The organism is Enterobacter chinensis, assembly GCF_034008295.1.
GTDB lineage: Bacteria > Pseudomonadota > Gammaproteobacteria > Enterobacterales > Enterobacteriaceae > Enterobacter > Enterobacter chinensis.
On sequence record NZ_JARDVI010000008.1, the window covers coordinates 51,618 to 166,960 of the forward strand.

Below are 115,343 nucleotides of genomic sequence, written 5' to 3' on the forward strand. Positions count from 1 at the left end.
CACCCAGCATACCGATCCGGAAAAATCCTTGCCGCCGCTGCTGACGCGCCAGCAAAAGGTGGTGGATCTGATAAGCCAGTGCTATCAGCAGCTGCATATGCTCGCCGCCAACAAGAACCACGAATACAAACGGCTGCTGCGCACCTTCCAGGTTGGGCTGGATCTGCAGGAGCATATCTCCGTTAGCCTTCACCACCCGCAAGAGGTGCAAAAGCTGGTCGAGCGCAGCCACGCCGAAGCGGTGATCCGCTGGAACGCGCAGACCGTGTCGGCGCGCCTGCGGGTCCTGGCTGACGATATTCTCTACCACCGCTACCCCACGCGCTTTAACATGGAAAAACAGCTCGGCGCACTGGAGAAAATCGCGCGCCAGCATCCGGATAACCCGGTCGGCCAGTTTGCCGCCTGGCACTTCAGCCGCATCGCCCGCGTGCTGCGTACACAGCGCCCGCTTTACCCCCGCGATCTGATGGCGGATAAGCAAAAGCGGCTTCCGTTATTGCCCGCGCTCAGAAGCTATCTTTCTCTTAAATCTTCCGCTCTGCGCAACGCCGCCAGAATTAGCGTTATGCTCAGTACCGCCAGCCTGATGGGCATGGCGCTGCATCTGCCAAAACCCTACTGGATCTTAATGACCGTGCTGTTTGTCACCCAGAACGGTTACGGCGCTACGCGGGTGCGTATTCTGCATCGGGCCGGCGGAACGATGGCGGGGCTGATTATTGCGGGCGTGACGCTGCACTTCCACGTGCCGGAAGGTTATACCCTGGCAGGGATGCTGGCGATTACGCTGGTAAGCTACCTGATTATCCGCAAAAACTACGGCTGGGCGATGGTGGGCTTCACGGTGACGGCGGTATACACACTGCAGCTGCTCACGCTCAATGGCGAACAGTTTATTGTCGCCAGGCTGATTGATACCCTGATCGGCTGCCTGATTGCCTTTGGCGGCATGGTCTGGCTGTGGCCGCAGTGGCAAAGCGGGCTGCTCAGGCAGAACGCTCACGACGCGCTGGAGGCCGACCAGCAGGCCATTCGCCTGATCCTGAGCGACGACCCGCAGCCCTCCCCGCTGGCTTATCAGCGGATGAAGGTCAACCAGGCGCACAACGCCCTGTTCAACTCGCTCAACCAGGCAATGCAGGAGCCGGGCTTTAACTCGCACTATCTGGCGGACATGAAGCTCTGGGTGACCCACAGCCAGTTTATCGTCGAGCATATTAACGCCATGACGACGCTGGCGCGCGAGCACACGATGCTGACGCCAGACCTGGCGCAACGTTACCTGCAGTCGTGTGAGATTGCGTTGCAGCGCTGTCAGCAGCGTCTGGAATATGACTCGCCGGGTGAGTCGGGAGATTCGAATATTCTGGAAGCGCCGGAGACGTTAACCCACGGGCCTATGAGCACCCTGGAGCAACATTTACAGCGCATTCTGGGGCATCTGAACACCATGCACACCATTTCGTCGGTGGCATGGCGTCAGCGTCCGCATCACGGGATTTGGCTAACCCGCCGGTTGAAGCGAACCGAGTATTAGCCTTTAACGATCTTCGCGACCGCCGCGGCAAAGCGGGTTAATCCTTCTTCAATGTCTTTGTCTTCCACCACCAGCGATGGCGCAAAACGCATCACGTCCGGTCCCGCATTCAACACCATCACCCCTTCGTGGGCGGCGGCGTGCAGGAAATCGCGCGCGCGACCTTTGTACTGTGGCTTCAGCTCGGCACCAATCAACAGGCCCATGCCGCGGATCTCGCTGAACACGTCGAACTGGTCATCGATCTGCTGCAAATGCTTCACAAACAGCTCGCGCTTTGCGTTCACACCGTTCAGCACCGCCGGCGTATTGATGATGTCGAATGCCGCACCGGCAATGGCGCAGGCCAACGGGTTACCGCCATAGGTAGAACCATGCGACCCCACGTGGAACGCCGAAGCGATGTCCTGAGTGGTCAGTACCGCACTCACCGGGAAACCGCCGCCGAGCGCTTTGGCGCTGGTCAGAATATCTGGCGTCACGCCGTAGTGCATGTAAGCGAAGAGATCGCCGGTACGCCCCATCCCGCTCTGCACTTCATCAAAGACCAGCAGCGCCTGATGCTTGTCGCACAGCTCGCGCAGACCTTTCAGGAATTCCGGGGTTGCCGCGGTCACGCCGCCTTCACCCTGAATAGGCTCAACCACCACCGCGCAAGTGTGATCGTCCATCACCGCTTTCACCGCATGCAGATCGTTAAACGGCACGTGGATAATGTCAGCTGGTTTCGGCCCAAACCCGTCGGAATACTTCGGCTGACCGCCAACGGAGACGGTAAAGAATGAGCGCCCATGGAAGGCATTATGGAAGGCGATGATTTTGGTTTTGTACGGACTGTGGCGCGTGGTTGCGTAGTAGCGCGCCAGCTTGAAGGCGGTTTCGTTAGCTTCGGTGCCGGAGTTCATAAACAGCACGCGCTCGGCAAACGTGGCATCAATGATCTTGCGGCCAAGACGCAGCGCCGGTTCGTTGGTGAACACGTTGCTGGTGTGCCACAGGGTTTCGCCCTGACTTTTCAGCGCGTCCACCAGCGCAGGATGGCAATGACCGAGCGCCGTTACCGCAATCCCGCCCGCGAAATCCACGTACTCTTTACCCTGCTGATCCCAGACGCGGCTGCCTTTCCCCTTCACCGGGATAAACTCAGCCGGTGCATAAATCGGCAGAATCACTTCATCGAATGTCGCGCGGGTAATTGCTGGTTGTTCAGTTGCCATGTCATGCCCATCCATTTTATGTCACATTGATTGTGAAAATATAATCACAAAATATGCATAAAAAATCACAGCAAGGCAACAGATATTCAGCGATTGAGGAAATTTGCCAGCAGTGCGTGCCCCTGTTCGCTGAGAATACTTTCCGGATGGAATTGCACGCCTTCGAGATCCCATACTCGGTGACGAATCCCCATGATCTCCTGCGTATCGCTCCAGGCGGTCACGTCAAAACAGTCAGGCAACGTCGGTGGGTCAATCACCAGCGAATGGTATCGCGTCACGGTCAAAGGATTATTGAGACCCGTGAATACCCCGGTACCGGCGTGAGCGATCGGAGAGGTTTTACCGTGCATCACTTTCGCAGCGCGCACGATGGTGGCACCAAACGCCTGGGCAATCGCCTGATGGCCCAGGCAAACGCCCAGGATCGGTAGCTTGCCGGCATAATGTCGGATAACGTCAAGAGAAATACCCGATTCTGACGGCGTACACGGCCCCGGTGAAATCACGATTTTCTGCGGAGCCAGCGTCTCAATATCGGCGAGATCGATCTCGTCATTGCGGCGGACAACCACCTCAGCACCCAGTTCACAAAAATACTGGTAAAGGTTCCAGGTGAAGGAATCGTAGTTATCAATCAGCAGAATCATGGCGGCTCCCGAAAAAAATGCCGCCCTATTCTACTCAGATTCCCGCGCTTCGCTCACAACTTTGGCAAAGATAGCGTTTAACGCGGTTAAATCTCCCGTTGCGCCACTTCGATTAGCGGCCACCCACAGCTCGGGATCGATATCGCGCCAGTCCAGTGAGTAACCCGCGTGGAGTGCCAGTTGCTCAAAGAAAACGCGTTGGGCAATGCCGTTGCCGCGCATAAAAGGATGCAGCATATTGATTTCACAGTAGTAATGACTAACTTTGTCAACAAAAGCCGCCTTCTCAAGGCCCACAAGATACTTTTCGCTTTCAAGCGCCGCCATCAGTTCATTGCCCATCTTCTCGATGTATTCGAAATGGCAGAACGGAATATCACCTTTAAAAATATCATCGGTTCGGAACTCGCCTGCCCGCTTCATTTCACTGCGATACAGATGGCGATGAATAAGGCACAGATGGGGTAACCCGGGCGCGGGAGGCCCAAGCTCCAGTGTCTCAATATGGGGTTCTGAGGGACCATTACCTTTTTCAAGGAGACAACTGGCCTGTAGATTGACGTTACGCTGCTGCTCCCAGAGACGGGATTTTTGCTTGTCGGTGAGTTTTTTCACTTAACGCCTCCCTGAATAGTCCGTTTGCCACAAGTATAAGCAGCAAAACGCGCTTTCGCAGGGAGGGTCACAACACGGGCGAGTATCGCCCGTGTTGAAGAAGGTTATGGCAGAACTTTTGCAGAGAGGATCACGACAGGTTTTGACGGCACATTCTGGTACGGACCGACATCATGGGTAGGCACCTGAGAAATCTTGTCAGCCACGTCCATCCCTTTCACAATTTTACCGAAGACCGCATAGCCAAAGTCACGCTGACCGTGGTCGAGGAAGGCGTTATCCGCCACGTTGAGGAAGAACTGGCTGGTCGCGCTATCTTTGTCTGCGGTACGGGCCATTGAGATAGTGCCGCGCTTGTTCAGCAGGCCGTTGTCCGCTTCGTTTTTAATTGGCGGGTTCGGCTGTTTCTGCTGCATCTGCTCGTTAAAGCCGCCGCCCTGCACCATAAAGCCTGGGATCACGCGGTGGAAGGTGGTGTTGTTATAGAAACCACTGTTCACGTAGTCGAGGAAGTTTTTCACAGAAACCGGAGCTTTCTGGCTATTCAGTTCCAGCTCAATGTTCCCGGCGGAGGTGGTCAGCAGAACGTGAGGGTCCCCTTTTGCTGCCAGCGCAGCAGGGGAAACGGCAGAAAGAGCAAACACAGCTGCGACAGCCGCCAGTGTTGATTTGAGCATGAGAATTCCTTAACAAAGCGCAGTATAAAAAGCGAATGGCTTGATTCTAAAGAGCAGTATGAACGGAGACCAGCCTTTTACCTAATTTTACGAAATTGAAACAGTTGTAACCACGCAAACGATTGGTTATGACGGCTTTTTATGTGATCGCGATCACATAAAAAACTGCAATGAAGTTCTAATTTCTCTTAAAAGATATGAATAGATCACTTTAATGTCTAAAATCTGCCCGCTCTCAGCGCCCGATGGGCGCTTTTCTTTTTTTGAACAGGCCAGACATGACTAACAGCAATCGCATCAAGCTCACATGGATCAGCTTCTTCTCCTACGCCCTGACCGGCGCGTTGGTGATCGTCACCGGGATGGTGATGGGAAATATCGCAGACTACTTCCAGCTGCCCGTTTCCAGCATGAGTAACACCTTCACCTTCCTCAACGCGGGGATCCTGATCTCCATCTTCCTGAATGCCTGGCTGATGGAAATCGTGCCGCTGAAAACGCAGCTGCGTTTCGGCTTTGTGCTGATGCTCGCCGCCGTAGCGGGGCTGATGCTGAGCCACAGCATCGCCCTGTTCTCCGCCGCCATGTTTGTGCTCGGTCTGGTCAGCGGGATCACCATGTCGATAGGTACCTTCCTGATTACCCACATGTATGAAGGCCGCCAGCGCGGCGCGCGCCTGCTGTTTACCGACTCCTTCTTCAGCATGGCCGGAATGATTTTTCCGATGGTGGCCGCGGTTCTGCTGGCCCGCAGCATTGAGTGGTACTGGGTGTATGCCTGCATCGGTCTGGTCTACGTGGCGATCTTTATTCTGACCTTCGGCTGCGACTTCCCGGTGCTGGGCAAAAAAGCACAGACTACCGCAGAACCCGTCGCGAAAGAGAAATGGGGCATTGGCGTGCTGTTCCTCTCCATCGCCGCCCTGTGTTACATCCTGGGCCAGCTGGGCTTTATCTCCTGGGTACCGGAATACGCCAAGGGCCTGGGCATGAGCCTGAACGACGCGGGTAAACTGGTGAGCGATTTCTGGATGTCTTACATGTTCGGCATGTGGGCGTTTAGCTTTATCCTGCGCTTCTTCGACCTGCAGCGTATTCTGACCGTGCTGGCAGGTCTGGCAACCGTGCTGATGTATCTGTTCATCAATGGTTCGCCGGAACATATGCCGTGGTTCATTCTGACCCTGGGCTTCTTCTCCAGCGCGATCTACACCTCGATCATTACCCTGGGTTCTCTGCAGACCAAAGTGGCCTCGCCGAAGCTGGTTAACTTCGTCCTGACCTGCGGCACCATCGGCACCATGCTGACCTTCGTGGTCACGGGCCCGATCGTCGCTCACAGCGGCCCGCTGGCCGCTCTGCACACCGCGAACGGTCTGTATGCCGTGGTGTTTATTATGTGCTTCGCTCTGGGCTTCGTGACCCGCCACCGCCAGCACAACGCGGCAGCAGCGTCTCACTAAACCCTACGCCCCTTTGCGCTCGGCAGAGGGGCTGTTTCTGGCAAAGCTCACCTCTTCTCCCCCGATATCCATCTGGATCCACGTCTGTGCCAGTTGGGTTGTGGCAATCACGCGCCCCTGTCGCATGGACCAGCGCACCGGCACCTGACAGCGCACCGCTTCAAACCCGCTCTCCGCAGGCAGAATAATCAGATTCGCCGGGTTTCCCGTTTCAATACCGTAATCACTCAGGCCGAAAGTGCGGGCGCTGTTATGGGTTATCAGATTCAGGCCGCTGTCGATTTGCGGATAGCCCATCATCTGACAGACATGCAGCCCCATATGCAGCACCTGCAGCATGTTGCCGGTGCCAAGCGGGTACCAGGGATCAAAAACATCGTCATGACCAAAGCAGACGTTAATACCTGCTTCCTGCAGCTCTTTCACCCGGGTGATGCCGCGACGCTTCGGATAGTCGTCAAAGCGCCCCTGCAGGTGAATGTTCACCAAAGGGTTAGCGACAAAGTTAATCCCCGACATCTTCAGCAGGCGAAAAAGCCGTGAGGTGTACGCGCCGTTATAGGAGTGCATGGCGGTGGTGTGGCTGGCCGTAACCCGTTCGCCAATACCGGCCTCATACGCCAGCGTTGCCACCGTCTCGACAAACCGCGACTGTTCGTCGTCAATTTCATCGCAGTGGATATCCAGCGGACGGTCATATTTCTTCGCCAGATCAAAAGCGATATGCAACGACTGAACGCCGTACTCGCGGGTGAACTCGAAGTGTGGGATCGCCCCCACCACGTCAGCCCCCAGTTTTAACGCTTCTTCCAGCAGCGCCGCACCGTTCGGGTAAGAGAGAATACCTTCCTGCGGGAACGCGACGATTTGCAGCGTCACCCACGGCGCAACCTCCTGCTTCACCTCCAGCATCGCCTTCAGGGCTGTAAGCGTAGGGTCGGAGACATCCACATGGGTGCGGACAAACTGAATGCCGTTGGCAATTTGCCACTTCAGCGTTTTCCAGGCGCGCGCTTTCACATCGTCATGGCTGAGTAGCGCCTTGCGCTCCGCCCAACGCTCAATGCCCTCAAACAGCGTTCCGGACTGGTTCCAGTTCGGCTCGCCCGCCGTCTGGGTGGTATCAAGATGGATATGCGGCTCGATGAACGGGGGAATAGCCAGCCCACCGCGCGCATTCAGTACTTCATAACTTTCGGCATGGGTGTCGTCCATTGGGGTAATGTCACCAAATCGCCCGTTCTCAATGGCAAGCTGCCACAGCCCTTCCCGACCCGGTAAACGAACATTCTGAATAAGCCATAACGGTGTTGTAGACATACCTTTCCCCTAAAAAATGCAGCTGATATTCAGGCGTACCAATTTTTGCAAAACCGCCCCTGATTTGTACACAAATTCAACGAACACGAAAAGCCTGCTATTTCCGCCACTTATAAAAATCCTGACAAATCAGTCATATACCACCTAAGGAGTAGGCGAAGACGTATTTGATTTGCATCAATAAGCGCCCCTGCTGAATCGTTAAGGTAGGCAGTAATAGAAAAGAAATCGAGGCAATAATGAGCAAAGTCAGACTCGCTATCATCGGTAACGGCATGGTCGGCCACCGCTTTATTGAGGATCTTCTCGATAAAGCCGATGCTGAGCAGTTCGATATTACCGTGTTCTGTGAAGAACCCCGCAAGGCGTACGACCGTGTGCACTTGTCTTCCTACTTCTCCCATCATACCGCCGAAGAGCTCTCTCTGGTGCGTGAAGGTTTCTACGAGAAGCATGGCGTAAAAGTGCTGGTGGGCGAACGCGCTATCACCATCAACCGTCAGGAAAAAGTGATCCACTCCAGCGCTGGCCGTACGGTTTTTTACGACAAGCTGATCATGGCGACGGGCTCCTATCCGTGGATCCCACCGATTAAAGGCTCGGACACTCAGGATTGCTTCGTCTACCGTACCATTGAAGATCTCAACGCTATCGAATCCTGCGCCCGTCGCAGCAAGCGCGGCGCGGTGGTTGGCGGCGGCCTGCTGGGCCTGGAAGCGGCTGGCGCACTGAAAAACCTCGGCGTTGAAACTCACGTCATCGAATTTGCCCCAATGCTGATGGCCGAACAGCTGGACCACATGGGTGGTGACCAGCTGCGTCGTAAAATCGAAAGCATGGGCGTGAAGGTTCACACCAGCAAGAACACCAAAGAAATCGTGCAGGAAGGGACTGAAGCGCGCAAAACCATGCGCTTTGCCGACGGCAGCGAGCTGGAAGTGGACTTTATCGTCTTCTCCACCGGGATCCGCCCACGCGACAAGCTGGCGACCCAGTGCGGTCTGGCCGTCGCTCAGCGCGGCGGGATCATGATTAACGACACCTGCCAGACCTCAGATCCGGATATCTACGCTATCGGCGAATGCGCCAGCTGGAACAACCGCGTGTATGGTCTGGTGGCGCCGGGTTACAAAATGGCGCAGGTCGCCGTGGACCATATCCTTGGCACTGAAAACGCCTTCGAAGGCGCGGACCTGAGCGCCAAGCTGAAGCTGCTGGGCGTGGACGTTGGCGGTATTGGGGATGCGCATGGCCGCACGCCTGGCGCTCGCAGCTACGTTTATCTCGACGAAAGCAAAGAAGTGTATAAGCGCCTGATCGTCAGCCAGGACAATAAAACCCTGCTCGGCGCGGTGCTGGTGGGCGACACCAGCGACTTCGGCAACCTGCTCCAGCTGGTGCTGAACGCCATCGAATTGCCGGAAAACCCGGACGCGCTGATCCTTCCGGCCCACGCTTCCAGCGGCAAACCGTCTATCGGCGTGGATAAACTGCCGGACAGCGCGCAGATTTGCTCCTGCTTCGACGTCACCAAAGGCATGCTGATCTCCGCCATCAACAAAGGCTGCCACACCGTGGCGGCGCTGAAAGCGGAAACCAAAGCCGGTACCGGCTGCGGCGGCTGTATTCCTCTGGTTACTCAGGTGCTGAACGCCGAGCTGGCGAAACAGGGCATCGAAGTGAATAACAACCTGTGCGAGCACTTTGCGTACTCTCGCCAGGAGCTTTACCACCTGATCCGCGTGGAAGGCATCAAATCCTTCGACGAACTGCTGGCGAAGCATGGCCAGGGCTACGGTTGCGAAGTGTGTAAACCGACCGTCGGTTCACTGCTGGCCTCCTGCTGGAACGAGTACGTGCTCAAACCCGAGCATACGCCGCTGCAGGACACCAACGACAACTTCCTGGCAAACATTCAGAAAGACGGCACCTACTCCGTTATTCCACGCTCTGCCGGTGGCGAAATTACGCCGGAAGGACTGGTTGCGGTGGGCCGTATCGCACGTGAATTTAACCTGTACACCAAAATCACCGGCTCCCAGCGCATCGGCCTGTTTGGCGCGCAGAAAGACGATCTGCCTGAAATCTGGCGTCAGCTGATTGAAGCCGGCTTCGAAACCGGCCACGCATACGCCAAAGCGCTGCGTATGGCGAAAACCTGCGTGGGCAGCACCTGGTGCCGCTACGGCGTCGGCGACAGCGTGGGCTTCGGCGTGGAGCTGGAAAACCGCTACAAAGGCATCCGTACGCCGCACAAAATGAAGTTCGGCGTTTCCGGATGTACCCGTGAATGTGCGGAAGCACAGGGTAAAGACGTGGGGATTATCGCCACCGAAAAAGGCTGGAACCTGTACGTCTGCGGCAACGGCGGGATGAAACCACGCCATGCGGACCTGCTGGCGGCGGATCTGGATCGCGATACGCTGATTCAGTATCTCGACCGCTTCATGATGTTCTACATCCGTACCGCCGATAAGTTAACCCGTACCGCCTCCTGGCTGGATAACCTGGAAGGCGGTATCGACTACCTGAAAGCGGTCATCATCGACGACAAGCTGGGCCTGAACGAACATCTGGAAGCCGAGATGGCGCGCCTGCGCGAGGCGGTGATTTGCGAGTGGACTGAAACCGTTAATACCCCGGCGGCACAAACTCGCTTCAAACACTTTATCAACAGCACCCAGCGCGACCCGAACGTACAGGTTGTACCAGAGCGTGAACAGCATCGTCCAGCAACGCCGTATGAACGTATTCCGGTCACGCTGGTGGAGGAAAACGCATGAGCCAGTGGATAAACATTTGCGATATTAACGACATTATCCCCGCAACCGGCGTGTGCGCGCTGCTGGGCAGCGAGCAGGTTGCGATTTTCCGCCCTCGCCACGATGAACAGGTCTTTGCCATCAGCAACATCGACCCGTTCTTCGAGGCCAGCGTGCTCTCCCGCGGATTGATTGCCGAGCATCAGGGTGAACTGTGGGTTGCCAGCCCGCTGAAAAAGCAGCGCTTCAGCTTAACTGACGGACGCTGCATGGAAGATGAAAATGTCTCCGTGAAGCACTACGACGCCCGCGTGAAGGACGGTAAGGTGCAGCTGAAAGGCTAATCCCCCGCCTTTTCAATACGAAAAGCTTATGACCCCTTATGGGTAACGGCAGGAAAAACCGTATGTTCTGTGCGATTCCTGCTGTTATCCTGACGTCAATTATTACCCCCTCCATGAATGCTGCGAGGTAACGTCGTGGATCACCTGCCGATTTTTTGTCAATTACGCAACCGCGACTGCCTGCTCGTGGGCGGCGGCGACGTGGCTGAACGCAAAGCGCGCCTGCTGCTAGAGGCTGGCGCCCGACTGACCGTCAACGCCATTGCCTTCGCCCCACAGTTTGACGTCTGGGCGCAGGAAGGGATGCTTACGCTGGAACAGGGGGAGTTTAATGAATCCCTGCTGGATACCTGCTGGCTGACCATCGCAGCGACGGATAACGATGAAGTGAACCAGCGCGTCAGTGACGCCTGCGAAGCGCGCCGGATCTTCTGTAACGTGGTGGATGCACCGAAAGAAGCCAGCTTTATCATGCCGTCGATTATCGACCGTTCACCGCTGATGATCGCGGTGTCGTCCGGTGGTCGTTCGCCCGTTCTGGCGCGCCTGCTGCGGGAAAAGCTGGAGGCCGTGCTGCCCCAGCATCTTGGTCAGATAGCCCATTACGCCGGGCAGCTTCGTACCCGCGTGAAGCAAACTTTCTCCACCGTGGGCGAGCGTCGCCGCTTCTGGGAAAAATTCTTCGTGAACGACAGGCTGGCGCAGTCGCTGGCGAATCAGGACAGTAAAGCGATTGAAGAGACAACGGCGCAGTTACTCTCTGAACCGCTGGATCATCGCGGCGAAGTGGTGCTGGTGGGCGCAGGCCCTGGCGATGCGGGCTTGCTGACCCTGAAAGGTCTACAGCAGATCCAGCAGGCGGATATTGTGGTTTACGATCGTCTGGTCTCTGATGACATCATGAACCTGGTACGCCGTGATGCCGACCGCGTCTTCGTCGGCAAACGTGCGGGCTACCACTGCGTACCGCAGGAAGAGATTAACCAGATCCTGCTGCGCGAGGCGCAAAAGGGAAAACGCGTGGTGCGCCTGAAAGGGGGCGATCCGTTTATCTTTGGTCGCGGGGGCGAAGAGCTGGAAACCCTGTGTAACGCGGGTATTCCCTTCTCCGTGGTGCCAGGGATTACGGCGGCATCCGGCTGCTCAGCTTACTCTGGCATTCCACTGACCCACCGGGATTACGCCCAGAGCGTGCGTCTGGTGACGGGCCACCTGAAGACCGGCAGCGAGCTGGACTGGCATAACCTGGCAGCCGAAAAGCAGACGCTGGTGTTCTACATGGGGCTGAATCAGGCTGCCACGATCCAGGCGAAGCTGCTGGAGCACGGCATGGCGGCAGATATGCCCGTCGCGCTGATCGAAAACGGTACCGCCATTACGCAGCGCGTGGTGGATGGGGTACTGACACAGTTAGGCGAACTGGCACAGCAGGTCGAAAGCCCGGCGCTGATTGTGGTTGGCCGTGTGGTTGAACTGCGCGATAAACTCAACTGGTTCTCGAATCACTAACGCATACTCTTCCTTTCCGGAGTAGTCCTTAAGCGGACTACTCCCCTCTTACCGCTGTCGTTAACATACCGCCCCGAAGTGGAAATTTTCCCTTTATTCCCTTGAGTTACATCCAATTTTCGTTTTTAAGACAAGGAATGCGTATGTTTAAACTGGCAAAAGCCGCCGTTCTGGTCGGCCTGTTATCCACTCTGACGGCCTGCACCGGTCACGTACAGAACACCAAAAATAACTGCAGCTACGACTACCTGCTGCACCCGGCGATCTCCATCTCGAAGATAATCGGTGGTTGCGGCCCGGCGGCGCAGCAGTAAGCGATTTTCAGGCGTAAAAAAACCGGGGCTTTCCCGGTTTTTTTAGTTTTGGAGAGGGTGGCTTTTAGTCGGGTGGCGGCTCCGCCTTACCCGACCTACACGATCCCGTTGGCCGGGTAAGCGTTAGCGCCACCCGGCAAAGCAGGCTTAAGGTTTACCCACAAACCCAATCGCTTCGTACACCGCTTTCAGGGTTTCGGACGCGCGCGCGCTGGCTTTTTCCGCGCCCTCTTTCATCACTTTCTGCAGGAAGGCTTCGTCGTTACGATAGCTGTTGTAACGCTCCTGCAGCTCGGTCAGCATGCCGGAAACGGCATCTGCCACTTCACCTTTCAGGTGGCCGTACATCTTCCCTTCGAAGTGCTGCTCCAGCTCAGGAATGCTCTGGCCGGTAACACCGGAGAGAATATCCAGCAGGTTGGAGACGCCCGCTTTGTTCTGCACGTCGTAGCGCACCACAGGCGGCTCGTCGGAGTCAGTCACTGCGCGCTTGAGCTTTTTAACCACTGATTTCGGGTCTTCCAGCAGACCGATAACGTTGTTGCGGTTATCGTCAGACTTGGACATCTTCTTGGTCGGCTCCAGCAGCGACATCACGCGCGCGCCGGATTTTGGAATAAACGGCTCTGGCACTTTAAACACATCACCGTAAATCGCGTTGAAGCGCTGGGCAATATCGCGGCTCAGCTCCAGATGCTGCTTCTGGTCTTCACCCACCGGCACCTGGTTAGTCTGGTACAGCAGGATGTCCGCCGCCATCAGAACCGGATAGTCAAACAGACCGGCGTTGATGTTTTCAGAGTAGCGAGCGGATTTATCCTTGAACTGGGTCATGCGGCTCAGTTCACCGAAATAGGTGTAGCAGTTCAGCGCCCAGCCCAGCTGTGCATGCTCTGGCACATGGGACTGAACAAAAATGGTGCTCTTCTCAGGATCGATCCCACAGGCCAGATACAGGGCGAGGGTGTCCAGCGTGGCTTTACGCAGTTTCTCAGGATCCTGACGGGCGGTAATCGCATGGAGATCGACGATGCAGTAAATGCAATGGTAGTCATCCTGCATGCTGACCCACTGACGTAACGCACCCATGTAGTTACCAATGGTCAATTCACCTGAAGGCTGTGCGCCACTAAAAACGATGGGCTTAGTCATTATTCAATTCCTGATGTTCACTGTGCGAAAGCCCAAGTGCGGGCAACAAATCTTTGAAGTGGTCGAACACAACATCCGGCTCACTTAGCGTGATGGCCTCACCGTAGTTGTAGCCATAGGTTAATCCGACGGAAGGACACCCAGCCGCTCGGGCAGCCAGAATATCATTGCGCGAATCACCGACAAAGAGCAGCTCAGCAGGTGTTAAGGATAATTTTCCTGCCACCAGCAGCAGCGGTTCCGGATGCGGCTTTTTGTTTTGCACATCGTCGCCGCCCACAATCACGGAGAAGTACTTCGCGATATCCAGCGCTTCAAGCAGCGGTGCAACAAACGGCGTCGGTTTGTTGGTCACCAGCCCCAGCGGAATACCCTTCGCGTGCAGCGTGCTCAGCGTCTCCAGGACGTCCGGGAAGAGGAAACTGCCCTCCTCGACGGTCTCTTCATAGAAACGATCGAACAGTTTACGCAGAATGCGCTGCTGCTCTTCCTGCGGAATATCGGCACCATCGACGCTCGGTTTACCCTGGGCGGAACGCTGCGACGCTCGCTCCTGACGCGCCCACGTCAACGCGCGCTCCATCAGGACATCGGCGCCGTTGCCAATCCACGTGACGACACGTTCTTCGCCCGCAACGGGGAGTTCAAGGGCATACAGTGCCTGGTCGACGGCACTCGTTAAGCCCGGCGCACTGTCAACCAGCGTGCCGTCGAGGTCGAATGCCACACCCCGAATTGCCTGCAATTTATCCATGACTTACCTTCGCCAGCTCACGGCGCATTTCATCAATGACTTTTTTGTAATCTGGTTGGTCGAAAATCGCCGAACCTGCAACGAACATATCCGCGCCCGCTGCCGCAATTTCACCAATGTTATTCACTTTCACACCGCCGTCCACCTCCAGACGAATATCGTAACCTGACTCATCAATACGACGGCGTACTTCACGCAGCTTATCCAGCGTGTGAGGAATGAACGACTGACCGCCAAAGCCGGGGTTAACGGACATCAGCAGAATCACGTCCAGCTTGTCCATGACATAGTCGAGATAGCTCAGCGGCGTTGCCGGGTTAAACACCAGACCCGCCTTGCAGCCGTTCTCTTTGATCAGCTGCAGGGTACGATCCACATGTTCAGAGGCTTCCGGATGGAAGGTAATGATGCTGGCGCCCGCCGCGGCGAAATCTGGCACGATACGATCGACAGGTTTAACCATCAGATGGACGTCAATCGGGGCGGTAATGCCGTAGTTGCGCAGCGCCTTAAGCACCATTGGACCAATGGTCAGATTGGGGACGTAGTGGTTATCCATAACGTCGAAATGGACGACATCAGCGCCAGCCGCGAGAGCTTTAGCGGTGTCTTCACCCAGGCGGGCAAAATCGGCCGACAGAATTGAGGGAGCAATCAAAAACTGTTTCATCCGCATCTCCTTGAAATGTGTTTACCGGCGGGCAAAACGGCTCAGGGGCGATAAAGAGCCAGAAGTTCGTCCACCTTTTTACGTGTGCCGCCGTTGCTGCTAATGCTACGCCGCACTTTAACCTGAAAATGCTTCGCGGCTTTGTACCATTCGCGCGTATCAGGGGTATCGTGATTTGAAATTAACACCGGAATTCTTTTGCTGACCAGCTTTTCCGCCATCTCCGCCAGACGGGCCTGTTCGGCCGGGCTGAAGCTGTTGGTGTGATAGGCGGTGAAATTTGCCGTCGCAGACAGCGGCGCGTAAGGGGGGTCACAGTAAACCACCGAGTTTACGCCTGCCAGTTCCATACACTCTTCATAGGAGAGGCAGTGAAACTCGGCATGCTGTGCTTTTTCGGCAAAGTGATACAGCTCGTCATGTGGGAAATACGGGCGTTTATAGCGGCCAAAAGGCACGTTAAATTCCCCACGAAGATTATAACGGCACAGACCGTTGTAACCATGTCGGTTGAGATAGAGGAACAGCAGCGCCCTGCGGAACGGATCCTGGCTCTGGTTAAACTCCGCACGGAACTGGTAGTAAACGTCCGGGTTATTGTTCTCAGGCGTAAACAGTTTACGCGCCTCTGCGACATACTCATCGGTGCGATGTTTAACGATGTTATAGAGGCTGATAAGGTCGCTGTTGATATCCGCCAGGATATAACGAGAAAAATCGGTGTTCAGAAACACCGATCCCGCACCCACGAAAGGCTCGATAAGACACTCGCCTTTCGGCAGGTGTTTTTTAATATCATCGAGCAGGGGGTATTTCCCCCCTGCCCATTTCAGAAAAGCGCGATTTTTTTTCATGCTGACTAACTGATTACACCTTCTCCGGCTGTGGAGAAAGCTCCGACAGCATCCTGCGCTTTAAACATTACTTCAGATCGGCCTGAACCTGATGAATAGGTTTAGCCCATGGGTTTTTTGCCTGAACATCAGCAGGCAGCGCCGCCACGGCACGCTTTGCTTCATCTTTGGAAGAATACACACCGCTAACCAGCACATACCACGGCTGACCGTTACGGGTCGTCTGATAAACAACATAGTTTTTCAGATTTGATTTCTTCGCCCAGCTGTTGAGGTTGTCATAGTTAGACGAACTGCTCAGCTGCAGCGTGTAGTTGCTGGATGGCGCAGCCTTCAGCGAACCGACGTTACCTGCAGTTTTACCTGCCGCGCTGTTGGACGCTGTTGCCGTCGCAGCAGGGGCGGTTGCTGCAGGCGCAGCTGTGGCAGCTGGTGCCGTGGTGGTCGCCGTTGCTTTCGGCGCAGTCTGCGTGACTGGCGCTTTAGCAGGCTCGCTTACCGCAGCCGTTTCAGTGTGTTTCGGCTGTGCCGGTACGGCTTTCACTTCAGGCGCTTTTACCACTGCCTGAGGTTTGGTTTCACGCTTAGGCTCGATCACCGCCTGCTTACGTTCAGGACGTGTCGCAGTCTGCGTCTGGCGCGGTTTGGTTTCCGTCGCGGCCGCTTGCGGCTGAGCGCTACCACCGCGAATCGGGGCAACGGTTGCAGGTTCAGTTGGCAGCGTAGAGTTAACCACGACGTTATCAACCTGCTGCTGGTTCTGCGGCTGCGTCAGCGCATTATTCAGGTCGCCCTGAACTTCTACGCGCTGCTGGCCTTCAGGCGTAGCAGGTGCCTGGCCCTGAGCAGGGGTAGAAGAAACGGGCGGCAGAGAAACATCCTGCGGCGTTGTTGTGTTACCAGCGGTCTGCTCAGCGGAAGTGGTACCCGGTGCAGGCTGTGCGCCATTCGCCTGATTGGACGCATCGTTACCGGAAAGGTTAATGCTCTTCTCAGCGGAAGCGGTTTGCTCGGTTGAGTTCGTTGACGGTGCTTTTAGCGCGGAGCCAATGCCGACAATCAGCAGCACAAGCACCAAAACGCCAAGGCCCATCATGATGTACTGGCGGGAAGCCGGTTTTGGCGCAGCGGCTTTTTTACGTTTACGCGGGCGACGCTCTACAGGCTGTTCGTCCATTGAATCTTCTTCGGACTCATAATCCTCTTCTACTCGCTCATCGTGCGCGTTGCGGCTGCGCGAAGGGCGACGATCGTCTGCATCCAGATCAACATCGTCAAAGTTGATCTGCGGCTCGTTATCACGTTCTGAAGATTGACGAGAACGACCAGTACGACGATCGCTGGGATCGGGTTTCAGCTCGTCTTCTGGTTTGAATTCATCCATTTAACACCCCACTCAAAGGCTTATGCCAACGACTTTGCATTTCACCTGAAGCTAAACGACCACCTGCAACAGTGGCCTGACCTTTCTAGTTGTTACGCCTGCTGACAATCAGCGATAGCGCCAAGAACGACATCGTGCGGCACTCCGCCGCGCACTTCACTCTTCCCTATTGCAAGCGGGAGTACAAGACGCATCTCACCTGCCAATACTTTTTTATCGCGCATCATGTGGGGTAAATACGCTTGCGCCGACATCTCCTGCGGCCCGGTCACCGGCAAACCTGCACGCTCAAGCAGCGCAATGATGCGTGCCGTCTCTTCCGGTTTGAACTGCCCAAGACGTTCAGAGGTGCGGGCAGCCATTACCATTCCAGCCGCGACGGCTTCGCCGTGCAGCCAGTTACCGTAACCCATTTCGGCTTCAATCGCGTGACCAAACGTATGCCCAAGATTCAGTAAAGCACGTAAGCCCGTTTCACGCTCGTCTGCTGCGACAACTTCTGCTTTAAGCTCACAACAACGACGAATGCAGTATGCCAGTTTAGCCTCATCAAGGCGCAACAACGCATCCATATTCTCTTCAAGCCAGTTAAAGAACTCGCCATCCAGAATAATGCCGTATTTGATCACTTCCGCCAGACCAGAAGCCAGCTCGCGCTTCGGCAGGGTTTTCAGACAGTCGAGATCCACCACCACCGATGCAGGCTGGTAGAACGCGCCAATCATGTTTTTACCGAGCGGATGGTTGACTGCCGTCTTGCCACCCACAGAGGAGTCGACCTGAGACAGTAACGTGGTCGGGATTTGAATAAAGCGGACGCCACGTTGATAGCTTGCGGCCGCAAAGCCGGTCAGATCGCCCACAACACCGCCGCCCAGGGCAAGCAGTGTTGTATCGCGACCGTGCGGTTTTTGCAGCAATGCGGTAAAGACGGTATCCAGTACCGTCAGGCTTTTATACTGCTCGCCATCGGGGAGAATCACACTGTCGACTCTAACGCCCGCCCGCTCAAGCAGGTGGCGTACACGGTCGAGATAAAGCGGAGCCAGCGTCTCATTGGTAACCAGCATCGCCTGATCACCCGCTTTCAGTGGTAAAAAGGAAGCTGGATCGTTAAACAAACCAGCCGCGATGGTGATAGGGTAACTACGTTCCCCGAGAGTAACTGTAATCCTCTCCATGACGCGACATCCACCTTTAATGCTTTACCCGCAGGCGAGTGTATATTAAGCCAGAATCAGTTGCTTTCCAGCATATGAATAATCTGGTTTGCAACCACTTTAGCGCTCTGATCGTCAGTACGAATGGTCACATCGGCAATCTCTTCATACAGCGGATTGCGTTCATCGGCCAACGCTTCCAGAACTTCGCGTGGTGGCGTTTCAACCTGCAGCAGCGGGCGCTTTTTATCGCGCTGCGTACGTGCCAGCTGTTTCTCAATGGTCGTCTCAAGATAGACCACTACGCCACGGGCGGAGAGACGGTTGCGGGTTTCGCGAGATTTCACAGAACCGCCGCCTGTTGCCAGAACGATGCCCTGTTTTTCCGTGAGTTCGTTGATCACTTTTTCTTCTCGGTCACGGAAACCTTCTTCGCCTTCTACGTCGAAAACCCAGCCCACATCAGCTCCGGTTCGTTTCTCAATCTCTTGATCAGAATCGTAAAATTCCATATTGAGTTGTTGAGCTAACTGACGCCCAATAGTGCTTTTGCCGGCACCCATAGGCCCAACCAGAAAGATATTGCGTTTCTCTGCCATTTTATCGGTACTACTAAGACTATTCGTTAATGGTAATCCCCGCTTCGCAGACACCCAGCGTAGCAGGACATGAACTGAAACCTCATATGCAATAGAGCGAGAGTCAGACTAAAAATTATCTCAATACTCCGGCTTGTTTGGCAACTGATTAAATTACCACGCCGGGCGCATAAGGTAATAAGACGTAAGTCCAACTCAAATCGGTACTCCTTGTATGCTAATTCATGCCCCACGTCAAACATCTGCAACAAACTGAATGCAAAATCATTGCGGGGATCGTCACCCATCAGTGAATACCGACCAGGCGTGGTGTGATAAACACGACTAACTCACGTCGTTCGTTGTCTTTCCCATCATGGCGAAAAAGCGCCCCAATCCAGGGGATGCTACCCAGCCCGGGCACGCTGTCACTGCCGGTTTTGTTCTTCTGCGAAAAAATTCCGCCCAACGCCAGCGTTTCTCCACTTTTTACCTCAACCTGCGTTTCTATCTCCTGTTTGTCGATAGCCAGCGTTTCGCCGTCAGCCTGCTGCAGGACCTGTCCTGGCATATTTTCGCTGATGTGTAATTTCAGGCGCACGCGTCCCCCCGGCAACACCACCGGTGTCACCTCCATCCCCAATACCGCCTCTTTGAACTCAACGGAGGTTGCGCCGCTATCACCGCTTGAGACCTGATACGGGATTTCACTGCCCTGCTTGATACTGGCCGGTTGCATATGCGAGGCCAGCAGTCGCGGGCTGGCGATGATGTCGACCTGCTGCTTTTGCTCCAGCGCAGACAGCTCCAGATCCAACAGCCGACCGTTGATTCGCCCGATATTAAAACCCACGTGGCTGGTGGCGTTGGCCACAGAAAGATCGCTGCCAAGCGTCGTGAGCTGACCGACCCTGCCCGCGTCAGTGGCGTCGGCGAGATTCCACTTCACCCCCAGCTCGCGCAGGCTTTTTTCCGTCATGGTCACGATGTGCGCCGCCAGCTCTACCTGCTCGACGGGAATATCCATCTGAGCGGCCCAGCGCTGGAGCGTCTCCACCACCGTCTGGTTATCCCGAATCAGCAGGCGGTTGGTACGTTTGTCGACGGATAAACTCCCCTTTGGGCTCAGGAGTTTTTCTGCGGCTTTTTGCAGCTCTCCAGCATCGGCATAGGAAAAAGAGATGCTCTGTGAGACCAGCGGTGCATCAAGCTGGCGACGCGTCCGCTCCTGTTCAGAACGTTCCTGCTGTTCACGCTGCCACGCCGCGGTATGCACATAAAAAATACCCCCCTCCTCTCGCAAAACGAGTCCGGCGCTGGAGACAACAGTCTGTAACGCTTGCCGCCAGGGAACCCGCGTCAGGTTGAGAGAAAGCGTGCCGCTGACATCAGGCGATACCACCAGATTACGGCTCTCCTGCGCGACCAACGCCTGCAGGACCTGAACCACAGGGACATTATCCACCACCAGCGTGACCGGCTTTGGTGCGGCGGCCCACAGCGGTTGGCTGAACGCCAGCAGCAACAGCATTATCCGTAAATTCATTCTTATCCGTTCCTTCTCGTTGCCACGTCCATTGGACGGGCTCACAGGTATCACCCACATCAACAACCAGCTCAGATTCATTGATGGCTGTTATCTGCCAGCCCGCCGGGAAGCGTTCGTTCGCTTTCAGCCGGTGCCAGCGCTTTTGCCCATCCTGTAAGATGCCGATAGCCTGGCGTCCTCCCACCATGCCGCGATAATGCCACTGCGCCAGTTCGCCAATGGCGCAAGGATCGTCCGGCGGGCGAAACGGATCGCGCATACCGGTCAAGAGCAACACTGAGCACACCAGCAAATATCGCGCGCTATTTCGCATGATTCAGCTCCAGCCGCAGGCGTAACACCTTACCTTGTGGCGAAATAGCGAAAGCCGCGACCTGCACATCCCGCTGTGCCAGCCGGGAAAAAAGCCCCGGGATCGCTGGCCACTCAACCTCCAGCGCCAGTTCGCCTCCGTTCGTCAAAGGCTTCCAGTGAACCAGCGTCGTGTCACCATCCTGAAAATCAAGCGGGGAAAACGGCGTCAACACACGTACTTGCTCAGTTTTCGGGCGAGACGGCATCTGACTCACGGCAGGCCATAACGCTGCGTTTGCCCTTACGCCCTGGATCAGCTGGCTTTGTCGTTCACCACACTGTCTGTCTACCGGTCTTAGCAAGGTGCCCCACATAGCCAGTCCTGTCAGGAGGCTTCCCAGACACCAGAAAAGTGCCCGATGCCAGCAACGACACTCACACCAGCGTTCAAACAAGGTATTCACGCGTTATCCCTCGCTTTTGAGATGAAAGGTGAACACCCAGCGCCCCTGGCTGTCTTGCCGAAGCTCATCCGCCGTCCCGGGTGTAAAACCGGCAATTTGTCCAAGCGCATCACGCAGGGCAGCCAGGGCCGGCAGGGTTGTGGCATACCCGGTCAACATCAGCGCAGGCGGCTGATAGCGCAGTTCTGTCAGCCAGACCTGTGCAGGAATGGCGCTGGAAAGTGACTCCAGCACCGGTTGCCACAGGCGTTGTTGACGCGCAGGCATCTGCGTTTGTGCACCGAGTCTCTGACGAAAAGCCAGCACGTGCTGCACGGACTGCATTCCCGCCAGATCGGTTTGCAGGGCGTGCAGCCGCATGAGATAGGTCATCCGCAGGCAAAAAACGACCATGAGCATCACCAGCGCCGTACCGACAAACATCGCCCCCCAGAAGCGCAGGCATCGCGCGCGCCGCTGCTGTCGCCACGGTAGAAAGTTCGTGATGTTCATTCGGGCACCTGACTCATAGCCAGCGCCAGCGCAACGGTATAATCAGCGCCACATTCCGGTAATGGAGCATGGCGGCGCTCCAGGGTTTCCCATGGGTCACGCCGGCTATCAAACAGCGCGATGTCATCCGGACCCAGTGCCAGCAGCGCCGACAGCTCAGCTGCGTTTTCTGCTTCTGCGACAACTCGGCGCCCCCACTGGTGGCGCATCGCCCATAGCCACTGCCGATCGTCCCGCCAGGCGACGCACTGCGCCGGCGCGACGGCAGGAAGAAGATTCTTCAGTGCACTGGCGTCAGGGGTAATGGTCACCAGCCGCAAACGCAGCGTGTTCGCCAGCGCCAGAAGGGTTTCGATCTCATTGTTTTGTGCCGCAGTGACGTGAAAGGTGTTGCTGAAAGTATCCTGCGCGTAATCAAAACAGAGCGTATCTGCAGGCACCTCCAGTTCGCGAGAGAGCGTCGCGCCAAGCCACGAGAGCTGCTCGCTGTCGCGCAGCGCAATGGCCGGGCGGGGAAGCGACCGTTGCAGGGTGCGCGCTGCCGGGAAAGAGAGAAACACCCGGTGGAAGTGCGGCAACGTTTTCCGCCAGTCACGTAACGCATCAACCAGCTGTTCTGGCCGACAAATCTTGCCGTCACGAATGATGCCTTCGGCCAGAGGAATTGCCCACCAGCGGCGCAAGCACCAGCCCGAACTCTCCCGAACCAGCGCGACGATCAGCACCCTATCCTGTTGAATATGAACGCCGGTTTGCCATGTTTTGAAAGCCATGCTTCACGATCTCCTTATCGCCCGTCGACCTGACGGCTATATCAATGCATCAGGCTTGCCTTTATACTACCGCGCGATTGTTTAGAAACTGCCCAAGTGAAACCAAATGGGAAATCTCCGGTGAAGTTCGTAAAGTATTTATTCATCCTTGCAGTCTGTTGCATTCTGCTGGGAGCAGGCTCGATTTACGGTTTATACAAATATATTGAGCCACAGCTACCTGATGTCGCCACGCTTCGCGATGTGCGCCTCCAGATCCCGATGCAGGTCTATAGCGCCGATGGCGAGCTGATGGCGCAGTATGGCGAGAAGCGTCGTATCCCGCTGACCTTAAACCAAATTCCACCTGTTATGGTGAAAGCCTTTATCGCCACTGAGGACAGCCGTTTTTACGAGCACCACGGTGTCGATCCGGTGGGGATTTTCCGTGCCGCGAGCATTGCGCTGTTCTCTGGTCATGCCTCCCAGGGGGCGAGTACCATTACGCAGCAGCTGGCGCGTAACTTCTTCCTCAGCCCTGAAAAGACGCTGACTCGTAAGATCAAAGAGGTGTTCCTTGCGATCCGTATTGAGCAGTTGCTGAGCAAAGACGAGATCCTTGAGCTGTACCTCAATAAAATCTACCTGGGCTATCGTGCCTATGGCGTGGGGGCTGCGGCGCAGGTGTACTTCGGTAAGCCTGTTGAGCAGCTCACCTTAAGCGAAATGGCAACCATCGCCGGTCTGCCGAAAGCGCCGTCCACGTTTAACCCGCTCTACTCGCTCAATCGCGCCACCGCGCGTCGTAACGTCGTCCTGTCACGCATGCTGAGCGAAGGCTACATCAGCCAGAGCGAGTACGACCAGGCGCGCAACGATGTCATTGACGCCAACTACCATGCCCCTGAGATTGCCTTCTCAGCCCCTTATCTGACCGAAATGGTTCGCCAGGAGATGGTGAACCGCTATGGCGATAAGGCCTATGAAGATGGCTACCGCGTTTACACCACCGTCACCCGCAAGGTGCAGCAGGCGGCTCAGGAAGCGGTGCGCAACAACGTGATGGACTACGATATGCGTCACGGCTATCGCGGCCCGTCAAACGTGCTCTGGAAAGTGGGCGAAAGCGCGTGGGACAGCAAAAAAATCACCAGTACGCTGAAGGCGCTGCCAACCTATGGTCCGCTCCTTCCTGCCGTGGTGACGCAGGCCGATCCTCAGGAAGCCGTTGCGACGCTCGCGGACGGTACCTCCGTCTCCCTGCGTATGGACGGTATCCGCTGGGCGCGTCCGTACCGCTCGGATACGCTGCAAGGCCCAACGCCGCGTAAAGTGACCGATGCGGTACAAACCGGGCAGCAAATCTGGGTGCGCAAGGTAGGCGAAGCGTGGTGGCTGGCACAGGTGCCGGACGTCAACTCGGCGCTGGTTTCTATCAATCCACAGAACGGCGCAGTACTGGCTCTGGTCGGTGGATTCGATTTCAACCAGAGCAAATTTAACCGCGCCACCCAGGCGCTGCGTCAGGTCGGTTCCAATATCAAACCGTTCCTCTACACGGCGGCGATGGATAAGGGCTTGACCCTTGCCAGCATCCTTAACGACGTGCCAATTTCCCGCTGGGATGCCGGTGCCGGTTCCGACTGGCAGCCGAAGAACTCCCCTGCGGAATATGCCGGCCCTATTCGTCTTCGTCAGGGCCTGGGACAGTCGAAAAACGTGGTGATGGTGCGCGCCATGCGCGCAATGGGCGTCGATTATGCCGCAGAGTATCTGCAACGCTTCGGTTTCCCGGCGCAGAACATCGTTCGCACCGAATCGCTGGCGTTAGGCTCAGCCTCCTTTACGCCGCTTCAGGTCGCGCGTGGATACTCGGTGATGGCCAACGGCGGCTTCCTGATTGACCCGTACTTCATCAGCAAGATCGAGAACGATCAGGCCGGCGTGCTGTTCGAGGCGAAGCCGAAAATTGCCTGTCCTGACTGCGATATTCCGGTCATTTATGGCAATACGCCGAAATCCGACGTGCTTGAAAACAAGGACATGGAAGACGTCGCCGTATCTCAGGAGCAGCCGAATACCGTCGTGCCACAGCCGCAGCTGGAGCAGGCTAACCAGTCGCTGGTGGCGCAGACCGGCGTGCCGGAGTATGCCCCACATGTGATCAACACGCCGCTGTCGTTCCTGATTAAGAGCGCGCTGAACACCAACATCTTCGGTGAACCAGGCTGGCAGGGTACCGGCTGGCGCGCAGGACGTGATTTGCAGCGCCATGATATCGGCGGTAAAACGGGGACAACCAACAGCTCGAAAGACGCGTGGTTCTCCGGTTACGGTCCGGGCGTGGTAACGTCAGTGTGGATCGGTTTCGACGATCATCGCCGTGATTTAGGTCGTACAACGGCGTCTGGCGCGATTAAAGATCAGATTTCCGGCTACGAAGGCGGCGCGAAAAGTGCGCAACCGGCCTGGGATGCCTACATGAAATCCGTTCTTGAAGGCGTGCCGGAGCAGCCGCTAACACCGCCGCCAGGCGTGGTGACGGTCAATATCGACCGCAGCACGGGTCAGCTCGCCAACGGCGGTAATAGCCGCGAAGAGTATTTCATCGAGGGCACGCAGCCGACCACGCAGGCGGTGCATGAGGTGGGTACAGAGATTATTGATAACGGCGAAACGCACGAGCTGTTCTAAGCATAAAAATGCCCGGTAAAAACCGGGCAAAGAATTGTAGGCCGGGTCAGGCGAAGCCGCCACCCGGCTTTTTTATGGCCTACAGCCGCCCTTGTCCCTTCAGCCACTCCCGTACCAGGAACAGCGCGCTCACGTTGCGAGCTTCATTAAAGTCAGGGTCTTCAAGCAGATCCATCAGATGCGCTAACGGCCAGCGAACCTGCGGCAGCGGCTCCGGCTCGTCCCCTTCCAGCGATTCAGGGTAGAGATCTTCAGCCACCACAATATTCATTTTGCTGGAAAAATAGGACGGTGCCATGCTCAGTTTTTTCAGGAACGAAAGCTCATTCGCACCAAAACCCACCTCTTCTTTCAGCTCGCGGTTTGCTGCTTCAAAGACGGTTTCACCCGGGTCGATAAGTCCTTTCGAGAACCCAAGCTCGTAAGATTCCGTTCCCACAGCGTATTCGCGGATCAAAATCAGATGATCGTCGACAATCGGAACAATCATCACCGCTTCGCGCGAAGACGGGCGCATACGTTCATAAACGCGACGCACACCGTTGCTGAACTCCAGGTCCACACTTTCGACATTAAACAGGCGCGATTTGGCGACAGTTTCAACATTCAGAATGGTGGGTTTTTGTAGTAGTTTGCTCATCGTGATGGGTCTTAGCAGTGTGAACTGGCGTTATTGTGCGATATGCCGCACGGTTTCGGCAATGTCAATCGTTCTTTATTTACATTTATGCAACGTAGCAGGGATCAATCCTCAATTCAAAACAAATGTCAAGAGGTTGAAATGTTTCCAGGAATTTGCTGATATCGCGCCATAACAGGCTTTGCTATCATCACCGGTCACTGGGATGCGCTTCAGAATGCTCAAGTTCGACTCCATACTTGCCGATAGCCAACCACAGACTCTCATTCAATGTAAAGGTGCTACTGACTACACCTGTAAGATAAGTAAGATGGGGAAAGCATGAGCACCATTTTGATTGTTCTCGCTGCTATGCTGGCCGGCGCATTGGTTGCAGGGTGGATATACAGGCGTCGCGTACAGCGCCGTTACCGTCTGCCCTTTTTAAATGCATTTGCGGGTGCGACCACGCGTAAACTCACGCAAGACGAGCGTGATGCGGTTGAAAACTATCTCGAAATTCTGAACCGTTCTCAGTTAACCCCTGGGCCGACGGGAGCCACCGCTGCGCCTGTCGCGCTAAAGCTTAATGCGCAAAGTGATACCGTACTCTGCGTAACGCGCTCCATCACGCGCTACGGCATCACCACCGACGACCCCAACAAATGGCGCTATTACCTTGATTCCGTCGAAGTGCATCTGCCTCCGTCATGGGAGCAATACATTAATGACGAAAACAGCGTTGAGCTGATTCACACCGATTCGTTGCCCCTGGTTATCTCGCTTAACAGACACACGCTGAATGAGTACCTTCAGGAAGCTCCGCGTTTTGCGCTTGAGCGCGCAAGTTCGACACAGGCCTCCATTCGTGGTGAAGAGACAGAGCAGATAGAACTGCTGAACATTCGCCAGGAGACGCATGAAGAGTACGCCCTGAGCCGCCCGGACGGCATTCGTGAAGCCATTCTGATCGTCGCCGCCTTCCTGCTCTTTTTTATCTGCCTGCTGACGCCGGATGTGTTCGTCCCCTGGCTGGCCGGTGGTGCAGTGCTGCTGCTGGCAGGCGGGCTTTGGGGACTCTTTGCTCCGCCGGCCAAAACCTCGTTGCGTGAGATCCACTGTCTGCGCGGTACGCCAAAGCGCTGGGGCCTGTTTGGCGAAAACGATCAGGAACATCTCAACAATATCTCGCTCGGTATTATCGACCTTATCTACCCGCGCCACTGGCAACCGTGGATTGCGCAGGACTTAGGTCAGAAAACCGATATTGATATCTACCTTGACCGCCACGTTGTGCGTCAGGGGCGCTTCTTATCCCTGCATGATGAAGTGAAAAACTTCCCCCTTCAGCACTGGCTACGCAGTACGGTCATTGCCGGAGGCGCCGCGCTGGTCTTTGTCATGCTGCTGCTTTTCGTGCCGCTGGATATGCCCATCAAATTCACTCTGTCGTGGATCAAGGGGGCGCAAACCATCGAAGCGACCAGCGTTAACAAGCTGGATGAAGCCGGTGTGCGCGTGGGGGACACGCTGCGCCTGAAGGGAACCGGGATGTGCAATATTCACACCCCAGGGGCGTGGAACACGCGCCAGAACTCGCCTTTCATGCCGTTCGATTGCTCGCAAATTATCTGGAACGATGCACCGCCGCTGCCGCTGCCGGAATCCGAAGTGGTCAATAAAGCCACGGCCCTTACCCAGACGGTGAACCGCCAGCTGCACCCGAAACCGGACGATGATTCGCGTGTCAGCCCTGCGCTACGCTCGGCCATTCAGAAATCAGGTATGGTCCTGCTGGATGATTTTGGTGATATCGTCCTGAAAACACAGGATCTCTGCTCCTCGCAGGACGAATGCATACGTCTTAAAAACGCGCTGGTAAACCTGGGGAACAGTAAAGACTGGGACTCGCTGGTGAAACGCGCCGAAGCGGGACACCTGGATGGCGTTAACGTGCTGCTGCGCCCGGTTAGCGCTGAATCGCTGGATAACCTTGTCGCCACCTCGACATCACCGTTCATGATGCGCGAAACTACCCGTGCGGCTCAGGCACTGAACAGCCCGGCGCCAGGCGGATTTGTGATTGTCAGCGATGAAGGCAGCGACCTGGTCGATCAGCCTTACCCGCAGGTTGCGCTTTATGACTACCCGGCGCAGGAGCAGTGGAGCCAATTCCAGCGTCTGGCACAGATGCTAATGCAAACGCCGTTCAGCGCCGAAGGGATTGTCACGAGTATTTATACCGACGCCAACGGCACCCGCCATATCGGCCTGCACCGGATGCCGGATAGCGCAGGTTTGTGGCGTTATATCGGCACCTCACTGCTGATGATCGCGATGCTGACCGCCATTTTCTGGAACGGTTTTATGGCTCTGCGCCGCTATCATCGCTCACGCACACGGCTTGCCGAGATCCAGCAATATTACGAAAACTGCCTCAATCCTAAGCTGATCCCCTCCTCTGAGAGCCTGATCTGATAACGTCGTTGCGCGACAAGATGTGCTACCCTGTCGCGCACGTTTCTTCTGGCTGGAGTTCCCCCTTATGCATCTTGATATCGCCTGGCAGGAGGTCGATACCGTTCTGCTGGACATGGACGGCACGCTGCTCGATCTCGCCTTTGATAACTATTTCTGGCAAAAGCTGGTTCCTGAAACCTATAGCGAGCAACAGGGGATCTCCCCGGCAGAAGCGCAGGCATTCATTCGTTCGCAATATAGCGCCGTGCAACATACGCTAAACTGGTACTGTCTTGACTACTGGAGCGAGCGCCTCGGTCTGGATATTTGTGCTATGACTACCGTCCAGGGTCCACGCGCCGTTTTACGCGAGGATACGGTTCCGTTCCTGGATGCGCTGAAAGCGAGCGGTAAGCGCCGCATTTTGCTGACCAACGCGCATCCACATAACCTGGCCGTGAAGCTGGAGCATACGGGGCTTGCGTCGCACCTTGATTTATTACTTTCCACCCACACATTTGGTTATCCGAAAGAGGATCAGCGTTTGTGGCATGCGGTGAAGGAAGAGACGGGTTTGCAGCCAGAACGCACGCTGTTCATTGATGACAGTGAGCCCATTCTGGATTCCGCGGCAACGTTTGGCATTCGCTATTGTCTGGGCGTCACCAATCCTGACTCGGGCCTGGCTGAAAAAAGCTATCTGCGCCATCCGGGACTGAACGACTATCGCCAGATGATCCCCTCACTGACCGTGAAGGAGACGCCATGAAAGAAAAACCCTCAGACGGGGTAAGACTGGATAAATGGCTGTGGGCAGCGCGTTTTTATAAAACACGCGCCCTTGCCCGCGAGATGGTTGACGGCGGAAAAGTGCATTACAACGGCCAGCGCAGCAAACCGAGCAAGCTGGTCGAACTGAATGCCATCTTAACGCTGCGTCAGGGCAACGATGAACGTACGGTAGTGATCAAAGCCATTACCGAACAACGACGGCCTGCAGCAGAAGCCGTACAGCTTTATGAAGAGACGGCGGAAAGCATTGAAAAGCGCGAGAAGACCGCGCTGGCGCGCAAAATGAACGCGCTGACCATGCCCCACCCGGACCGGCGACCGGATAAAAAAGAGCGCCGCGATCTGATGAAATTTAAACACGGTGAGACTGACTAAGCCTCACCTGCACGAGAGACTATTATGGCCCAACACGACCAATTACACCGCTATCTGTTTGAACAATTCGCCGTGCGTGGCGAACTGGTCACCGTATCCGAAACCTGGAAACAGATTCTGGAAAACCACAACTACCCGCTGCCGGTGAAAACCCTGTTGGGCGAACTGCTGGTTGCCACCAGCCTGCTGACGGCGACGCTGAAATTTGCCGGTGATATCACCGTGCAGCTGCAGGGTGACGGGCCGATGACGCTGGCGGTTATCAACGGCAATAACCAGCAGCAAATGCGCGGCGTGGCGCGCGTTCAGGGCGACGTGCCTGAAAATGCAGACCTCAAAACGCTGGTGGGTAATGGCTACCTGGTGATCACCATCTCCCCGGAGGAAGGTGAACGCTATCAGGGCGTGGTGGGTCTGGAAGGCGATACTCTGGCCGCCTGCCTGGAAGATTACTTCATGCGTTCTGAACAACTGCCAACGCGCCTGTTTATCCGCACCGGTGAAGTGGACGGCCAGCCTGCTGCGGGCGGCATGCTGCTGCAGGTGCTGCCTGCGCAGGACGCACAGACCAATGATTTCGAGCACCTGGCAACGCTGACCGAAACCATCAAAGCGGAAGAGTTGTTCAACCTGTCGGCGACCGACGTGCTGTGGCGTCTGTACCACGAAGAAGAAGTGACCGTCTACGACCCACAGTCCGTGGAGTTTAAGTGCACCTGCTCACGCGAGCGCTGCGCTGGCGCACTGAAAACCCTGCCAGACGAAGAGATCGACAGCATCATGGCGGAAGACGGCGAAATTGATATGCACTGTGACTACTGCGGTACGCACTACGTGTTCAATTCTATGGATATCGCTGAGATCCGCAACAACGCCTCCCCGGCGGATCCGCAGGTTCACTAATCACCTCTGACCGTTACCCTTATCCAGTTCCCTCTCCCTCCCGGAGAGGGTTAGGGTGAGGGTGAGGGTGAAACAACCGCCCCAAGCTGAATCGTTTTCACAATGTAACTCTTACGTAATTTTCTTACGTGTATGCGATTACATTCACATTCTTTCCGATAAAATCACCAGCCTTTAACCTTTTCGGAACATTTTCCCCAACCAAAAAGCGATTCCTGCGATAATCCGCCTGCACTGTGACTGGAGTCGCAGCGTTTTCCGTTAGTAAGGGTTTTGTCCAGATGCGTAAATCTATGAGCCCCGTCGCGGTTAACAACCTCAGAAAAACCCTACAATTTCAGGCAGTACATATTGGCTAAGGAGCAGTGATATGCGTGTTACTGGTTTAACCCCGCAAAATCTCAAGGCTTATGGTATTCACGACGTCCAGGAAATCGTCTACAACCCCGACTACGATACGCTGTATCAGGAAGAGCTCAATCCAGCACTGGAAGGATATGAGCGAGGTGTGTTGACGAATCTTGGTGCTATCGCCGTCGATACCGGTATTTTTACCGGTCGTTCGCCGAAAGATAAGTATATCGTCCGAGACGAAACCACCCGCGATACGCTGTGGTGGGCTGACAAGGGCAAAGGGAAGAACGACAACAAACCGCTCTCTCCGGAAACCTGGCAGCACCTGAAAGGGCTCGTCACCCATCAACTTTCCGGCAAGCGTCTGTTCATTGTCGACGCTTTCTGCGGCGCTAACGCCGACACCCGTCTTTCCGTACGCTTTATTACCGAAGTCGCCTGGCAGGCGCATTTCGTGAAAAACATGTTCATTCGCCCAACCGACGAAGAGCTGCAGGATTTCAACCCTGATTTCATCGTGATGAACGGCGCGAAATGCACGAACCCACAGTGGAAAGAGCAGGGTCTGAACTCCGAAAACTTTGTTGCCTTCAACCTGACCGAGCGTATCCAGCTGATCGGCGGTACCTGGTACGGTGGCGAAATGAAGAAAGGGATGTTCTCCGTTATGAACTACCTGCTGCCGCTGCGGGGCATCGCCTCGATGCACTGCTCGGCGAACGTCGGTGAAAAAGGCGATGTGGCGGTGTTCTTTGGTCTTTCCGGCACCGGGAAAACGACGCTGTCTACCGATCCGAAACGTCGTCTGATTGGCGATGACGAACACGGCTGGGATGACGACGGCGTATTCAACTTTGAAGGCGGCTGCTACGCGAAGACCATTCGCCTGTCCGAAGAGGCCGAGCCGGATATCTTCCACGCCATCCGTCGCGATGCGCTGCTGGAAAACGTCACCGTGCGTGCCGACGGCTCCATCGACTTCGACGATGCGTCGAAAACGGAAAACACCCGCGTCTCTTACCCGATCTACCACATCGACAATATCGTCAAGCCGGTGTCAAAAGCGGGCCATGCCACGAAGGTCATTTTCCTGACGGCAGATGCGTTCGGCGTGCTGCCTCCGGTCTCTCGCCTGACCGCCAGCCAGACGCAGTACCACTTCCTTTCCGGTTTCACCGCCAAGCTGGCGGGCACCGAGCGCGGCGTGACGGAGCCAACCCCGACCTTCTCCGCCTGCTTTGGCGCGGCCTTCCTGTCGCTGCACCCGACGCAGTACGCTGAAGTGCTGGTGAAACGCATGCAGGCATCCGGTGCGCAGGCATACCTGGTAAACACCGGCTGGAACGGCACCGGCAAACGTATCTCCATCAAAGATACCCGCGCCATTATCGACGCCATTCTGGATGGTTCTCTGGACGACGCCGAAACCTTCACGCTGCCGATGTTTGACCTGGCCATCCCAACGTCGCTGCCGGGCGTGGATACGCATATCCTCGACCCGCGCAATACGTACGGTTCGCCGGAGCAGTGGCGTGAGAAAGCGGAATCGCTGGCGAAGCTGTTTATTGAAAACTTTGAGAAGTATACCGATACCCCGGCAGGTGAAGCGCTGGTGAGTGCGGGACCGAAGCTGTAGGTAAAAGCAAAAAGGCAACGAAAGTTGCCTTTTTTAATATTTTCTCCCTCTCCCGGTGGGAGAGGGCCGGGGTGAGGGCATCAGGCCGCACCCCGATTAACTCTCTTTCACCTGTCCCCGCGTGACCGGCACCGGCAACCAGGCGCGAATGCTCAAACCGCCCCGTTCGCTGGTACCAATCTCCAGCAACCCGTTATGGTTATCAACAATACGCTGCACAATTGCCAGGCCTAAGCCTGTACCGCTGGTGCTGCGGGCGCTGTCGCCTCGCACAAACGGCTGGAACAGATGCTTACGCTGCTCCGGCTTAATCCCCGGGCCATCGTCTTCCACCTGGAACCAGGCGCGGTTGAGTTCAGACCCGCTGCTGACCTTAATCCAGCCATTACCGTAGCGCGCCGCGTTGACCACCATGTTAGCCACCGCGCGCTTAATGGAGAGCGGGTGCATGCGCACCTGAATCTCCCCCACCTGAAGGTCAGTATCAATTTCACGTTCATAGCCACTTTCCGCGGCCACTACTTCTCCTAACACCGCGTTCAGGTCGGCCATCTCCATCGGCATCTCCTGCCCGGTGCGCAGGTAGTCAATAAACTGCTCGATGATGGCGTTACACTCTTCGATGTCCTTGTTAATGGACTCGGCGAGATAACCGTCCTCTTCCCCCATCATCTCCGTCGCCAGACGAATACGCGTTAGCGGCGTACGCAGGTCATGGCTCACCCCCGCCATCAGGAGCGTACGGTCATCCGCCAGCTGCTTCACGCCGGCCGCCATATGGTTAAACGCACGCGTCACCGAACGGACCTCCGAGGCGCCATACTCACGCAGCGGAGGAGGAATAATTCCTTTACCGACCTGCAGCGCAGCGTGTTCCAGGTCGACCAGCGGTCGGTTCTGTATACGGATAAACAGCCAGGCACCGCCTATCGCCAGCAGCATAATTGCCAGGGTATAGCGGAACAGCGGCGAGAAGTCGCCCTGATGGATTTCGGTCAGCGGGACGCGGACCCAGATATTGGGTGACAGCCAGGTTTTCAGCCAAACAACAGGCGAACTTTTGTTGACCTCAACGCGCACTTCCGTTGGGCCGCCCAGCTGCTGCGCCATCTGCTGGCTGAGGAATTCGTAATGCTGCGCCCAGCGCAGACCCGCATCTTCCGCCGCTTCATTGGAGTAGAGGGAAATGCCCAGCTCACGGTAGATTTCACGGCGAAACGCCGGAGGAACCACTAACTGCGTGCCGTCCTCCAGCTGCAGTTTATCGGTCATCAGCATACGGACTTCGTATGCCAGGACCTTATTAAACTGCTGGAGGCTAGGCAAAATCGCAAAGTTCAGCACGACCAGGTAGGTCGTCACCAGGCTGACAAACAGCAAGGTGACGATCAGTAACAGGGTGCGGGCAAACGAGCTTCGCGGCGAGAAGCGCATTCGCCTCATGCTTTAGAGCCGTCCGGGACGAATACGTAGCCCAGACCCCAAACGGTCTGAATATAACGAGGATGCGCCGGATCTTCTTCCACCATGCGGCGCAGACGGGAAATCTGCACGTCGATGGAGCGCTCCATTGCGGAGTATTCGCGGCCACGCGCCAGGTTCATCAGCTTGTCACGGGAGAGCGGTTCGCGCGGGTGGCTCACCAGCGCTTTCAGTACCGCGAACTCGCCGCTGGTGAGCGGCATTGGCTCGTCTTCACGGAACATCTCGCGCGTGCCGAGGTTCAGCTTGAACTTACCGAATGCGATAACGGCTTCTTCCTGCGACGGTGCGCCAGGCAGTTCGTTCGCCTGACGACGCAGCACGGCGCGAATACGCGCCAGCAGTTCACGCGGGTTAAACGGTTTTGGAATGTAGTCATCCGCGCCGATTTCGAGGCCCACGATACGGTCAACTTCCTCGCCCTTCGCCGTCACCATGATGATCGGCATCGGGTTGCTCTGGCTACGCAGACGGCGACAGATAGAGAGCCCGTCTTCGCCAGGCAGCATCAAGTCGAGAACCATCAGGTGGAAAGATTCACGGGTCAGCAGACGATCCATCTGCTCAGCGTTCGCGACGCTACGAACCTGGAAGCCCTGCTCGGTCAGATAACGTTCCAGCAGCGCACGCAGGCGCATGTCGTCATCCACGACCAGAATTTTGTAGTTCTCTTGCATTGTGTGTACTCCCAAAGGTTCGGATAGTCTAATAACAGCGTATTCTAAAAAAGTGCACGTATTCGACCAGCTAATTCTGGTATAAATTCTAGTCGAAATTGTTACAAAGCATATTTAACAGCAGCTTATCTGCACATTTCATCACATAAATCATTATCAACGCTGTCTGTTATTCTATTTGATACGTAATGTGCGCAAGGTTTGCAATGATGTCGAGTCTGAAGGTCGCCCCATGAAAACGCCCCTGATCACCCGCGAAGGGTACGAAAAACTCAAAAAAGAGATGGATTACCTGTGGCGCGAAGAGCGTCCTGAAGTGACCAAAAAGGTTACCTGGGCGGCGAGCCTGGGCGATCGCAGCGAAAATGCTGACTACCAGTACAACAAAAAACGCCTGCGTGAGATTGACCGCCGGGTACGCTATCTGACCAAATGTCTTGAGAACCTTAAAATTGTCGATTACTCCCCGCAGCAGGAGGGCAAAGTGTTCTTCGGCGCATGGGTTGAGATTGAAAACGATAACGGTGACACCCTGCGTTTTCGCATTGTCGGCTACGATGAAATTTTTGGTCGTAAGGATTACATCTCCATCGACTCCCCGATGGCCCGCGCGCTGCTGAAAAAGGAGGTGGGCGACCTGGCCGTCGTTCAGACCCCCGCCGGTGAAGCCAGCTGGTACGTCAATGAGATCGTCTACGTAAAATAGTCTGAGAGCGCCCTCCCCGGCTGGCATTTTGCCGTGTCAGCCCGTATAACTATCCCCTGATTTTTTGACTCAACAGATGATAAAGCCATGATGAAAGATTCGCTCTGCCGCATTATTGCGGGTGATATTCAGGCCAGAGCCGAACAGGTAGAAGCTGCCGTTCGCCTGCTTGATGAAGGGAACACCGTGCCGTTTATTGCGCGCTATCGTAAGGAAGTCACCGGCGGTCTGGATGACACGCAGCTGCGTAACCTGGAGACCCGTCTGGGTTATCTGCGCGAACTGGAAGAACGTCGTCAGGCGATCCTCAAATCCATCGGCGAACAGGGCAAACTGACCGGCGAGCTGGAAAGCGCCATTAACGGCACCCTGAGCAAAACCGAACTTGAAGACCTCTATCTGCCCTACAAACCGAAGCGCCGCACGCGCGGGCAGATTGCGATTGAAGCGGGTCTTGAGCCGCTGGCAGACCTGCTGTGGAACGAGCCGTCACACGATCCGGAAACCGAAGCCGCCAAATTTGTCGATGCCGACAAGGGTGTAGCAGATACCAAAGCCGCACTGGATGGCGCACGCTACATTCTGATGGAGCGCTTCGCCGAAGACGCTGCCCTGCTCGCCAAAGTGCGTGATTACCTGTGGAAGAATGCCCACATCGTCTCTACCGTCGTCGCGGGTAAAGAGGAAGAAGGGGCGAAATTCCGCGACTACTTCGATCACCACGAACCGATTTCTACCACCCCTTCTCACCGCGCGCTGGCGATGTTCCGCGGCCGCAACGAAGGCGTGCTGCAGCTCTCCCTGAACGCCGACCCGCAGTTTGACGAGCCGCCGAAAGAGAGCCACTGCGAGCAGATCATCATCGACCATCTCGGCCTGCGCCTGAACAACGCCCCGGCAGACAGCTGGCGTAAAGGCGTGGTGAGCTGGACCTGGCGCATCAAAGTGCTGATGCACCTGGAAACCGAGCTGATGGGCACCGTGCGCGAGCGCGCCGAAGATGAAGCGATTAACGTCTTCGCCCGTAACCTGCACGACCTGCTGATGGCCGCCCCTGCCGGCTTGCGCGCGACCATGGGTCTCGATCCGGGTCTGCGTACCGGCGTGAAGGTGGCCGTGGTTGACGGAACCGGCAAACTGGTGGCTACCGACACCATCTATCCGCACACCGGCCAGGCAGCCAAAGCGGCCGTCGTGGTGGCCGCGCTGTGCGAGAAGTACAACGTGGAGCTGGTCGCCATCGGCAACGGTACGGCGTCCCGCGAAACCGAACGTTTCTACCTCGACGTGCAGAAACAGTTCCCGAAAGTGACGGCCCAGAAAGTGATCGTCAGCGAAGCTGGGGCATCCGTCTATTCCGCGTCTGAACTGGCGGCCCAGGAATTCCCGGACCTGGACGTTTCTCTGCGCGGTGCGGTCTCTATCGCTCGCCGCCTGCAGGATCCGCTGGCGGAACTGGTGAAAATCGACCCGAAATCTATCGGTGTGGGCCAGTATCAGCACGACGTGAGCCAGACTCAGCTGGCGCGCAAGCTGGATGCGGTCGTGGAAGACTGTGTAAACGCCGTCGGCGTTGACCTCAATACCGCTTCCGTTCCTTTGCTGACCCGCGTAGCGGGCCTAACCCGCATGATGGCGCAGAACATCGTCGCCTGGCGTGATGAGAACGGCCAGTTCCAGAACCGTCAGCAGCTGCTGAAGGTGAGCCGCCTGGGGCCAAAAGCCTTTGAGCAGTGTGCGGGCTTCCTGCGCATCAACCACGGCGATAACCCGCTGGATGCCTCCACCGTTCACCCGGAAGCGTACCCTGTGGTGGAACGCATTCTGGCCGCTACCCAGCAGGCGCTGAAAGATCTGATGGGCGACAACAGCGCCCTGCGCAATCTGAAAGCCGTTGATTTCACCGACGACAAATTTGGTGTGCCAACCGTCACCGACATTATCAAAGAGCTGGAAAAACCGGGCCGCGATCCGCGTCCTGAGTTCAAAACGGCGACCTTTGCCGACGGCATCGAGACCATGAACGATCTGCTGCCGGGCATGGTGCTGGAAGGCGCGGTGACGAACGTTACCAACTTTGGCGCATTCGTGGATATCGGCGTACATCAGGATGGTCTGGTGCATATTTCATCCCTTGCCGATAAGTTCGTTGAAGATCCACACACCGTGGTCAAAGCGGGCGACATCGTGAAGGTCAAAGTGCTGGAAGTGGATCTGCAGCGTAAGCGTATCGCCCTGACCATGCGTCTGGACGAGCAGCCGGGTGAAACTAACGCGCGCCGCGGCGCTAACGGTGGCGGTCGCGAGCAGCAGCGCCCTGCTGCTAAAGCCGCAAAACCGCGCGGACGTGATGCCCAGCCTGCAGGTAACAGCGCGATGATGGATGCGCTAGCAGCCGCAATGGGTAAGAAACGCTAAGGTTGTAAATGCCCGGTGGCGCTGCGCTTACCGGGCCTGCGGTTTTGTAGGCCGGGCAAACGCATTGCCGCCCGGCAAGCAGGCCGCAGGGAATTAAAATAAATAGGATGTAGCCATATTTAAACCACTAGTTATCACCCCGTTAACAAATACCCCCCTTTTCGTTTTCCCGTCATTTCAGCAAATATTGAGCAAGGTCAAACAGGCCGTAAATTAATACCGCAAACAACATTCCGTCACAGTTTTAATATTGCTGATAAAAACTATTCTCATTATCATCCCATAGTAGATAATTTAACCTTTCGTGGAATCAGGCATTATGCAATTCACTCCAGACAGTGCATGGAAGATTACCGGTTTTACCCGCGAAATTAGCCCTGCCTACCGGCAGAAGCTGCTGTCACTGGGCATGCTGCCCGGCTCGTCATTCCAGGTGGTACGCGTGGCGCCGTTAGGCGATCCGGTTCACATCGAAACCCGACGCGTGAATCTGGTACTGCGTAAGAAAGACCTCGCATTAATAGAAGTCGAAGCCTTATCCCGATAACAAGCCAGCGGTTTCAGTGAGTCTAAAAAATGAAAAAGTTAACTATTGGCTTAATTGGCAATCCTAATTCCGGCAAGACTACGCTTTTTAACCAGCTTACGGGGGCACGCCAGCGCGTGGGTAACTGGGCGGGCGTGACGGTTGAGCGTAAAGAAGGCCAGTTCACAACAACCGACAACCAGGTGACGCTGGTTGACCTTCCCGGCACCTATTCCTTAACCACCATTTCGTCACAAACCTCGCTCGATGAGCAAATTGCCTGTCACTATATTCTTGGCGGCGACGCGGACCTGCTGATCAACGTGGTCGATGCCTCGAACCTCGAGCGTAACCTTTATCTGACGCTGCAGCTGCTGGAGCTGGGGATCCCCTGCATCGTGGCGCTCAACATGCTCGACATTGCGGAGAAACAAAAGCTGCGCATCGACGTCGATGCCCTCTCCGCACGTCTCGGGTGCCCGGTCGTTCCGCTGGTTTCGACGCGCGCTCGCGGTATTGATGCACTCAAGCTGGCCATTGACCGTCACGCGGGCAATCGCGACGTTGAGCTGGTGCATTACGCGCAGCCCCTCCTGCGCGAAGCCAATATGCTGGCGCAGGAGATGGACAACAGCATGCCTGCGAAACAGCGGCTGTGGCTCGGCCTGCAGATGCTGGAAGGTGATATCTACAGCCGCGCTTACGCCGGACATGCGGCTGATAAACTGGACGTGACGGTGGCCCGTCTTAGCGACGAGCTGGACGACCCGGCGCTGCACATCGCCGATGCGCGTTACCAGGCCATCGCCTCGATCTGCGACGTTGTCAGTAACGCCCTCACTGCGGAACCCAGCCGCTTTACGGCGGCGGTGGATAAGGTTGTGCTAAACCGCTTCCTCGGCTTGCCCGTTTTCCTGCTTGTGATGTACGTGATGTTCCTGCTCGCTATTAACATCGGTGGCGCACTCCAGCCCATTTTCGATGCGGGTTCCGTCGCGGTCTTCGTACACGGTATTCAGTGGGTGGGTTACACCCTGCACTTCCCGGAATGGCTAACCATCTTCCTCGCACAGGGGATCGGCGGCGGTATCAACACCGTTCTGCCGCTGGTGCCGCAGATCGGCATGATGTATCTGTTCCTCTCGTTCCTGGAAGACTCCGGTTACATGGCGCGCGCCGCGTTCGTGATGGATCGTCTGATGCAGGCGCTGGGCCTGCCGGGTAAATCCTTCGTTCCGCTGATTGTCGGCTTTGGCTGTAACGTCCCGTCGGTGATGGGTGCGCGCACCCTTGATGCGCCGCGTGAACGTCTGATGACCATCATGATGGCGCCGTTCATGTCCTGCGGTGCCCGTCTGGCGATCTTTGCCGTCTTTGCGGCAGCCTTCTTTGGTCAGCAGGGCGCGCTGGCGGTCTTCTCGCTGTATGTGCTGGGCATCGTGATGGCGATCCTGACCGGCTTAATGCTGAAACACACGATCATGCGCGGTGAGGCCTCACCGTTTGTGATGGAGCTCCCGGTGTACCACGTGCCGCACCTGAAAAGCCTGGTGATCCAGACCTGGCAGCGCCTGAAAGGCTTTGTGCTACGCGCCGGTAAGGTAATTGTCATCGTCAGTATTTTCCTGAGCGCGCTGAACAGCTTCACCCTCAGCGGGCAGGCGGCAGATAACATCAACGACTCGGCCCTCGCCTCCGTCAGCCGCGTCATCACGCCGGTCTTCAAACCGATTGGCGTGCATGAGGATAACTGGCAGGCAACCGTCGGGCTGTTTACTGGTGCAATGGCAAAAGAGGTGGTTGTCGGCACGCTGAACACGCTCTACACCGCAGAGAACATTCAGGAGCAGGAGTTTAATCCGGCAGAGTTTCATCTCGGTCATGAACTGCTGGGTGCCGTAGAGGAAACCTGGCAGAGCCTGAAAGACACCTTCAGCCTGAGCGTGCTGGCCAACCCAATTGAAGCGAGCAAAGGCGACGGCGAAATGGCAACGGGAGCCATGGGCGTGATGAGCGAGAAATTTGGCAGCGCGTCCGCGGCCTATAGCTACCTCATCTTTGTTCTGCTCTACATTCCTTGCATCTCCGTGATGGGGGCGATTGCCCGCGAGTCCAGCCGCGGCTGGATGGGCTTCTCCATCCTGTGGGGGTTAAACATTGCCTACTCGCTGGCGACGCTCTTTTATCAGACCGTTAACTTCAGCCAGCACCCGCGCTACAGCCTGGTCTGCATCCTCGCGGTGGTTCTGTTTAACGCGATCGTTCTCGGCCTGTTACGGCGCGCGCGCAGCCGCGTCGATATCGACCTGCTGGCTAATCGTAAAACCGCCGCGACCTGCTGCAGCAGCCCGGCGGGCGACTGTCACTAAGGAGCACGCAATGGCATCGTTGATTCAGGTTCGTGACCTGCTGGCGCTACAGGGACGGATGGAGGCGAAACAGCTGAGCCTCAGCCTGCATACGCCGCAGCCGATGATCGATGCCATGCTGGAAAGGCTTGAAGCGATGGGGAAAGCCGTGCGGATTCAGGAAGACGCGGACGGTTGCCTCTCCGGCAGTTGTAAAAGCTGTCCGGAAGGAAAAGCCTGCCTCAGGGAGTGGTGGTCACTGCGCTAATAGAGCCGGGCAGTGATGCCCGGCTTTTTCGTATTACTTATACACGTCCGCCGTTGCACGCACGTTTTTGGTCTGCTTTTCAGCACTGGTGACGACATAGTACGTCCCACCCAGCTCATCCGCTTTCTTCGACAGCTCTCTTCTTGCGTCCATCGGCGCGGTGGTGTCAGACGTAGAAATCTCACCAACTTTGGTCAGATTCATTCCTGCAACTTTATCTTTTTCCAGCTCTTTTGCCGCAAAGACGCCAAATGAAAGTGACCCAATAACCAGAGAAGTGACAATACCTGTAACAAGTTTCATAGCCTGACTCTCCATAGGATTGTTGTTTTGATTATCGTAGGCAGAACAACCGCAACGACAACTGGAGTATGGTTGCGGTGTGTTACTTTTTCCAGGCTGGATGGAAAATAATCAGTCGAAACGTTGACTTAACGCAATGAGCGCTGAACAAAATTCGACCGGATGAGAGATGAACGGGGCATGCGCGGCTTTGGCAATGACCTGCGATTCGCTGTCCGGCCAGAGTGCGTCCAGGAGCGGAACCACTTTGCGCGGCACAAGGCCATCGAGGTACCCATAGATGCGTAGATGCGGCATTGCCAGCGCGGCCAGCGGCTCACGCAGGTCAACCGTTTTCAGGATCTCCAGCCCACCGTTAAGCACCTCCACGTCCGGCATCGGCAGGGAAAGCACGGTCTGTTTCAGCGTTCTGGCATCCTGACGCGCCGTTTCCGTGCCCATCGTCTGCAGGGCGAGGAACCGCTCTACGGTCCGCTGGAAATCTTCGCTCAGCTGTTGCTGGAAGCTCGCCAGCACGTCAGGTTTTATGCCTGGCCACGCCTCTTGCGCACTAAAGCAAGGCGATGAAGCCACGGTCACCAGCGCCTTCACGCGTTCGGGCTGCGACAGGGCAATCTGGCTCGCCACCAGCCCGCCCAGGCTCCAGCCGAGCCAGATAGCATTTTGCGGCGCAGCCTCCAGAACCTGCTGCGCCATCTCATCAAGCGACATCGGCCCGAAACCGCGGCTGCGGCCGAAACCGGGTAAGTCCACCAGATGCAGTGTGAAATGCGAGGCAAGTTCCTCACTTATGCAATGCCATACTTCTGCATTCAGGCCCCATCCGTGCAGCAGCACAAGATGGCAATTTCCTGTCCCTGCAGTCTGCCACCACAGCGTCTTCATCAGTTACTGTTCTCTCTTTTCACATGGAGGTTGCACATGCTAACAGTGCCCGGCTCGTGCTGGCTATGCCAAATGCCACTTGCACTCAGCGGATGGGGCATCTGCTCCGTCTGCACGCGATCGCTTGTAGGGCGAATCGCGACCTGCCCACAGTGTGGTTTACCGGCCACAAACCCCGTTCTGCCCTGCGGCCGTTGCCTGAAAAAATCCCCGCCATGGAGCGCGCTTGTCGCCGTGGATGATTATGTTCCGCCGCTGAGCAGGCTCATTCACGCGCTGAAGTTTTCCGGCCAGAGTTCGCTGGCACGGCCCCTTGCCCGCCTGCTCTTGCTGGCGGTTTTGCAGGCGCGTCGTCATCGTGGGTTGCCGAAAATCGACAGGGTGGTGAATGTGCCCTTATACCGCCGCCGGCACTGGCGGCGCGGCTATAACCAGAGCGACCTGATCTGCCGTCCCCTCGCCCGATGGCTCGGATGTCGGTATGACGCCAGCGCGCTCACGCGTGTTCACGCCACCGCCATCCAGCATCAGCTCAGCGCCCGGCTTCGCAAAAGAAACCTCAAAAATGCCTTTCGCCTTGAATTGCCGGTCGACGGTCTCCATATCGCGATTGTGGATGATGTCGTCACCACAGGCAGTACCGTTGCTGAACTTTCCCGACTGCTTTTGCGAAGCGGCGCCGCGTCGGTTCAGGTATGGTGTCTGTGCCGTACCTTGTAGCCCTTCTTCAATGGGCGTATGATTATACCCAGGTAATTTAGTCAACTATTAGGCCAAAGCTATGATCCGTATTTCCGATTCTGCACAAGCGCACTTTGCCAAACTGCTGGCAAATCAGGAAGAAGGGACGCAGATCCGCGTGTTTGTGATTAACCCAGGCACTCCGAATGCAGAATGTGGTGTTTCTTATTGTCCTCCGGACGCCGTGGAAGCAACTGACACTGCCCTTAAATTTGAACAGCTCACCGCCTACGTTGATGAGCTGAGCGCACCGTATCTTGAAGATGCGGAGATCGACTTCGTCACCGATCAGCTGGGTTCTCAGCTGACCCTGAAAGCGCCAAACGCGAAAATGCGTAAAGTGTCTGACGATGCCCCGCTGATGGAACGCGTTGAGTATCTGCTGCAATCCCAGATCAACCCGCAGCTGGCTGGCCACGGCGGTCGTGTTTCCCTGATGGAAATCACCGACGACGGTCTGGCGATCCTGCAGTTCGGCGGCGGCTGTAACGGCTGTTCCATGGTCGACGTGACCCTGAAAGAAGGGATCGAGAAGCAGCTGCTGAACGAGTTCCCGGAACTGAAAGGCGTGCGTGACCTGACTGAACACCAGCGCGGCGAGCACTCTTACTACTAATTCAGTGCCCGTCTGTATTGCCCGGTGGCGCTGCGCTTACCGGGCCTACAAAAAAAAGTGCGGTCTGATGCCCTCACCCCGTCCCTCTCCCACGGGAGAGGGTGAAAACATTAAAAACGGTAACCTCATGGTTACCGTTTTGCGTTTACCTCCATATGTTGACCTGCGTCTCATAATTCAAATTTAGCCTCCCAGGGTGATTCTCAATCGCGTCATGTTACCCGTATCATTCTCGTGGGCACTCAGCATCCTTATAACAGCCGACTAAACTTAATGGTTTCGAAGGCATCAGTATGAGTGCCGTTAACACTCTGTTCCCAGTTGGGACAATCGGAATTTGTCGTTGAAACAATGACGTTACCCATAACAATTCAAAGGCCAGGTAAATCATGCCATTAGTCATCGTTGCTATCGGTGTTGTGTTATTACTGCTCTTGATGATCCGTTTCAAAATGAACGGATTTATCGCTCTGGTTCTGGTGGCACTTGCAGTCGGTCTGATGCAAGGGATGCCGCTGGTGAAAGTCATCAGCTCGATTAAAGCCGGTGTCGGCGGCACGCTCGGCAGCCTGGCGTTGATCATGGGCTTCGGCGCCATGCTCGGCAAAATGCTGGCGGACTGCGGTGGTGCCCAGCGCATTGCCACCACGCTTATCGAAAAATTTGGCAAGAAGAACATTCAGTGGGCGGTGGTATTAACCGGTTTTACCGTCGGTTTTGCGCTGTTCTATGAAGTGGGCTTCGTGCTGATGCTGCCGCTGGTATTCACCATCGCCGCCGCGGCCAACATCCCGCTGCTGTTCGTGGGTGTGCCAATGGCTGCGGCGCTGTCCGTTACTCACGGCTTCCTGCCGCCGCACCCGGGCCCAACCGCTATCGCGACTATCTTCCATGCAGATATGGGTAAAACCCTGCTGTTCGGTACGATTCTGGCGATCCCAACCGTAATCCTGGCAGGCCCAGTTTATGCCCGCTTCCTGAAAGGCATTGATAAGCCTATCCCGGAAGGTCTGTACAGCGCGAAAACCTTCACCGAAGAAGAGATGCCTGGCTTTGGCGTCAGCGTCTGGACCTCTCTGGTACCGGTAATTCTGATGGCGATGCGCGCCGTGGCGGAGATGATCCTGCCGAAAGGTCATCCGTTCCTGTCCGTTGCGGAGTTCCTGGGTGACCCGGTGATGGCCACCCTGATTGCGGTCCTGATCGCGATGTTCACCTTCGGTCTGAACCGTGGCCGTTCAATGGATCAGATCAACGACACGCTGACCTCGTCCATCAAAATCATTGCCATGATGCTCCTGATCATCGGCGGTGGCGGTGCGTTCAAGCAGGTTCTGGTCGACAGCGGCGTGGATAAATACATCGCTGCCATGATGCATGAAACCAACGTGTCGCCGCTTCTGATGGCCTGGTCTATCGCCGCGGTTCTGCGTATTGCGCTGGGTTCGGCGACCGTTGCGGCGATCACCGCAGGCGGTATCGTTGCCCCGCTGATTGCGACCACGGGTGTGAGCCCTGAGCTGATGGTTATCGCCGTCGGTTCCGGTAGCGTGATTTTCTCTCACGTAAACGATCCGGGCTTCTGGCTGTTCAAGGAGTACTTCAACCTGACGATCGGTGAAACCATCAAGTCCTGGTCCGCGCTGGAAACCATTATTTCGGTGTGCGGTCTGGTCGGGGTTCTGCTGTTGAATATGGTGGTCTGATACCATAAGTCGGGTGGCGGCTTCGCCTTACCCGACCTACTCGCGCCATGTAGGCCCGGTAAGCGTAGCGCCACCGGGCAATAAAAAACCCGCCACTGGCGGGTTTTTTTATCACTTCTTCGCGGCTGCTTTTCGCCGCTTGTCCAAATCCTTAATCAGCCTGTTCACCCCGTCATCGGCAAACATCTTCTCAAGGGTTGTGGAGAGCTTGCGACGCCAGTTCTTGTACTGATAGCTGGTGCCCGGAATGTTCACCGGCTCCGCCATATCAATCCAGTCTTCCGGCTGCAGACCCAGCAGGGCGCTGTTGCTGTCGGCAATGTAACGCTGCAAACCACGGTTGAGCGTGGAGGTCATGGACATCAGTGACGCCTTGTGCCCGGCCCGTTTCGGCAGACAACCCTGCTTGTGCAGCGCATCCAGCAGCCCTTGTTTGGAGAGCTCGCGATCCTGATACAGACCGCGCAGGACCTCTTCATCAGGATACAGACCCAGCGTTTTGCCAAGGGTCAGATCGCCGCTTTCCCAATAGCCACGAAGCGTAGGAAGGTCATGCGTCGTCGCGACTGCCATTGACTGTTCAGGGTACGCTTTCGGCGCGCGGAAGGTTTTCTCATGGTCGTTTTCAAAATAGAGCACTTTATAGGAGTAAACGCCGCTGTCGCGGAGCTTGCTGACAATTTCCACCGGCACGGTACCGAGATCTTCGCCGATCACCATGCACTGATGACGCTTGCTTTCCAGCGCCAGGATCGACAGCAGATCGTCAACCGGATACTGCACGTACGCCCCGTGATCCGCCGTTTCACCGTACGGGATCCACCACAGGCGCAGCACGGACATCACGTGGTCGATACGCAGCGCACCGCAGTTCTGCATGTTGGCGCGCAGCAGGTCGATAAACGGCTCGTACGCGCGCGCCGCCATCACGTGCGGATCCATCGGCGGCAGGCCCCAGTTCTGGCCGAGCGGGCCAAGAATGTCCGGTGGCGCGCCGACGGAGGCTTTAAGGCAGTAGAGTTCACGGTCGCACCAGGTTTCCGCACCGCCCTCTGCCACACCGACGGCCAGGTCGCGATACAGACCGATAGGCATTTTATAGCCCTGGCTCACCTGCCAGCAGGTGGCAAACTGGCTGTACGCCAGCCACTGTAGCCACAGGTAGAAATCTACTTCATCCGCGTATTTTTTACAGAATGCCTTCACTTCAGGGGTGTCGACGGATTGATACGCTTCCGGCCAGACCGGCCAGCCCCAGCGCATTTCGTCCTCTTTCACCTGATACGCATGCAGCGCATCAAATGCCGCCTGCCAGTACAGGCTCTCGCCCTCCTGAGTGACAAACTGGCGGAACGCGGCCATCTGCTCATCATTGCGCTGCGAAAAGCCTTTCCACGCCAGACGCAGCGCGGCCATTTTCAGCGCCGTGACGGTAGAATAGTCCACCCAGTCCGCGTCGCGCGCCTGCTTCAGGGCCTGCTGCGTGGTGCTGAGTTTCCACCACGCCTGTGCCTCTTTGCTGTTTTTGAAGTCGTCTAACGCATTAACGTCGATGTAAATCACGTTCAGCCAGCGGCGGGATGAGGGGCTATACGGGCTGGCGCTCTCCGGGTTGGCCGGATAGAGCGCGTGAATCGGGTTGAGTCCGATAAACGCACCGCCGCGCTCCCCCACAGAGGCCAGCATTTTCTGCAGATCGCCAAAATCGCCGATGCCCCAGTTGCTGTCGGAACGCAGGGTGTAGAGCTGTACGCAGGCACCCCACAGCTTTTTGCCCTCAAGCAACGCCTGCGGCTCATAGCAGCGTTTTGGCGCGACGATCACCCGACAATGGAAACGCTGGTCATCCTGGGTGAGCGTTAAGGTGTGGTAGCCCTCCGGCAGTTTCGCCGGAAGGTTAAGGGTTTTGCCGCCGGTGGCGTGGCCTTTGTGCTGCTGGCCGTCTTCGGTGGTGAGCAGCCAGTTAAACTCGCCGCGCCCCTCCACCGCCAGCGGCATCTTTTTACCCGAGGTGAAAACCTTCACGTTCGGGACTGGTGCAGCCGACGCTTTCGCGTCGGTTTTGTGCATGGCGTCCAGCAAACGTCTTTTGGTGTCGGCGCCAATAGACTGCGGTTTGCCGTGAGCATTAATGTAACTGAGGCTGATCCCCGCCGCCTGCGCGGCGCTGTCCAGACGTTTACTCTCCATCGCGCTTCCTTAGCGTTTTGCCTGCCAGATACGGGCCTGATAATCACGGATTGAACGGTCAGAGCTGAACATACCGCAGCGGGCGGTGTTCAGAATGCACGCCCGGGTCCACGCGTCCTGGTCGCGATACAGCACGTCGACCTGTTTTTGCGCTTCCACATAGGCCGTGAAATCTGCCATCACCAAATACGGGTCACCGCCGTGTTTGTCCATGCTGTGCAGCATCTGGTCAAACGCGTGCTTGTCGCCGTCGCTGTATTTACCGCTTTCCAGCTCTTTCAGTACCGCATCGAGCACTTTGTCTTTCTTACGCCATTTCACCGGATCGTAGCCTTTGGCCTTAATGGCTTTCACCTCTTCCACGGTGTGGCCGAAGATAAAGATATTCTCTTCACCCACCTTCTCGGCGATTTCGACGTTGGCCCCGTCGAGCGTACCGACGGTCAGGGCACCGTTCAGCGCCAGCTTCATGTTGCCGGTACCGGACGCTTCTTTCCCTGCGGTCGAGATCTGCTCGGAGATATCCGCCGCCGGGATCAGCATTTCAGCCGCAGAGACGCAGTAATCCGGCAGGAATACCACCTTCAGCTTGTCACCAACCTTCGGATCGTTGTTGATCGCCGCCGCCACTTTATTAATGGCGAGGATAATGTTTTTCGCCAGGTAGTAGCCCGGTGCCGCTTTCGCGCCGAACAGGAACACGCGCGGCACACGGTCGGCCTGCGGGTTCTCACGGATCTCTTTGTACAGCGCCAGAATGTGCAGCAGGTTCAGGTGCTGGCGTTTGTACTCGTGCAGACGCTTGATCTGAATATCGAAAATCGCATTCGGGTTGATCTCAATCCCGGTACGCGCTTTCACAAACGCCGCCAGATGAACTTTGTTTTCCCGTTTGATGGCGCGGTACTGCTCGCGGAACTTCGCGTCATCAGCGTATTTTTCCAGGTTGATCAGCTGGTCCAGATCGTTGGCCCACTCTTTCTTCAGCGTTTTGTCCAGCAGACCGGCCAGCAGCGGGTTGCACTGCTTGATCCAGCGACGCGGCGTAATGCCGTTGGTCACGTTGTGGAATTTGGTCGGCCACAGCTGGTGGTATTCCGGGAAGAGATCTTTCACCACCAGATCCGAGTGCAGCGCCGCCACGCCATTCACCGCAAAGCCGCTCACCACGCACATGTTCGCCATGCGTACCTGCTTGTCATGCACCACCGCCAGCTTCGCCCAGACCGCTTTGTTGCCCGGCCAGGTTTTATCCACCAGCGTTTTAAACTGGTCGTTAATCTTGTTGATGATCTGCATGTGGCGCGGCAGCAGCGTTTTCACCAGCTTCTCATCCCAGCACTCCAACGCTTCTGGCATCAGGGTGTGGTTAGTGTAAGCGAAGGTGCGGCTGGTGATCGCCCAGGCGTCATCCCAGCTCAGCTGGTGCTCGTCGATCAGCACGCGCAGCAGTTCAGGGATGGCAATGGTTGGATGTGTGTCGTTGAGCTGAATCACTTCGAAGTCAGGCAGCTGCGCCAGCTTACGGCCCGCCAGGTGATGGCGACGCAGAATGTCCGCCACGGAGCAGGCGCACTGGAAGTACTGCTGCATCAGACGCAGTTTTTTACCCGCCAGGTGGTTGTCGTTCGGGTAGAGCACTTTCGTCAGCTTCTCGGCGTCGATACCCTGCTGCTCGGCGCGCAGGAAATCGCCGTCGTTGAATTTGGTCAGATTAAAGGGATGCGCATGCTTCGCCTGCCACAGGCGCAGCGGCTGCGCCACACCGTTACGGTAGCCGAGTACCGGCAGGTCCCAGGCTTCGCCAGTGATGGTGAACGCCGGTTCCCAGAGGCCCTGCTTCGTGACTTTCCCGCCAATGCCTACCTGCACATCCAGCTGCGCGTTATGGCGGAACCACGGGTAGGTATTGCGATGCCAGTCGTCCGGCGCTTCCATCTGATGGCCATCGGCAAATGACTGACGGAACAGGCCGTACTGATAGTTCAGGCCATAGCCAATCGCCGACTGGCCGACGGTCGCCATGGAATCAAGGAAACAGGCCGCCAGACGCCCCAGACCACCGTTGCCCAGCGCCGGGTCAATCTCTTCTTCCAGCAGGTCGGTCAGGTTAATGTCGTGCTCTTTCAGCACATCCCCCACCTCCTGATACCAGCCAAGGTTCAGCAGGTTGTTGCCCGTCAGACGGCCAATCAGGAATTCCATCGAAATGTAGTTTACATGGCGCTGACCTTTTACCGGTTTTGCCAGAGGTTGAGCATCCAGTTGCTCTGCGAGCGCACCGCTCACTGCCTGCCACCACTGGTGAGGCGTCATTTCGTTTGCAGCATGAAGGCCAAAACGCTGCCACTGACGCGTCAGGGCAGCCTGGAATTGAGCTTTGTTGAAGGTAGGCTGTGACATAGGGGATCGGCATCCTTTAGAAAGAAAACACAAGTTGGCGCTAGTGTGCCTGGCTCATTTCCCCTCTTCCTCCTCCCGCAGGGGATTAGACAGGGAGGAGTAGCGGGGATGAGCAGAAAAGTGTGATCGAGGCCACTCTAAGAGCATAGCTGGAGTGTGCCCTGAAGATAAAAAAGTAACCGCGCAGAATGTCAAAGAAATGAAATGCAGTTTCGAGGGAAATTAAACCACCGGGAAATGATTACTTACGTAGAGTAATATATCTGCAATTAAGCAATACCTTACAGGACTATTAAGATCGCATTACATTACCCAAACTTTATTAAATTTGACGTCACTATACCTTTCTGAAACCAGTTACAGCGCAACGGCAATGCATCCTGACAAGCCAGCAGCCACGCGGCATGTAAGCCTTTTTGGGAAAGTTCCGCCATTATGGGAATGTTTTGTGACAGAGTGCAAATTCAGCGCCATAAAACCCAGACATAACTTGCAATAGTTAACTTATTGGCCGAACTTATATCCATTAATTACGAAGCGCAAAAAAAATAAAATCTCTCGTTCCCCACAGTGAAGTGAAACCTATGTTGATTCCGTCAAAATTAAGTCGCCCGGTTCGCCTTGACCATACCGTGGTCCGCGAGCGTCTGTTGGCTAAACTTTCCGGCGCGCATAATTTCCGACTGGCGCTGGTTACGAGCCCTGCAGGTTATGGAAAAACAACGCTCATTTCGCAATGGGCCGCAGGTAAGAGCGATCTTGGCTGGTACTCTCTTGATGAGGGCGATAACCAGCAGGAGCGCTTTGCCAGCTATCTGATTGCCGCTATTCAGCAGGCAACCAATGGACACTGCGTCGCCAGTGAGGTGATGGTGCAAAAGCGCCAGTACGCCAGCCTGTCCTCCCTTTTCTCTCAGCTGTTTATTGAACTGGCCGAATGGCATCGCCCGCTTTACGTGGTGATTGATGATTACCATCTCATCACTAACCCGGTTATTCATGAATCGATGCGTTTCTTCCTGCGCCATCAGCCGGAAAACCTGACTTTAGTGGTGCTGTCCCGCAACCTGCCGCAGCTGGGTATTGCCAACCTGCGCGTGCGCGACCAGCTTCTTGAAGTGGGCAGCCAGCAGCTGGCTTTTACCCACCAGGAAGCGAAGCAGTTCTTTGACTGCCGCCTGACATCGCCGATAGAGGCCGCCGAAAGCAGCCGTCTGTGCGATGACGTCGCCGGCTGGGCCACGGCGCTGCAGCTCATCGCCCTCTCTGCCCGGCAAAATAACAGCCCGGCACATCAGTCTGCGCGCCGCCTGGCCGGCATCAACGCCAGCCACCTTTCGGATTACCTGGTGGATGAGGTGCTGGACAGCGTCGATCCGTCGACCCGTAATTTCCTGCTGAAAAGCTCGCTACTGCGTTCCATGAACGATGCGCTGATCGTGCGCGTGACGGGGTGTGAAAACGGTCAGCTACAGCTCGAAGAGATTGAACGTCAGGGCCTCTTCCTGACGCGCATGGACGACCCCGGCGAGTGGTTTAGCTATCACCCGCTGTTTGGCAGCTTCCTGCGCCAGCGCTGTCAGTGGGAACTGGCGGTTGAACTGCCGGGAATTCACCGCGCTGCCGCCGAAAGCTGGATGGCACAGGGCTTCCCAAGCGAAGCCATTCACCACGCGCTGGCCGCCGGTGACGCCAGCATGCTGCGCGATATCCTCCTCAACCATGCCTGGGGCCTGTTTAACCACAGCGAGCTGACGCTGCTTGAAGAGTCTCTCAAAGCGCTGCCGTGGGAAAGCCTGCTGGAGAACCCGCGCCTGGTCCTGCTTCAGGCCTGGCTCATGCAGAGCCAGCATCGCTACAGCGAAGTGAACACTCTGCTGGCCCGCGCGGAGCAGGAGATGGAAAGCAACATGGATACGCCCCTGCACGGTGAATTCAACGCCCTGCGGGCTCAGGTGGCGATTAACGACGGCGACCCGGACGAGGCTGAACGCCTGGCGATGGTCGCACTGGATGAACTGCCGCTGGCCAACTTCTACAGCCGGATCGTTGCCACGTCGGTACACGGCGAAGTACTGCACTGCAAAGGCGAGCTAACGCGCTCCCTGTCGCTGATGCAACAAACCGAACAGATGGCGCGTCGCCATGATGTCTGGCACTACGCGCTGTGGAGCCTGATCCAGCAAAGCGAAATTTTGTTCGCTCAGGGCTTCCTGCAGGCCGCCTGGGAAAACCAGGAAAAAGCGTTCCAGCTGATTCGTGAACAGCATCTTGAACAGCTGCCGATGCACGAGTTCCTGTTGCGTATTCGCGCTCAGCTACTGTGGGCCTGGTCGCGTCTGGATGAAGCCGAAAGCTGCGCCCGTCAGGGTGTGAACGTCCTCTCCGGTTTCCAGCCGCAACAGCAGCTGCAGTGTCTGGCGCTGCTGGTGCAGTGCTCGCTGGCGCGCGGCGATCTCGATAACGCCCGCAACCATCTTAACCGCCTGGAAAACCTGCTCGGCAACGGTCAGTATCATAGCGACTGGGTATCGAACGCCGATAAGGTCCGGGTGATTTACTGGCAGATGACCGGCGACAAAAAATCCGCCGCCAACTGGCTGCGTCAGACGCCAAAGCCGGAATTTGCCAACAACCACTTCCTGCAGAGCCAGTGGCGCAACATTGCCCGCGCGCAGATCCTGCTCGGTGATTTAGAACCCGCAGAGATTGTGCTGGAAGAGCTGAACGAGAACGCGCGCAGCCTGCGCCTGATGAGCGACCTGAACCGCAACCTGCTGCTGCTTAACCAGCTCTACTGGCAGGCGGGCCGTAAAAACGACGCGCAGCGCGTGCTGCTGGAAGCGCTACAGCTGGCTAACCGCACCGGATTTATCAGCCACTTTGTGATTGAAGGTGAAGTGATGGCCCAGCAGCTGCGTCAGCTCATTCAGCTCAATACGCTGCCGGAGCTGGATCAGCATCGCGCCCAGCGCATTCTGCGCGAGATTAACCAGCACCATCGCCACAAGTTTGCGCATTTCGATGAGAACTTCGTTGAACGTCTGCTGAACCATCCGGAAGTGCCAGAACTTATCCGCACCAGCCCGCTCACCCAGCGCGAGTGGCAGGTTCTGGGGCTGATCTATTCAGGCTATAGCAATGAGCAGATTGCCGGCGAGCTGGCGGTGGCGGCGACCACCATCAAAACGCATATCCGCAACCTGTATCAGAAGCTGGGCGTGGCGCATCGTCAGGATGCGGTGCAGCATGCACAGCAGCTGTTGAAGATGATGGGGTATGGCGTTTAGGTTTTGTGCGGCCTGATGCCCTCACCCCGGCCCTCTCCCACAGGGAGAGGGAGAAAGGCGTCTCAACACAACTCTAACTGCAAATTATTATCCTTAATTACCTGCATCACGCCCGCCGGCGGCATCACGTCGGTATATACCGCATCCACCATGCTGATGCTGCCCATATTGACCATCGCGTTACGGCCAAATTTCGAGTGATCCACGACCAGCATCACGTGGCGCGAGTTTTCAATAATCGCGCGCTTGGTGCGCACCTCGTGGTAATCAAACTCCAGTAGCGAGCCGTCGCTGTCGATGCCGCTGATCCCCAGAATGCCAAAGTCGAGGCGGAACTGAGAGATAAAATCGAGGGTCGCTTCGCCGATAATCCCGCCGTCGCGGCTGCGCAGTTCGCCGCCCGCGAGGATGATGCGAAAATCGTCTTTCTGCATCAGGGTGTTGGCCACGTTCAGGTTGTTGGTGACCACGCGCAGGTTCTCGTGATTCAGCAGCGCATGGGCGACCGCTTCCGGCGTGGTGCCGATATCAATAAACAGCGTCGCCCCGTTTGGGATCTGACTGGCAACCTTGCGGGCAATGCGCTCTTTCTCTGCCGTCTGCGTGGCTTTACGGTCATGCCAGGAGGTGTTGACCGAACTGGACGGCAGGGCCGCGCCGCCGTGGTGGCGCAGAATGCGGTTTTGATCGGCCAGGTCGTTCAGGTCACGACGGATGGTTTGTGGACTGACGGCAAACTGCTCCACCAGCTCTTCGGTGCTGACGTATCCCTGTTTTTTGACCAGTTCGATAATGGCGTCATGGCGTTGTGTTTGTTTCATCAATTATCCCTGAGAATTATGTTCGTTTTCGCGCATGGAGCGTGTCGGCAAAGGCCATCGCCAGCCCGATGGCCAGCCCGGTGACGTGTGCACCATTGGCGATAGACATACCAAACAGATCAAACCATCCGGCAATTAGCCATATTAACGCAAAGGTTATTAATCCGCGCTGCAGATAGATGCCGCTTTCCGGGTCGCGTTCCCCGCGAAGCCAGACATAGCCCATCAGGGCATACACGACACCGGACAACCCGCCAAACCACGGGCCGCTAAATTTGTGCTGCACGTAGCCGCTCAGCAGGGCGCTAATAATGGTGATAACGATCAGCTTGCCGCTCCCCAGACGCTTCTCAACGGCACCGCCGAGATACCACCACCACAGCAGGTTAAAGAGGATATGCATCACCGAGAAGTGCATCAGCGCGTGGGTAAAGTAGCGCCAGACGTCAAACTCTAGAGACGGGTCATACGGCCACGCCAGGGCAATCATCACGCTCTGGTCGCCCACCACGTTCATGATAATGAAGACGATGATGCAGGCGGCCATTAGCAGCAGCGTAAACGGGCCTGCGCGTTCGCGGATGGTGGCAAGGAAAGGAAAACGGCTGTAGTGCAGCCCGGTGTCCGTCTGGCCGGACTGCCAGCTTGCCGCCAGATAGCGAGGGTCGCCGGGGTTCTCAAGAAAACGCGCTAGCTCCTGGTTTACCCGCCCGGCCTGGCTCTCGTCGGCCAGCCAGACGTCGGTCTGATGATGTTGCTGGATGGTCAGGATAACGCCCTGCGTCGCCATATAGTCGACAAACGCCTGGGCAACGCGCGGGTTGGTAAAAGAGGTGATCATCAACATGGGCAGCGGTCGCTTATTTCCACACAAAAGGGGACAGTATAGCGGGATCAGCGCTCAAAAGCGTATTCCACTTCTGCCGGGAAATGACGATGCCAGGCATCGAAACCGCCGTCGACGCTGTACACCGCGTCGTAACCCTGCTGAAGCAGATACTGTGCTGCACCTTTGCTGCTGTTGCCGTGGTAGCACATGACCATCACTGGCGTCTCGAAGTCGTTATCGCGCATAAACGCGCCCAGCGTGTCGTTGGTGAGATGGAACGCGCCTGGCGTGTGGCCCATCGCAAAACTCTGCGGATCGCGGATGTCCACCAGCACCGCTTTTCCCTGGTGCATCTTCTGGTGGGCTTCTTCTACGTTAATACATTCAAACTGATCCATGGTGTTCTCATCTTATATTCGGGTGTGGTGCGTTTTCCCCTCACCCTACCCTCTCCCTGAGGGAGAGGGAAACGGATCCCCCTCTCCCCGTGGGAGAGGGCTGGGGTGAGGGCATCAGACCGCACTATTTTACCCCGTAGTGTACGTCCTGGCGGCGGGTAAACGCCATTATGTTATCCATATCACTCTAAATTGTTTTTTTGATGTTACCAAAAGCGCGTCCCTTTGCTATTATGAGCGATATCGAACATTTCTGAGCTTTAACGAAAGTGCATGAGGGTGTTATGGAAACCAAAGATCTGATTGTGATAGGCGGTGGCATCAACGGTGCCGGTATTGCGGTCGATGCCGCAGGACGCGGTTTATCCGTACTGATGCTGGAAGCTAACGATCTCGCCTGTGCGACGTCGTCCGCCAGCTCCAAACTGATTCACGGTGGCCTGCGCTACCTGGAACACTACGAATTCCGCCTGGTCAGTGAAGCACTGGCCGAACGTGAAGTGCTGTTGAAAATGGCGCCGCATCTGGCTATTCCGATGCGCTTCCGCCTGCCCCATCGCCCGCATCTGCGTCCGGCGTGGATGATCCGAATCGGTCTGTTTATGTACGATCATCTGGGTAAACGCACCAGCCTGCCGGGCTCGACCGGTTTGCGTTTTGGCTCAGAATCGGTCCTTAAGCCTGAAATCGTGCGCGGTTTCGAATATTCCGACTGCTGGGTGGACGATGCGCGTCTGGTGCTGGCGAATGCGCAGATGGTCGAGAAGAAAGGTGGCGAGGTAAAAACCCGCACCCGCGCGACCGCTGCCCGTCGTGAAAACGGCCTGTGGATTGTCGAAGCGGAAGATATCGATACCGGCGAGAAATTCAGCTGGAAAGCGCGCGGCCTGGTGAACGCCACCGGTCCGTGGGTGAAACAGTTCTTTGACGACGGCATGCATCTGCCTTCGCCGTACGGCATTCGCCTGATCAAAGGCAGCCATATTGTGGTGCCGCGCGTGCATACGCAGAAACAGGCCTACATTCTGCAAAACGAAGACAAACGTATTGTGTTCGTGATCCCGTGGATGGACGAATTCTCGATCATCGGCACCACCGACGTGGAGTACAAAGGCGATCCGAAAAACGTCGAGATCGACGAGAGCGAAGTTAACTACCTGCTCAAAGTGTACAACGCGCACTTTAAGAAACAGCTGGGGCGCGATGACGTGGTCTGGACCTACTCCGGCGTGCGTCCGCTGTGCGACGACGAATCGGATTCACCGCAGGCCATCACCCGTGATTACACGCTTGATATTCATGACGTAGACGGCCAGGCGCCGCTGCTGTCGGTATTTGGCGGCAAGCTCACCACCTACCGTAAGCTGGCCGAGCACGCGCTGGAAAAACTGGCGCCTTACTACAAAGGCATTGGCCCGGCATGGACGAAAGGCGCGGTACTGCCCGGCGGAGATATCGGCGACAACCGCGATGATTACGCCGCGAAGCTGCGTCGTCGTTTCCCGTTCATCACCGAAGGGATGGCGCGCCACTATGCCCGTACCTACGGCAGCAATACCGAGCTGTTCCTGGGCGACGCGAAAGAGATTGCGGATCTGGGTGAACATTTCGGCCACGAGCTGTACGAAGCCGAGCTGCGTTATCTGGTCGAACACGAATGGGTTCGCCGCCTGGATGATGCTATCTGGCGTCGTACCAAAGAAGGGATGTGGCTCAACGCCGAACAGCAGTCTCGCGTGGCGCAGTGGTTGCTGCAGAATGCGGGGAAGCGTGAGTTGTCGTTAGCGTCTTGACGTGAAAAAAAGCCCGGTGGCGCTACCGCTTACCGGGCCTATGGGATCGACCAGGCCGGGTAAGGCGTAGCCGCCACCCGGCTTTGTTTTTACAACCTTACCGGATCAATATGCCATATCGTCTCGGCATACTCTTTGATGGTCCTGTCAGACGAGAAATATCCCATATTAGCGATGTTATACATCGCGGCACTGGTCCACTTCTCCTGCTGACGGTAAAGTTCGTCCACCTTATCCTGACAGTCCACGTAGCTGCGATAATCCGCCAGCACCTGGTAGTGATCGCCAAAGTTAATCAGCGAATCCACCAGATCGCGATAGCGACTCGGTTCTTCAGGGCTAAACACGCCGGTCGCGATCTGCGTCAGCACCTGACGTAACTCTTCATCCTCTTCGTAATATTTACGCGGCGAGTAGCCTTTCCTGCGCAGCGCCTCCACCTCTTCTGTCGTGTTACCGAAGATAAAGATATTTTCTTCCCCCACATGTTCCAGCATCTCGACATTCGCCCCGTCCAGGGTACCAATGGTCAGGGCACCGTTAAGGGCAAACTTCATGTTACTGGTGCCGGACGCTTCCGTACCTGCCGTGGAAATCTGCTCGGAAAGATCCGCCGCCGGGATGATCAGCTGCGCCAGGCTTACGCTGTAGTTCGGAATGAACACCACCTTCAGCTTGTCGCCAATGTCCGGGTCCTGGTTGACCACCTTAGCCACGTCGTTGATGAGATGAATGATGTGCTTCGCCATGTAGTAGGCGGAGGCAGCCTTACCGGCAAAGATCTTCACGCGCGGTACCCACTCCGCCGTTGGATCGGCCTTGATGCGGTTGTAATGGGTGATCACGTGCAGCACGTTCATCAGCTGACGCTTGTACTCGTGAATACGTTTGATCTGAACATCAAACAGCGCTTTCGGGTTTGCCACCACATTGAGGTGCATCGCCAGCCAGACTGCCAGACGCTTTTTGTTCAGCAGCTTGGCTTCCCGCACGGCTTTATTCACCGTCGGGAAATCAATATGTTGTTCAAGTTCTCTCAACTGGCTCAAATCGGTCCGCCAGGTGCGGCCGATATTCTCGTCCAGCACCTCAGACAGGGGCTGGTTGGCCAACGCCAGCCAGCGACGCGGCGTGACGCCGTTGGTCACGTTGCAGAACCGCGTCGGGAAGATCTTCGCGAAGTCCGCAAACAGCGACTGCACCATCAGGTTCGAATGGAGCTCAGACACCCCGTTCACCTTGTGGCTGATCACCACCGCCAGCCAGGCCATGCGCACGCGGCGACCGTTCGACTCATCAATGATGGAAGCGCGGCTCAGCAGACCGGTATCGTTCGGGTACTGCTCCTGCAGGGTCTTAAGGAAGTAGTCGTTGATCTCAAAGATAATCTGCAGATGGCGCGGCAGGATTTTGCCGAGCATATCCACCGGCCACGTTTCCAGCGCTTCACTCATCAGCGTGTGGTTGGTATACGAGAACACCTGGCAGGTCACTTCAAATGCGTCATCCCAGCTGAACTTATGCTCGTCGATGAGCAGGCGCATCAGCTCTGGAATAGAGAGCACCGGGTGAGTGTCGTTAAGGTGGATCGCCGTTTTCTCCGCCAGGTTGGCGTAGGTTTTGTGCAGCTGATGGTGGCGGCTGAGGATATCCTGAATCGTCGAGGAGACGAGGAAATACTCCTGACGCAGGCGCAGCTCGCGACCGGAATAGGTCGAGTCATCCGGGTACAGCACGCGGGACACGTTCTCGGAGTGGTTTTTATCTTCCACCGCCGCAAAGTAGTCACCCTGGTTAAATTTACCGAGGTTAATTTCGCTACTGGCCTGAGCGCTCCACAGACGCAGCGTGTTGGTGGCATCGGTGTCGTAGCCGGGAATAATCTGGTCGTAGGCCACGGCCAGGATCTCTTCGGTTTCTACCCAGCGGGATTTTTTGCCTTCCTGCTGGATACGTCCGCCAAAGCGCACCTTGTAACGCGTGTTGTGACGTTTGAACTCCCACGGGTTGCCGTACTCCAGCCAGTAATCCGGGGACTCTTTCTGACGCCCGTCGACAATGTTCTGTTTGAACATGCCGTAGTCGTAGCGAATACCGTAGCCGCGGCCCGGCAGCGCCAGCGTCGCCAGCGAGTCGAGGAAGCAGGCGGCAAGACGCCCCAGACCACCGTTGCCGAGGCCCGGGTCGTTCTCTTCGTCGATCAGTTCTTCTAAATCTAACCCCATCTCTTCCAGTGCGGTTTTGACGTCGTCATAAATACCGAGCGACAACATCGCATTGGACAGCGTGCGGCCAATCAAAAATTCCATCGACAGGTAATAAACCTGACGCGTTTCCTGCGAGAGCTGGGCGCGGTTTGAGCGCAGCCAGCGTTCAACTAAACGGTCGCGCACCGCAAACAGGGTGGCGTTCAGCCACTCGTGCTTGTTGGCAATAACCGGATCTTTCCCGATGGTGAACATCAGCTTGTAGGCAATGGAGTGCTTTAACGCCTCAACGCTGAGCGTGGGTGAAGAGTAGCTAAATGGAGCATTCATATCAGTAACTTCGCCTCGTTACATCAAGCGTTGATAGAGATCGCGGTACGACTGCGCCGCGACATGCCAGCTAAAGTCCATGGACATCGCCTGACGTTGTACGTAACGCCACAGCGATGGACGGGACCACAAGACGAAAGCACGCCGAATCGCCCGAAGCAGCGACCAGGCATTACTGTCTTCAAAGACAAACCCGCTGGCGATACCGTCCGCCAGGTTTTCCAGAGAGCTATCGGATACGGTATCCGCCAGCCCGCCCGTGCGGCGTACCAGCGGCAGGGTGCCGTATTTCAGGCCGTAAAGCTGCGTCAGACCGCAGGGTTCGAAACGGCTTGGCACCAGGATGACGTCTGCGCCGCCCATAATGCGGTGCGAAAATGCCTCGTGGTAACCAATCTGCACGCCCACCTGCCCCGGATGCTCCGCCGCAGCGGCAAGGAAACCTTCCTGCAGCACCGGGTCGCCCGCGCCGAGCAGGGCCAATTGTCCGCCCTGTTCCAGTAAACCGGGCAGCGCCTCCAGCACCAGATCCAGCCCTTTCTGGCTGGTCAGGCGGCTCACTACCGCAAACAGCGGCACTTTGTCGTTAACCTTCAGGCCCATTGCAATCTGCAGCTGGCGTTTGTTTTCCGCTTTGTCTTCCACGGAATCGCGACCATAGCGCGCCGCCAGCAGGAGATCGGTTTCCGGGCTCCAGATCTGTTCATCTACACCGTTCAAAATACCCGACAGGCGTCCTTCACGATGGCGCTGTTGCAGCAACCCTTCCATACCGTAGCCAAACTCAGGCTGGGTAATTTCGCGGGCGTAGGTTGGGCTTACGGCGGTAATATGATCGGCGTAGTAGAGTCCGGCTTTCAGGAATGAGATCTGCCCGTTAAACTCCAGCCCATGCATGTTATAGAACGATAATGGCAGATCGATTTCACTCATGTGATGGGCATAGTACATCCCCTGATATGCCAGGTTATGCACGGTAAAGATCGATTTGGCAGGGTGGCCGCGCGCGGCAAGATACGCCGGCGCAAGCCCGGCGTGCCAGTCGTGCGCGTGCACCACATCCGGGCGCCAGAACGGATCCAGCCCCGTCGCCATTTCTGCACCAACCCAGCCAAGCAGCGCAAAGCGCAGCACGTTGTCGGTATAGGCGAACAGGTTCGTATCGTGATACGGGCTGCCCGGCCGGTCGTATAAGTGCGGCGCGTCGATCAGGTAAATCCCTACGCCATTGTAATGTCCAAACAGCAGGGTAATGCGTCCGGCGAAGGTCTCACGACGCGTCACGACTTTTGCATCGGGAATACCACGCCGGATATCCGGGAAGGCGGGCAGCAGGACTCGGGTATCCACTCCTCCGGCGATTTGCGCTGCCGGTAATGCACCAAGAACATCTGCCAGACCGCCCGTTTTTAACAACGGGAACATCTCAGAACATACGTGTAAAACCTGCATCATCGCTCCTGTTTGATCTGCAGCTTCCGCAACATTTCCCGTGTGACTAACACGATCCCCTCTTCCGAACGGTAGAAACGACGTGCGTCTTCTTCCGCGTTTTCGCCAATGACCATCCCTTCAGGAATGACGCAGGCACGGTCGATAACGCAACGACGCAGACGACACGAACGCCCTACCCAGACATCCGGCAGTAAGACTGCCGAATCGATATTACAGAATGAATTTATCCGCACGCGGGGGAACAGCACCGACTGCACCACCACCGAGCCTGAAATGATGCACCCGCCGGACACCAGCGAGTTCAGCGTCATACCGTGGCTGCCGGAGCGGTCCTGGACGAATTTAGCCGGCGGAAGCGATTCCATGTGGGTACGAATCGGCCAGTTCTGGTCGTACATGTCCAGTTCAGGCGTGACGGAGGCCAGGTCGAGGTTCGCTTTCCAGTACGCTTCCAGCGTTCCCACATCGCGCCAGTAAGGTTCCGCATTCGGGTCTGACTGCACGCAGGACAGCGGGAAAGGATGTGCATACGCCATGCCAGCTTTGGTGATTTTCGGGATGATGTCCTTGCCGAAGTCGTGGCTGGAGTTTTCGTCTTTGTCGTCGTCTTCCAGCAACTCATAAAGATAATCAGCATCAAAGATATAGATCCCCATGCTGGCGAGCGATTTGGTGTCATCTCCCGGCATAGTTGGCGGGTTCGCCGGTTTTTCAACGAAGTCGATAATTTTGTCGTCTGCATCCACGTGCATGACGCCAAACGCCGTCGCTTCAGCAACGGGCACCGGCAGACACGCCACGGTGCAACGCGCCCCTTTTTCGACGTGGTCGATGAGCATGTGGGAGTAGTCTTGCTTGTAAATGTGGTCCCCGGCGAGGATCACAATGTATTCCGCGCTGTAGCGACGAATGATGTCGAGGTTCTGCGTTACCGCATCCGCCGTCCCGCGGTACCAGTTCTCGCCGTGAACGCGCTGCTGCGCAGGAAGGAGATCGACAAATTCGTTCATCTCTTCGCTGAAGAATGACCAGCCGCGCTGGATGTGCTGCACCAGCGTGTGCGACTGATATTGCGTAATGACGCCAATGCGGCGAATACCTGAATTCAGGCAGTTGGAGAGGGCAAAGTCGATAATACGGAACTTACCACCAAAGTGAACAGCCGGTTTGGCGCGCTTGATGGTCAAATCTTTCAGACGGGTACCACGCCCACCCGCAAGTATCAGGGCAACCGTTTTTAATGGTAGCTGGCGAGCCAACATTAAGGGATCGTTCTTCTCTAATCTAACCATGACTAACTCCTTTTTTATCATCTTTGGAATACGCACACTCCGTGCGCAGGCCCGTGCCAGACAGCCATTACTACCGGATTATCCGCTCCGGCAAAGGGAGGAACGGCGCGCCATTCCCCTTCAGGTAAAACAATCTCTGCGACGTCATCCGTCGCGTTCAGCGTGACCAGCCATCTATCCGAAAGCAGGATTTGCAGGCGGGGTACGCCGTGTTGCCACTCTTGCGCGCTTAGTGGTTGCGCGTCTTGATTCAGCCAGCGAACGTTTCCGTCACCCTCTTCCCACCAGCTGTCGGCAGTCAGCGCGGGAATGTGCTGGCGAAGATGGATCAGCGCCGCGGTGAAGTGGATCAAACCGCTGTTCGCTTCTCCCCAGTCGAGCCAGGTTAAGGTGTTGTCCTGGCAATACGCATTGTTATTACCGTGCTGGCTGTGACCATGCTCGTCGCCCGCCAGCAGCATCGGCGTGCCCTGCGACAATAAAAGCGTTGTCAGCAGCGCATGAACGCTGGCGCGTCGCCGCTCGATAACGTCAAGGCTTCCGCCTAACCCTTCTATACCATGATTGAAGCTATGGTTATTGTTAGTGCCATCGCGATTCTCCTCGCCGTTTGCCTCATTGTGTTTCTGATTGAAACAAACGCAGTCCCTGAGCGTAAAACCGTCATGCGCCGTTAACAGATTGACGGTGGCCGACGGGCGTTTACCGTCACGCTTAAAGAGATCGCTGGACGCGGCAAAGCGTCCGGCAAATTCCCCCAGCGACAGATTGCGTTCCAGCCAGAAGCGACGCACGGCATCGCGGTAGTGATCGTTCCACTCGGCAAACAGGGGCGGGAAATTCCCGACCTGATAACCGCCTTCACCGATATCCCACGGCTCCGCGATGAGCTTCACCTGCGAGAGCACCGGACAGTTTTTTATCGCCTCAAACAGCGGCGCCTGCTGGCTAAACGCTGGCGTGCGCCCCATCACGGGTGCCAGGTCGAAACGAAAACCGTCGACGTGGAACGTTTCTACCCAGTATTTCAGGCATTCATAAGCAAAATGCGTGACCGCAGGATGGCTGAGATTGAGCGTGTTACCGCAGCCGGTCCAGTTCTCGTAATCGCCATCCTGCCTGATCCAATAATAGCTACGGTTATCAATTCCGCGCATGGAGAGCGTCGGGCCGTCGAGATCGCTTTCCGCACTGTGGTTCAGCACCACGTCCAGAATGACCTCAATACCCGCCGCATGGAGCGCCTTCACCGCATCGCGAAACTCGTCCCGCGCCTTTTCCGGATGGACGGCATAGCGGGGTTCGAGCGCGAACATGGCCAGCGGGTTGTAGCCCCAGTAGTTGCTCAGCCCCAGCCGCTGCAGACGAGGTTCACTGGCAAAATGGGCGATGGGCAACAGTTCCAGGGCAGTGATACCGAGGTGTTTCAGGTAGGCAATCATCGTCGGATGCCCGAGCGCCTTGTAGGTGCCGCGCATCTCTTTGGGGATCGACGGGTGCAGGTACGTCAGCCCTTTGACGTGAGCTTCATAAATGACGGTATTGCCCCAGGGCGTGCGCGGTGGGGCATCGTCTTCCCAGTCGTAGAGATCGTTCACCACCACGCTTTTTGGCACGACGGGCGCGCTGTCGCGGTGGTCGGGCTCGCCGTAGCCCACGTGGAATAGCGGGTCGTCCTTAAATTCACCGTCCACGCGGTGCGCGCACGGGTCAATCAACAGCCTGGCAGGGTTAAACCAGTGACCCTGCGCGGGGTCCCACGGCCCCTGTACGCGAAAGCCGTAGTGCATTCCTGGCCGCCCTCCGGCCAGGTAACCGTGCCAGGTATCCCCCGTGCGCGCCGGTAAATCGTAACGGTGTTCGTTACCTTCACCATCAAACACGCACAGCTCTACCCGCTCAGCGTGAGCGGAAAAGAGGGTGAAGTTCACCCCCTTTCCGTCAAAACTCGCCCCGAGCGGTTCGGGTTTACCTGCCGTAAGCTGCGTCATTCTCCCTCCCGCACCAGCCAGATAGTGCTAAGCGGCGGCAGCGTCAGGCTCAGGGAGTTTGGCCTCCCGTGGCTTTCGATGGCATCACTTTGTACCAGACCACCGTTACCGGCATTGCTGCCGTGGTAATGCATGGAATCGGTATTCAGGATTTCGCGCCATTTACCCGGCTGATTAATGCCAAAGCGATAGTGCTGGCGCGGTACTGGCGTGAAGTTGCTGGCGACGATAATCTCGTTACCCGCTTTGTCACGACGCACAAAGACAAACACCGAACGCTCATGGTCATCCACCACCAGCCACTCAAAACCGTACGGATCGAAGTCCAGCTCGTGCAGCGCTTTGTGATGGCGATAGGTCAGGTTCAGATCCCGGACCAGGCGCTGCACGCCGTGGTGCCAGTTATCGCCCCCTTCCAGCAGATGCCAGTCGAGGCTGGCGTCGTGGTTCCACTCGCGCCCCTGGGCGAACTCATTGCCCATAAACAGCAGTTTTTTGCCCGGGAAGGCAAACATCCAGCCGTAGTAGGCGCGCAGGTTGGCAAACTTCTGCCATGCATCGCCAGGCATGCGGTCGAGAATGGATTTCTTGCCGTGCACCACTTCATCGTGCGAGAGCGGCAGCATGAAGTTTTCGGTGTAGTTGTAGAGCATCCCGAACGTCAGCTTATCGTGATGGTACTTGCGGTGAACCGGATCGAGTTTCATATAGTCGAGCGTGTCGTGCATCCAGCCCAGGTTCCACTTATACCAGAACCCCAGGCCGCCTAATGACGGTGGACGGGAGACACCCGCAAAGTCGGTCGACTCTTCCGCCATTGTCACGGCACCGTCTACCTGCTCGCCGATAATGCGGTTGGTATTGCGCAGGAATTCAATCGCTTCCAGATTTTCACGGCCGCCAAATTCGTTCGGGATCCACTCACCCTCTTTGCGGCTGTAGTCGCGGTAAATCATCGACGCCACCGCATCAACGCGCAGGGCATCAATGCCGAAGCGCTCTATCCAGTACAGCGCGTTCCCGACCAGATAGTTCGCGACTTCACGGCGACCGTAGTTATAGATCAGCGTATTCCAGTCCTGGTGATAACCTTCGCGCGGGTCGCTGTGCTCGTACAGGTTCGTGCCATCAAACTCTGCCAGCGCAAAATCATCCGACGGAAAATGACCCGGCACCCAGTCGAGGATCACGTTCAGCCCGGCGGCGTGTGCGGCATCAATGAAATAGCGGAAGTCATCTCGCGTGCCGAAGCGGCGCGTTGGCGCATACAGCCCGGTGGGCTGATAGCCCCAGCTGCCGTCGAACGGGTGTTCATTGACCGGCAGCAGCTCAAGATGAGTAAAGCCCATCCATTTGGCATACGGCACCAGCTGGTCGGCAAGCTCCCGATAGCTGAGCCAGAAATTGTTATCGGTGTGGCGGCGCCAGGAGCCGAGATGTACCTCATAAACGGAGATCGGCGCATCAAAGCGGTTGGCCTGTTTGCGCTCCTCCGTCTGAACGACTTTCTCCGGCAGGCCACAAATCAGCGACGCGGTTTCAGGACGCATCTGCGCTTCGAAGGCATACGGATCGGCTTTAATGCGCAGCTTGCCGTGGGCGTCGATCATCTCGAATTTATAGAGCTGCCCGTGGTGCGCCCCGGGGATAAACAGCTCCCAGATGCCGGTTTCGCGGCGCAGACGCATCGGGTGACGGCGCCCGTCCCAGTAGTTGAACTGTCCGACAACGGAGACACGCTGGGCATTTGGCGCCCACACGGCAAACCGCGTGCCGGTGATACCGTCCATCGTGTCCGCATGGGCACCCAGCGTTTCATAAGGTCGCAGATGAGTCCCTTCAGACAGCAGCCAGGCGTCCATCTCTTTTAAGAGCGGGCCAAAACTATAGGGATCGTCAATCAGGTTTTGCTGACCGTGCCAGATGACGGCGAGCTGGTAACGAAAGGGGTTTTTACGACGGGGCATTACGCCCGAGAAGAAGCCACGCGAATCAAGGCATTCAAGATTACCCACCTTGCGGCCGGTTTTGGGTTCAATGACCCACACTTCGGTGGCATCCGGTAACAATGCCCGAACTTCCAGACCAGCCTCAGTATGATGCATCCCAAGCACGGAAAAGGGGTCGGCAAAATGACCCGCAATAAGCGCATTAATCACGTCTCTATCCACACGATCGGACATGGTATTCATCCTGTTTTTTATGTCGTCCTTTTTTAGCGCCTGGGACGACTTTAATGTGACCTGAACGGGTATCCTGTCGCCCGTCCTAACCTCAGGTAAGAAATGACTCTTCCTTAAAGCATAGCCAACGCTCTACACGACTCCTGATAAAAATAAGACATATGCGTTTTACTCCATGTAGTACGCAAAAAAAGGGGGTGAAAATCACCCCCCTGTAGTTAACAAATTATTACGCTAGCTGGCGCAGCATGCGGCGCAACGGCTCGGCGGCGCCCCATAAGAGCTGGTCACCGACGGTGAACGCGGAGAGATACTCCGGCCCCATGTTCAGCTTACGCAGGCGGCCAACCGGCGTGGTCAGCGTGCCGGTAACGGCCGCAGGGGTCAGTTCACGCATGGTGATATCACGATCGTTTGGCACCACTTTCGCCCACGGGTTGTGCGCGGCCAGCAGCTCTTCCACGGTCGGAATAGACACATCTTTTTTCAGTTTAATGGTGAAGGCCTGGCTGTGGCAGCGCAGCGCGCCGATGCGCACGCACAGACCGTCAACCGGAATGGTGTTCGCGGTCGCGAGAATTTTGTTGGTCTCAGCCTGGCCCTTCCACTCTTCGCGGGTCTGGCCGTTATCCAGCTGTTTGTCGATCCACGGGATCAGGCCACCGGCCAGCGGTACGCCGAAGTTATCCACCGGCAGTTCGCCGCTGCGGGTCAGTTGGGTGACTTTACGCTCGATATCCAGAATCGCGGACGCCGGGTTTGCCAGCTCGGTCGCGACGCTCTGGTGCAGCTGGCCCATCTGGGTCAGCAGCTCACGCATATGACGCGCGCCGCCGCCGGACGCCGCCTGGTAGGTCGCCACGGAGACCCACTCCACCAGGTCCTGCGCGAACAGGCCGCCGAGGGACATCAGCATCAGGCTGACGGTACAGTTACCGCCGACAAAGGTTTTCACGCCGTTGTTCAGGCCATCGGTGATCACGCCCTGGTTAACCGGGTCGAGAATAATGATGGCATCGTCTTTCATACGCAGCGAAGAGGCCGCGTCAATCCAGTAGCCCTGCCAGCCGCTTTCACGCAGCTTTGGATAGATTTCGTTGGTATAATCGCCGCCCTGGCACGTGACAATAATGTCGAGTGCCTTCAGCGCTTCCAGATCGTAAGCATCCTGCAACGTGCCTGTGGTACCACCAAAGGACGGTGCAGCCTGGCCGAGCTGGGAAGTGGAGAAGAAGACCGGGCGGATAGCGTCGAAATCGCGCTCTTCAACCATGCGTTGCATGAGTACAGAGCCGACCATACCGCGCCAGCCGATGAAACCAACGTTTTTCATAGCATTTTTTTCCTGCAGAGGGTGTGTGCTGTTTGTGCAAGCCAGTATTGAACTGGGATATGCTTCACATTACAAAATGCTGCCAAAGTCGCAAGCGAAATTAATCGATGATTGCCCGGCAATCAGAAAAAGAGCTAATCATCATAATAACCATAGAGAGTTTCAGGGATAATTTACATGAGTGAAATCATTTCCGCCGCGGTTTTATTGATCCTGATAATGGATCCGCTGGGAAACCTGCCGATCTTCATGTCGGTGCTGAAGCACACCGAGCCAAAGCGCCGCCGGGCGATCATGATCCGCGAGCTGCTTATCGCCCTGCTGGTGATGTTCATCTTCCTGTTTGCGGGTGAAAAAATTCTCGCGTTCCTGAACCTGCGCGCCGAAACCGTTTCGATTTCCGGCGGGATTATTCTGTTCCTGATCGCCATTAAGATGATTTTCCCGAGCGCGGAAGGCAGCAGCAGCGGCCTGCCTGCGGGTGAAGAGCCGTTTATTGTGCCGCTGGCGATTCCCCTCGTCGCCGGGCCGACCATTCTGGCCACGCTGATGCTGCTGTCACATCAGTATCCGAATCAGATGAGCCATCTGGTGATTGCCCTGCTGATCGCCTGGGGTGGGACATTTATTATCCTGCTGCAGTCGTCTCTGTTCCTGCGCCTGCTGGGAGAGAAAGGGGTGAACGCGCTGGAACGTCTGATGGGGCTGATTCTGGTGATGATGGCGACGCAGATGTTCCTGGACGGGATCCGGGCGTGGATGAAAGGATGACTTTCTCCCTCTCCCCGTGGGAGAGGGCATCAGGCCGCAGAGGCCGTATTTTTGCCGGGTGGCGGCTTTGCCTTACCCGGCCTACAAAACTTAACCCTTACGAATCAAATACCGGTACGGCAGCGCTTCAGTCTGCTGTGCCACCAGCTCATGCTCCATAAAAGTACAAAAACCGGGAATATCGCGCGTGGTGGCCGGGTCGTCGGCGATGATCAGCAGCGTTTCACCGGTCTGCATGTTGCGCACGGTTTTACGTACCATCATTACCGGTTCCGGGCAGCGAAGGCCCTGGGCATCAAGGGTGTGGTCTGGGCTGGAAAACAGGTCGGTCATGATCTTCTCGGTCAGGTAAAAACGGCTGTAGTTTACGCCCCGTTGCAGTCAATGCAAACCAGGTTAACGATTGCGTAAAAACTAACCATTGCAATGTCCTGCCAAAGCAGTATCATGCTGCGGTTTTTATTGGGTTCCCTCACCCCAACGTATAAAAAGGTCACAATATGACGCAGTTTTCTGAATCGCAGCGCGTAAAGGCGTTGTTCTGGCTTTCCCTTTTTCACCTGCTGGTGATTACCTCCAGTAACTATCTGGTGCAGCTCCCCATCTCCATTTTTGGTTTTCACACCACCTGGGGCGCGTTCAGTTTTCCGTTTATTTTCCTCGCCACGGATTTAACCGTACGTATCTTTGGTGCACCGCTGGCCCGCCGCATTATTTTTGCGGTCATGCTTCCGGCGCTGTTCATCTCGTACGTGGTTTCCTCTCTGTTTTATATGGGAAGCTGGCAGGGCTTTGAGGCGTTAACCCACTTCAACCTGTTTGTTGCCCGTATCGCCGCGGCGAGCTTTATGGCCTACGCGCTGGGGCAGATCCTCGACGTGCATGTGTTTAACCGCCTGCGTCAGAATCATCGCTGGTGGATGGCACCCACTGCCTCGACGCTGTTCGGTAACGTGAGCGATACGCTGGCCTTCTTTTTCATCGCCTTCTGGCGCAGCCCGGATGCCTTCATGGCCGAACACTGGATGGAAATCGCACTGGTGGACTACTGCTTCAAGGTGCTCATCAGCATTGTTTTCTTCCTGCCCATGTACGGCGTAATGCTGAATATGCTGCTGAAAAGGCTGGCAGATAAATCTGAAATCACGGCATTACATGCTGGTTAAGGGTTCGCTTTATCAGTTGTGATAAGATGAACGAATGAGCCGTTATGGCCGTTTATCGAAAGGAAGAAGTCAATGCGCAATCTGGTTAAATATGTCGGGATTGGCCTGCTGGTTGTGGGTCTTGCAGCCTGTGATAACAGCGACACGAAAACGCCTGCTCAGGGCGCATCCGCAGAGAGCAACGCGACCGGCCAGCCGGTGAATCTGATGGATGGCAAACTCAGTTTCTCTCTGCCAGCCGATATGACTGACCAGAGCGGCAAGCTGGGCACCCAGGCGAACAATATGCACGTTTACTCCGACGCAACCGGGCAGAAAGCGGTCATTGTGATTGTGGGCGACGACACCAGCGAAGACCTGGCCGTACTGTCCAAACGTCTGGAAGATCAGCAGCGCGGCCGCGATCCGCAGCTGCAGGTAGTCACCAATAAATCCATCGAGCTGAAAGGCCACACGCTGCAGCAGCTGGACAGCATCATCTCTGCAAAGGGCCAGACCGCCTACTCTTCCGTGGTGCTGGGCAAGGTTGATAACAAACTGCTGACCCTGCAGATCACCCTGCCTGCGGAAAACCAGCAGAAAGCGCAGACGGCAGCTGAAAACATCATTAACACCATCGTGATCCAGTAAGACTTCACGATGATGACGTGGCCTCCGGTGCCTGCACCGGAGGCCATTTTTTTAGCCGCCATGTCAGCATTAGGGCGATAACCACCAGGCCCGCCGCGGCAAGATAGATAACCGGAACCCCTGCCCAGGCCATCACCAGCCCCGCCAGCGGGCCGGTAATGCCTAAAGACATATCCATGAAGACCGTATAGGTCGCCAGCGCCGCCCCCTGGTTCTGCTGCGGCACGGCTTTTACCGCCACCACGCCCAGTGCCGGGAAGACCAGTGAAAAGCCCGCCCCCGCGAGGAACACACCCACTTTCGCAACCCAGGGCACCATGGCTATTCCGGTCAACAGCAGCCCGACAATCTCGACACTAAAGCAGATCATCGCCACATTCAGCCCACCCAGACGGTTAATACCGTTAGGGAAAAGTAAACGCGCGCCCACAAACGCACAGCTGAAAAGGGTTAGCGCAAAGGCTGCGCCGTCCCAGCCTTTGGCGTCATAGAACAGGGTAATGAAGGTCGCGATGACTCCGAAGCCGGTGGTCGCCAGCGCCAGCGCCATACCGTACGGCCAGACGCGCCCCAGCACAGCCCGAAACGGCAGCGGCTTGCCCTTGCTGGCCTTCACCTTCGGGCGCGGCAGCGCAAAGAGGATCGCCAGAAGCGCGACCGCCATAATGGTGATGGCCAGTCCATACAGGCCGCCAAACGCATAACAGGCCACGCCGAGCGGCGCACCGAGCGCCATCGCGCCGTAAGTAACAATACCGTTCCAGGAGATCACCCGGCCAATGTGCGGCGCGCCGACTACCCCTACGCCCCACAGCGTCGAACCGGTTCCCGCCAGACTTTGCCCGATACCCAGGATGACGCGGCCCAGGCAGAGCAGCGCCAGGCTGACCAGCGGCCAGTGGCTGGCTGAGGCAGCCAGCAGGTAGCTCAGGCCGCTCAGGAAACAGCCGCACAACCCGACAACCACGATACTTTTTGGACCGAACGCGTCCGCGTAGCGCCCGGCATGCGGGCGGCTGAGGAGCGTGGCGAAATACTGCAGGCTAATCACCAGCCCCGCCCAGAAGGCACTGTAACCCATGACGTCATGGACATAGCCCGGCAAGACTGCCAGCGGCAGGCCGATGGTCAGATAGCTGGCAAAGTTGAAAATAACGACGGAAACGATGCGCAGATTAAGGCGCAGTCCGTTCAGTGCCGGTTCAGCGGCAGGTTCGGGCATGGGGTTCTACCTGGATTTTTTACAACAGTGTTTCACTATTACCACGGCGCAATAAGAAAATCAGCACCGACTTTCAGATTAACGGATCCAGACGAAGCGAAGCCCGGGCACTACACTTACCGGGTCATCACATTAAGGAACGCGCATGACTCCTAATCCGTCCGACAAAGCAGGACTCCACATCTTATTAAAACTCGCCTGTCTGGTGGTTATCCTTGCGGGTATCCATGCTGCCGCCGACATTATTGTTCAGCTCCTGCTGGCGCTCTTTTTTGCCATTGTGCTTAATCCCCTGGTCACCTGGTTTTTACGCCGGGGCGTCAGCCGCCCGGTAGCCATCACCATCGTGGTCATCGTGATGCTGATTGCCCTGACCGCGCTTTTCGGCGTGCTGGCGGCCTCGCTGAGCGAGTTTTCCACGATGCTGCCGCAGTACAACAAAGAGCTCACGCGGAAGATCGTGGCGCTGCAGGAGATGGTGCCTTCCCTTAATCTGCATATCTCACCCGAACGGATGTTGCGCCGGATGGATTCAGAGAAAGTCATGACCTACGCCACCACCTTGATGACGGGGCTATCCGGTGCGATGGCCAGCATTCTGCTGCTGGTGATGACGGTAGTGTTTATGCTGTTCGAAGTCCGCCACGTTCCCTATAAGCTGCGCTTTGCTCTGAATAATCCACAAATTCACATTGCCGGCTTACACCGTGCATTGAAGGGCGTTTCCAAATATCTGGCGCTGAAAACGCTCCTGAGCGTATGGACCGGGGTCATTGTCTGGCTGGGGCTGATGCTGATGGACGTGCAGTTCGCGCTGATGTGGGGCGTACTGGCCTTTCTGCTGAACTACGTGCCCAACATTGGCGCGGTGCTCTCTGCCGTACCGCCGATGATTCAGGCATTTTTGTTTAATAGTTTCTACGAATGCATGTTAGTCGGCGCGCTGTTCCTCGTGGTGCACATGGTGCTGGGCAATATTCTTGAGCCGCGCATGATGGGGCACCGGCTGGGTATGTCGACGCTGGTGGTGTTTTTATCCTTACTGGTTTGGGGATGGCTGCTGGGCCCGGTCGGGATGCTGCTCTCAGTCCCCCTGACCAGCGTGTGTAAGATCTGGATGGAGACCACCAAAGGCGGCAGCAAGCTGGCCATTCTGCTTGGGCCAGGGCGACCAAAAAGCCGGCTTCCGGGTTAAGCATCTGGGGTCGAACGGAGCATTACTCTAAGGGAAATTTTTAGGAGTAACGTTATTCGCAAGCCTGCGACAACACTGTACGATGTACGCTGCAACATCGCGCTTGCGAAGAAAACATCACAGAAACAGGTTTATCGCGGACGCGCTTAGATGAAATTCACACTCTCTATTATCGACTGGCAGGCAAGAGCGCCAGGACTCAGCGATGCCGATGCATGGCAGGCATGGTCGCGCCAGTCTGAAGCCATCGATCCCGCCGCGCCGCTTGCAAAACTGACTGACCTGCCGATGATGACAGCCCGCCGTCTCAATTCTGGCAGTAAGCTGGCCGTCGATATCGGTCTTGCGATGCTTCGCAAACATCGTATTGATGCCGTGGTCTACAGCAGTCGCCATGGCGAACTTGAACGCAACTATCGTATTCTGCAAGCGCTGGCGACGGAGCAACCCGTCTCTCCCACCGATTTTGCGATGTCCGTCCACAATGCCGCGGTCGGCAACCTCACGATTACCGCGGGTCAGCCAATTGTTTCATCCTCGGTTTCTGCCGGTATAGACACTTTCCAGCAAAGTTTGTGCGAAGTGTTGAGTTTGCTCCATGCGGGCTACTCCCGCATTTTGCTGGTAGATTTTGACGGCGAACTACCTGAGTTTTATCAAACCGGACTTCCGCCGCAGATGCCTGTCTGGCCTTACGCCCTTGCGCTGGTGATTGAAGCCGGAGACACGCTCTGCTGTGAAACCCGGAGCGCAAGCGCAGGTGAAGAGCCAGCGTTGCCGCAAAGCCTTCAGTTCCTGCGACATTATCTGAGCGACGCGCAGCAATTTACCCTTGCAGGCGAGCGTTTGCAGTGGCAGTGGACACGCTAATGAGCCGGTTCCTGTCCCGTATCAATCGGTTATGGCGCATGCTGATGACCGGATTCTGCTTCGCGCTGTTTGGCCTCGGCGGGCTGCTGCTGTCGCTGGTCTGGTTTAACCTGCTGCTGGTTTTCCAGCGCGATCGCGCGAAACGCCGCCGACTGGCGCGACGCAGTATTTCAGCCAGTTTTCGGCTGTTTCTGGCGGTCGTTCGCGGAACCGGCGTGCTGGATTACCGTTTCACCAACCTGGACGTACTGCGCGCCGAGCGCGGCTGCCTGGTGATAGCGAACCATCCTTCGCTGCTGGACTATGTGATTCTCGCTTCGGTCATGAACGAAACCGACTGTCTGGTGAAAAGCGCGTTGCTGCGTAACCCCTTCGTCAGCGGCGTGATCCGTGCAGCCGACTACCTGATCAACAGCGAAGCAGAAACGCTGCTTCGTGCCAGCCAGCAGCGTCTGGCGCAAGGGGATACCCTGCTTATCTTTCCGGAAGGCACTCGTACCCGCGCAGGTGAAGCCATCACCCTGCAACGGGGGGCGGCGAATATCGCCGTTCGTTGCAACCGATCCCTGCGCGTGGTGGTGATCCACTGTAGCGAACGCATGCTGGATAAACAGAGTCGCTGGTACAATGTGCCGCCCAAAAAACCTGTTTTTACCGTGGATGTACGCGAACGCATCAACATTCATGATTTTTACGATGCAAGCCAGCATGAACCTGCGCTGGCGGCAAGGCAGTTAAACCGGCATATGCAGCAGCAATTAATATCCGGTCTTCAATCTTTGTCAGGAATAAAAGATGCAAGCGCTCTATCTTGAAATTAAGAATCTCATTATCTCTACGCTGAATCTGGAAGAACTTACCCCAGAGGATATCGATACCGACGCTCCGCTGTTTGGCGACGGACTGGGTCTGGACTCCATTGATGCCCTGGAGCTGGGGCTGGCTGTGAAAAATCAGTACGGCGTAGTGCTTTCTGCCGAAAGCGACGAGATGCGTCAGCACTTCTATTCCGTTGCCACGCTCGCCGCTTTTATCCATCAACAACGCGCCTGAGAATGACCCGCTATGACAGAACAAGAAACGATTTATCAGGAAGTCTCTGCGCTTCTTATTAAACTTTTTGAACTCGCCCCTGAGGACATTACGCCGGAGGCCCGGCTTTACGAAGACCTGGATCTCGACAGCATAGATGCCGTAGATATGGTGGTTAACCTGCAGAAGAAGACGGGCCATAAAATTAAGCCTGAGACCTTCAAAGCGGTGCGCACCGTTCAGGACATCGTGGACGTTGTGGAACAACTCCAGCGCGAAGCCTGACGTGCCTGCCATTCCGCTCATCCCGATACTGACGGGCCTGATGCTGCTGGCATGGCCTTTTTTGATTGGCTATGGCCTTGCAAGCCACAATTTACAGTGGATACTGCCCGTGATGGCGCTGGTGTTGCTGCTGCGTTTATATCAGGCGCGCCAACATAGCGGTCCCCTGCGCTACGTTTTCCTGAGCGTGACGCTGGCCGGGGTGGTTCTGTGCGTTGCGAGCGCGCTTCTGCACGCTCACCAGTGGGTACTGTTTTATCCGGTGGTCGTCAATCTGGTGATGCTGGTGGTCTTTGGGGGCTCGCTGTGGACATCCATGCCGATGGTTGAACGGCTGGCGCGGATACGCGAGCCCCACTTGTCTCCTGCCGGGGTGCGTTACACGCGCAAGGTCACTCAAGTCTGGTGCGGCTTTTTTATCGGCAACGGGGCAATCGCGCTGTTTACCGTGCTGTACGCCGACATGCGCCTGTGGACGTTGTGGAACGGGGTAATTGCCTACATCCTGATGGGAACGCTGATGGCCTCCGAGTGGCTGGTGCGCCAGCGGGTGATGAAAAGAGAGAACGATGAGTAAACCCCTTCCTCTTAGCCAGTGGCTAAATGCCCCGCGTCCTGATGAGGCACCGATCGCCTGGCTCGACGAACGCGTCTGGACCCTCGGCGACCTGCGCCACGATGTCACGCGGCTGGTCGACATGCTGCGTCAGGAGGAAGGCGAGCGCTGGGCGCTCTGTTTTGAAAACGGCTATCTTTTTATCGTCGCCCTGCTGGCGACGCTTCATGCGGGTAAAACGCCCGTGCTCCCCGGCCACAGCCGGGCTGCGCAGCTTAACGAACAGCGGGCCATGTTCAGCGGCGTCCTGAGTGACACAACGCTCGACTTCTCGGGGCGGCAGCGGTTGGTGGCTTCCACGCCGCGAACAAACAACGACTTTTCCCCCCTGCCTGCCATTGACGATACGCGCGTGATCGAGCTTTTTACCTCTGGCTCTACCGGCGTGCCGCAGCGGGTGATTAAGCCGGTTATTAGCCTGGATCGGGAAGCCCGTTTACTCGCTGACCGGTTTGGCGAACGACTGACGGGCTGTAGCGTCGTGGCATCCGTGGTGTTGCATCACCTGTATGGCCTGACGTTTCGCGTCGTCTTACCCATGGCGCTCGGTCTATCAGTACATGCCCGTCTGCTCAACTATGCCGAGCAGCTCTCAGCCCTGTCCCACGACAAACGCTATCTTTTCATCAGCAGCCCGGCGTTCCTCAAGCGGCTGGATACGGCACTGACGCCGCCTCCCATTGCCCTGCTCTTCTCCGCAGGGGGCGTACTGCCCTGGCGAGACATCACCGCGTTTCAGAGCTGGCTCAACGTCTGGCCCGATGAAATCTACGGCAGCACCGAAACGGGAGTCATGGCCTGGCGTCACCGTCAGGATGAAACCACGCTCTGGCAGCCATTCCCCGGCGTGACGTTCCACGGCGATCGCGTGACGTCGCCGCTGATCCACGAGGCAGAAGGGATAGCGCTGGATGATATCCTGCACTTCGCGGCTGACGGGCAGTTCAACATCGTTGGACGCCGGGGTCGGGTGGTCAAAATTGAAGATAAACGCATTTCGCTCGATGAGATTGAGCAGAGGTTACTGGCGCTGGACGGCATCTGCGACGCCGCCGCGCTGGCGGTCTCGCGCCGTGGACGCCAGGCCATTGGCGTGCTGTTGGTGCTCAGCGACGCGGCGCGTTTGCACAGAGATAACGTGGGTAGAAATGCTCAGGAATCCGCCTGGCGTCGCGCCCTTCGCCCCTGCCTTGAACCGGTTGCCGTGCCCCGCTACTGGCGGATCGTCGATGAAATCCCGGTCAACAGCATGAACAAGCGTGTGACTGCGCAGTTACAGGAGCTATTTCATGAAGATTCATGAAATCGAACGCCACCAGCCCCAGCCGGAGCATCTGGAGATAACCCTTTATCTTGATCCTGACCTGCTCTGGTTTAAGGGGCATTTTGCCGTCCAGCCGCTGCTCCCGGGCGTTGCACAACTCGACTGGGTCATGCATTACGCCATCACCCTGATGGCACCGGGCTACCGTTTTCACAGCATTCAGAATGTGAAGTTTGCCGCCCCACTGTTGCCGGACAACACGGTGACGCTGGTCCTTGACTGGCACCCCGCACGTCAGATGCTCAGCTTCAGCTACCAGCGCCATGCGGGCAGCGAGCGCCATACCGCCAGCAGCGGGAAGATTCGCCTATGTCAGTAACGTTCCGTCCCTGCGTGCTGATCCCCTGCTACAACCACGGTGCGATGATGGCAACGGTGCTCGCACGCCTGGCGCCGTTTGAACTCCCGTGCCTGGTGGTGGACGACGGCAGTGAAGAACACACGCGCCGCACCCTTGCACACTTAGCGGAGCAGCATCCTCAGGTCACGCTACTGCGTCTGGCGAAAAACAGCGGCAAAGGAGTGGCGGTGATGGCGGGGCTGAAAGCCTGCGCTGAGCGCGGCTTCACCCATGCGATCCAGGTGGACGCCGATGGCCAGCACGCCATTGAAGATATCCCCCGGTTTCTGGCGCTGGCGCAACGTCACCCTGATGCACTGATTTCCGGTCAGCCCGTTTACGATGACTCTATTCCACGCGCGCGCCTCTACGGACGCTGGATAACGCACGTATGGGTCTGGATTGAGACCCTGTCCCTGCAGCTGAAAGACAGCATGTGCGGCTTTCGGGTCTACCCGATTGCACCGGTCATGCAGCTTGCCGCCCGGACGTCGCTCGGCAAGCGCATGGATTTTGATACGGAAGTGATGGTCCGTCTCTACTGGCAGGGCAATACGAGCTATTTTCTGCCGACCCGTGTCACCTACCCGGCAGATGGTGTATCCCACTTCGATGCGCTAAAAGATAACGTGCGCATCTCGCTGATGCATACCCGTCTGTTCCTGGGAATGCTGCCGCGCATCCCCTCCCTGCTGATGCGCCATCGCCCGCAGCACTGGGCGCAACAGCAGGAAGTGAAAGGGCTGTGGGGAATGCGCCTGATGTTACGCGTCTGGCAGCTGCTTGGGCGCAAGGCCTTCACCCTCCTGCTGTGGCCGGTCACGGCCGTTTACTGGCTAACCGCTCGTTCGGCGCGTCACGCATCGCGGCAATGGCTGAGGCGCGTTAAGCAGGTTATGGCGCAGCGGCAGATCCCTCAGCCACCCCGGCTGCACAGCTTTTTCCACTTCCTGCGTTTTGGTCAAGCCATGCTGAACAAAGTGGCCAGCTGGCGCGGCGAGATGCACCTTCATCGCGATCTGGTATTTGCGCCGGGCGCCAGCGAGGCGCTGGGGCTGGACGACCCTCAGGGCAAACTGCTGCTGGCTTCGCATCTTGGCGATGTGGAAGCCTGCCGGGCGCTGGCCCAGCGTGAAGGGGGAAAAACCATCAACGCGCTGGTCTTTAGCGATAACGCCCAGCGCTTTAAGCAGATCATGGAAGAGATGGCTCCGCAGGCGGGCATTAACCTGATGCCCGTCACCGACATCGGCCCGGAGACCGCTATCCTGATTAAAGAAAAACTGGATCGCGGAGAGTGGGTAGCCATCGTGGGCGACCGGATCGCCGTCACGCCACAGCGCGGCGGCAGCTGGCGCGTGATCTGGAGCGATTTTATGGGCCAGCCCGCGCCGTTCCCGCAGGGGCCATTTATCCTGGCCTCTATTTTGCGCTGTCCGGTGGTGCTGATTTTTGCCCTCAGCCAGCAGGGGAAGCTTACCCTGCACTGCGAACCGTTTGCCGACCCGCTGCTCCTGCCTCGCGGTGAACGCCAGCAGGCGCTGCAACAGACTGTCGATCGCTATGCCCAGCGGCTGGAGCATTACGCCTTACTGTCGCCGCTCGACTGGTTTAATTTTTTCGATTTCTGGCAGTTGCCCGAGATCGCCGAGAAGGAGTAAAGGGTGCTGACCGATCCCCGCTTTACGACGGAAGTTGAGTTAACCGTCCCGTTCCACGACGTCGATATGATGGGCGTGGTCTGGCACGGTAACTATTTCCGTTACTTTGAGATTGCCCGCGAGGCTCTGCTCAATCAGTTCGATTACGGCTATCGCCAGATGAAGGACTCGGGCTACGTCTGGCCGGTTGTCGATACGCGTGTGAAGTACCGCGATGCGGTGACGTTTGAGCAACGAATCCGGGTACGTGCGCACATTGAAGAGTATGAAAATCGGCTGCGCATTGCCTATCAAATCTTCGACGCGCAGACCGGTAAACGGACCACGACCGGTTACACCATCCAGGTGGCGGTCGACGAGGCCACCCGCGAAATGTGCTTTGTCAGCCCGGCAATACTGTTTGAACGTATGGGAGTGACGCCATGAAATGGTTGCCTTTGCTGGCGCTGATCTTCAGCCCGCTGGTCAGCGCCGTGACGCTGGATGAGTTGCAGCAGCGCTTCACAGAGCAACCTGTGGTGCGCGCGCACTTCGAGCAGGTTCGCACGATAAAAGATATGCCGCAGCCGCTGCGTTCCCAGGGCGAGATGCTGATCGCCCGCGATAGCGGCCTGCTGTGGGATCAAAAAGCCCCGTTCCCCATGACGCTGCTGCTGGACGACAAACGAATGGTTCAGGCGATCAACGGCCAGCCGCCGCAGACCATTACCGCCGAGAATAACCCGCAGATGTTCCAGTTTAACCACCTGCTGCGGGCGTTGTTCCAGGCCGACCGCAAGGTGCTGGAAGAAAACTTCCGCATCGATTTTAAAGACCTGGGAGAAGGCCGCTGGTCGCTGGTGCTCACCCCAAAAACGACGCCGTTGGACAAGATTTTCGCCACCCTCGATCTGGGCGGTGCAACGTATCTGGAGTCCGTTCGTCTCAACGACAAACAGGGCGACCGCACAGATATCACCCTCAGCCGCCACCAGCTGACGCCCGCCAGCCTGACCGATGACGAACGCCAACGCTTTGCCGCACCGTAAATCCCTGCGCCCGGCGCTGCTGTGGGCCACGCTATGCCTGATTCTGCTGGGCGTGCTGCTGTCGCTGCTGCCCGGTGCGCGCCTTAACAGCAGCGTGCTGGCCATGTTGCCGAAACAGACGCTGGGGGCCATTCCCCCGGCGCTTAACGACGGGTTTATGCAGCGGCTCGACCGCCAGCTGGTCTGGCTGGTCAGCCCAGGCAAAGATCCGGATCCGCGCGTGGCGCAGCAATGGCTGGAACTGCTGCAAAACAGTGGCTCGCTCAGTGAGGTCAAAGGCCCGATGGACGCCGCCGGTCAAAAAGCCTGGGGAGAATTCTTCTGGCAGCACCGAAATGGCCTGATCGATCCGGCCACCCGCGCCCGCCTGCAAAACGGCGGCGAAGCGCAGGCACAGTGGATTTTATCCCAGCTTTATTCGGCCTTTTCCGGCGTGAGCGGCAAGGAGCTGCAAAACGATCCCCTGATGCTGATGCGCGGCTCGCAGCTCGCGCTGGCGCAAAACGGCCAGAAAATGCGGCTGATTGATGGCTGGCTGGTGACGCAGGATGAAGCCGGAAACACCTGGTATCTGCTGCACGGCGAGCTGGCCGGTTCCTCCTTTGATATGCAGCAAACCCACCGGCTGGTGACCACCCTTAAGGCGCTGGAGGTGAAGCTCAAAGCGCACTATCCGCAGGCGCAGCTGTTGTCTCGCGGCACGGTGTTTTACAGCGATTACGCCAGCCAGCAGGCCAAACGAGATATCTCAACGCTCGGTGTCACCACACTTCTGGGCGTGCTCCTGCTGATTGTGGCGACGTTTCGCTCCGTTCGGCCGCTGCTGCTGTGCGCCGTCTCCATTAGCATCGGCGCGCTGGCGGGCACGGTCGCCACCCTGCTGCTTTTTGGCGAGCTGCACCTGATGACGCTGGTGATGAGCATGAGCATCATCGGAATTTCGGCAGATTACACCCTGTATTACCTGACCGAGCGGATGGTGCACGGTAGCGAAAGTTCACCGTGGCAAAGCCTGGACAAAGTACGTCATGCCCTGCTGCTGGCGCTCCTGACGACCGTCGTGGCGTACCTGATTATGATGCTGGCCCCCTTCCCTGGGATCCGCCAGATGGCGCTGTTTGCCGCCGTGGGGCTGAGCGCTTCCTGTCTGACGGTGATCTTCTGGCATCCCTGGCTGTGCCGCGGTTTGCCGGTACGCCCGGTTCCGGCCAGGGGTTTGATGTCGCGCTGGCTGGCCGCCTGGCGACGTAAAAAAACGCTTGCTGTTGGCCTGCCCGTCACGCTGGCGCTCCTTTCCGCCGCAGGGATTAGCACCCTGAAGGTGGACGACGATATTGCCCAGCTGCAGGCGCTACCGAAAGCGATTCTGGCGCAGGAGAAGACCATTACCGCCCTGACCGGCCAGAGCGTCGATCAGAAGTGGTTTGTGGTTTACGGCGCGTCGGCCCAGCAAACGCTGGAGCGGCTGGAGGCCTTCACCCCGGCGCTGGCGCAGGCACAAAAAATGGGTGAGCTTGCAGGCTGGCGAACCCTGCCGCTGAACTCGATGGCGCGTCAAAAAAGCGACCTTGCGCTGTTGCACAACGCCGCGCCGGCGGTAACGAACGTGCTGCACAATGCGGGGCTTAACACCGTCTCACCGAATCTGGCAGCCATGCCTGTCAGCGTGGAGGCCTGGCTTGCCAGCCCGGTCAGCGAAGGCTGGCGTCTGCTCTGGCTGACCCTGCCAGGCGGCGAAAGTGGCGTACTCGTTCCGGTGGACGGCGTCAAAAACAGCGCGGCACTCAGCGAGCTGGCCGTCCGCCATAAAGGGGTTGTCTGGGTCGATCGCAAGGCCAGCTTTGACAGCCTGTTTGCCCTCTACCGCACCCTGCTGACGGGGCTACTGTGTGTAGCGCTGGCGGTGATTGCCTGCGGCGCGATGATCCGTCTTGGCTGGCGTAAAGGGCTTATCAGCCTGGTGCCATCGGTGCTGTCGCTCAGCTGCGGGCTGGCGGCGCTGGCCGTCGCCGGGCATTCGGTTAATCTGTTTTCACTGCTGGCGCTGGTGCTGGTGCTCGGCATTGGCATCAACTACACGCTATTTTTCAGTAACCCCCGCGGCACGCCGCTGACGTCGATGCTGGCCATCACCCTGGCGATGATGACCACGCTGCTGACGCTGGGCATGCTGGTGTTCAGCGCGACGCAGGCCATCAGCAGCTTCGGTATTGTGCTGGTAAGCGGCATTTTCACCGCCTTCCTGCTGGCCCCGCTGGCGATGCCGGTTAAGAACGAGAGAAAACGATAATGAACGCTTTTTACCGCGCCGCCGCGCTGGCTGCGGCGTTGCTGCTGGCAGGCTGCAGTCATTCGACCGATACTGAAGGGACGCGCCCGCAGGCCTGGCTTCAGCCGGGAACTCAGGTGACGCTGCCGCCGCCTGGCATTACCCCGGCAATCCGCTCACAGCAGTTACTGACCGGCCGGTTTAACGGCCAGACCCAGTCGCTGCTGGTTCTGCTGAACGCTGACGGGCAAAAAGTGACGCTGGCCGGGCTCTCCTCGGTGGGGATCCGCCTGTTCCTCGCAACCTATGATGGCACCGGGATCCACACCGAGCAGTCTGTCGTTATGCCGCAGTTGCCACCCGCCAGCCAGGTGCTGGCGGATGTGATGCTCAGCCACTGGCCACTCAGCGCCTGGCAGCCGCAGTTGCCGAAAGGCTGGACGCTAAACGATACTGGCACCCGACGCGAACTGCGTAACCCCGACGACAAACTGGTGACCGAGATTGTCTACCTGCAGCGCAAAGGTAAGCGCGAGCCGATCAGCATTGAGCAGCACGTTTTTAAATACCACATCACCATTCAATATCTGGGTGACTGAGATGATTTACATTTCCGCTGTTGGCATGGTCAACGCGCTGGGCAACTCGGCCGACGAGATCGCGGCAAACCTGAACGCCGGGATTGCTCCCGGTATGCGTCCTCGCGCCGGATGGCTACAGGGATTGCCCGATGCCATCCTGGGCGGTGTTGAGGGTGAACTGCCGCCAATACCGGATAGCCTGTCAGCGCATCGCAGCCGTAACAATCAGCTGTTGCTGGCGGCGCTGGCACAGATTCAGCCTACCGTCGAGGCCGCCATTGCGCGCGTGGGGCGCGACCGCGTGGCGGTGGTGCTCGGCACCAGCACCTCGGGGCTGGATGAAGGCGATGAGTACGTGCGCCTTTCCCTGAACGGAGAACCCAGCCCACAATGGCAGTATCCGCAACAGGAGCTGGGTGACCCCTCCCGCTTCCTGGCCGACTGGCTGCAGCTGGACGGTCCGGCGTATACCATCTCGACAGCCTGCTCCTCCAGCGCTCGGGCGATCATCAGCGGACAGCGTCTGATCGACGCAGGGCTGGTGGACGTGGCGATTGTTGGCGGTGCAGATAGCTTAAGCCGGATGCCGGTCAACGGCTTTAACAGCCTTGAGTCGCTCTCGCCGACGCAGTGCGAACCGTTTGGCCGCGACCGCCGGGGGATCACCATTGGTGAAGCGGCGGCACTCATGGTGCTGACCCGCGAACCGGATCGGGTTGCGCTGCTGGGGGCGGGGGAATCGAGCGATGCTTACCATATCTCTGCCCCACATCCGCAGGGGGAAGGGGCGATCCGCGCGATTACCCAGGCGCTGAATGAGGCGGGAATGATGGCCGATGACGTGGGTTATATTAATTTGCACGGCACCGCCACCCCTCTCAACGATCGCATAGAGGCGAGCGTGATTAGCGCCCTCTTTGGCGACCGGGTACCGTGCAGCTCCACCAAACATTTAACCGGCCATACGCTTGGCGCGGCGGGGATCACCGAAGCGGCATTAAGCTGGCTGATCCTGACCCGTGACCTGCCGCTGCCGCCGCAGGATTTTGCCCGCTACGCACCAGACGATACGCTGCCTGCCTGTGGCCTACTGCACAAGAGCGTAGCGCTGAAAAAACCGGTGATTTTATCGAACTCATTCGCCTTCGGCGGTAACAACGCCAGCCTTCTGCTGGGGAGAGTGTCATGAGTTATTTATCTCCCAGCGACTACCTTCCTCACGACGCGCCGATGATGCTGCTGGAGCGCGTTGAGCGTGTCTCCGACAGCGGCGCGGTGTGCAGCGTCACGGTCGACAGGCACGGTGTCCTTGCCCCCTTCCTGAACGCTGACGGCGATCTGCCGGGCTGGTTTGCGCTGGAACTGATGGCCCAGACCGTGGGCGTCTGGTCTGAATGGCAACGTCTGCAGAAAGGCCTGCCCCACAGTGCGCTTGGCATGGTGCTGGGTGCGCGCGAGCTGGTCTGCGGCGCAGGACGCTTTGGAGCAGGTACCACGTTGACCATTTCCATCGAACGCCTGATGCAGGATGAACGTTTTGGCAGCTTTGAATGCATCATCCGGGCAGATACCGCCCCTCTTGCCACGGGCCGCGTGAATACTTTCCAGCCCAGCGAGGACGAATTAACCTCACTTTTCATTCAGGGAGCTCCATCATGACACGTTCCGTACTGGTCACCGGGGCCAGCAAAGGCATTGGCCGCGCAATCGCCCGTCAGCTTGCGGCTGACGGTTTCACCGTGGGCGTGCATTACCATCGTGATGCTGACGGCGCCAGAGAGACGCTGGATGAGATTGTTCAGGCCGGTGGAACGGGCCGTTTACTGACGTTTGACGTGGGCAACCGCGAGCAGTGCCGCGAGGTTCTGGAACAGGAAATCAGTACGTTTGGTGCATGGTATGGCGTGGTCAGTAATGCCGGGATCGCCCGCGATGGCGCGTTTCCGGCGCTCAGCGAAGAGGACTGGGACAGCGTCATCCACACCAACCTCGACAGTTTTTATAACGTCATTCATCCCTGCATTATGCCGATGATAAGCACCCGCAAAGGCGGGCGAATTATCACCCTGTCATCCGTTTCAGGGGTGATGGGCAACCGTGGACAGGTGAACTACAGCGCTGCCAAAGCCGGTATTATCGGTGCCACCAAAGCCCTGGCCATTGAGCTGGCAAAGCGCAAAATCACCGTCAACTGCATCGCACCAGGGCTGATTGATACCGGCATGATCGAGATGGAAGAGGCCGCGCTGAAAGAGGCCATGTCCATGATCCCGATGCAACGTATGGGTCAGGCCGACGAGGTGGCCGGGCTGGCGAGCTATCTGATGTCGGACCGTGCAGGCTATGTGACTCGCCAGGTGATCTCGATCAACGGGGGGATGCTATGACGCGTCGGGTGGTGATTACGGGGATGGGGGGTGTGACCGCCTTTGGCGAGAACTGGCCGACCATTTCACAGCGTCTGCTCGGCTACGAAAACGCCGTGCGCACCATGAATGAGTGGCGGGAGTATGACGGTCTGCAAACGCTGCTGGCCGCGCCCATCGAGGACTTCACCCTCCCGGCACACTATACCCGTAAGCGCATTCGCGCCATGGGCCGCGTGTCGCTGCTCTCAACCCGCGCCACCGAACTGGCGCTTGAGCAGGCGGGATTGATCGATGACGCGGTGCTGACGCAGGGTCAAACCGGCATCGCCTATGGATCGTCGACGGGCAGCACGGGGCCGGTCAGCGACTTCGCCTCCATGCTGATGGAAAAACACACCAATAACATCACCGGCACCACCTATGTGCAGATGATGCCGCATACCACTGCGGTCAATACCGGGCTGTTCTTTAGTCTGCGGGGGCGCGTCATTCCCACGTCGAGCGCCTGTACCTCCGGCAGCCAGGCAATTGGTTACGCCTGGGAAGCCATTCGCCACGGCTATCAAACCGTCATGGTTGCCGGGGGCGCCGAGGAGCTTTGTCCGTCAGAAGCGGCGGTATTTGATACGCTGTTCGCCACCAGCCAGCGCAACGACGCACCGAAAACCACGCCGTCGCCATTCGATACAGAGCGCGATGGCCTCGTCATCGGTGAAGGGGCTGGCACGCTGATTCTGGAAGAGCTGGAGCACGCCAAAGCGCGCGGGGCCACCATCTATGGCGAAATCGTGGGCTTTGCCACCAACTGTGATGCGGCGCATATCACCCAGCCACAGCGTGAAACCATGCAGATTTGCATGGAGCAATCGCTGGCGATGGCGGGCTTAAGCGCCACGGACATAGGGTATATTTCCGCACATGGTACCGCCACCGATCGCGGTGATATTGCTGAAAGCCTGGCCACTGCTGCCATCTATGGCGACAAAGTGCCTGTCTCTTCGCTGAAGAGCTATTTTGGCCACACGTTAGGGGCCTGCGGTGCGCTGGAAGCATGGATGAGTGTGCAGATGATGCGTGAAGGCTGGTTTGCCCCGACGCTCAATTTAAAGCAACCAGATGAGCAATGCGGTGCTTTAGATTATATTATGGGAAAAGCACGCCAGATCGATTGCGAGTATCTGCAGAGCAATAACTTCGCATTTGGCGGCATCAACACCTCGATTATCATTAAACGCTGGGCGTAACTATGTACCAGTTTGTACTGGGAAAAATCTCCACCCTTTGCGCGGACCCGCTGGCGTCAACGCTCGCAGACAGAGCACCTCAGGGTGCCCGACATGCCTCCTGGCTGGCGGGCAGGACGCTGCTCGCCAGAACGTTATCTCCTCTCCCGCTCCCCGACATCATTTACGGCGAGCAAGGAAAACCGGCCTTTGCGAAGGGGAGTCCGCTGTGGTTTAACCTGAGCCATAGCGGTGACGATATCGCCTTACTGATGAGCGATGAAGGCGAAGTCGGTTGCGATATTGAAGTGATTCGGCCCCGACAAAACTGGCAGGCTCTGGCCAATGCCGTCTTCAGCATGACAGAGCACGATGAGCTGGAGCGTGTAGCGCCGGAGGAGCAACTTTCCGCGTTCTGGCGTATCTGGACACGGAAAGAAGCGATTGTGAAACAGCGTGGCGGCAGTGCCTGGCAGATTGTCAGTATTGATAGCACGGCGCAGGCACACGCGGTCAGCCAGTTACAGATAGGCTCGCTGAGCCTGGCCGTCTGTACAACGACGCCATATACCCTGACCACCGAGTCGATTATTCACTTTGGGGCGTTCGGGGCAGAAAAATCACTAACACACCCAGAATAATAAACCCGACGCCCACCAGCCCGTGCCAGGAGAAGCGCTCCCCCCAGCCTGGCAGCAGGATCGCGGCGCCCCACACCAGAATATAACTGAGACTCAGCAGGGCATACGCTTTGCTGAGCGCCATTCGATGCAGCGCCAGATACCAGCAGCCCATCGAGGCCACATACCCTATCAATCCCAGCAGCAACGCGCCGGTGCCGGACGAGAAGTGCCACAGTGCAGAAATAAACGCCAGGATATCGCTGACGGGTGGCAATGCCTGCATAGCGCTTCGCAGCAGCAGCTGCGCGGCGCTGACTAACAGCACGCTGCATAAGGCCCAGAATGCCCCTTTCACAGGCTCCCTCCCAGGATAATAATCCCAATGATGATGAACCCAACCCCCAGCCAGTGATGCGACGCGACGTTCTCACGCCAGAATGCTTTCGCCGCCAGCGTCACCCAGACAAAATTGAGGCTCAGCATAGGGTAGGCAATGCCAACAGGCAGACGTTGCAGCACCACCAGCCAGACCAGCATCCCGCTGCCCAGCGCCAGCAATGCGAGACCAAGCCACAGAGCGATATGCGCGCCACGCCGCCCGGCTTTCGCCGGACGGGTGGCTTGTTTCTGGCACAGCTGCCCTGCGCAGCTTAGCAAGCTTGCCAGTATCAGCCAGATCCAGGTCATCACTTAGGCAAATACTGCAGGTAGGCCAGACGGCCCTGGATATACACGCTGTCCGGCTCTGGCAGATTAGCCCGCGAAAGGTCGTCGCGTTTTGACAGCAGGATAACCAGTGATACGCGTCCCTGCTGACGATGCTCCGCCAGCCACTGCGCGAAATCATCTTTACCGACAAAACGATCTTTCACATCGGGATAATCCAGCCCGTAACGCAGTTCGCCACTCTGACCAAACAGCGTGATGTCATTACGCTTTAGCTCCCACGCCAGGCCAGCGGCCAGGCCAACGTTATTGGCCAGCACAAATCGGCTGTCCTGAAGCGGCTCGCGCACGGTATCGACCAGCGACTGCGGCTGTTTGGAATCCACCACCAGGTTAGGAATAGCAAAGCCAATCAGCAACGCCAGGCCCGCAGGACACAAGGCAGCCAGCCACCAGCGCTGCTGACTCTGCCTGAACGTAAACCAGCCTACCGCAGCCCAGATGAGGAACGCTACCACCGCACAGAAGACTTTATACAATTCAACCGACGTCCAGACCGGATGCTTAGACAGTCCCCACGGCGAGACCACCAGCGCCGCCACCACGCCGATGACGCCAAACGCCAGGTTAATCCCGCCGTTAATGCGCAACGCTCTGGCGCCTTTTTCCGCCGCGAGGCAGGCATAGCGCGCCATCAGGATAGCCAGCGGGGCAAAGCACGGCAGAATATAGGTCGGCAGCTTGCCTTTGGCGATGCTGAAGAACAGCAGCGGCATCACCACCCATCCCAGCAGATAGACCCCCCCTCCGGCGTTTTGTCTGTCATTCCAGCCGAGGCGAAACGCGCCGGGCAGTAGCGCCAGCCACGGCAGGCTTCCCGCAATCAGGAACGGCAGGTAATACCAGAACGGTGCTTTATGCTGCGCGTCACTCTGGGCAAAACGCTGAATATGCTCAACCCAGAAGAAGTAACGCCAGAAATCAGGCTCACGCTGCGCAATGGCCAGCGCCCACGGCAGGACAATCAGCACGCAGCTCAGGATTGCGAGCCAGCCAAATATCAGCACCTCTTTCCAGCGCTTCTGGGCAATCACCCACGGCAGGACGCCAATCACCGGTACCGCCAGCGCCAGGAAGCCTTTGGTCATCACCCCCATCCCACACGCCAGGCCAAGCAGCACATAGCCACCCGCTTTTCCGGCAACGGTTTCAGCCTGTGAAGCCAGCCAGAAGCTGCACATTGCCGCCACCAGCCACAGGGTGATGATGGGATCCAGCACCGCGTAAGTACCGATGCCATACACCAGGAACAGGGTCAGGAAGATCAGGCCGGAGAAAATGGCTGTCCGCTTATCCCGCCAGAGACGCCAGGCCATCCAGATAACCAGCAGCGCCGTTAACCCGGTAGAGAATATGGACCCGGCGCGCACGGCAAGGTTCGTATGCCCAAACAGTAATTGCCCGATACTGTTGATCCAGTAGCCAGCGATCGGTTTTTCAAAGTAACGCAGCCCCAGAAAATGCGGGACAACCCAGTCTCCGGATGCCAGCATTTCGCGACTGATTTCCGCATAGCGGGTTTCATCAGGCTGCCACAGCAGGCGGATATCGACTGGAATGAGGTAGTAAACGATAAACAGTGCGAGAAGCGCTAAGCCATAACGGGCTGTTTTCATGGGGCCGAACTCACGGTTTGTTGATAACCAAGCCAGCCTTCCCGGCCAGCCAGTTCATTACGTACAACTTTGCCCACAGGCAGGGTACTGAGATCGTCTGGCAGCAGCTCGCTCAGCGGGCAAAATTCAATACCCTCCTGAGCGGCCATCGTCAGTAGCGCATCGAAATCATGCTGATACGCAATCCCTTCCACTTCCGCATGGATGGTATACACCGGTGTACCGGCGTCACGATGCATGCAGTCAAGGATATAGCGATTGAACGCCTCAGCCTTCACCTCGCGCCCCACCACTTCATCCCAGGTAGGAAGCGTGACAGGAATTTGCACCGTACCGTAGCGGTTTTCCCCTAAAAGCGGCAAAAAGGGCCCGGTTCCGCGGCAATCGCTGTTGTAGCGAAACGCGAACGCTTCTTTGGCTTTCACGACGCGTTGATCCGCACGCCATCCAGCCACGGCGGAGCAGCGCACGGGCTGGCCGGTAATGGCCTCCAGTTCCAGCATTCCGCGCTCAACCTCACGGGACAGGCGCGGGATGTCCCAGACGCCAGCCCAGGCTTGCCAGGCATGGTGATCCCAGGCATGCAGGCCAATCTCATGATGCTGGGCCGCCTCACGGATAACCGCTTCATTACCCGCGCCGATGCGCCTGCCGGGCCATGCGGTGCCGGCCAGCAAAATATCCCAGCCATAAAGGGATGCTGCGCGCGAGCGCAGCATTTTGAACAGAAATGCCGGTTTAACCAGACGCCATAAATGGCGTCCCATGTTGTCAGGCCCCACGCTGAAGAAAATGCTGGAACGCACACCATGCTTGCTCAGCAGTTCCAGCAGTTTGGGTACGCCGTCACGCGTTCCCCTGAAGGTGTCGACATCAATGCGTAAACCGACTTTTTTCATGAGTCCTGTTCCGACAGCTCCACGGTGCGCAGGAAGAAGTCGAGCGTCTCATCAATGGTCAACTCCATCTTCACCGTCGGCGTCCAGTTCAGGCAGCGCTTCGCATTGCGAATGCTTGGCTTACGGTGCTCAACGTCCTGATACCCTTTACCGTAGTAGCTGCTGCTTTCCACTTCGCGGAAACCGGCAAACGGCGGGAATTTATCGCGCAGCGGATGGCGCTCAAAGCTGGCCAGCAGCATCTCTGCCAGCTCGCGAATGCTCGCTTCGTTATCCGGGTTACCGATGTTGATGATTTCACCGTTGCAGCGGTTATCTTTGTTTTCGATGATGCGGAACAGGGCTTCGATACCATCGCTGATATCCGTAAAGCAGCGTTTCTGTTTACCGCCTTCGATAAGCTTGATCGGTGAGCCTTCTACCAGGTTCAGGATCAGCTGGGTGATCGCACGGGAGCTACCGATACGCGCCGCGTTCAGGTTATCCAGACGTGGCCCCATCCAGTTAAACGGACGGAACAGGGTAAAGCGCAGCCCTTCTTTCTCACCGTAGGCCCAAATGACGCGGTCCAGCAGCTGTTTGGAGACAGAGTAAATCCAGCGCTGTTTGTTGATCGGCCCGACCACCAGGTTGGAAGTATCTTCATCGAAGTTTTTGTCGGTACACATGCCGTACACTTCAGAAGTGGACGGGAAGATGATGCGCTTGTCGTATTTCACGCAGTCGCGGATGATCTTCAGGTTCTCTTCGAAGTCCAGCTCGAACACGCGCAGCGGGTTACGGGTGTACTCGATTGGCGTGGCAATGGCGACCAGCGGCAGCACCACGTCACATTTTTTAATGTGGTACTCGATCCATTCAGAGTGGATGCTGATATCCCCTTCCACGAAGTGGAAACGCGGGTTGTCGAGGAAACGGCTGATCGCATCAGATCCAATATCCAGACCGTAGATTTCGTAATTATCGTCTTTGAGCAGGCGTTCGGTCAGGTGGTTACCGATAAAACCGTTCACGCCGAGGATCAGCACGCGGGTGCGGCGTTTGATAGCCACAACCGGCGCGCTGGTGATCAGTGCCCCTGCCACCAGACCCAGAGACTGTGCCAGCTGGGTGCCCTGAACGTACAGGCCGTTGTCGGTTTGCCCGGTGACGATCTCCAGCGCCTGCTCGCCGCAGCTCACAACCAGCGGGGAGACAGAGATGACGGTGCCCGGTTTGGCGGCCGGAATATCATCACGCACGCGAGATTTCCAGACGATAAATTTGCTCACTCCCGCAAAGCTGTATGCGCCCGGCCATGGATCGGTCACGGCACGCACCAGGTTGTGCAGCTGGCGGGCTGGCTTGTTCCAGTCCAGACGACCGTCTTCCGGCGCGCGGCGGCCAAAGCAGCTTGCCTTGCTCTCATCCTGCGCGGCTTCGCTGAAGGTACCGCTGAGGATAGCGGGAAGTGCATCACGCAGCAGCGTCTGTGCCGTCGCATTCAGCTTTTGATGCAGCTGCAGCGCGGTTTCGTCCGCATCAATAGCGACTTTCTGCTGTGCCACGATAGCGCCCGCGTCCGCACGACGCACCATGCGGTGCAGCGTCACGCCCGTTTCCGTTTCACCGTTCACCAGCACCCAGTTCAGCGGGGCGCGGCCACGGTAGGCAGGCAGCAGAGAGCCATGAAGATTAAAGGCCCCTTTTGCAGCCAGACCTAAGATCTCGTCGGAAAGCAGGTTGCGATAGTAGAACGAGAAAATCACATCAGGCGCGAGCGCGCGAATGCGCTCCACCCACAGCGGGTGGTTGACGTCGTCCGGGGCATAAACCGGAATCCCACGCTCGGCAGCGATACGCGCCACGGAGCCGAAAAAGTTATTCTCTCCGGCCGTGTCCGGATGGGTAAAGATTGCCGCAATGTCATAGCCCGCTTCCAGCAGGGCCAGCGTGCCCGTGCACCCCATATCGTGATAGGCAAATACAACAGCTTTCATGGGTGAATTTCCTCTTGAGATGCTTTGTGTTCCTGACGGACGACACGTTGAATAAAGTAGCGCGGACGCGCGCGAACATCGTTATAAATTCGGCCAATGTATTCACCGAGGAGACCCATCCCGACAAACTGGGCGCCGATGAACATAAACAGCACGGCAAAGAGCATGAAGACCCCTTCCGCCGCCCACTGCGGGCCAAAGACCAGTCGCAGCACGACCAGCAGGACGGACAGCGCAAAGCCGGCAATGGCGATGATGCTGCCGAAAACGCTCAGCAGACGCAGCGGCGTGGTGGTCAGGCAGGTGATGAGGTCGTACATCAGGTTGATGAGACGCATAAAGCTGTACTTCGACTCCCCGTGCTCGCGTTCGGCGTGCAGTACCGGGATTTCCGTTGCCTTACGGGCAAAGGTGTTGGCGAGGATCGGAATAAAGGTGCTGCGTTCATGGCAGTGAAGCATGGCGTCGATAATATGACGGCGATAGGCGCGCAGCATGCAGCCGTAATCGCCCATCGCTTTACCGGTTGTGCGCTGGATAAGACGGTTAATGGTCCGCGAGGCCAGTTTACGGAACAGACTGTCCTGGCGGTTTTGACGCACCGTGCCGACCACGTCGTAGCCTTCATCAGCTTTAGCAACCAGGCGCGGGATCTCTTCCGGCGGGTTTTGCAGGTCAGCGTCCAGGGTGATGACCAGATCGCCCGTGACGTGGCTAAACCCCGCCATAATCGCCGAGTGTTGGCCGTAGTTACGGTTGAGCAGCACGGCAACAATATGGCTGCCTTCAGCCTGAGCGGCTTCGGTCAGCATCAGCGCGGAATTATCGCTACTGCCGTCATCCACCAGCAGAATTTCGTAAGCCTTACCCATCGTGTCGCAGGCGGCCGTGGTACGGCGGATCAGTTCGGGCAGGCTCTCCTGCTCGTTATAAACCGGGATGACCACGGAAACTTTTTGTACGGGCGGTGCACTGAACATATCAATGTCCTGCAAGCTGATGGAGTGCGGTAATGACACGGGTTGTGTCGTCATGAGTCATGTCCGGGAAAAGAGGGAGAGAACAAATACGCGCGCTATTCCATTCAGAATTCGGGAGCGATACATCAGGAAAACGCTCGCGGTAGTATTTTTGCGTGTGCGCCGCGCGGAAATGGAGGCCGGTACCGATGCCTTTCTCTTTCAGCGCCGCCATCAGGTTGTCGCGGGAAATCCCACAGCGAGCTTCATCAACGCGAATAATAAACAGGTGCCAGGCGTGCACATGCGGCCATGACGGAATGGTGAGCGGCTGGAACGGGGTATCGGCAAGCTCACGCAGGTAGCGTTCAGCAATTTCCTGGCGGCGTTTGTTGGCCTCTTTCAGTTTGCCTAACTGCACCAGCGCAAGCGCGGCATTGATATCCGCCAGGTTGTATTTATAGCCTGGGGTGATGACTTCCGCCTGCGGCGCACGACCGTGCGTCTGGCGGTCATAGGCATCCACGCCCAGGCCATGGAATTTCAGACTGCGGATCCGTGCAGCAAGCTGGGCATTATCCGTAACGACTAAGCCGCCCTCTGCGCAGGTCATATTTTTGATGGCGTGGAAGGAGAAAATCGCCGTCCCTTTCCAGCCCACATGGCGGTTCTTGTAGTACGTTCCGGCGGCATGGGCCGCATCTTCAATAACCGGAATACCGTGACGTTCGCCGATGGCATGGATAGCGTCAATTTCGCACGGCGCGCCGGCATAGTGAACGGGAATAATGGCTTTGGTACGCGGGGTAATGGCAGCTTCAACGGCTTGAGGCGTCACCATCAACGTATCTTTGTCCACATCAATCATGACCGGGGTTGCGCCCAGCAACACGATCATATTCAGGGTGGAGACCCAGGTTTGCGAGGGGGTAATGACTTCATCGCCCGGGCCAATATCCAGCGCCATCAGCGTGACGTGCATTCCCGCGGTGGCTGAACAGACGGCAATCGCGTGCTGATTCCCGGTAAGTTGACAGAATGCCTCTTCAAGTTCCTGATTCTTAGGACCCGTGGTGATCCAGCCCGACATCAAAACGTCCTGAAGCGCCGCAATTTCCTCAGCGCCCATCGACGGTCGCGAAAAAGGCAGAAAATCACTCATTATTAATTTCCTTGCTGTATTAAAGGCGTCATCTTTTACTGCGCTGTCGTCATGGGCAGCTCAATGGGATCATGCAAGATGGTTATTAAATAAAGACCAAATAAAATTAAGTCGCTATACCAGTTATGTCAACAAACCATCAACTGAAGCAAAAGTAACGTCGTTTTCTTAGGAAAAAATTAAGACAGGTGAAAAGCAGAAGGGAAACAGCACATAGAAGAGAATAGAAAATCGTTTTACAACAGCAAGATAGTGATTCTAACTATTTTTTTTGTTTTTTGTGGGTGGACTCACAGCGATTACTCTACTATTTCATTTCGTTTCCATTAAAATTATAAGAAAAGTAAATGAATACTCAACCAAAATAAAAATCCCGGAGGTTTGGGGGGAATTCCGTCATCCTCCGGGAACTTTCTATTAATATCAATTGTCGCGCATTCAACTGTCGCGCTTAGTTAAGATTAGCAGGAAAATCATTCGGCAATTCACTGGCCGCGCAGGCAATCACGCTTTCATTATTTGCACCGCAGTCGCGAACAAAGGTGATGGTAGCAAATTCATCAATCACTTCCGTTGGATACGCGGGGCCTGCATCACGATAGCTGTTCATCAACGGAATGTGATCGTTCTGGAAGCAGACGGTTTTTTCCGGGTTGTTCATGACCCAACGCGGGAAGAAGATGGTGCCGTGGAACAGTTTGTCGCCCAGGTTCACGATCAGGCTGACGTCGGTACCGGTTGGCTCGGTCCAGGAAATTTTATAGATGCTTTCCCCTACCCGCACGATGTAAGCCTGCTGATCTTTCACCCAACGGTTGGCCACAAGACCGCTGTGAATACGGTAATCAAGCGTGGTCTCATTTTTTACATAAATCTCGTAGTTCCAGCCATTGTCATACGTATAAACAAGGTGTTTGCCAACGAAGCCGCTTAAGTCGTGTTTGTCGAAGGTGTTCATAAGATGTCTCCTTTGTTTTGATGAGACGATCGTACCCCTTCAAAAAATGAATGAATAACGCTATGTTTTAATGAAACCAATCCAAATTTTAGATGAATCATGCATAAGACGACGCTGGAACAATGGTCTTTACTGGCGAAAGTGGTTGAGGCGGGCAGTTTTGCCAAAGCCGCGGAAGAAACCCACCGCAGCCAGTCCTCGGTGAGCTATAACCTGTCGCTGCTGCAGGAGCGGCTGGGCGTGGCGCTGCTGGTCCCGGAAGGACGACGGGCGGTGTTAACGCCCGCCGGGGAGCTCCTTCTCAACCAGGTTAAACCGCTACTGAAAGCGTTTTCGTATGTTGAGACGCGCGCCGGGACCCTTCGCAACGGGATGCGCACGCGGCTGGATCTGGTGGTGGACTCCATTTTCCCGCGCCGCCGCCTGTTCGCCATCCTCCGTCAGTTCCAGCAGCAGTATCCGCAGACTCAGGTCCGTCTCACCGAAGTGCTGGAAAATACCCGCGCCGATGCCATCAATGACGAAGCCGACGTGATGGTCTTAACCCGCCGCCAGGACATGACCGGGCTCGGTGAATGGCTGATGAATATCGACTTTGTTGCCGTGGCGTATCACCAGCACCCCCTCTTTCAGCTCGACGCGCCGCTTAACGACGACATGCTGCGCCCGTGGCCGCTCATCCAGATTGCGGACAACCAGACCGCCGCGCGCGCGGCCGGCGAGTCGTGGACCTTCTCTACCATCGATGCCGCCATTGAAGCCGTCGTCTCTCAGGTCGGGTATGGCTGGCTGCCGGAGGAACGCATCCAGCCCCTGCTGGATCGGGGCGTGCTGAAACGGCTGCCGCTGAGCCACGGCGCGCGCAGGGCAACGCCGCTTCACCTGATTGTAAAGCGCTCTCTCGCCCCGCTTGATGAGCAGGTCGAGGCACTGTTGCGGCTTTTTAGCCAGGAGCCGTCATCCTCACCTGCTACGCTTTAAGGTCCGAACGTTAAAACGATAAGGAGCAGATGATGAAAATCGACTTTGCGGGGAAAGTGGCGCTGGTGACTGCCTCAACCGGCGGGATCGGCTTCGCCATTGCCAGAGGTCTGGCAGAGAGTGGTGCGGAAGTGATCGTCAATGGCCGTAGCACGGAATCGGTGAATAAAGGCATTCAACAGCTCCAGCAGGTGGTGCCTGGCGTGCAGGTGCGTGCCGCAATTGCCGATCTCAGCACGGCAGAAGGGGTCGAGTCTCTTCTGAAGGTTGCGAATAACGTCGATATCCTGGTCAACAACGCCGGAATTTACGGCCCGCAGGATTTCTATGCCACCGACGATGAAACCTGGGAACGTTACTGGCAGACCAACGTGATGTCCGGTGTACGCCTCTCCCGCGCCCTGCTGCCGGGCATGGTGCAGAAAGGCTGGGGACGCGTGGTCTTTATTTCCTCCGAGTCGGCCTGCAATATCCCGGCGGATATGATCCACTACGGCGTGACCAAAACGGCGCAGCTCTCGCTGGCGCGCGGGCTGGCGAAGTTCGTGGCGGGAAGCGGAGTGACGGTCAACAGCGTATTGCCGGGGCCGACGATGTCAGACGGTTTCGCGGAAATGATGAAGGATGAAATCGAAAAAACCGGCAAATCGCTGGAGCAGCTGGCGAAAGAGTTTGTGATGGCCAACCGCCCCAGCTCGGTTATCCAGCGCGCGGCTACGGTTGAAGAGGTAGCCAATATGGTGATTTACGTCTGTTCGACCCAGGCCTCCGCCACCTCGGGCGCGGCGTTGCGCGTCGACGGCGGCGTCGTGGATGACATTATCTGATCCGTCAGGCTGCAGCGCCTGCTACACGGCGGGCGGTGATGAAGTGTTCCTGCCAGTAGTTGTCAGTCAGGGTTGAAACCGTTACGCCCTGGCTACTTGAGGCATGAATAAACTGGCTATCACCAATATAAACGCCGACGTGCTTGCGGTGCGGACCGGTCTGGAAGAAGACCAGGTCACCGGGCCTCAGGCGATATTGTGCCACCTGCACACCGCGGTGGATCTGCTCGCTCGTCGTGCGCGGTAAATCAAGATGTGCCGCATCACTGAACAGATGTTGCATCAGCGCGGAGCAATCCACCCCACGTTGCGTGGTTCCGCCCAACTGGTACTGGGTTCCCTTCCATTTCTGATATTGGTCAAGAATTCGGGAGCGTAGCGGACCCGTTTCCTGGTGCACCAGCGCAGACTTCGCCGGGGAGGCTGCTAGCTCGCTGTTCATCGATAACATCGACGCAGGCAGTTGAAAACTTAATGCAGAGAACGAAGCAAAACTTAACGTGAGGATTGAAAAAAGCGATCTGAACGTCATATCAAAAGAGAGTCTGTGAGTGAATTTATCCTTACCTGTGAGGGACAATGTTCCCTCTAAATATCTTGCGATGTGGCGATAATATAGACTGCTTACTTTTTCACCAATCTTTATCGGGACCAAAAATGGACTCACTTTAGATCGCAAGATTGAGAAAAAAAGGGTTGTGATGTAAGGACTGTCCAGCTAAAGCAGGTAAACTAATTCGCAGAATGTGTATTTCAGCTAAGACGTATTTATGACCAATATGATTGCCGACGAGACGGTGGCGAAATCCAGCGTGCTCTCTGTCTTTGACTTTGACGGGACATTAACGCACCACGACAGCTTTATTCCTTTCCTGCGTTTTGCCTTTGGTAAACGTTACTTTGCGGGTCGTCTGGTGCGTATGGCGCTGCCCACGCTCCACTGCGTGCGCCGCAAGCTGACGCGCGATGAGCTGAAGGAAGTGCTGATTAAAACGTTCCTGACGGGCGTGGATGAACACTGGTTACGCCAGCAGGCGGAGGCGTTTTGCGAAAAATACTGGGGCAAGCTGATGCGTCCGGAGGGCGTGATGGCCGTCGCCGCAGAGGTGAATTCCGGTGCGGAAGTGACCATTTGCTCTGCGTCTCCGGCGCTGGTGCTCCAGCCGTGGGCCGACAAACTGGGCATTAAGCTGATTGGCACACAGCTGGAAGTGAAAGACGGCAAGCTGACAGGGCGCATTACGGGCAATAACTGCCGCTGCGCCCAGAAAGTGGCAAGACTGGAAAAAGTGTATGGCGATCTGAACGCCTATCACCTGCGCGCCTGGGGCGACACCCGCGGCGACCACGAACTGCTGGCTGCCGCGCAGGATCCGCACTGGCGGCATTTCCATCATCCGCGCAAGCGCCGGAATTCGCCGATTAAGTAGCCTTTTGCCGGGTGGCGGCTGCGCCTTACCCGGCCTACATTCGAACCGTAGGCCCGGTAAGCGAAGCGCCACCGGGCGATGCATCAGGCAGTACGTTTCCCAGGGAACATCACGCTCGCAATAATCCCCAGCGCCAGCACGCCGAGCACGACAAACAGACTTGCCGTGGCCCCAATGTTGTAACCGTGATGCCAGAAGTGATCGGTGGCATTTAATCCCAGCTTGAACGCCACGAAGAACAGCAGCAGCACGACGGCTTTTTCGAGGTGCACCAGGTACTGCTTCAGCGCTTCCAGAACGAAGTAGAGCGTACGCAGGCCGAGAATGGCGAACATCATAGCGCTATAGATAATCAGCGGTTCGCGGCTCACGGCAATAATGGCCGGCACGGAGTCAAACGCGAACATCACATCAGAGAGCTCAACGACGGCCACGCAAAGCAGCAGCGGCGTCGCATAGCGTTTCGCCTTCTTCACGCGTCCCACCATCACGTCCTGGTTTTCCGGTTTTTCAAGCTCCGCATCCACCTCTTTCTGCGTCAGAATAAAGGCATTGCTGCTGATTTTCGGCCAGACAGGATAGAAGCGTTTCACCAGGCGATAAGCGAGATGACCCGAGTAATCTTCCACTTCGTCACTCTCTTCATTGCGTTTGAGCATCATCACCGCCGTCCAGCCGACGACCAGCGCGAAGATCACTTCTACATAAGGCCCCAGACTCAACAGGCTTGTCCCAATCGCCACAAAGATGCCGCGGAACACTATCGCCCCCAGCACGCCCCAGTAGAGCACGCGGTGGCGATACTTATCCGGCACGCCGAACCAGGCAAAAATCGCCATCATCACAAACAGATTATCGACGGAAAGCACCTCTTCCAGCGCATAGCCGGTGAGGAACAGGCTCGCCATCTCTGCACCGTGGTGAACATACAGGAACCCGGCGAACACCATCGCCATCATCACCCAGAAGATGGACCACATCGCCGCGCTTTTCAGCGAGACAGGTTTATCGTGACGGTGCATGAAGAGGTCGATGAACATCGCCCCAACAGCCATGACGACGAAAACGACAACGGTTTCAGTTGGGAAACCGAGATGAGCAGAAACCATGAATCTATCCTTAACATTCATCTGCGCGATGGCAGAGATAACGTTTGCAGCAAAAAGAAGAAAACGCCCATATCACCGGGCAAGCAAATAATAATAACACTTCTTCGTACCCGTCCGGCAATGTAAATGCAATGTTAAAAACATCCAGTTCGAAACAGATAAAACAACGCATAGCACACTGAGATATGGACGAACTACGTTACGGCGGTGAAACTGTTTATCTCCACATTTTTAAAAAAGCAAACTGTTCTTCCGTATATTATTCTTTCATTGTTCTGAGAATTTTATTATCAGAACAGCACCCGATACCCAGGAAGTAGTAAATAAGCCGTAAGTTTCTCACGAGAAAATGCTGATAAAATCATGAAAAATTAAACGCAACTTATTGATTTATAAAGAACAAAAGTCAAATCATAGCGTTCTCACTTTATTTTCTAAAAGCGCTTGATAACCTGACACCACCTATTTTAAGACTTTTGATGATGGAAATTATTCACACGTACTGATAAGCAACTATGAATATCAACGTTAACTTTTCGCATTAACGGAATATCCGCATATCGCGGTCACAATAACTCTATTGAGTTACTAACCTGAAATAATAATGTTCTAACATTTACACACTGAGGAATAGTTTAAAGATGAATAAATCCGTCATTGCCATGGGATTATTATTGGCCGCCGTTGCCAGCCCTTCCAGCCATGCGGCAGATCCCGGTAAAGGTGCAGGTCAAATCAATTTCACGGGCACCATTACCGCGAGCACCTGTGATGTCGATATTAATGGTCAGGGAGGTAACCCAACGATTCAAATGGGCACCATCTCGTCTTCGGCATTTAAAGAAAAAGGGGATGTTGCGGGTATTCACCGCATCCAGATTGATCTGTCTAACTGCGATACCGCCGTCCTTAAAGAAGCCGGAGCACGATTTGGTGGTGCTTATGATTCTAATGATAACAATCTGCTCGCGCTTAAAACCGGCGGCGACGCCGCAACGGGTTTGGGTATTGAATTCCTGAATGAAGATGGAACCTCTCTGAAACTGGGCGAAAATCCAAATAAATTTATCCCTATTACCGGTGCCGGCACCGCGGGTACGGCCACCCTGCTTTATTCAGCCCGTTATAAATCAACCATTGATACTGTGACCGCCGGTAAAGCAGATGCGGTTGCGGATTACACCATTATCTATAAATAAATTACTCAACTCAGTTCCGGGCTGTGGATAATAGCCCGGAATGCAAGGATGTTTTATGTTAAGGAAACGCTACCTGACGCTGCTGGCCTTGCTCTTTGGCTCTTGTTTGTCACACGCCAGTGTGACCTTATCGAATACGCGAGTGGTATATAATGCTGACAAGAAAGAGAGCAATATTAACGTCAGAAACAATACTGACAGCCCTTTCCTGGTGCAGAGCTGGGTACAGGGCAATGATTCACAGGGAACCAAAGCCCCGTTTATTGTGACCCCACCACTTTTTCGCCTTGATGGTGGTAAAGCCAATGCACTACGTATTATCTATAACGGCACCGCGTTGCCGCGGGATCGCGAGTCGCTTTTCTGGCTCAACGTGAAATCGATCCCGTCCTCCTCAAGAGAGGATGTCAACAAACTGCAAATCGCCGTTAATACTCGGATCAAGTTATTTTATCGCCCTGCGAATTTAGCGGATGAACCGGGAGAAATTAGCAAGAATGTTCAGTGGTCAGTTGAAAATAACAAACTCATCGTACGCAATAATTCTTCTTATCACATCTCATTTGCGGAGGTGACGATCAATAACAAAAAATGGTCAGAGTTTGATCTGTTGGCACCTAAAAGCAGTAAAGCATTCACGCTAAATAATATACTACTGACAAACAACGCAAGCGTACATTGGAAATATATCAATGATTATGGCGGCAACAGCCAGCTAATAACACAAAAAATAGAATAACGATTTTAACGCAATAACCTCGCAGGGGTATTTTTCATGACTATATTTTGGGGCATTCGTCCAGCGCTTTGCTTTGCCTGGATATTACCCAGCGCATTATACGCCAGTGATTATTTCGACCCGGCCTTTCTGGAAACAGGTGGTGCGCCACGTACCGCTGTCGATCTTTCTCTCTTTGAGAATAAAAATAGCCAGACACCCGGCATTTATCGTGTTGATCTCTTTGTTAACAATAAAATGATCGACACGCGTGATATTGCGTTTCGACTCGAAGAGAATGCGCAGCATAAAAATATTCTGGCTCCGTGCCTTAGCAAGGAAACGCTTCAGTCGTTTGGTGTAAAAACGTCGGCCTTCCCGTTGCTGCAGGATGATACTCAGGGCTGCGCGAAACTGGCGGCGATCCCACAGGCGAGCAGCGAGTTTGACTTCAGTGAGCAGGCGTTAAGACTTAGCATCCCTCAGGCGGCGCTGGACAGCCAGGCTCACGGCTACATCGATCCCGCACGTCGGGAGCAGGGAATTCCGGGCCTGACGCTCAGCTACAACTACAGCGGCGCCAGCTGGACCTCAAACAATGGTTCGGGAACCGACAGCCAGTATCTTAGCCTGCGTCCGGGTCTGAATGTTGGCCCATGGCGTTTACGCAATTTTTCGACCTGGAGCAATAGCCAGGGGCAAGCCGGCCGCTGGGAATCAATTTATACCTATCTGCAGCGTGATATCAGCACCCTGAATAGCCAGCTGATTGTCGGAGATAATAGCTCTACCGCTGAAGTCTTTGATAGCACCCCGTTTCGTGGCGTTCAGCTTTACTCGGATGAGCAGATGCTTCCGGGCAGCCTGCGGGGCTATGCTCCCGTGATCCGCGGTATTGCCCGTACCAATGCCCAGGTCACTATTTTTCAGAACGGCTATAGCATTTATCAAAGCTATGTACCGCCAGGTGAATTTGTCATTAACGATCTTTACCTCGGCAGCAGCGGCGAGCTGAAAGTTGTGGTGAAAGAGGCGGATGGCAGCGAGCAAGTCTCTTTAGTGCCTTACGCCTCGTTAGCGGTTATGCAGCGGGAAGGTCAATTCAAATATGAAGTTATTAGCGGTACCTATCGTTCCAGCAGCAGCGATGCTGAGAATGCCCTGTTTTCACAAGGGAGCCTGATTTACGGTCTTCCGTGGGAAACCTCGGTATACGGCGGCATGCAGGCCGCCAGTCAATATCAGTCCCTGCTCTTTGGCATGGGTAAAAACATGGGCGATTTTGGCGCACTGTCCTTCGATATTACCCAGGCCTGGGCAACCACCAGGCAGGCAGAGAAAAACCGGGGCCAATCGCTACGCCTTCGCTACAACAAAAGCCTGCTGTCTACCGGCACTAACGTTGCGATTGCGGGTTATCGCTACTCGACGTCCGATTACTACACGCTGGGTGAAACGCTGGGCAGCTACAACTCGCAGAACTGGCTCCCGGATCGACGCCGTAGCCGTACAGAACTGACGCTAAACCAAAACCTGGGAGAAAGCCTTGGCTATCTCTCCGCCATGCTGGTCAGCGAGGACTACCACACCAGCCACAAACGCACGACCTCCGCCACGCTGGGCTATGGCAATAGCTGGAACGGTATCAGCTATAGCCTGAATTACAGCCACTATCTGAACGTAACAAAAGAGGACAACCAGCGTCGTTATAACCAGGACAACCTGTTTAGCCTCAGCATGAGCGTTCCGCTGGACAAATGGCTCCGCTCCACGCGTGCCGGTTATACCTTTTCCGCAGCAGAAAAACGCTCGCCTGGCCACAGCGTTTCCCTTAGCGGCAGTGCCCTTGAGGACAATAACCTTAACTGGAGCGTACAGCAGAACATCACCTCTGGCAGCCAGACAAACAGCAGCGATGCATCACTCAGCTATAGCGGACGTTATGCGCAGGTTGGCGCCGGGTATGGCTATAGCCGGGACGCACAGCGGCTGAATTACAACCTGCGAGGGGGCGTGCTGGTTCACCCGCATGGCGTCACGCTGGCGCAGTCGCTGGGTGAAACGGTCGCCCTGGTTGAAGCGCCGGATGCAGCGGGCGTCAGCGTCCGTAACCACGTTGGCGTGCGCACCGACTCCCGGGGCTATGCCGTGGTGCCTTACCTGACCCCTTATCAGGAGAGCACAATCCAGCTGAGACCCGACACGCTGCCAGATGATGTTGAGCTGGAAAGCAATAGCCATAAAGTTGTTCCCACCCGGGGAGCCATCGTTCGGGCACGTTTTACCACTGCGGTGGGTAAACGCCTGATGATGACGCTGACAGATGCGCAGGGCAAACCCGTTCCGTTCGGCGCTATTGTTTCTCAAAACACAACCAGCAGCATTGTGGGTGATGAAGGGAGCGTATTCCTCACCGGGATGGCGGAAAAAGGGACGTTAGACGTGAGCTGGGGTAAGAAACCCGATCAGCGTTGCCAGGTTCACTATCAGCTTTCTGGGCAGGAACCCACGATTAGCGGAATTGTGCAGTTAGCGCAAACCTGCAAATAACCCGTTAATGATTTAAGGAATTAATCATGAAAAAATTAGCGTTATTCGTTTGCCTGGCCGCAGGTGGATTTATAGGATCGCCTGCCTTTGCCGCTGTAGAAGGGAGCTGCTGGCCGACATCAACTGTATCAGGCGTGGCGCACAACTTTGATATTATCGAAAACCTGACTGCCGACGACGTTCCCGGCATAACTCAATCACCATGGAAGAATAAAGGTAATTTTGATGGTATCTGCTTCTGCAGAGACTCCAACGTGGCAGAGAGTATATTATTTCTATTTACAAGTTCTAAACTGGGTTCAGGAGGCGGTAAACGTAGCGCAGACTTTATCTATTATCCCCTGGATGTGGACAAGGGTATCAATATCGGCATTAATGTAGCCCTTGGCGGAAAAGATGATTTAAGAACAGTCCCTGTTGATTTAAGTAACACTGCTGGTGTTGATAATGGGCATATTGAGAAAAATAATTGTGATGATAATAACGATGCTTATCCGTTCGCAACCGGCTCCAACGGAACCGTCTCACTAGAATTAACTAAACCGCTTCCTTCGGGCCGTATTGAAATTCCTATGCAGGAATTAGTTACCATTTATGCCAAAAAACAGACAGGTAGTTTTGACCGCTCCAGGCCCTTTGTTAAACTCAATTTTCAATTGTCAATTGATATTCCACCACAATGCACTATTAATGATGGACAAATCATTAACGTCCCGTTTGGCGATATCTCAGTAAATGAATTTAAGCCCGAAGCCGCCAAAAAGGAAAAAGACTTTGATATTCACGTCAGTTGCAAAAATCCTGATGATGTCAGCAAAGTGAGTATTAAATTCCGCACTTCCGATTTTAATGGTTCCGGCTTTATCAAAACCCATAATGATGAAGGGGTTCGCAGCGATTTAGGAATAAAACTAAAACATAACGGTAATAAAATTGATGGCAGCAGTCCGGCCATTCCGACACAGGAGGGTAATGTCACGATTACAGCAACGCCCGTGCAACAGGGAGAAAAATCTCCAGAACCGGGAAAATTTGAAGCCACATCAACCCTGGATTTCGAGTTCAAATAAAGAAAAAACTTAATCCACTAAAGAAACGTCTTATTTCATTGCAACTCATGGCGCTATAGAAATGAGTTGCCGGGTATTTAAAAATGGATTTGTATAAGGATATATAGCATGAAACTAAAAAGTAAAACGCGTGTAGCACTTTGCGTTGCAGCCTTATTAGGTACAGGCTTCACGGCATCTCAGGTCATTGCCAGCGATATCGAGCCCTACTCTGCCCCTTTCGCTATCAAAGGTGAAAAGAGTAAAGACTATTTCGGTATGACAATGACCACGATCGGTAAGTTTTCCGATAAAGACAATGGCACGCATATCGCGGGCGAAGATATTGTGATTACGGCCCCCTGGGGGGATGATGCGAAAGGGATCGCGTACGTTATTTTCGGGACTTCCGGTGGAAAAACCATGCAGGAAGTGAATAACGTAGGTGAATTCGATCCGCAAAACGCGCTTAAAATTATCCACAGTAATAAAGCGAATAAACCGGGCTCAGTCACCACAAAATGGATGGGCGTCGCGGTACGCAAAATTGGGGATATTAACGGTGATGGATATGACGATTTAGCGATCGCTTCCCACTGGCATGACCAGGTATATATCATCTGGGGCGGGCCACACCACCGCACAGGCGCGCGTCTTTCTAATCAGATAGACCTCAATGATATCGATAACGGCAACTCTCGCGTGGGCATTCGCATCCGTACGGTGAATGCTTCAGGCAATGCTAATACCGGCGGCTGGTTTGGTGCTGCAGTAGGGCCAATTAAATATAAAAATTCTGCCGTCGCTAACAAGATGGTCGATCTCGCTATCGGCGATATCGAAGGCACTGGCGGACGCGGTGGCGCAGTGATTATCTACGGCGCCCAAAAAGCAGGCGACCAGTGGCAGAACATTGATATTAAGCGCAACAATCTGGGCGACTGGGAAATCCCTGCCGCGACCGGCGCCTATATTCGTCCGCAAATGACCGCTACCAACGGTCCGGATAAACCGCTTAATTACAACCTGGGTCAGCAGATCAGCGATGTGGGGGATATTAACGGCGATGGCTTCAGTGATTATCTGATAGTCGACCCGGAATCCGTCAATGAAGGCCGCGTTTCCGACAACAGTGGCATTAGCGGACGCGGCACGGCATATCTCGTCTACGGCAGCAGTTTCAACCAGGGGAATCTCGACATCGCCTCGTTAAACGCCACGCAGGCGACCCGTATCCACGGTATGGGGAACGCTTTCCTTGGCGGCCAGTCAGGAGGTGGTGAAGGGAATAACGATCATAGCGCGTACACGCAGGATAAGCCCAATAACGGCACCATCACGCCGTTAGGTAACTTCCTGAGTACTCACTATAACGCTTTTGCGATTAGCGCCCCTGCCGACATTGGCATCGATAAAAAACGTTCCGGACTGGTCTGGATTATTAAAGGTAAGACCGACGGCAGTAAGTTGCCATCTTCCCTGTTCCTTGATGCGGCGCACACACGTCTGAACTTCAACAAGAGTTTCAGCGTGCGGGATGGCTATGCTATCTACGCCGACAGACCAGGCAGCAAACTGGCAGGGTTCGGGAATAGCATTCTCGGTAATGTGGATCTGAACGGCGACGGCAAGAAGGATCTGGTGATTGGCGATCCAAATGCGCTGAACTCCAGCGGCACTCAGGTTGGCGCCGTGTATGTGATCAACGGAGGCAAAAGCCTGGATGATTACGCAGATGATGAAGGCATGATCAATATTAGTACGCTGGTGAGTGAAGGCGTTGCGAAAGTCTACTGGGGTAAAAATCAGTATGAAAAATTTGGCGCCTCTATCGCTGCCGGGAATTTCAATGGCTTTACGCAGGATAGTCTCGCCATTGGTTCTTACCGGGATAACAGCTGGACGGGTAAAGTGACCTTCCGCATTGCGGATTACATCATCCCGGATTAATTCTTACATCACCTGAATTACAGCAACGCTGCCGGGGAAACATCATTCCCCGGCAATTTATTGCGCATTTTGCAGCGCCTGCGCACACGCCCAGGCACTTGCCCATGCCCACTGGAAGTTGTACCCGCCGAGCCAGCCGGTAACGTCCATCACTTCGCCAATAAAATAGAGCCCCGGCACGTTGCGGGCTTCCATGGTGCGGGAAGAGAGTTCATTCGTATCGACTCCACCCAGCGTCACTTCCGCCGTGCGGTAGCCTTCGGTGCCGTTTGGCTGCACGCGCCAGTTTGTCAGCGTCTCGACCAGCGTTTCCTGCTCGCGGCTGTTAAGTTGCCTGAGCGACACGTCCGGGATCTGCCCCAGCACCTGCAAACATTCCACCAGACGTTTTGGCAGCTGCATTGCCAGCGTGTTTTTCAGGCTTTGATTAGGGTGCGCCGCACGTTGCTCGTCGAGAAACGCGTCCAGATCGCAATCGGGAAGCAGGTTAACCGTGACAAACTCCCCCGGCTGCCAGTAGCTGGAAATTTGTAGCACCGCCGGGCCGGAGAGGCCGCGATGGGTAAAGAGCAGATTTTCACGGAACACCGTACCGTCTTCAGCGGTAATCACTGACGGAACAGACACACCGGAGAGCGTCTGGAGCTGTTCCAGCAGCGGTTTATGCAGCGTAAATGGCACCAGACCGGCGCGGGTCGGCAGCACCTTCAGGCCAAACTGCTCCGCAATCTTATAGCCGAACGGGGATGCACCCAGCCCCGGCATGGAAAGCCCGCCGCTGGCGATCACCAGGTTATCGGCACTGACGCTTTCACCGTTGAGCTGCAGCGTGTAACCCTGTTCATCACGGGCAACCTCCAGCACCTCCGTGCGCAGGCGCATCACCACGCCGCCCTTTTCGCACTCGGCTACCAGCATATCGACAATCTGCTGCGCGGAATCGTCGCAGAACAGCTGACCCAGCGTCTTCTCATGCCACGCGATGCCGTGCTTACCCACGAGTTCGATAAAGTCCCACTGGGTGTAACGCGCCAGCGCAGATTTGCAAAAATGCCGGTTCTGGCTCAGATAAGCCGCGGGCTCTACATACAGGTTAGTAAAGTTGCAGCGCCCGCCGCCGGACATCAGGATCTTACGACCTGGCTTTTTACCGTTATCCAGCAACAGCACGCGACGACCCGCCTGTCCGGCCATCGCCGCACAAAACATACCCGCCGCACCGGCGCCAATTACCACGGCATCAAACCTTTCCACGTCAAAATCCTCTTGGTTAACTGCCGCGGATTGTAAAGTTTCCTCTGTGGTCACACCAGCGTAAAAAGATATTACAAAGCCATTCCATTGAAATTTAAAGAATATCCTTTCAGGCACTTTTCCCAAATCAGGTGGTATGTCAAAAAAAGTCTATATTTCACTTTGCCCGCCGTGCATTTGTCCTGGATAATGCGCCGCGTTCATGTCCTCAAAATGGCGTAACGTCCTATGCTACATTTGTTTGCCGGCCTGGATTTACATACCGGGCTTTTATTATTGCTTGCTCTGGTTTTTGTACTGTTTTACGAAGCGATCAACGGCTTCCACGACACTGCAAATGCAGTCGCAACGGTTATTTACACTCGCGCAATGCGATCGCAGCTTGCGGTTGTTATGGCGGCAGTATTTAACTTTTTTGGTGTTCTCCTGGGCGGACTGAGCGTTGCGTATGCGATCGTGCATATGCTGCCAACGGATCTGCTGCTTAACGTTAGTTCTGGCCATGGCCTCGCTATGGTGTTCTCAATGCTGCTTGCTGCAATTATCTGGAACCTCGGTACCTGGTATTTCGGCCTGCCTGCATCCAGTTCTCACACCCTCATCGGCGCGATTATCGGTATCGGGTTAACGAATGCCCTGATGACCGGTACATCGGTTGTTGATGCGTTAAATATCCCGAAAGTACTGGGGATCTTTGCCTCACTCATCGTCTCCCCTATCGTGGGTCTGGTGGTGGCTGGCGGGTTGATCTTCATCCTGCGTCGTTACTGGAGCAACACCAAAAAACGCTCCCGTATTCACCTGACGCCAGCAGAGCGTGAAAAGAAAGACGGCAAGAAAAAGCCGCCATTCTGGACGCGTATTGCTCTGATCATTTCCGCTATCGGCGTGGCTTTCTCACACGGCGCGAACGATGGTCAGAAAGGCATTGGTCTGGTGATGCTGGTACTGATTGGCGTCGCTCCGGCAGGATTCGTGGTCAACATGAATGCTTCCGGCTACGAAATCACCCGTACCCGTGATGCAGTGAACAACGTTGAAACCTACTTCCAGCAGCATCCCGAACTGCTGAAGAAGGCGACCGGCGTTGACCAGTTAATCCCTTCTCCGGAAGCGGGTGCGACGACTGCACCAGGCGAGTTCCATTGCCATCCGGCAAACGCGATTAACGCGCTGGAACGTGCGAAAGGCATGCTGGGTAATATCGAAAGTTATGACAAACTGACCGTTGAGCAGCGTGGTCAGCTGCGTCGCATTATGCTGTGCATCTCTGATGTGACGGATAAAGTGGCGAAGTTGCCTGACGTGAATGCTGACGACCAGCGCCTCCTGAAGAAACTGAAAGGCGATATGCTCAACACCATTGAGTACGCGCCAATCTGGATCATCATGGCCGTCGCGCTGGCGCTGGGTATCGGTACAATGATTGGCTGGCGTCGTGTGGCGACCACCATCGGCGAGAAGATCGGTAAGAAAGGCATGACCTATGCGCAGGGTATGTCCGCGCAGATGACGGCGGCAGTTTCTATCGGTCTGGCAAGCTATACCGGTATGCCTGTCTCAACGACCCACGTACTCTCCTCGTCCGTGGCAGGTACCATGATTGTTGACGGTGGCGGTCTGCAGCGCAAAACCGTGACCAACATTCTGATGGCCTGGGTGTTTACCCTTCCGGCATCCATCCTGCTGTCTGGTGGCTTGTACTGGATTTCGCTGAAGCTGATCTAATCGGTTGAGTGCGACAAAAAAAGCGGGTCAGGAAACTGACCCGCTTTTTTTATGGCTGCTATTTGCCATGAGGTGTTTGATAACATGAGGATTTTCTGAACATTTTTTGCTCAATTTCAAAACACAGAAAAAACTATCATGGCGGCCAGAAGATAAATCCAGACAAAGGAGAATGTATGGCTTCTGTCCCTATCTCAGGACCGGGTTCAATCGTTATAGCGAACAATATGCGTGAGGCACGCCTTAACGGAATGTCACGCAATATGGCCACGCCCTCAACGTATTATTGGTTCTACCAAAAAGTCCGAAATGGCGGTCCCTGGGATTATAAAAAATTCGACCCTTATTTTGCTGCATTTGGTAACTTCAACTTCGGAGCCGCAGGTACTGCGGCAGGTATCCCTGCAAACATCCTTCTTATGGGCGCAGGCTGGGCTCAAGGCCGGGCAGGTACCTCAAAACCGGAATGGGGAAAATGGTACGAAAAGCCACCTTACGGAGACGACCCAACGGACCAACGCAACATCAGAGAAGGAATAGAGTATGCCATTCAAAACGGCTATTAAATGGATTCATCGCCTTGTTACCGTTTCGCTTCTGGTTCTGGTCATTGGATTTCTCTGGTTAAACCATCAGCCCAATCAGCGAAATAGCGATGAGCTACAGCGCGTTTATAAATTATCCGATAGCGTCTGGCTTTATATGACCGTGAGCAATCAGGGTGGCACAACCGTACCAACAATCTACCGTTACTATCTCTCGGGGGAGATCGCAGGGAAAGATACCGACATTATCCATCAGCTTGCTATGAAGCATCCTGTCATCGAAGGTACAGGCACGATTACCGCAGCCAGTATTGATACAAGCGGGGAAGTGAAAATTGCCTATAGCGGGAAGGTTATTTCGATGGAGAACAATATCTCCAGTCTCCGGTTCTCAGTTAAACCCTGAGCCAGATGAAAGAAGGCGGGGCTTTCCCCGCCTGCTGTGATACTCAGTGCCAAATCATCAATGCAATCATACTGACCACGACCAGCCCGCACAGGGCGCTGGTCAAAATGAACTGACGACGCAGGCGCTCGCAACGACGGATAAACTCTTCATCGTGATGATCGCGGTAGCGCTGGTAGTAGATATATCCCACCAGACGCATCTGCTTGCTGGGCTGTCCATGCGAGGTGAAGAAACCTCCACCGTCCACATATTGATAAAGCAACGGATCGCAACCACGAAGTACCACTAACAGCGCACGTAACGATGAGAAGTAGCGCGCCATATTCACTATGCAAACTACGCATAACGCCCAAAACAATGCGACGGTGCTAATCATACATCCTCCCCGGCGTCCACCCACGAAGCAAGGCTTCTGAGCTACCGCACCCCAATGCCCTGACAGACAGTTCAGTGAAAGAATGACCAAAATTCGATCCGGTTCGCGTTTTAATATCCGAACGGCTCATTAAATAGTGTAGGAGATCCGTTAATTTTTTTGCCACAAGGTTAATCGTTATCAACACCAAAGCTTGAAAAATATGTTTAACTGGGCCGTAATGAAAGTATCAGACGACGGCATTCTCATTTAGTCATCGATAACTTAAGGAAGGAGTAACACTATGGCTTACAAACACATTCTCATCGCGGTAGACCTCTCTCCGGAGAGCAAAGTGCTGGTTGATAAAGCGGTATCCATGGCACGTCCCTACAACGCGAAAGTTTCCCTGATTCACGTTGATGTGAATTACTCCGATCTCTATACCGGTCTGATCGACGTGAATCTCGGCGATATGCAGAAACGCATCTCGGAAGAGACGCACCACGCCCTGAGCGAACTGTCCACCAACGCAGGTTATCCGATTACCGAAACCCTGAGCGGCAGCGGCGACCTGGGTCAGGTACTTGTGGATGCGATTAAGAAATATGACATGGACCTGGTGGTTTGCGGTCACCATCAGGACTTCTGGAGCAAGCTGATGTCTTCCGCGCGCCAGCTGATTAATACCGTTCACGTGGATATGCTGATTGTTCCACTGCGTGATGAAGAAGACGAGTAAGTGCAAAAAAGCCCGGTGGCGCTAACGCTTACCGGGCCTACAAATGGCACTGAACGTAGGCCGGGTAAGGCGAAGCCGCCACCCGGCTTTTTTATTCCGGCGTACCCGAATAAATATCAAACCGGTGCCCTTTGGTGGTCACCGCATTGGTCGTGGCAATGTCCGCCAGCGGCGGCGCATAGTCAGGGCGCTTCACCACCACCCGCTTCGTCGCGAGCAGGCGGGCAGGCTCCAGTAGGCCGTCTGCATCTAAATCCGGCCCCACCAGAGACTGAAACACCCGCATCTCTTTCTTCACCAGCGCGCTTTTCTGCTTATGCGGGAACATCGGGTCGAGATAGACCACCTGCGGGCGCGGAGTGATATCGGTCAGCGCCGTCAGGCTGGAGGCGTGGATCAGCTGTAGCCGTTCCTGCAACCACGGGCCGATTTCCGGGTCCGCGTAACCACGCGCCAGCCCGTCGTCGAGCAGTGCGGCAACGACCGGGTTACGCTCCAGCATCCGCACGCGGCAGCCGACAGACGCCAGCACAAACGCATCACGCCCCAGCCCCGCCGTGGCATCAACCACGTCCGGAAGATAGTTTCCTTTGATGCCAACCGCTTTAGCGACCGCTTCACCGCGACCGCCGCCAAACTTGCGCCGGTGCGCCATGGCGCCGCCGACAAAATCGACAAAAATTCCGCCGAGCTTCGGTTCGTCGCGCTTACGTAACTCCAGATGTTCCGGCGTCATCACCAGCGCCATCGGGTTTTCTTCATCGTGCTCCAGCCCCCAGCGGGCCGCCAGAACAGATAAGGCGCCGTCTCCGGCGCCTGTTTCATCGACTAAGCAGATCTTCACGTAACAATCAGCCTTTGATCCCGTAGTGCTCAAGCATCGCATCCAGCTGCGGCTCACGGCCACGGAAGCGTTTGAACAGCACCATTGGCTCTTCAGAACCACCCCGGGTCAGGATGTTGTCGAGGAACGACTGACCGGTTTCGCGGTTGAAGATCCCCTCTTCTTCGAAACGAGAGAAGGCATCTGCCGCCAGCACGTCGGCCCACAGATAGCTGTAGTAACCCGCCGCGTAGCCGCCTGCGAAGATGTGGCTGAAGGCATGCGGGAAGCGGCCCCAGGTAGGCCCTGGAATAACAGCAACCTGCTTTTTAATCTCGGCCAGGGTTTCAAGGATTTTCGCCCCCTGCTCCGGGCTAAACTCGGCGTGCAGACGGAAGTCAAACAGGCCGAACTCCAGCTGACGCAGGATGAACATCGCCGCCTGGTAATTCTTGGCCGCCAGCATTTTATCCAGCAATTCTTTCGGCAGCGGTTCGCCGGTTTCGTAGTGGCCGGAGATAAACGCCAGCGCGTCCGGCTCCCAGCACCAGTTTTCCATAAACTGGCTCGGCAGCTCGACCGCATCCCACGGCACACCGCTGATACCGGCCACGCCTGCGGTTTCGATGCGAGTCAGCATGTGGTGCAGACCGTGACCGAACTCGTGGAACAGGGTAATCACTTCGTCGTGGGTGAACAGCGCCGGTTTGCCGTTCACCGGGCGGTTGAAGTTACAGGTCAGGTAAGCGACGGGCTTTTGCAGAGAACCGTCGGCTTTACGCATCTGGCCAACGCAGTCGTCCATCCACGCCCCGCCGCGCTTGTTCTCACGGGCGTAGAGATCGAGGTAGAAACTGCCGCGCAGCTCGTTTTTCTCGTCATACAGCTCGAAGAAGCGCACGTCCGGGTGCCAGACGTCAATATCGGTACGCTCTTTGGCGGTGATGCCGTAAATACGTTTCACCACTTCAAACAGGCCGTTAACGGCTTTGTTTTCCGGGAAGTACGGGCGCAGCTGCTCGTCACTGATGCTGTAGAGGTGCTGTTTCTGTTTTTCGCTGTAGTACGCGATGTCCCACGGCTGCAGCTCGTCCACGCTGAACTCCGCTTTGGCGAAGGCGCGCAGCTGGGCCAGCTCTTTTTCACCCTGCGGACGGGCGCGTTTCGCAAGATCGGTCAGGAAGTCGAGCACCTGCTGCGGGTTCTCGGCCATTTTAGTGGCGAGTGATTTATCGGCGTAGCTGTCGAAGCCCAGCAGCTGTGCCAGCTCGTGGCGCAACGCGAGGATTTCCGCCATCACCGGGCTGTTGTCCCATTTACCGGCATTCGGCCCCTGATCGGAGGCGCGGGTGCTGTATGCGCGGTACATCTCTTCGCGCAATGCCTGGTTGTCGCAGTAGGTCATGACCGGCAGATAGCTTGGGATATCCAGCGTTAACAGGAAGCCTTCCTGCTCTTTCGCTTCGGCCTGCGCTTTTGCCGCCGCCAGCGCGCTTTCCGGCATTCCGGCTAGCTGCGCTTCGTCGGTGATCAGCTTCGTCCAGCCCATGGTAGCGTCGAGCACATTGTTGCTGTACTGGTTGCCCAGCTCGGAGAGACGCGCGGCAATTTCACCGTAGCGGGTCTGCTTCTCTTTTGGCAGGCCAATCCCGGAAAGCTCGAAATCACGCAGGGCGTTATCGACGGATTTTTTCTGCGCGGTGTTCAGTTCGGCATAGTGGTCGCCGTCGCGCAGATCGCGATACGCCTTGTAGAGCCCTTCATGCTGGCCGACCCAGGTGCTGTACTCAGAGAGCAGCGGCAGGGTTTGCTCGTAGGCTTCGCGCAGTTCCGGGCTGTTTTTTACCGAATTCAGGTGGCTCACCGGGGAGAAAATACGCCCCAGAACGTCATCCACTTCGGCCAGCGGCTGACACAGATTTTCCCAGGTGTACGGCGCGCCCTGCGCGACCACGCTTTCTACCGCCGCACGGCAGTTGTCCAGCGATTGCGTAACGGCTGGAACCACATGCTCAGGGAGGATTTTAGAAAACGGTGGCAACGAAAAAGGCGTCAGTAATGGATTGGTCATAAACGCTGTCCTGTTGAATTTGATGAATGAAGCGCGCATCCGGCGCTGTGCATATGGGATCTAGAATGGGGTTAAGTGTAGAGGATTTCAATGGTCGCGCTTACCGGGCCTACGGGTAATCTGTGCCGTTCTGCTGTAAACTGTGGAAAATCGTCAATTCAGCGGAAAATCATCACCCATGCTCAGTTATCGCCACAGCTTCCACGCAGGCAACCACGCCGACGTTCTTAAACATACCGTTCAGAGCCTGATCATCGAATCGCTCAAAGAGAAAGATAAGCCATTTCTCTATCTGGACACCCATGCGGGCGCGGGCCGTTATCAGCTGAGCGGTGAACATGCCGAGCGCACCGGTGAATACCTTGAAGGCATCGCCCGCATCTGGCAGCAGGACGACCTGCCTGCCGAACTGGAGCCATACATTGGCGTGGTGAATCACTTCAACCGCAACGGCCAGCTGCGCTACTACCCAGGCTCACCGCTGATTGCACGCCAGCTGCTGCGCGAGCAGGACAGCCTCCAGCTGACCGAACTGCACCCGAGCGATTTCCCGCTGCTGCG

105 protein-coding genes (2 of these 105 cut by a window edge) are annotated in these 115,343 nt (G+C 56.2%); 56 read left to right on the forward strand and 49 right to left on the reverse strand.

The features are described 5' to 3' along the window. On the forward strand, window positions 1-1,540 hold the 3' portion of the coding sequence (locus tag PYW49_RS20930; protein ID WP_134348212.1) for a YccS/YhfK family putative transporter. 548 nt of this gene lie to the left of the window's left edge; only the last 1,540 of its 2,088 coding nucleotides appear in the window; its start codon lies off the left edge, out of view; it ends in the stop codon at window positions 1,538-1,540. Here PYW49_RS20930 and argD read toward each other — a convergent pair. The 4 genes from argD to ppiA form a co-directional block, all read right to left on the reverse strand. Then, window positions 1,537-2,757 (reverse strand): bifunctional acetylornithine/succinyldiaminopimelate transaminase, encoded by a 1,221-nt coding sequence (argD, locus tag PYW49_RS20935; RefSeq protein WP_320387403.1) that lies wholly within the window; start codon window positions 2,755-2,757, stop codon window positions 1,537-1,539. The two genes, PYW49_RS20930 and argD, sit on opposite strands and share 4 nt — an antisense overlap. 86 nt (window positions 2,758-2,843) lie before the next feature. Next, a complete protein-coding gene (pabA, locus tag PYW49_RS20940; RefSeq protein WP_320387404.1) occupies window positions 2,844-3,407 on the reverse strand; it encodes an aminodeoxychorismate synthase component 2 in 564 nt (187 codons plus the stop codon). A gap of 30 nt (window positions 3,408-3,437) precedes the next feature. Next, complete coding sequence (locus PYW49_RS20945) at window positions 3,438-4,022, reverse strand: putative adenosine monophosphate-protein transferase Fic (protein WP_320387405.1); 585 nt, start codon at window positions 4,020-4,022, stop codon at window positions 3,438-3,440. 104 nt (window positions 4,023-4,126) lie between these two features. Beyond that, window positions 4,127-4,699 carry a peptidylprolyl isomerase A gene (gene ppiA, locus PYW49_RS20950; protein WP_023309471.1) on the reverse strand — a complete coding sequence of 191 codons (573 nt, stop codon included), beginning with the start codon at window positions 4,697-4,699 and terminating at the stop codon, window positions 4,127-4,129. 278 nt (window positions 4,700-4,977) lie between these two features. Here ppiA and tsgA point away from each other — a divergent pair, with 278 nt between their 5' ends. Further along, window positions 4,978-6,162 (forward strand): MFS transporter TsgA, encoded by a 1,185-nt coding sequence (tsgA, locus tag PYW49_RS20955; protein WP_320387406.1) that lies wholly within the window; start codon window positions 4,978-4,980, stop codon window positions 6,160-6,162. Window positions 6,163-6,165: 3 nt separating this feature from the next. Here tsgA and PYW49_RS20960 read toward each other — a convergent pair whose 3' ends face one another. After that, complete coding sequence (locus PYW49_RS20960; protein ID WP_320387407.1) at window positions 6,166-7,482, reverse strand: cytosine deaminase; 1,317 nt, start codon at window positions 7,480-7,482, stop codon at window positions 6,166-6,168. Between the two features lie 239 nt (window positions 7,483-7,721). On the opposite strand from PYW49_RS20960, the gene nirB reads away from it, so the two are divergent. The 4 genes from nirB to PYW49_RS20980 all read left to right on the forward strand — a co-directional run bounded on the left by nirB (window position 7,722) and on the right by PYW49_RS20980 (window position 12,411). Beyond that, window positions 7,722-10,265: a nitrite reductase large subunit NirB gene (gene nirB / locus PYW49_RS20965; RefSeq protein ID WP_320387408.1), complete on the forward strand. Its 2,544-nt coding sequence runs from the start codon at window positions 7,722-7,724 to the stop codon at window positions 10,263-10,265. Beyond that, window positions 10,262-10,588, forward strand: a complete 327-nt coding sequence (gene nirD / locus PYW49_RS20970; protein WP_134348103.1) for a nitrite reductase small subunit NirD — start codon at window positions 10,262-10,264, stop codon at window positions 10,586-10,588. The genes nirB and nirD overlap by 4 nt, the downstream gene beginning before the upstream one ends. 135 nt (window positions 10,589-10,723) lie before the next feature. Continuing rightward, complete coding sequence (gene cysG, locus PYW49_RS20975; RefSeq protein ID WP_320387409.1) at window positions 10,724-12,097, forward strand: siroheme synthase CysG; 1,374 nt, start codon at window positions 10,724-10,726, stop codon at window positions 12,095-12,097. Window positions 12,098-12,240: 143 nt separating this feature from the next. Continuing rightward, a complete protein-coding gene (locus PYW49_RS20980; RefSeq protein ID WP_008503029.1) occupies window positions 12,241-12,411 on the forward strand; it encodes a YhfL family protein in 171 nt (56 codons plus the stop codon). Window positions 12,412-12,558: 147 nt separating this feature from the next. Here the strand turns inward: PYW49_RS20980 and trpS are convergent, their stop codons facing one another. The 12 genes from trpS to PYW49_RS21040 form a co-directional block, all read right to left on the reverse strand. Next, window positions 12,559-13,563, reverse strand: a complete 1,005-nt coding sequence (gene trpS / locus PYW49_RS20985) for a tryptophan--tRNA ligase (RefSeq protein WP_320387410.1) — start codon at window positions 13,561-13,563, stop codon at window positions 12,559-12,561. Beyond that, entirely contained in the window at window positions 13,556-14,317 is a 762-nt protein-coding gene (gph, locus tag PYW49_RS20990; RefSeq protein WP_320387411.1) for a phosphoglycolate phosphatase, read from the reverse strand. The genes trpS and gph overlap by 8 nt, the downstream gene beginning before the upstream one ends. Next, window positions 14,310-14,987 (reverse strand): ribulose-phosphate 3-epimerase, encoded by a 678-nt coding sequence (gene rpe / locus PYW49_RS20995; RefSeq protein ID WP_024907923.1) that lies wholly within the window; start codon window positions 14,985-14,987, stop codon window positions 14,310-14,312. The genes gph and rpe overlap by 8 nt, the downstream gene beginning before the upstream one ends. Window positions 14,988-15,028: 41 nt before the next feature. After that, on the reverse strand, window positions 15,029-15,841 hold the full coding sequence (gene dam, locus PYW49_RS21000; RefSeq protein WP_320387412.1) for an adenine-specific DNA-methyltransferase: 813 nt from the start codon (window positions 15,839-15,841) through the stop codon (window positions 15,029-15,031). Window positions 15,842-15,908: 67 nt separating this feature from the next. Then, window positions 15,909-17,225, reverse strand: coding sequence for a cell division protein DamX (gene damX / locus PYW49_RS21005; RefSeq protein WP_320387413.1), 1,317 nt, complete (start codon window positions 17,223-17,225; stop codon window positions 15,909-15,911). 92 nt (window positions 17,226-17,317) lie between these two features. Beyond that, a complete protein-coding gene (aroB, locus tag PYW49_RS21010; protein ID WP_320387414.1) occupies window positions 17,318-18,406 on the reverse strand; it encodes a 3-dehydroquinate synthase in 1,089 nt (362 codons plus the stop codon). Window positions 18,407-18,462: 56 nt separating this feature from the next. Continuing rightward, window positions 18,463-18,984: a shikimate kinase AroK gene (aroK, locus tag PYW49_RS21015; RefSeq protein WP_003861630.1), complete on the reverse strand. Its 522-nt coding sequence runs from the start codon at window positions 18,982-18,984 to the stop codon at window positions 18,463-18,465. Between the two features lie 286 nt (window positions 18,985-19,270). Next, window positions 19,271-20,494, reverse strand: coding sequence for a DNA uptake porin HofQ (gene hofQ, locus PYW49_RS21020; RefSeq protein WP_407057621.1), 1,224 nt, complete (start codon window positions 20,492-20,494; stop codon window positions 19,271-19,273). Beyond that, window positions 20,421-20,825, reverse strand: a complete 405-nt coding sequence (locus tag PYW49_RS21025) for a HofP DNA utilization family protein (protein WP_134348111.1) — start codon at window positions 20,823-20,825, stop codon at window positions 20,421-20,423. Before PYW49_RS21025 ends, hofQ begins: the two co-directional genes overlap by 74 nt. Beyond that, window positions 20,815-21,270: a HofO family protein gene (locus PYW49_RS21030; protein ID WP_166790911.1), complete on the reverse strand. Its 456-nt coding sequence runs from the start codon at window positions 21,268-21,270 to the stop codon at window positions 20,815-20,817. Before PYW49_RS21030 ends, PYW49_RS21025 begins: the two co-directional genes overlap by 11 nt. Window positions 21,271-21,273: 3 nt before the next feature. Then, complete coding sequence (locus PYW49_RS21035; protein WP_320387415.1) at window positions 21,274-21,762, reverse strand: PilN domain-containing protein; 489 nt, start codon at window positions 21,760-21,762, stop codon at window positions 21,274-21,276. Continuing rightward, a complete protein-coding gene (locus PYW49_RS21040) occupies window positions 21,759-22,535 on the reverse strand; it encodes a type IV pilus biogenesis protein PilM (RefSeq protein WP_134348113.1) in 777 nt (258 codons plus the stop codon). Before PYW49_RS21040 ends, PYW49_RS21035 begins: the two co-directional genes overlap by 4 nt. Window positions 22,536-22,655: 120 nt before the next feature. Between PYW49_RS21040 and mrcA the strand changes: the two genes are divergently transcribed. Beyond that, window positions 22,656-25,208, forward strand: a complete 2,553-nt coding sequence (mrcA, locus tag PYW49_RS21045; protein WP_320387416.1) for a peptidoglycan glycosyltransferase/peptidoglycan DD-transpeptidase MrcA — start codon at window positions 22,656-22,658, stop codon at window positions 25,206-25,208. Between the two features lie 79 nt (window positions 25,209-25,287). On the opposite strand, the gene nudE is transcribed toward mrcA, so the two are convergent. Next, window positions 25,288-25,848: an ADP compounds hydrolase NudE gene (nudE, locus tag PYW49_RS21050; protein ID WP_320387417.1), complete on the reverse strand. Its 561-nt coding sequence runs from the start codon at window positions 25,846-25,848 to the stop codon at window positions 25,288-25,290. Window positions 25,849-26,169: 321 nt separating this feature from the next. Here nudE and PYW49_RS21055 point away from each other — a divergent pair, with 321 nt between their 5' ends. The 5 genes from PYW49_RS21055 to pckA all read left to right on the forward strand — a co-directional run bounded on the left by PYW49_RS21055 (window position 26,170) and on the right by pckA (window position 32,347). Beyond that, entirely contained in the window at window positions 26,170-28,305 is a 2,136-nt protein-coding gene (locus PYW49_RS21055; RefSeq protein ID WP_320387418.1) for an intracellular growth attenuator family protein, read from the forward strand. Window positions 28,306-28,372: 67 nt separating this feature from the next. After that, a complete protein-coding gene (gene yrfG, locus PYW49_RS21060) occupies window positions 28,373-29,056 on the forward strand; it encodes a GMP/IMP nucleotidase (protein ID WP_320387419.1) in 684 nt (227 codons plus the stop codon). Beyond that, window positions 29,053-29,454: a ribosome-associated heat shock protein Hsp15 gene (hslR, locus tag PYW49_RS21065; RefSeq protein ID WP_134348117.1), complete on the forward strand. Its 402-nt coding sequence runs from the start codon at window positions 29,053-29,055 to the stop codon at window positions 29,452-29,454. The genes yrfG and hslR overlap by 4 nt, the downstream gene beginning before the upstream one ends. A 24-nt stretch (window positions 29,455-29,478) precedes the next feature. Next, entirely contained in the window at window positions 29,479-30,357 is an 879-nt protein-coding gene (gene hslO, locus PYW49_RS21070; RefSeq protein WP_023309492.1) for an Hsp33 family molecular chaperone HslO, read from the forward strand. 370 nt (window positions 30,358-30,727) lie between these two features. Further along, window positions 30,728-32,347: a phosphoenolpyruvate carboxykinase (ATP) gene (gene pckA / locus PYW49_RS21075; RefSeq protein WP_320387420.1), complete on the forward strand. Its 1,620-nt coding sequence runs from the start codon at window positions 30,728-30,730 to the stop codon at window positions 32,345-32,347. Between the two features lie 96 nt (window positions 32,348-32,443). Here the strand turns inward: pckA and envZ are convergent, their stop codons facing one another. Beyond that, complete coding sequence (gene envZ / locus PYW49_RS21080) at window positions 32,444-33,790, reverse strand: two-component system sensor histidine kinase EnvZ (protein WP_134348119.1); 1,347 nt, start codon at window positions 33,788-33,790, stop codon at window positions 32,444-32,446. Beyond that, complete coding sequence (gene ompR, locus PYW49_RS21085) at window positions 33,787-34,506, reverse strand: osmolarity response regulator transcription factor OmpR (protein ID WP_001157751.1); 720 nt, start codon at window positions 34,504-34,506, stop codon at window positions 33,787-33,789. Before ompR ends, envZ begins: the two co-directional genes overlap by 4 nt. A gap of 232 nt (window positions 34,507-34,738) precedes the next feature. Here ompR and greB point away from each other — a divergent pair, with 232 nt between their 5' ends. From greB to feoC, 5 genes are all read left to right on the forward strand, one after another. Further along, window positions 34,739-35,212: a transcription elongation factor GreB gene (gene greB / locus PYW49_RS21090; RefSeq protein WP_003861614.1), complete on the forward strand. Its 474-nt coding sequence runs from the start codon at window positions 34,739-34,741 to the stop codon at window positions 35,210-35,212. An 87-nt stretch (window positions 35,213-35,299) separates the two neighbouring features. Continuing rightward, window positions 35,300-37,630, forward strand: a complete 2,331-nt coding sequence (locus PYW49_RS21095) for a Tex-like N-terminal domain-containing protein (protein ID WP_320387421.1) — start codon at window positions 35,300-35,302, stop codon at window positions 37,628-37,630. 319 nt (window positions 37,631-37,949) lie between these two features. Next, a complete protein-coding gene (gene feoA / locus PYW49_RS21100; protein ID WP_008503050.1) occupies window positions 37,950-38,177 on the forward strand; it encodes a ferrous iron transporter A in 228 nt (75 codons plus the stop codon). Window positions 38,178-38,206: 29 nt separating this feature from the next. Then, on the forward strand, window positions 38,207-40,525 hold the full coding sequence (gene feoB, locus PYW49_RS21105; protein WP_320387422.1) for a Fe(2+) transporter permease subunit FeoB: 2,319 nt from the start codon (window positions 38,207-38,209) through the stop codon (window positions 40,523-40,525). Between the two features lie 10 nt (window positions 40,526-40,535). Beyond that, window positions 40,536-40,772 carry a [Fe-S]-dependent transcriptional repressor FeoC gene (feoC, locus tag PYW49_RS21110; RefSeq protein ID WP_125915365.1) on the forward strand — a complete coding sequence of 79 codons (237 nt, stop codon included), beginning with the start codon at window positions 40,536-40,538 and terminating at the stop codon, window positions 40,770-40,772. A gap of 33 nt (window positions 40,773-40,805) precedes the next feature. On the opposite strand, the gene PYW49_RS21115 is transcribed toward feoC, so the two are convergent. Beyond that, window positions 40,806-41,075: a YdgH/BhsA/McbA-like domain containing protein gene (locus PYW49_RS21115; protein ID WP_134348122.1), complete on the reverse strand. Its 270-nt coding sequence runs from the start codon at window positions 41,073-41,075 to the stop codon at window positions 40,806-40,808. Window positions 41,076-41,186: 111 nt separating this feature from the next. Beyond that, window positions 41,187-41,960 (reverse strand): pimeloyl-ACP methyl ester esterase BioH, encoded by a 774-nt coding sequence (gene bioH / locus PYW49_RS21120; protein ID WP_320387423.1) that lies wholly within the window; start codon window positions 41,958-41,960, stop codon window positions 41,187-41,189. A 36-nt stretch (window positions 41,961-41,996) separates the two neighbouring features. On the opposite strand from bioH, the gene gntX reads away from it, so the two are divergent. From gntX to gntT, 3 genes are all read left to right on the forward strand, one after another. Continuing rightward, window positions 41,997-42,680 (forward strand): DNA utilization protein GntX, encoded by a 684-nt coding sequence (gene gntX, locus PYW49_RS21125; RefSeq protein WP_320387424.1) that lies wholly within the window; start codon window positions 41,997-41,999, stop codon window positions 42,678-42,680. A 61-nt stretch (window positions 42,681-42,741) separates the two neighbouring features. Then, window positions 42,742-43,317: a Fe-S biogenesis protein NfuA gene (nfuA, locus tag PYW49_RS21130; RefSeq protein ID WP_134348125.1), complete on the forward strand. Its 576-nt coding sequence runs from the start codon at window positions 42,742-42,744 to the stop codon at window positions 43,315-43,317. 389 nt (window positions 43,318-43,706) lie between these two features. Continuing rightward, window positions 43,707-45,023, forward strand: a complete 1,317-nt coding sequence (gene gntT / locus PYW49_RS21135) for a gluconate transporter (RefSeq protein ID WP_047345733.1) — start codon at window positions 43,707-43,709, stop codon at window positions 45,021-45,023. A 111-nt stretch (window positions 45,024-45,134) separates the two neighbouring features. Here the strand turns inward: gntT and malQ are convergent, their stop codons facing one another. Continuing rightward, complete coding sequence (gene malQ, locus PYW49_RS21140) at window positions 45,135-47,213, reverse strand: 4-alpha-glucanotransferase (RefSeq protein ID WP_320387425.1); 2,079 nt, start codon at window positions 47,211-47,213, stop codon at window positions 45,135-45,137. Window positions 47,214-47,222: 9 nt separating this feature from the next. Then, the gene (gene malP / locus PYW49_RS21145) at window positions 47,223-49,616 is read right to left on the reverse strand and encodes a maltodextrin phosphorylase (protein WP_134348127.1); all 2,394 of its coding nucleotides are present in this window, start codon (window positions 49,614-49,616) and stop codon (window positions 47,223-47,225) included. 584 nt (window positions 49,617-50,200) lie between these two features. Between malP and malT the strand changes: the two genes are divergently transcribed. Then, window positions 50,201-52,906: an HTH-type transcriptional regulator MalT gene (gene malT / locus PYW49_RS21150; RefSeq protein ID WP_320387426.1), complete on the forward strand. Its 2,706-nt coding sequence runs from the start codon at window positions 50,201-50,203 to the stop codon at window positions 52,904-52,906. A 62-nt stretch (window positions 52,907-52,968) separates the two neighbouring features. Here malT and PYW49_RS21155 read toward each other — a convergent pair whose 3' ends face one another. The 3 genes from PYW49_RS21155 to glpE are packed head-to-tail and all read right to left on the reverse strand — an operon-like array spanning window position 52,969 to window position 54,954. Further along, complete coding sequence (locus PYW49_RS21155; protein WP_017384141.1) at window positions 52,969-53,727, reverse strand: DeoR/GlpR family transcriptional regulator; 759 nt, start codon at window positions 53,725-53,727, stop codon at window positions 52,969-52,971. A 16-nt stretch (window positions 53,728-53,743) separates the two neighbouring features. Continuing rightward, on the reverse strand, window positions 53,744-54,574 hold the full coding sequence (gene glpG, locus PYW49_RS21160) for a rhomboid family intramembrane serine protease GlpG (RefSeq protein ID WP_134348129.1): 831 nt from the start codon (window positions 54,572-54,574) through the stop codon (window positions 53,744-53,746). Between the two features lie 47 nt (window positions 54,575-54,621). Next, the gene (glpE, locus tag PYW49_RS21165) at window positions 54,622-54,954 is read right to left on the reverse strand and encodes a thiosulfate sulfurtransferase GlpE (protein ID WP_006177908.1); all 333 of its coding nucleotides are present in this window, start codon (window positions 54,952-54,954) and stop codon (window positions 54,622-54,624) included. A gap of 284 nt (window positions 54,955-55,238) precedes the next feature. Here glpE and glpD point away from each other — a divergent pair, with 284 nt between their 5' ends. After that, entirely contained in the window at window positions 55,239-56,747 is a 1,509-nt protein-coding gene (gene glpD, locus PYW49_RS21170) for a glycerol-3-phosphate dehydrogenase (RefSeq protein ID WP_134348131.1), read from the forward strand. 89 nt (window positions 56,748-56,836) lie between these two features. Here the strand turns inward: glpD and glgP are convergent, their stop codons facing one another. The 6 genes from glgP to asd form a co-directional block, all read right to left on the reverse strand. After that, window positions 56,837-59,284: a glycogen phosphorylase gene (glgP, locus tag PYW49_RS21175; RefSeq protein ID WP_320387427.1), complete on the reverse strand. Its 2,448-nt coding sequence runs from the start codon at window positions 59,282-59,284 to the stop codon at window positions 56,837-56,839. An 18-nt stretch (window positions 59,285-59,302) separates the two neighbouring features. After that, window positions 59,303-60,736, reverse strand: a complete 1,434-nt coding sequence (glgA, locus tag PYW49_RS21180) for a glycogen synthase GlgA (RefSeq protein WP_134348214.1) — start codon at window positions 60,734-60,736, stop codon at window positions 59,303-59,305. Then, window positions 60,736-62,031 (reverse strand): glucose-1-phosphate adenylyltransferase, encoded by a 1,296-nt coding sequence (glgC, locus tag PYW49_RS21185; RefSeq protein WP_320387428.1) that lies wholly within the window; start codon window positions 62,029-62,031, stop codon window positions 60,736-60,738. The genes glgA and glgC overlap by 1 nt, the downstream gene beginning before the upstream one ends. A gap of 17 nt (window positions 62,032-62,048) precedes the next feature. After that, window positions 62,049-64,022: a glycogen debranching protein GlgX gene (gene glgX, locus PYW49_RS21190; RefSeq protein WP_134348134.1), complete on the reverse strand. Its 1,974-nt coding sequence runs from the start codon at window positions 64,020-64,022 to the stop codon at window positions 62,049-62,051. Next, the gene (glgB, locus tag PYW49_RS21195; protein ID WP_134348135.1) at window positions 64,019-66,205 is read right to left on the reverse strand and encodes a 1,4-alpha-glucan branching enzyme; all 2,187 of its coding nucleotides are present in this window, start codon (window positions 66,203-66,205) and stop codon (window positions 64,019-64,021) included. Before glgB ends, glgX begins: the two co-directional genes overlap by 4 nt. 229 nt (window positions 66,206-66,434) lie before the next feature. After that, window positions 66,435-67,538 (reverse strand): aspartate-semialdehyde dehydrogenase, encoded by a 1,104-nt coding sequence (gene asd / locus PYW49_RS21200; protein WP_033146834.1) that lies wholly within the window; start codon window positions 67,536-67,538, stop codon window positions 66,435-66,437. 177 nt (window positions 67,539-67,715) lie between these two features. Here asd and yhgN point away from each other — a divergent pair, with 177 nt between their 5' ends. After that, the gene (gene yhgN / locus PYW49_RS21205; protein ID WP_003861574.1) at window positions 67,716-68,309 is read left to right on the forward strand and encodes an NAAT family transporter YhgN; all 594 of its coding nucleotides are present in this window, start codon (window positions 67,716-67,718) and stop codon (window positions 68,307-68,309) included. 90 nt (window positions 68,310-68,399) lie between these two features. Here the strand turns inward: yhgN and tusA are convergent, their stop codons facing one another. Continuing rightward, on the reverse strand, window positions 68,400-68,642 hold the full coding sequence (tusA, locus tag PYW49_RS21210; protein WP_008503071.1) for a sulfurtransferase TusA: 243 nt from the start codon (window positions 68,640-68,642) through the stop codon (window positions 68,400-68,402). A 167-nt stretch (window positions 68,643-68,809) separates the two neighbouring features. Between tusA and PYW49_RS21215 the strand changes: the two genes are divergently transcribed. Next, window positions 68,810-69,475, forward strand: coding sequence for a 7-cyano-7-deazaguanine/7-aminomethyl-7-deazaguanine transporter (locus PYW49_RS21215; RefSeq protein WP_134348136.1), 666 nt, complete (start codon window positions 68,810-68,812; stop codon window positions 69,473-69,475). 72 nt (window positions 69,476-69,547) lie between these two features. Beyond that, entirely contained in the window at window positions 69,548-70,105 is a 558-nt protein-coding gene (locus PYW49_RS21220) for a DcrB family lipoprotein (protein ID WP_047345722.1), read from the forward strand. Window positions 70,106-70,109: 4 nt separating this feature from the next. On the opposite strand, the gene PYW49_RS21225 is transcribed toward PYW49_RS21220, so the two are convergent. Then, window positions 70,110-71,327, reverse strand: coding sequence for an MFS transporter (locus PYW49_RS21225; protein ID WP_320387429.1), 1,218 nt, complete (start codon window positions 71,325-71,327; stop codon window positions 70,110-70,112). Between the two features lie 145 nt (window positions 71,328-71,472). Here PYW49_RS21225 and PYW49_RS21230 point away from each other — a divergent pair, with 145 nt between their 5' ends. The 18 genes from PYW49_RS21230 (at window position 71,473) to acpT (ending at window position 86,761) form a co-directional block, all read left to right on the forward strand. Next, on the forward strand, window positions 71,473-72,522 hold the full coding sequence (locus PYW49_RS21230) for an AI-2E family transporter (protein ID WP_134348138.1): 1,050 nt from the start codon (window positions 71,473-71,475) through the stop codon (window positions 72,520-72,522). Between the two features lie 150 nt (window positions 72,523-72,672). After that, on the forward strand, window positions 72,673-73,392 hold the full coding sequence (locus tag PYW49_RS21235) for a beta-ketoacyl synthase chain length factor (protein ID WP_320387430.1): 720 nt from the start codon (window positions 72,673-72,675) through the stop codon (window positions 73,390-73,392). Beyond that, the gene (locus tag PYW49_RS21240) at window positions 73,392-74,207 is read left to right on the forward strand and encodes a lysophospholipid acyltransferase family protein (RefSeq protein ID WP_134348140.1); all 816 of its coding nucleotides are present in this window, start codon (window positions 73,392-73,394) and stop codon (window positions 74,205-74,207) included. Before PYW49_RS21235 ends, PYW49_RS21240 begins: the two co-directional genes overlap by 1 nt. Beyond that, window positions 74,188-74,445, forward strand: a complete 258-nt coding sequence (locus PYW49_RS21245) for a phosphopantetheine-binding protein (protein WP_010436544.1) — start codon at window positions 74,188-74,190, stop codon at window positions 74,443-74,445. The genes PYW49_RS21240 and PYW49_RS21245 overlap by 20 nt, the downstream gene beginning before the upstream one ends. A gap of 12 nt (window positions 74,446-74,457) precedes the next feature. Continuing rightward, entirely contained in the window at window positions 74,458-74,709 is a 252-nt protein-coding gene (locus tag PYW49_RS21250) for an acyl carrier protein (protein WP_134348141.1), read from the forward strand. Beyond that, window positions 74,681-75,286: a COG4648 family protein gene (locus tag PYW49_RS21255; protein WP_320387431.1), complete on the forward strand. Its 606-nt coding sequence runs from the start codon at window positions 74,681-74,683 to the stop codon at window positions 75,284-75,286. The genes PYW49_RS21250 and PYW49_RS21255 overlap by 29 nt, the downstream gene beginning before the upstream one ends. Then, window positions 75,279-76,628: an AMP-binding protein gene (locus tag PYW49_RS21260; RefSeq protein WP_134348143.1), complete on the forward strand. Its 1,350-nt coding sequence runs from the start codon at window positions 75,279-75,281 to the stop codon at window positions 76,626-76,628. Before PYW49_RS21255 ends, PYW49_RS21260 begins: the two co-directional genes overlap by 8 nt. Next, window positions 76,615-76,968, forward strand: a complete 354-nt coding sequence (locus PYW49_RS21265) for an ApeI family dehydratase (protein ID WP_134348144.1) — start codon at window positions 76,615-76,617, stop codon at window positions 76,966-76,968. The genes PYW49_RS21260 and PYW49_RS21265 overlap by 14 nt, the downstream gene beginning before the upstream one ends. After that, window positions 76,959-78,650, forward strand: a complete 1,692-nt coding sequence (locus PYW49_RS21270; protein WP_320387432.1) for a glycosyltransferase family 2 protein — start codon at window positions 76,959-76,961, stop codon at window positions 78,648-78,650. The genes PYW49_RS21265 and PYW49_RS21270 overlap by 10 nt, the downstream gene beginning before the upstream one ends. 3 nt (window positions 78,651-78,653) lie before the next feature. Further along, window positions 78,654-79,076, forward strand: coding sequence for an acyl-CoA thioesterase (locus PYW49_RS21275; protein WP_134348146.1), 423 nt, complete (start codon window positions 78,654-78,656; stop codon window positions 79,074-79,076). After that, a complete protein-coding gene (locus PYW49_RS21280; RefSeq protein ID WP_134348147.1) occupies window positions 79,073-79,678 on the forward strand; it encodes a LolA family protein in 606 nt (201 codons plus the stop codon). Before PYW49_RS21275 ends, PYW49_RS21280 begins: the two co-directional genes overlap by 4 nt. Next, window positions 79,647-81,968, forward strand: coding sequence for an MMPL family transporter (locus tag PYW49_RS21285; RefSeq protein WP_320387433.1), 2,322 nt, complete (start codon window positions 79,647-79,649; stop codon window positions 81,966-81,968). Before PYW49_RS21280 ends, PYW49_RS21285 begins: the two co-directional genes overlap by 32 nt. Then, the gene (locus tag PYW49_RS21290; protein ID WP_320387434.1) at window positions 81,968-82,546 is read left to right on the forward strand and encodes a DUF3261 domain-containing protein; all 579 of its coding nucleotides are present in this window, start codon (window positions 81,968-81,970) and stop codon (window positions 82,544-82,546) included. The genes PYW49_RS21285 and PYW49_RS21290 overlap by 1 nt, the downstream gene beginning before the upstream one ends. A gap of 1 nt (window position 82,547) precedes the next feature. Then, window positions 82,548-83,717 carry a beta-ketoacyl-[acyl-carrier-protein] synthase family protein gene (locus PYW49_RS21295; RefSeq protein ID WP_320387435.1) on the forward strand — a complete coding sequence of 390 codons (1,170 nt, stop codon included), beginning with the start codon at window positions 82,548-82,550 and terminating at the stop codon, window positions 83,715-83,717. Beyond that, window positions 83,714-84,187 carry an ApeP family dehydratase gene (locus PYW49_RS21300; RefSeq protein ID WP_320387436.1) on the forward strand — a complete coding sequence of 158 codons (474 nt, stop codon included), beginning with the start codon at window positions 83,714-83,716 and terminating at the stop codon, window positions 84,185-84,187. The genes PYW49_RS21295 and PYW49_RS21300 overlap by 4 nt, the downstream gene beginning before the upstream one ends. Next, the gene (locus PYW49_RS21305; RefSeq protein WP_320387437.1) at window positions 84,184-84,915 is read left to right on the forward strand and encodes a 3-ketoacyl-ACP reductase FabG2; all 732 of its coding nucleotides are present in this window, start codon (window positions 84,184-84,186) and stop codon (window positions 84,913-84,915) included. Before PYW49_RS21300 ends, PYW49_RS21305 begins: the two co-directional genes overlap by 4 nt. Continuing rightward, the gene (locus PYW49_RS21310) at window positions 84,912-86,141 is read left to right on the forward strand and encodes a beta-ketoacyl-ACP synthase (protein WP_320387438.1); all 1,230 of its coding nucleotides are present in this window, start codon (window positions 84,912-84,914) and stop codon (window positions 86,139-86,141) included. Before PYW49_RS21305 ends, PYW49_RS21310 begins: the two co-directional genes overlap by 4 nt. 2 nt (window positions 86,142-86,143) lie before the next feature. Further along, window positions 86,144-86,761: a 4'-phosphopantetheinyl transferase AcpT gene (acpT, locus tag PYW49_RS21315; protein ID WP_134348154.1), complete on the forward strand. Its 618-nt coding sequence runs from the start codon at window positions 86,144-86,146 to the stop codon at window positions 86,759-86,761. On the opposite strand, the gene arnF is transcribed toward acpT, so the two are convergent. The 8 genes from arnF to PYW49_RS21355 all read right to left on the reverse strand — a co-directional run bounded on the left by arnF (window position 86,709) and on the right by PYW49_RS21355 (window position 95,042). Then, window positions 86,709-87,098, reverse strand: coding sequence for a 4-amino-4-deoxy-L-arabinose-phosphoundecaprenol flippase subunit ArnF (gene arnF / locus PYW49_RS21320; RefSeq protein WP_320387439.1), 390 nt, complete (start codon window positions 87,096-87,098; stop codon window positions 86,709-86,711). The genes acpT and arnF overlap by 53 nt on opposite strands. Continuing rightward, window positions 87,095-87,430, reverse strand: coding sequence for a 4-amino-4-deoxy-L-arabinose-phosphoundecaprenol flippase subunit ArnE (gene arnE, locus PYW49_RS21325; protein ID WP_320387478.1), 336 nt, complete (start codon window positions 87,428-87,430; stop codon window positions 87,095-87,097). Before arnE ends, arnF begins: the two co-directional genes overlap by 4 nt. Further along, window positions 87,430-89,085: a lipid IV(A) 4-amino-4-deoxy-L-arabinosyltransferase gene (arnT, locus tag PYW49_RS21330; protein WP_320387440.1), complete on the reverse strand. Its 1,656-nt coding sequence runs from the start codon at window positions 89,083-89,085 to the stop codon at window positions 87,430-87,432. The genes arnE and arnT overlap by 1 nt, the downstream gene beginning before the upstream one ends. Then, on the reverse strand, window positions 89,082-89,984 hold the full coding sequence (gene arnD, locus PYW49_RS21335; RefSeq protein ID WP_320387441.1) for a 4-deoxy-4-formamido-L-arabinose-phosphoundecaprenol deformylase: 903 nt from the start codon (window positions 89,982-89,984) through the stop codon (window positions 89,082-89,084). The genes arnT and arnD overlap by 4 nt, the downstream gene beginning before the upstream one ends. Further along, window positions 89,981-91,963, reverse strand: coding sequence for a bifunctional UDP-4-amino-4-deoxy-L-arabinose formyltransferase/UDP-glucuronic acid oxidase ArnA (arnA, locus tag PYW49_RS21340; RefSeq protein WP_320387442.1), 1,983 nt, complete (start codon window positions 91,961-91,963; stop codon window positions 89,981-89,983). The genes arnD and arnA overlap by 4 nt, the downstream gene beginning before the upstream one ends. Then, window positions 91,960-92,943 (reverse strand): undecaprenyl-phosphate 4-deoxy-4-formamido-L-arabinose transferase, encoded by a 984-nt coding sequence (arnC, locus tag PYW49_RS21345; RefSeq protein ID WP_134348216.1) that lies wholly within the window; start codon window positions 92,941-92,943, stop codon window positions 91,960-91,962. Before arnC ends, arnA begins: the two co-directional genes overlap by 4 nt. A gap of 1 nt (window position 92,944) precedes the next feature. Continuing rightward, window positions 92,945-94,084 carry a UDP-4-amino-4-deoxy-L-arabinose aminotransferase gene (arnB, locus tag PYW49_RS21350; RefSeq protein WP_320387443.1) on the reverse strand — a complete coding sequence of 380 codons (1,140 nt, stop codon included), beginning with the start codon at window positions 94,082-94,084 and terminating at the stop codon, window positions 92,945-92,947. A gap of 451 nt (window positions 94,085-94,535) precedes the next feature. Continuing rightward, window positions 94,536-95,042: a phenolic acid decarboxylase gene (locus PYW49_RS21355; protein WP_024908855.1), complete on the reverse strand. Its 507-nt coding sequence runs from the start codon at window positions 95,040-95,042 to the stop codon at window positions 94,536-94,538. A gap of 99 nt (window positions 95,043-95,141) precedes the next feature. On the opposite strand from PYW49_RS21355, the gene PYW49_RS21360 reads away from it, so the two are divergent. Together PYW49_RS21360 and PYW49_RS21365 are read left to right on the forward strand one after the other, a co-directional pair. After that, complete coding sequence (locus PYW49_RS21360; protein ID WP_320387444.1) at window positions 95,142-96,023, forward strand: LysR family transcriptional regulator; 882 nt, start codon at window positions 95,142-95,144, stop codon at window positions 96,021-96,023. A gap of 32 nt (window positions 96,024-96,055) precedes the next feature. Then, the gene (locus PYW49_RS21365; RefSeq protein ID WP_045403298.1) at window positions 96,056-96,850 is read left to right on the forward strand and encodes an SDR family NAD(P)-dependent oxidoreductase; all 795 of its coding nucleotides are present in this window, start codon (window positions 96,056-96,058) and stop codon (window positions 96,848-96,850) included. A 4-nt stretch (window positions 96,851-96,854) separates the two neighbouring features. On the opposite strand, the gene PYW49_RS21370 is transcribed toward PYW49_RS21365, so the two are convergent. After that, the gene (locus PYW49_RS21370) at window positions 96,855-97,301 is read right to left on the reverse strand and encodes an NlpC/P60 family protein (protein WP_320387445.1); all 447 of its coding nucleotides are present in this window, start codon (window positions 97,299-97,301) and stop codon (window positions 96,855-96,857) included. Between the two features lie 319 nt (window positions 97,302-97,620). Between PYW49_RS21370 and PYW49_RS21375 the strand changes: the two genes are divergently transcribed. Then, window positions 97,621-98,280: an HAD family hydrolase gene (locus PYW49_RS21375; RefSeq protein ID WP_134348162.1), complete on the forward strand. Its 660-nt coding sequence runs from the start codon at window positions 97,621-97,623 to the stop codon at window positions 98,278-98,280. Between the two features lie 83 nt (window positions 98,281-98,363). Here the strand turns inward: PYW49_RS21375 and PYW49_RS21380 are convergent, their stop codons facing one another. Next, window positions 98,364-99,389, reverse strand: a complete 1,026-nt coding sequence (locus tag PYW49_RS21380; RefSeq protein ID WP_134348163.1) for a TerC/Alx family metal homeostasis membrane protein — start codon at window positions 99,387-99,389, stop codon at window positions 98,364-98,366. Between the two features lie 641 nt (window positions 99,390-100,030). On the opposite strand from PYW49_RS21380, the gene PYW49_RS21385 reads away from it, so the two are divergent. The 5 genes from PYW49_RS21385 (at window position 100,031) to PYW49_RS21405 (ending at window position 106,855) form a co-directional block, all read left to right on the forward strand. After that, window positions 100,031-100,588, forward strand: coding sequence for a fimbrial protein (locus PYW49_RS21385; RefSeq protein ID WP_134348164.1), 558 nt, complete (start codon window positions 100,031-100,033; stop codon window positions 100,586-100,588). Between the two features lie 55 nt (window positions 100,589-100,643). Then, window positions 100,644-101,327 carry a fimbrial biogenesis chaperone gene (locus tag PYW49_RS21390; protein ID WP_166790913.1) on the forward strand — a complete coding sequence of 228 codons (684 nt, stop codon included), beginning with the start codon at window positions 100,644-100,646 and terminating at the stop codon, window positions 101,325-101,327. Between the two features lie 36 nt (window positions 101,328-101,363). Continuing rightward, a complete protein-coding gene (locus PYW49_RS21395) occupies window positions 101,364-103,856 on the forward strand; it encodes a fimbria/pilus outer membrane usher protein (protein ID WP_320387446.1) in 2,493 nt (830 codons plus the stop codon). 26 nt (window positions 103,857-103,882) lie between these two features. Continuing rightward, complete coding sequence (locus PYW49_RS21400; RefSeq protein WP_320387447.1) at window positions 103,883-104,926, forward strand: fimbrial protein; 1,044 nt, start codon at window positions 103,883-103,885, stop codon at window positions 104,924-104,926. A gap of 108 nt (window positions 104,927-105,034) precedes the next feature. Further along, window positions 105,035-106,855 (forward strand): integrin alpha, encoded by a 1,821-nt coding sequence (locus tag PYW49_RS21405; RefSeq protein ID WP_134348168.1) that lies wholly within the window; start codon window positions 105,035-105,037, stop codon window positions 106,853-106,855. Window positions 106,856-106,912: 57 nt separating this feature from the next. On the opposite strand, the gene PYW49_RS21410 is transcribed toward PYW49_RS21405, so the two are convergent. Next, a complete protein-coding gene (locus PYW49_RS21410; RefSeq protein WP_134348169.1) occupies window positions 106,913-108,109 on the reverse strand; it encodes a BaiN/RdsA family NAD(P)/FAD-dependent oxidoreductase in 1,197 nt (398 codons plus the stop codon). A gap of 228 nt (window positions 108,110-108,337) precedes the next feature. On the opposite strand from PYW49_RS21410, the gene pitA reads away from it, so the two are divergent. The 3 genes from pitA to PYW49_RS21425 all read left to right on the forward strand — a co-directional run bounded on the left by pitA (window position 108,338) and on the right by PYW49_RS21425 (window position 110,788). Continuing rightward, entirely contained in the window at window positions 108,338-109,837 is a 1,500-nt protein-coding gene (pitA, locus tag PYW49_RS21415) for an inorganic phosphate transporter PitA (RefSeq protein WP_008503116.1), read from the forward strand. A 176-nt stretch (window positions 109,838-110,013) separates the two neighbouring features. Beyond that, complete coding sequence (locus PYW49_RS21420) at window positions 110,014-110,403, forward strand: polymorphic toxin type 44 domain-containing protein (RefSeq protein ID WP_029740249.1); 390 nt, start codon at window positions 110,014-110,016, stop codon at window positions 110,401-110,403. Continuing rightward, window positions 110,381-110,788 (forward strand): hypothetical protein, encoded by a 408-nt coding sequence (locus tag PYW49_RS21425; RefSeq protein WP_320387448.1) that lies wholly within the window; start codon window positions 110,381-110,383, stop codon window positions 110,786-110,788. Before PYW49_RS21420 ends, PYW49_RS21425 begins: the two co-directional genes overlap by 23 nt. 43 nt (window positions 110,789-110,831) lie before the next feature. On the opposite strand, the gene uspB is transcribed toward PYW49_RS21425, so the two are convergent. Then, window positions 110,832-111,167, reverse strand: coding sequence for a universal stress protein UspB (gene uspB, locus PYW49_RS21430; protein ID WP_003861224.1), 336 nt, complete (start codon window positions 111,165-111,167; stop codon window positions 110,832-110,834). A gap of 283 nt (window positions 111,168-111,450) precedes the next feature. Between uspB and uspA the strand changes: the two genes are divergently transcribed. Next, the gene (gene uspA, locus PYW49_RS21435) at window positions 111,451-111,888 is read left to right on the forward strand and encodes a universal stress protein UspA (RefSeq protein WP_003861223.1); all 438 of its coding nucleotides are present in this window, start codon (window positions 111,451-111,453) and stop codon (window positions 111,886-111,888) included. A 91-nt stretch (window positions 111,889-111,979) separates the two neighbouring features. Here the strand turns inward: uspA and rsmJ are convergent, their stop codons facing one another. Continuing rightward, window positions 111,980-112,732 carry a 16S rRNA (guanine(1516)-N(2))-methyltransferase RsmJ gene (rsmJ, locus tag PYW49_RS21440; protein WP_320387449.1) on the reverse strand — a complete coding sequence of 251 codons (753 nt, stop codon included), beginning with the start codon at window positions 112,730-112,732 and terminating at the stop codon, window positions 111,980-111,982. A 7-nt stretch (window positions 112,733-112,739) separates the two neighbouring features. Continuing rightward, window positions 112,740-114,782: an oligopeptidase A gene (gene prlC, locus PYW49_RS21445; protein ID WP_320387450.1), complete on the reverse strand. Its 2,043-nt coding sequence runs from the start codon at window positions 114,780-114,782 to the stop codon at window positions 112,740-112,742. Between the two features lie 178 nt (window positions 114,783-114,960). Between prlC and PYW49_RS21450 the strand changes: the two genes are divergently transcribed. Beyond that, on the forward strand, window positions 114,961-115,343 hold the start of the coding sequence (locus tag PYW49_RS21450; protein ID WP_320387451.1) for a 23S rRNA (adenine(2030)-N(6))-methyltransferase RlmJ. Its footprint extends 460 nt past the window's final position; 383 of the gene's 843 nt are visible here — the first part of the coding sequence; it begins with the start codon at window positions 114,961-114,963; the stop codon falls past the right edge of the window.

Excerpts from the sequence above, each read along its gene's own strand:
- arnC (WP_134348216.1), bottom strand. The coding sequence starts at position 92,943 with ATGTTCAGTGCACCGCCCGTACAAAAAGTTTCCGTGGTCATCCCGGTT.
- gntT (WP_047345733.1), top strand. The coding sequence starts at position 43,707 with ATGCCATTAGTCATCGTTGCTATCGGTGTTGTGTTATTACTGCTCTTG.
- rpe (WP_024907923.1), bottom strand. The coding sequence starts at position 14,987 with ATGAAACAGTTTTTGATTGCTCCCTCAATTCTGTCGGCCGATTTTGCC.
- malQ (WP_320387425.1), bottom strand. The coding sequence starts at position 47,213 with ATGGAGAGTAAACGTCTGGACAGCGCCGCGCAGGCGGCGGGGATCAGC.
- uspA (WP_003861223.1), top strand. The coding sequence starts at position 111,451 with ATGGCTTACAAACACATTCTCATCGCGGTAGACCTCTCTCCGGAGAGC.
- aroK (WP_003861630.1), bottom strand. The coding sequence starts at position 18,984 with ATGGCAGAGAAACGCAATATCTTTCTGGTTGGGCCTATGGGTGCCGGC.
- PYW49_RS21265 (WP_134348144.1), top strand. The coding sequence starts at position 76,615 with ATGAAGATTCATGAAATCGAACGCCACCAGCCCCAGCCGGAGCATCTG.
- yhgN (WP_003861574.1), top strand. The coding sequence starts at position 67,716 with ATGAGTGAAATCATTTCCGCCGCGGTTTTATTGATCCTGATAATGGAT.
- glgB (WP_134348135.1), bottom strand. The coding sequence starts at position 66,205 with ATGTCCGATCGTGTGGATAGAGACGTGATTAATGCGCTTATTGCGGGT.
- tusA (WP_008503071.1), bottom strand. The coding sequence starts at position 68,642 with ATGACCGACCTGTTTTCCAGCCCAGACCACACCCTTGATGCCCAGGGC.
- PYW49_RS21095 (WP_320387421.1), top strand. The coding sequence starts at position 35,300 with ATGATGAAAGATTCGCTCTGCCGCATTATTGCGGGTGATATTCAGGCC.
- gntX (WP_320387424.1), top strand. The coding sequence starts at position 41,997 with ATGCTAACAGTGCCCGGCTCGTGCTGGCTATGCCAAATGCCACTTGCA.
- PYW49_RS21235 (WP_320387430.1), top strand. The coding sequence starts at position 72,673 with ATGAAATTCACACTCTCTATTATCGACTGGCAGGCAAGAGCGCCAGGA.
- asd (WP_033146834.1), bottom strand. The coding sequence starts at position 67,538 with ATGAAAAACGTTGGTTTCATCGGCTGGCGCGGTATGGTCGGCTCTGTA.
- PYW49_RS21420 (WP_029740249.1), top strand. The coding sequence starts at position 110,014 with ATGGCTTCTGTCCCTATCTCAGGACCGGGTTCAATCGTTATAGCGAAC.
- glpE (WP_006177908.1), bottom strand. The coding sequence starts at position 54,954 with ATGGATCAGTTTGAATGTATTAACGTAGAAGAAGCCCACCAGAAGATG.
- glgC (WP_320387428.1), bottom strand. The coding sequence starts at position 62,031 with ATGGTTAGATTAGAGAAGAACGATCCCTTAATGTTGGCTCGCCAGCTA.
- arnE (WP_320387478.1), bottom strand. The coding sequence starts at position 87,430 with ATGACCTGGATCTGGCTGATACTGGCAAGCTTGCTAAGCTGCGCAGGG.
- nfuA (WP_134348125.1), top strand. The coding sequence starts at position 42,742 with ATGATCCGTATTTCCGATTCTGCACAAGCGCACTTTGCCAAACTGCTG.
- PYW49_RS21040 (WP_134348113.1), bottom strand. The coding sequence starts at position 22,535 with ATGGCTTTCAAAACATGGCAAACCGGCGTTCATATTCAACAGGATAGG.
- envZ (WP_134348119.1), bottom strand. The coding sequence starts at position 33,790 with ATGAGGCGAATGCGCTTCTCGCCGCGAAGCTCGTTTGCCCGCACCCTG.
- glgP (WP_320387427.1), bottom strand. The coding sequence starts at position 59,284 with ATGAATGCTCCATTTAGCTACTCTTCACCCACGCTCAGCGTTGAGGCG.
- PYW49_RS21310 (WP_320387438.1), top strand. The coding sequence starts at position 84,912 with ATGACGCGTCGGGTGGTGATTACGGGGATGGGGGGTGTGACCGCCTTT.
- hofQ (WP_407057621.1), bottom strand. The coding sequence starts at position 20,494 with ATGCTGTTGCTGCTGGCGTTCAGCCAACCGCTGTGGGCCGCCGCACCA.
- damX (WP_320387413.1), bottom strand. The coding sequence starts at position 17,225 with ATGGATGAATTCAAACCAGAAGACGAGCTGAAACCCGATCCCAGCGAT.
- argD (WP_320387403.1), bottom strand. The coding sequence starts at position 2,757 with ATGGCAACTGAACAACCAGCAATTACCCGCGCGACATTCGATGAAGTG.
- nirB (WP_320387408.1), top strand. The coding sequence starts at position 7,722 with ATGAGCAAAGTCAGACTCGCTATCATCGGTAACGGCATGGTCGGCCAC.
- PYW49_RS21295 (WP_320387435.1), top strand. The coding sequence starts at position 82,548 with ATGATTTACATTTCCGCTGTTGGCATGGTCAACGCGCTGGGCAACTCG.
- PYW49_RS21285 (WP_320387433.1), top strand. The coding sequence starts at position 79,647 with ATGACGAACGCCAACGCTTTGCCGCACCGTAAATCCCTGCGCCCGGCG.
- PYW49_RS21240 (WP_134348140.1), top strand. The coding sequence starts at position 73,392 with ATGAGCCGGTTCCTGTCCCGTATCAATCGGTTATGGCGCATGCTGATG.
- PYW49_RS21405 (WP_134348168.1), top strand. The coding sequence starts at position 105,035 with ATGAAACTAAAAAGTAAAACGCGTGTAGCACTTTGCGTTGCAGCCTTA.
- yrfG (WP_320387419.1), top strand. The coding sequence starts at position 28,373 with ATGCATCTTGATATCGCCTGGCAGGAGGTCGATACCGTTCTGCTGGAC.
- feoC (WP_125915365.1), top strand. The coding sequence starts at position 40,536 with ATGGCATCGTTGATTCAGGTTCGTGACCTGCTGGCGCTACAGGGACGG.
- PYW49_RS21155 (WP_017384141.1), bottom strand. The coding sequence starts at position 53,727 with ATGAAACAAACACAACGCCATGACGCCATTATCGAACTGGTCAAAAAA.
- trpS (WP_320387410.1), bottom strand. The coding sequence starts at position 13,563 with ATGACTAAGCCCATCGTTTTTAGTGGCGCACAGCCTTCAGGTGAATTG.
- nudE (WP_320387417.1), bottom strand. The coding sequence starts at position 25,848 with ATGAGCAAACTACTACAAAAACCCACCATTCTGAATGTTGAAACTGTC.
- gph (WP_320387411.1), bottom strand. The coding sequence starts at position 14,317 with ATGGATAAATTGCAGGCAATTCGGGGTGTGGCATTCGACCTCGACGGC.
- PYW49_RS21305 (WP_320387437.1), top strand. The coding sequence starts at position 84,184 with ATGACACGTTCCGTACTGGTCACCGGGGCCAGCAAAGGCATTGGCCGC.
- arnD (WP_320387441.1), bottom strand. The coding sequence starts at position 89,984 with ATGAAAAAAGTCGGTTTACGCATTGATGTCGACACCTTCAGGGGAACG.
- pabA (WP_320387404.1), bottom strand. The coding sequence starts at position 3,407 with ATGATTCTGCTGATTGATAACTACGATTCCTTCACCTGGAACCTTTAC.
- malT (WP_320387426.1), top strand. The coding sequence starts at position 50,201 with ATGTTGATTCCGTCAAAATTAAGTCGCCCGGTTCGCCTTGACCATACC.
- PYW49_RS21300 (WP_320387436.1), top strand. The coding sequence starts at position 83,714 with ATGAGTTATTTATCTCCCAGCGACTACCTTCCTCACGACGCGCCGATG.
- hslR (WP_134348117.1), top strand. The coding sequence starts at position 29,053 with ATGAAAGAAAAACCCTCAGACGGGGTAAGACTGGATAAATGGCTGTGG.
- glpG (WP_134348129.1), bottom strand. The coding sequence starts at position 54,574 with ATGTTGATGATCACCTCTTTTACCAACCCGCGCGTTGCCCAGGCGTTT.
- glgX (WP_134348134.1), bottom strand. The coding sequence starts at position 64,022 with ATGACGCAGCTTACGGCAGGTAAACCCGAACCGCTCGGGGCGAGTTTT.
- glgA (WP_134348214.1), bottom strand. The coding sequence starts at position 60,736 with ATGCAGGTTTTACACGTATGTTCTGAGATGTTCCCGTTGTTAAAAACG.
- PYW49_RS21355 (WP_024908855.1), bottom strand. The coding sequence starts at position 95,042 with ATGAACACCTTCGACAAACACGACTTAAGCGGCTTCGTTGGCAAACAC.
- malP (WP_134348127.1), bottom strand. The coding sequence starts at position 49,616 with ATGTCACAGCCTACCTTCAACAAAGCTCAATTCCAGGCTGCCCTGACG.
- PYW49_RS21025 (WP_134348111.1), bottom strand. The coding sequence starts at position 20,825 with ATGCGAAATAGCGCGCGATATTTGCTGGTGTGCTCAGTGTTGCTCTTG.
- arnT (WP_320387440.1), bottom strand. The coding sequence starts at position 89,085 with ATGAAAACAGCCCGTTATGGCTTAGCGCTTCTCGCACTGTTTATCGTT.
- arnA (WP_320387442.1), bottom strand. The coding sequence starts at position 91,963 with ATGAAAGCTGTTGTATTTGCCTATCACGATATGGGGTGCACGGGCACG.
- PYW49_RS21260 (WP_134348143.1), top strand. The coding sequence starts at position 75,279 with ATGAGTAAACCCCTTCCTCTTAGCCAGTGGCTAAATGCCCCGCGTCCT.
- pckA (WP_320387420.1), top strand. The coding sequence starts at position 30,728 with ATGCGTGTTACTGGTTTAACCCCGCAAAATCTCAAGGCTTATGGTATT.
- tsgA (WP_320387406.1), top strand. The coding sequence starts at position 4,978 with ATGACTAACAGCAATCGCATCAAGCTCACATGGATCAGCTTCTTCTCC.
- PYW49_RS21280 (WP_134348147.1), top strand. The coding sequence starts at position 79,073 with ATGAAATGGTTGCCTTTGCTGGCGCTGATCTTCAGCCCGCTGGTCAGC.
- PYW49_RS21390 (WP_166790913.1), top strand. The coding sequence starts at position 100,644 with ATGTTAAGGAAACGCTACCTGACGCTGCTGGCCTTGCTCTTTGGCTCT.
- bioH (WP_320387423.1), bottom strand. The coding sequence starts at position 41,960 with ATGAAGACGCTGTGGTGGCAGACTGCAGGGACAGGAAATTGCCATCTT.
- PYW49_RS21395 (WP_320387446.1), top strand. The coding sequence starts at position 101,364 with ATGACTATATTTTGGGGCATTCGTCCAGCGCTTTGCTTTGCCTGGATA.
- PYW49_RS21375 (WP_134348162.1), top strand. The coding sequence starts at position 97,621 with ATGACCAATATGATTGCCGACGAGACGGTGGCGAAATCCAGCGTGCTC.
- PYW49_RS21360 (WP_320387444.1), top strand. The coding sequence starts at position 95,142 with ATGCATAAGACGACGCTGGAACAATGGTCTTTACTGGCGAAAGTGGTT.
- PYW49_RS21250 (WP_134348141.1), top strand. The coding sequence starts at position 74,458 with ATGACAGAACAAGAAACGATTTATCAGGAAGTCTCTGCGCTTCTTATT.
- greB (WP_003861614.1), top strand. The coding sequence starts at position 34,739 with ATGAAAACGCCCCTGATCACCCGCGAAGGGTACGAAAAACTCAAAAAA.
- ompR (WP_001157751.1), bottom strand. The coding sequence starts at position 34,506 with ATGCAAGAGAACTACAAAATTCTGGTCGTGGATGACGACATGCGCCTG.
- glpD (WP_134348131.1), top strand. The coding sequence starts at position 55,239 with ATGGAAACCAAAGATCTGATTGTGATAGGCGGTGGCATCAACGGTGCC.
- PYW49_RS21425 (WP_320387448.1), top strand. The coding sequence starts at position 110,381 with ATGCCATTCAAAACGGCTATTAAATGGATTCATCGCCTTGTTACCGTT.
- arnB (WP_320387443.1), bottom strand. The coding sequence starts at position 94,084 with ATGAGTGATTTTCTGCCTTTTTCGCGACCGTCGATGGGCGCTGAGGAA.
- uspB (WP_003861224.1), bottom strand. The coding sequence starts at position 111,167 with ATGATTAGCACCGTCGCATTGTTTTGGGCGTTATGCGTAGTTTGCATA.
- feoA (WP_008503050.1), top strand. The coding sequence starts at position 37,950 with ATGCAATTCACTCCAGACAGTGCATGGAAGATTACCGGTTTTACCCGC.
- nirD (WP_134348103.1), top strand. The coding sequence starts at position 10,262 with ATGAGCCAGTGGATAAACATTTGCGATATTAACGACATTATCCCCGCA.
- PYW49_RS21225 (WP_320387429.1), bottom strand. The coding sequence starts at position 71,327 with ATGCCCGAACCTGCCGCTGAACCGGCACTGAACGGACTGCGCCTTAAT.
- PYW49_RS21215 (WP_134348136.1), top strand. The coding sequence starts at position 68,810 with ATGACGCAGTTTTCTGAATCGCAGCGCGTAAAGGCGTTGTTCTGGCTT.
- feoB (WP_320387422.1), top strand. The coding sequence starts at position 38,207 with ATGAAAAAGTTAACTATTGGCTTAATTGGCAATCCTAATTCCGGCAAG.
- acpT (WP_134348154.1), top strand. The coding sequence starts at position 86,144 with ATGTACCAGTTTGTACTGGGAAAAATCTCCACCCTTTGCGCGGACCCG.
- PYW49_RS21055 (WP_320387418.1), top strand. The coding sequence starts at position 26,170 with ATGAGCACCATTTTGATTGTTCTCGCTGCTATGCTGGCCGGCGCATTG.
- PYW49_RS21230 (WP_134348138.1), top strand. The coding sequence starts at position 71,473 with ATGACTCCTAATCCGTCCGACAAAGCAGGACTCCACATCTTATTAAAA.
- pitA (WP_008503116.1), top strand. The coding sequence starts at position 108,338 with ATGCTACATTTGTTTGCCGGCCTGGATTTACATACCGGGCTTTTATTA.
- prlC (WP_320387450.1), bottom strand. The coding sequence starts at position 114,782 with ATGACCAATCCATTACTGACGCCTTTTTCGTTGCCACCGTTTTCTAAA.
- PYW49_RS21220 (WP_047345722.1), top strand. The coding sequence starts at position 69,548 with ATGCGCAATCTGGTTAAATATGTCGGGATTGGCCTGCTGGTTGTGGGT.
- PYW49_RS21035 (WP_320387415.1), bottom strand. The coding sequence starts at position 21,762 with ATGAACATCACGAACTTTCTACCGTGGCGACAGCAGCGGCGCGCGCGA.
- PYW49_RS21365 (WP_045403298.1), top strand. The coding sequence starts at position 96,056 with ATGAAAATCGACTTTGCGGGGAAAGTGGCGCTGGTGACTGCCTCAACC.
- hslO (WP_023309492.1), top strand. The coding sequence starts at position 29,479 with ATGGCCCAACACGACCAATTACACCGCTATCTGTTTGAACAATTCGCC.
- aroB (WP_320387414.1), bottom strand. The coding sequence starts at position 18,406 with ATGGAGAGGATTACAGTTACTCTCGGGGAACGTAGTTACCCTATCACC.
- PYW49_RS21270 (WP_320387432.1), top strand. The coding sequence starts at position 76,959 with ATGTCAGTAACGTTCCGTCCCTGCGTGCTGATCCCCTGCTACAACCAC.
- ppiA (WP_023309471.1), bottom strand. The coding sequence starts at position 4,699 with ATGCTCAAATCAACACTGGCGGCTGTCGCAGCTGTGTTTGCTCTTTCT.
- PYW49_RS21245 (WP_010436544.1), top strand. The coding sequence starts at position 74,188 with ATGCAAGCGCTCTATCTTGAAATTAAGAATCTCATTATCTCTACGCTG.
- PYW49_RS21380 (WP_134348163.1), bottom strand. The coding sequence starts at position 99,389 with ATGGTTTCTGCTCATCTCGGTTTCCCAACTGAAACCGTTGTCGTTTTC.
- PYW49_RS20960 (WP_320387407.1), bottom strand. The coding sequence starts at position 7,482 with ATGTCTACAACACCGTTATGGCTTATTCAGAATGTTCGTTTACCGGGT.
- PYW49_RS21370 (WP_320387445.1), bottom strand. The coding sequence starts at position 97,301 with ATGTTATCGATGAACAGCGAGCTAGCAGCCTCCCCGGCGAAGTCTGCG.
- dam (WP_320387412.1), bottom strand. The coding sequence starts at position 15,841 with ATGAAAAAAAATCGCGCTTTTCTGAAATGGGCAGGGGGGAAATACCCC.
- PYW49_RS21385 (WP_134348164.1), top strand. The coding sequence starts at position 100,031 with ATGAATAAATCCGTCATTGCCATGGGATTATTATTGGCCGCCGTTGCC.
- PYW49_RS20980 (WP_008503029.1), top strand. The coding sequence starts at position 12,241 with ATGTTTAAACTGGCAAAAGCCGCCGTTCTGGTCGGCCTGTTATCCACT.
- PYW49_RS21115 (WP_134348122.1), bottom strand. The coding sequence starts at position 41,075 with ATGAAACTTGTTACAGGTATTGTCACTTCTCTGGTTATTGGGTCACTT.
- PYW49_RS21290 (WP_320387434.1), top strand. The coding sequence starts at position 81,968 with ATGAACGCTTTTTACCGCGCCGCCGCGCTGGCTGCGGCGTTGCTGCTG.
- PYW49_RS21400 (WP_320387447.1), top strand. The coding sequence starts at position 103,883 with ATGAAAAAATTAGCGTTATTCGTTTGCCTGGCCGCAGGTGGATTTATA.